Source organism: Pseudomonas sp. DTU12.3 (assembly GCF_004124275.1).
Classification (GTDB): domain Bacteria; phylum Pseudomonadota; class Gammaproteobacteria; order Pseudomonadales; family Pseudomonadaceae; genus Aquipseudomonas; species Aquipseudomonas helmanticensis.
Genome location: NZ_CP027218.1, coordinates 1 through 114,474 on the forward strand (window position 1 = coordinate 1; position 114,474 = coordinate 114,474).

Annotated in this window: 107 protein-coding genes and 1 pseudogene (1 of these 108 only partly in view); 38 read left to right on the top strand and 70 right to left on the bottom strand. The window is 59.2% G+C overall.

Features of this window, described 5'->3' with window-relative positions:
• Together rep and C2E19_RS00010 are read left to right on the top strand one after the other, a co-directional pair.
• The gene (gene rep, locus C2E19_RS00005) at positions 1-2,010 is read left to right on the top strand and encodes a DNA helicase Rep (RefSeq protein ID WP_129386480.1); all 2,010 of its coding nucleotides are present in this window, start codon (positions 1-3) and stop codon (positions 2,008-2,010) included.
• 57 nt (positions 2,011-2,067) lie between these two features.
• Positions 2,068-2,640: a xanthine phosphoribosyltransferase gene (locus C2E19_RS00010; RefSeq protein ID WP_034152041.1), complete on the top strand. Its 573-nt coding sequence runs from the start codon at positions 2,068-2,070 to the stop codon at positions 2,638-2,640.
• Positions 2,641-2,771: 131 nt separating this feature from the next.
• On the opposite strand, the gene C2E19_RS00020 is transcribed toward C2E19_RS00010, so the two are convergent.
• From C2E19_RS00020 to dadA, 6 genes are all read right to left on the bottom strand, one after another.
• Positions 2,772-4,694, bottom strand: coding sequence for an acetyl-CoA hydrolase/transferase C-terminal domain-containing protein (locus tag C2E19_RS00020; RefSeq protein WP_129386484.1), 1,923 nt, complete (start codon positions 4,692-4,694; stop codon positions 2,772-2,774).
• 332 nt (positions 4,695-5,026) lie between these two features.
• A complete protein-coding gene (locus tag C2E19_RS00025; protein ID WP_053125000.1) occupies positions 5,027-5,443 on the bottom strand; it encodes a cytochrome c5 family protein in 417 nt (138 codons plus the stop codon).
• 182 nt (positions 5,444-5,625) lie between these two features.
• Positions 5,626-6,174 (bottom strand): cupin domain-containing protein, encoded by a 549-nt coding sequence (locus tag C2E19_RS00030; protein WP_025112726.1) that lies wholly within the window; start codon positions 6,172-6,174, stop codon positions 5,626-5,628.
• Between the two features lie 88 nt (positions 6,175-6,262).
• Positions 6,263-7,336 (bottom strand): alanine racemase, encoded by a 1,074-nt coding sequence (gene alr, locus C2E19_RS00035; protein ID WP_129386487.1) that lies wholly within the window; start codon positions 7,334-7,336, stop codon positions 6,263-6,265.
• A gap of 94 nt (positions 7,337-7,430) precedes the next feature.
• A complete protein-coding gene (locus tag C2E19_RS00040; RefSeq protein ID WP_034152045.1) occupies positions 7,431-7,784 on the bottom strand; it encodes a RidA family protein in 354 nt (117 codons plus the stop codon).
• Positions 7,756-9,060 (bottom strand): D-amino acid dehydrogenase, encoded by a 1,305-nt coding sequence (dadA, locus tag C2E19_RS00045; RefSeq protein ID WP_129386490.1) that lies wholly within the window; start codon positions 9,058-9,060, stop codon positions 7,756-7,758. The genes C2E19_RS00040 and dadA overlap by 29 nt, the downstream gene beginning before the upstream one ends.
• A 156-nt stretch (positions 9,061-9,216) precedes the next feature.
• Between dadA and C2E19_RS00050 the strand changes: the two genes are divergently transcribed.
• Positions 9,217-9,705, top strand: coding sequence for an Lrp/AsnC ligand binding domain-containing protein (locus C2E19_RS00050; RefSeq protein WP_003177284.1), 489 nt, complete (start codon positions 9,217-9,219; stop codon positions 9,703-9,705).
• Positions 9,706-9,792: 87 nt separating this feature from the next.
• On the opposite strand, the gene C2E19_RS00055 is transcribed toward C2E19_RS00050, so the two are convergent.
• Positions 9,793-10,146 carry a YkgJ family cysteine cluster protein gene (locus C2E19_RS00055; protein WP_129396064.1) on the bottom strand — a complete coding sequence of 118 codons (354 nt, stop codon included), beginning with the start codon at positions 10,144-10,146 and terminating at the stop codon, positions 9,793-9,795.
• Between the two features lie 148 nt (positions 10,147-10,294).
• Here C2E19_RS00055 and C2E19_RS00060 point away from each other — a divergent pair, with 148 nt between their 5' ends.
• Positions 10,295-11,605, top strand: a complete 1,311-nt coding sequence (locus tag C2E19_RS00060) for an FAD-binding oxidoreductase (protein ID WP_129386493.1) — start codon at positions 10,295-10,297, stop codon at positions 11,603-11,605.
• Between the two features lie 118 nt (positions 11,606-11,723).
• Here the strand turns inward: C2E19_RS00060 and C2E19_RS00065 are convergent, their stop codons facing one another.
• Entirely contained in the window at positions 11,724-11,969 is a 246-nt protein-coding gene (locus C2E19_RS00065; protein ID WP_129386495.1) for a DUF1127 domain-containing protein, read from the bottom strand.
• 180 nt (positions 11,970-12,149) lie between these two features.
• Between C2E19_RS00065 and C2E19_RS00070 the strand changes: the two genes are divergently transcribed.
• Complete coding sequence (locus C2E19_RS00070; protein ID WP_129386498.1) at positions 12,150-13,568, top strand: PLP-dependent aminotransferase family protein; 1,419 nt, start codon at positions 12,150-12,152, stop codon at positions 13,566-13,568.
• Here C2E19_RS00070 and C2E19_RS00075 read toward each other — a convergent pair.
• From C2E19_RS00075 to C2E19_RS00090, 4 genes are all read right to left on the bottom strand, one after another.
• The gene (locus tag C2E19_RS00075) at positions 13,565-14,086 is read right to left on the bottom strand and encodes a hypothetical protein (RefSeq protein ID WP_129386501.1); all 522 of its coding nucleotides are present in this window, start codon (positions 14,084-14,086) and stop codon (positions 13,565-13,567) included. The two genes, C2E19_RS00070 and C2E19_RS00075, sit on opposite strands and share 4 nt — an antisense overlap.
• 13 nt (positions 14,087-14,099) lie before the next feature.
• Positions 14,100-16,529 (bottom strand): fimbria/pilus outer membrane usher protein, encoded by a 2,430-nt coding sequence (locus tag C2E19_RS00080; protein WP_256661260.1) that lies wholly within the window; start codon positions 16,527-16,529, stop codon positions 14,100-14,102.
• A complete protein-coding gene (locus tag C2E19_RS00085; protein ID WP_129386504.1) occupies positions 16,526-17,236 on the bottom strand; it encodes a fimbria/pilus chaperone family protein in 711 nt (236 codons plus the stop codon). Before C2E19_RS00085 ends, C2E19_RS00080 begins: the two co-directional genes overlap by 4 nt.
• A gap of 100 nt (positions 17,237-17,336) precedes the next feature.
• Complete coding sequence (locus tag C2E19_RS00090; RefSeq protein WP_129386507.1) at positions 17,337-17,987, bottom strand: DUF1120 domain-containing protein; 651 nt, start codon at positions 17,985-17,987, stop codon at positions 17,337-17,339.
• 283 nt (positions 17,988-18,270) lie between these two features.
• On the opposite strand from C2E19_RS00090, the gene C2E19_RS00095 reads away from it, so the two are divergent.
• On the top strand, positions 18,271-19,839 hold the full coding sequence (locus tag C2E19_RS00095; RefSeq protein WP_174823920.1) for a phospholipase D family protein: 1,569 nt from the start codon (positions 18,271-18,273) through the stop codon (positions 19,837-19,839).
• An 86-nt stretch (positions 19,840-19,925) separates the two neighbouring features.
• On the opposite strand, the gene C2E19_RS00100 is transcribed toward C2E19_RS00095, so the two are convergent.
• Positions 19,926-21,068, bottom strand: a complete 1,143-nt coding sequence (locus C2E19_RS00100) for an MFS transporter (RefSeq protein ID WP_129386510.1) — start codon at positions 21,066-21,068, stop codon at positions 19,926-19,928.
• A gap of 188 nt (positions 21,069-21,256) precedes the next feature.
• Positions 21,257-22,750, bottom strand: coding sequence for an aldehyde dehydrogenase (locus tag C2E19_RS00110; protein ID WP_008086799.1), 1,494 nt, complete (start codon positions 22,748-22,750; stop codon positions 21,257-21,259).
• A gap of 240 nt (positions 22,751-22,990) precedes the next feature.
• On the opposite strand from C2E19_RS00110, the gene C2E19_RS00115 reads away from it, so the two are divergent.
• Positions 22,991-23,353, top strand: a complete 363-nt coding sequence (locus C2E19_RS00115; protein ID WP_008086800.1) for a cupin domain-containing protein — start codon at positions 22,991-22,993, stop codon at positions 23,351-23,353.
• Positions 23,354-23,533: 180 nt separating this feature from the next.
• Here the strand turns inward: C2E19_RS00115 and rpmG are convergent, their stop codons facing one another.
• Together rpmG and rpmB are read right to left on the bottom strand one after the other, a co-directional pair.
• On the bottom strand, positions 23,534-23,689 hold the full coding sequence (gene rpmG / locus C2E19_RS00125; protein WP_003177274.1) for a 50S ribosomal protein L33: 156 nt from the start codon (positions 23,687-23,689) through the stop codon (positions 23,534-23,536).
• Positions 23,690-23,700: 11 nt separating this feature from the next.
• Complete coding sequence (rpmB, locus tag C2E19_RS00130) at positions 23,701-23,934, bottom strand: 50S ribosomal protein L28 (protein ID WP_007920377.1); 234 nt, start codon at positions 23,932-23,934, stop codon at positions 23,701-23,703.
• 448 nt (positions 23,935-24,382) lie between these two features.
• Between rpmB and C2E19_RS00135 the strand changes: the two genes are divergently transcribed.
• Positions 24,383-25,969 (top strand): ABC transporter substrate-binding protein, encoded by a 1,587-nt coding sequence (locus C2E19_RS00135; protein WP_129386513.1) that lies wholly within the window; start codon positions 24,383-24,385, stop codon positions 25,967-25,969.
• Between the two features lie 97 nt (positions 25,970-26,066).
• Here the strand turns inward: C2E19_RS00135 and radC are convergent, their stop codons facing one another.
• A complete protein-coding gene (gene radC, locus C2E19_RS00140; protein ID WP_129386516.1) occupies positions 26,067-26,741 on the bottom strand; it encodes a DNA repair protein RadC in 675 nt (224 codons plus the stop codon).
• A gap of 135 nt (positions 26,742-26,876) precedes the next feature.
• Between radC and coaBC the strand changes: the two genes are divergently transcribed.
• The 4 genes and pseudogenes from coaBC (at position 26,877) to argB (ending at position 31,162) form a co-directional block, all read left to right on the top strand.
• Complete coding sequence (gene coaBC, locus C2E19_RS00145; RefSeq protein ID WP_007920365.1) at positions 26,877-28,085, top strand: bifunctional phosphopantothenoylcysteine decarboxylase/phosphopantothenate--cysteine ligase CoaBC; 1,209 nt, start codon at positions 26,877-26,879, stop codon at positions 28,083-28,085.
• A 5-nt stretch (positions 28,086-28,090) separates the two neighbouring features.
• On the top strand, positions 28,091-28,546 hold the full coding sequence (gene dut, locus C2E19_RS00150; RefSeq protein ID WP_129386519.1) for a dUTP diphosphatase: 456 nt from the start codon (positions 28,091-28,093) through the stop codon (positions 28,544-28,546).
• A 316-nt stretch (positions 28,547-28,862) separates the two neighbouring features.
• Positions 28,863-30,239, top strand: a pseudogene (locus tag C2E19_RS00155) (phosphomannomutase/phosphoglucomutase); the annotation flags it as partial.
• A 17-nt stretch (positions 30,240-30,256) separates the two neighbouring features.
• A complete protein-coding gene (gene argB / locus C2E19_RS00160) occupies positions 30,257-31,162 on the top strand; it encodes an acetylglutamate kinase (RefSeq protein ID WP_003229488.1) in 906 nt (301 codons plus the stop codon).
• 197 nt (positions 31,163-31,359) lie between these two features.
• On the opposite strand, the gene pyrE is transcribed toward argB, so the two are convergent.
• A complete protein-coding gene (gene pyrE, locus C2E19_RS00165) occupies positions 31,360-32,004 on the bottom strand; it encodes an orotate phosphoribosyltransferase (protein WP_008038033.1) in 645 nt (214 codons plus the stop codon).
• Positions 32,005-32,086: 82 nt separating this feature from the next.
• Here pyrE and C2E19_RS00170 point away from each other — a divergent pair, with 82 nt between their 5' ends.
• On the top strand, positions 32,087-32,866 hold the full coding sequence (locus C2E19_RS00170; protein ID WP_016772543.1) for an exodeoxyribonuclease III: 780 nt from the start codon (positions 32,087-32,089) through the stop codon (positions 32,864-32,866).
• A gap of 81 nt (positions 32,867-32,947) precedes the next feature.
• Here C2E19_RS00170 and gltS read toward each other — a convergent pair whose 3' ends face one another.
• The 3 genes from gltS to rph form a co-directional block, all read right to left on the bottom strand.
• Positions 32,948-34,156 carry a sodium/glutamate symporter gene (gene gltS / locus C2E19_RS00175; RefSeq protein WP_129386525.1) on the bottom strand — a complete coding sequence of 403 codons (1,209 nt, stop codon included), beginning with the start codon at positions 34,154-34,156 and terminating at the stop codon, positions 32,948-32,950.
• A gap of 379 nt (positions 34,157-34,535) precedes the next feature.
• On the bottom strand, positions 34,536-34,904 hold the full coding sequence (locus C2E19_RS00180) for a DUF4870 domain-containing protein (protein WP_129386528.1): 369 nt from the start codon (positions 34,902-34,904) through the stop codon (positions 34,536-34,538).
• Between the two features lie 28 nt (positions 34,905-34,932).
• Entirely contained in the window at positions 34,933-35,655 is a 723-nt protein-coding gene (gene rph / locus C2E19_RS00185; RefSeq protein ID WP_129386531.1) for a ribonuclease PH, read from the bottom strand.
• A 270-nt stretch (positions 35,656-35,925) separates the two neighbouring features.
• On the opposite strand from rph, the gene C2E19_RS00190 reads away from it, so the two are divergent.
• The 6 genes from C2E19_RS00190 to C2E19_RS00215 all read left to right on the top strand — a co-directional run bounded on the left by C2E19_RS00190 (position 35,926) and on the right by C2E19_RS00215 (position 41,230).
• A complete protein-coding gene (locus tag C2E19_RS00190) occupies positions 35,926-36,789 on the top strand; it encodes a YicC/YloC family endoribonuclease (protein WP_129386534.1) in 864 nt (287 codons plus the stop codon).
• A gap of 12 nt (positions 36,790-36,801) precedes the next feature.
• Positions 36,802-37,422 (top strand): guanylate kinase, encoded by a 621-nt coding sequence (gmk, locus tag C2E19_RS00195; RefSeq protein WP_129386538.1) that lies wholly within the window; start codon positions 36,802-36,804, stop codon positions 37,420-37,422.
• A 167-nt stretch (positions 37,423-37,589) separates the two neighbouring features.
• A complete protein-coding gene (rpoZ, locus tag C2E19_RS00200; protein WP_016985812.1) occupies positions 37,590-37,853 on the top strand; it encodes a DNA-directed RNA polymerase subunit omega in 264 nt (87 codons plus the stop codon).
• A 57-nt stretch (positions 37,854-37,910) separates the two neighbouring features.
• Positions 37,911-40,016 carry a bifunctional GTP diphosphokinase/guanosine-3',5'-bis pyrophosphate 3'-pyrophosphohydrolase gene (spoT, locus tag C2E19_RS00205; protein ID WP_007920338.1) on the top strand — a complete coding sequence of 702 codons (2,106 nt, stop codon included), beginning with the start codon at positions 37,911-37,913 and terminating at the stop codon, positions 40,014-40,016.
• Between the two features lie 24 nt (positions 40,017-40,040).
• Positions 40,041-40,421 carry a RidA family protein gene (locus C2E19_RS00210; RefSeq protein WP_003229509.1) on the top strand — a complete coding sequence of 127 codons (381 nt, stop codon included), beginning with the start codon at positions 40,041-40,043 and terminating at the stop codon, positions 40,419-40,421.
• Between the two features lie 68 nt (positions 40,422-40,489).
• The gene (locus C2E19_RS00215; RefSeq protein ID WP_129386541.1) at positions 40,490-41,230 is read left to right on the top strand and encodes a hypothetical protein; all 741 of its coding nucleotides are present in this window, start codon (positions 40,490-40,492) and stop codon (positions 41,228-41,230) included.
• Between the two features lie 86 nt (positions 41,231-41,316).
• Here C2E19_RS00215 and C2E19_RS00220 read toward each other — a convergent pair whose 3' ends face one another.
• Positions 41,317-42,171, bottom strand: a complete 855-nt coding sequence (locus C2E19_RS00220) for an SDR family oxidoreductase (protein ID WP_129386544.1) — start codon at positions 42,169-42,171, stop codon at positions 41,317-41,319.
• A 189-nt stretch (positions 42,172-42,360) separates the two neighbouring features.
• Here C2E19_RS00220 and exbB point away from each other — a divergent pair, with 189 nt between their 5' ends.
• The 6 genes from exbB (at position 42,361) to C2E19_RS00250 (ending at position 49,165) form a co-directional block, all read left to right on the top strand.
• A complete protein-coding gene (exbB, locus tag C2E19_RS00225; protein ID WP_129386547.1) occupies positions 42,361-43,308 on the top strand; it encodes a tonB-system energizer ExbB in 948 nt (315 codons plus the stop codon).
• Between the two features lie 6 nt (positions 43,309-43,314).
• Complete coding sequence (gene exbD / locus C2E19_RS00230; protein WP_129386550.1) at positions 43,315-43,743, top strand: TonB system transport protein ExbD; 429 nt, start codon at positions 43,315-43,317, stop codon at positions 43,741-43,743.
• Entirely contained in the window at positions 43,740-44,489 is a 750-nt protein-coding gene (locus C2E19_RS00235) for an energy transducer TonB (RefSeq protein WP_129386553.1), read from the top strand. The genes exbD and C2E19_RS00235 overlap by 4 nt, the downstream gene beginning before the upstream one ends.
• A 181-nt stretch (positions 44,490-44,670) precedes the next feature.
• The gene (locus C2E19_RS00240; protein ID WP_129386556.1) at positions 44,671-45,600 is read left to right on the top strand and encodes a hydrogen peroxide-inducible genes activator; all 930 of its coding nucleotides are present in this window, start codon (positions 44,671-44,673) and stop codon (positions 45,598-45,600) included.
• A 9-nt stretch (positions 45,601-45,609) separates the two neighbouring features.
• Positions 45,610-47,685: an ATP-dependent DNA helicase RecG gene (recG, locus tag C2E19_RS00245; RefSeq protein ID WP_129386559.1), complete on the top strand. Its 2,076-nt coding sequence runs from the start codon at positions 45,610-45,612 to the stop codon at positions 47,683-47,685.
• 79 nt (positions 47,686-47,764) lie between these two features.
• Entirely contained in the window at positions 47,765-49,165 is a 1,401-nt protein-coding gene (locus C2E19_RS00250; protein WP_129386562.1) for an aminoacyl-tRNA deacylase and HDOD domain-containing protein, read from the top strand.
• A gap of 151 nt (positions 49,166-49,316) precedes the next feature.
• Here the strand turns inward: C2E19_RS00250 and C2E19_RS00255 are convergent, their stop codons facing one another.
• Complete coding sequence (locus tag C2E19_RS00255) at positions 49,317-49,700, bottom strand: helicase (RefSeq protein ID WP_129386565.1); 384 nt, start codon at positions 49,698-49,700, stop codon at positions 49,317-49,319.
• 571 nt (positions 49,701-50,271) lie between these two features.
• On the opposite strand from C2E19_RS00255, the gene C2E19_RS00260 reads away from it, so the two are divergent.
• Positions 50,272-50,643, top strand: coding sequence for a DUF6124 family protein (locus tag C2E19_RS00260; protein ID WP_129386568.1), 372 nt, complete (start codon positions 50,272-50,274; stop codon positions 50,641-50,643).
• A gap of 112 nt (positions 50,644-50,755) precedes the next feature.
• Here C2E19_RS00260 and C2E19_RS28935 read toward each other — a convergent pair whose 3' ends face one another.
• The 32 genes from C2E19_RS28935 to tssA all read right to left on the bottom strand — a co-directional run bounded on the left by C2E19_RS28935 (position 50,756) and on the right by tssA (position 84,938).
• Complete coding sequence (locus tag C2E19_RS28935; RefSeq protein ID WP_164979398.1) at positions 50,756-50,917, bottom strand: hypothetical protein; 162 nt, start codon at positions 50,915-50,917, stop codon at positions 50,756-50,758.
• A 279-nt stretch (positions 50,918-51,196) separates the two neighbouring features.
• Positions 51,197-51,637, bottom strand: a complete 441-nt coding sequence (locus C2E19_RS00265; RefSeq protein ID WP_164979399.1) for a hypothetical protein — start codon at positions 51,635-51,637, stop codon at positions 51,197-51,199.
• Positions 51,638-51,680: 43 nt separating this feature from the next.
• Positions 51,681-52,439, bottom strand: coding sequence for a lysozyme inhibitor LprI family protein (locus C2E19_RS00270; RefSeq protein ID WP_129386574.1), 759 nt, complete (start codon positions 52,437-52,439; stop codon positions 51,681-51,683).
• A 2-nt stretch (positions 52,440-52,441) separates the two neighbouring features.
• Positions 52,442-53,290, bottom strand: a complete 849-nt coding sequence (locus tag C2E19_RS00275; RefSeq protein ID WP_129386577.1) for a type IV pilus biogenesis/stability protein PilW — start codon at positions 53,288-53,290, stop codon at positions 52,442-52,444.
• Complete coding sequence (locus tag C2E19_RS00280) at positions 53,277-53,822, bottom strand: hypothetical protein (RefSeq protein WP_129386580.1); 546 nt, start codon at positions 53,820-53,822, stop codon at positions 53,277-53,279. Before C2E19_RS00280 ends, C2E19_RS00275 begins: the two co-directional genes overlap by 14 nt.
• Positions 53,823-53,826: 4 nt before the next feature.
• Positions 53,827-54,300: a hypothetical protein gene (locus C2E19_RS00285; protein ID WP_129386584.1), complete on the bottom strand. Its 474-nt coding sequence runs from the start codon at positions 54,298-54,300 to the stop codon at positions 53,827-53,829.
• 239 nt (positions 54,301-54,539) lie between these two features.
• The gene (locus C2E19_RS00290) at positions 54,540-57,170 is read right to left on the bottom strand and encodes a DUF2235 domain-containing protein (protein ID WP_129386587.1); all 2,631 of its coding nucleotides are present in this window, start codon (positions 57,168-57,170) and stop codon (positions 54,540-54,542) included.
• Positions 57,155-57,637 (bottom strand): DUF3304 domain-containing protein, encoded by a 483-nt coding sequence (locus tag C2E19_RS00295; protein ID WP_256661262.1) that lies wholly within the window; start codon positions 57,635-57,637, stop codon positions 57,155-57,157. Before C2E19_RS00295 ends, C2E19_RS00290 begins: the two co-directional genes overlap by 16 nt.
• Before the next feature lie 207 nt (positions 57,638-57,844).
• A complete protein-coding gene (locus tag C2E19_RS00300) occupies positions 57,845-58,402 on the bottom strand; it encodes a DUF3304 domain-containing protein (RefSeq protein ID WP_129386590.1) in 558 nt (185 codons plus the stop codon).
• Positions 58,387-58,950 carry a DUF3304 domain-containing protein gene (locus C2E19_RS00305; RefSeq protein WP_305955842.1) on the bottom strand — a complete coding sequence of 188 codons (564 nt, stop codon included), beginning with the start codon at positions 58,948-58,950 and terminating at the stop codon, positions 58,387-58,389. Before C2E19_RS00305 ends, C2E19_RS00300 begins: the two co-directional genes overlap by 16 nt.
• Complete coding sequence (locus tag C2E19_RS00310) at positions 58,950-59,756, bottom strand: DUF4123 domain-containing protein (protein ID WP_129386593.1); 807 nt, start codon at positions 59,754-59,756, stop codon at positions 58,950-58,952. The genes C2E19_RS00305 and C2E19_RS00310 overlap by 1 nt, the downstream gene beginning before the upstream one ends.
• An 11-nt stretch (positions 59,757-59,767) precedes the next feature.
• The gene (locus C2E19_RS00315; protein ID WP_129386596.1) at positions 59,768-61,846 is read right to left on the bottom strand and encodes a type VI secretion system tip protein VgrG; all 2,079 of its coding nucleotides are present in this window, start codon (positions 61,844-61,846) and stop codon (positions 59,768-59,770) included.
• Between the two features lie 28 nt (positions 61,847-61,874).
• Entirely contained in the window at positions 61,875-62,876 is a 1,002-nt protein-coding gene (locus C2E19_RS00320) for a serine/threonine-protein kinase (protein WP_129386599.1), read from the bottom strand.
• Positions 62,873-63,601 carry a PP2C family serine/threonine-protein phosphatase gene (locus tag C2E19_RS00325; protein ID WP_129386602.1) on the bottom strand — a complete coding sequence of 243 codons (729 nt, stop codon included), beginning with the start codon at positions 63,599-63,601 and terminating at the stop codon, positions 62,873-62,875. The genes C2E19_RS00320 and C2E19_RS00325 overlap by 4 nt, the downstream gene beginning before the upstream one ends.
• On the bottom strand, positions 63,601-67,140 hold the full coding sequence (gene tssM / locus C2E19_RS00330) for a type VI secretion system membrane subunit TssM (protein ID WP_129386605.1): 3,540 nt from the start codon (positions 67,138-67,140) through the stop codon (positions 63,601-63,603). Before tssM ends, C2E19_RS00325 begins: the two co-directional genes overlap by 1 nt.
• A gap of 13 nt (positions 67,141-67,153) precedes the next feature.
• Positions 67,154-68,029: a type IVB secretion system protein IcmH/DotU gene (icmH, locus tag C2E19_RS00335; protein ID WP_129386608.1), complete on the bottom strand. Its 876-nt coding sequence runs from the start codon at positions 68,027-68,029 to the stop codon at positions 67,154-67,156.
• A gap of 5 nt (positions 68,030-68,034) precedes the next feature.
• On the bottom strand, positions 68,035-69,366 hold the full coding sequence (gene tssK, locus C2E19_RS00340; protein ID WP_095187889.1) for a type VI secretion system baseplate subunit TssK: 1,332 nt from the start codon (positions 69,364-69,366) through the stop codon (positions 68,035-68,037).
• A gap of 2 nt (positions 69,367-69,368) precedes the next feature.
• Entirely contained in the window at positions 69,369-69,869 is a 501-nt protein-coding gene (gene tssJ, locus C2E19_RS00345; protein ID WP_129386611.1) for a type VI secretion system lipoprotein TssJ, read from the bottom strand.
• A gap of 5 nt (positions 69,870-69,874) precedes the next feature.
• Positions 69,875-71,071: a type VI secretion system-associated FHA domain protein TagH gene (gene tagH, locus C2E19_RS00350; RefSeq protein ID WP_129386615.1), complete on the bottom strand. Its 1,197-nt coding sequence runs from the start codon at positions 71,069-71,071 to the stop codon at positions 69,875-69,877.
• A gap of 18 nt (positions 71,072-71,089) precedes the next feature.
• Positions 71,090-71,230: a hypothetical protein gene (locus tag C2E19_RS00355; RefSeq protein ID WP_003229566.1), complete on the bottom strand. Its 141-nt coding sequence runs from the start codon at positions 71,228-71,230 to the stop codon at positions 71,090-71,092.
• 333 nt (positions 71,231-71,563) lie between these two features.
• Positions 71,564-73,084, bottom strand: a complete 1,521-nt coding sequence (locus tag C2E19_RS00365; protein ID WP_129386618.1) for a sigma-54-dependent Fis family transcriptional regulator — start codon at positions 73,082-73,084, stop codon at positions 71,564-71,566.
• Between the two features lie 10 nt (positions 73,085-73,094).
• Entirely contained in the window at positions 73,095-75,752 is a 2,658-nt protein-coding gene (tssH, locus tag C2E19_RS00370) for a type VI secretion system ATPase TssH (RefSeq protein ID WP_129386621.1), read from the bottom strand.
• A gap of 11 nt (positions 75,753-75,763) precedes the next feature.
• On the bottom strand, positions 75,764-76,771 hold the full coding sequence (gene tssG, locus C2E19_RS00375) for a type VI secretion system baseplate subunit TssG (RefSeq protein ID WP_129386624.1): 1,008 nt from the start codon (positions 76,769-76,771) through the stop codon (positions 75,764-75,766).
• Positions 76,735-78,522, bottom strand: coding sequence for a type VI secretion system baseplate subunit TssF (gene tssF, locus C2E19_RS00380; protein WP_129386626.1), 1,788 nt, complete (start codon positions 78,520-78,522; stop codon positions 76,735-76,737). The genes tssG and tssF overlap by 37 nt, the downstream gene beginning before the upstream one ends.
• A 27-nt stretch (positions 78,523-78,549) precedes the next feature.
• Positions 78,550-78,936, bottom strand: a complete 387-nt coding sequence (locus C2E19_RS00385) for a hypothetical protein (RefSeq protein ID WP_256661263.1) — start codon at positions 78,934-78,936, stop codon at positions 78,550-78,552.
• A gap of 65 nt (positions 78,937-79,001) precedes the next feature.
• Positions 79,002-79,400 (bottom strand): hypothetical protein, encoded by a 399-nt coding sequence (locus C2E19_RS00390; RefSeq protein ID WP_256661264.1) that lies wholly within the window; start codon positions 79,398-79,400, stop codon positions 79,002-79,004.
• A gap of 2 nt (positions 79,401-79,402) precedes the next feature.
• Positions 79,403-80,374 (bottom strand): DUF6402 family protein, encoded by a 972-nt coding sequence (locus C2E19_RS00395; protein ID WP_129386629.1) that lies wholly within the window; start codon positions 80,372-80,374, stop codon positions 79,403-79,405.
• An 11-nt stretch (positions 80,375-80,385) separates the two neighbouring features.
• Positions 80,386-80,910: a PAAR domain-containing protein gene (locus C2E19_RS00400; protein ID WP_129386632.1), complete on the bottom strand. Its 525-nt coding sequence runs from the start codon at positions 80,908-80,910 to the stop codon at positions 80,386-80,388.
• 11 nt (positions 80,911-80,921) lie between these two features.
• The gene (tssE, locus tag C2E19_RS00405; protein ID WP_064389595.1) at positions 80,922-81,329 is read right to left on the bottom strand and encodes a type VI secretion system baseplate subunit TssE; all 408 of its coding nucleotides are present in this window, start codon (positions 81,327-81,329) and stop codon (positions 80,922-80,924) included.
• 9 nt (positions 81,330-81,338) lie between these two features.
• Complete coding sequence (gene tssC / locus C2E19_RS00410) at positions 81,339-82,814, bottom strand: type VI secretion system contractile sheath large subunit (RefSeq protein ID WP_129386635.1); 1,476 nt, start codon at positions 82,812-82,814, stop codon at positions 81,339-81,341.
• A gap of 25 nt (positions 82,815-82,839) precedes the next feature.
• Entirely contained in the window at positions 82,840-83,343 is a 504-nt protein-coding gene (gene tssB, locus C2E19_RS00415; RefSeq protein ID WP_129386638.1) for a type VI secretion system contractile sheath small subunit, read from the bottom strand.
• Positions 83,344-83,375: 32 nt separating this feature from the next.
• Entirely contained in the window at positions 83,376-84,938 is a 1,563-nt protein-coding gene (gene tssA / locus C2E19_RS00420) for a type VI secretion system protein TssA (protein ID WP_129386641.1), read from the bottom strand.
• Between the two features lie 715 nt (positions 84,939-85,653).
• On the opposite strand from tssA, the gene tssI reads away from it, so the two are divergent.
• From tssI to C2E19_RS00445, 5 genes are all read left to right on the top strand, one after another.
• Positions 85,654-87,678 (top strand): type VI secretion system tip protein TssI/VgrG, encoded by a 2,025-nt coding sequence (gene tssI / locus C2E19_RS00425; protein WP_129386644.1) that lies wholly within the window; start codon positions 85,654-85,656, stop codon positions 87,676-87,678.
• Positions 87,675-88,391, top strand: coding sequence for a DUF4123 domain-containing protein (locus C2E19_RS00430; RefSeq protein WP_256661267.1), 717 nt, complete (start codon positions 87,675-87,677; stop codon positions 88,389-88,391). Before tssI ends, C2E19_RS00430 begins: the two co-directional genes overlap by 4 nt.
• A gap of 127 nt (positions 88,392-88,518) precedes the next feature.
• Positions 88,519-89,310, top strand: a complete 792-nt coding sequence (locus C2E19_RS00435; protein WP_129386647.1) for a hypothetical protein — start codon at positions 88,519-88,521, stop codon at positions 89,308-89,310.
• On the top strand, positions 89,307-91,643 hold the full coding sequence (locus tag C2E19_RS00440; protein WP_129386650.1) for a lipase family protein: 2,337 nt from the start codon (positions 89,307-89,309) through the stop codon (positions 91,641-91,643). Before C2E19_RS00435 ends, C2E19_RS00440 begins: the two co-directional genes overlap by 4 nt.
• A 95-nt stretch (positions 91,644-91,738) precedes the next feature.
• Positions 91,739-92,095 (top strand): hypothetical protein, encoded by a 357-nt coding sequence (locus C2E19_RS00445; protein WP_129386653.1) that lies wholly within the window; start codon positions 91,739-91,741, stop codon positions 92,093-92,095.
• Between the two features lie 96 nt (positions 92,096-92,191).
• Here C2E19_RS00445 and C2E19_RS00450 read toward each other — a convergent pair whose 3' ends face one another.
• The 3 genes from C2E19_RS00450 to C2E19_RS00460 all read right to left on the bottom strand — a co-directional run bounded on the left by C2E19_RS00450 (position 92,192) and on the right by C2E19_RS00460 (position 93,994).
• Positions 92,192-92,467, bottom strand: coding sequence for an HU family DNA-binding protein (locus C2E19_RS00450; protein ID WP_003213368.1), 276 nt, complete (start codon positions 92,465-92,467; stop codon positions 92,192-92,194).
• Positions 92,468-92,657: 190 nt separating this feature from the next.
• Positions 92,658-93,806 (bottom strand): NAD(P)/FAD-dependent oxidoreductase, encoded by a 1,149-nt coding sequence (locus tag C2E19_RS00455; protein ID WP_129386657.1) that lies wholly within the window; start codon positions 93,804-93,806, stop codon positions 92,658-92,660.
• A 20-nt stretch (positions 93,807-93,826) separates the two neighbouring features.
• Positions 93,827-93,994: a rubredoxin gene (locus C2E19_RS00460; protein WP_007954349.1), complete on the bottom strand. Its 168-nt coding sequence runs from the start codon at positions 93,992-93,994 to the stop codon at positions 93,827-93,829.
• 201 nt (positions 93,995-94,195) lie between these two features.
• Between C2E19_RS00460 and C2E19_RS00465 the strand changes: the two genes are divergently transcribed.
• The gene (locus tag C2E19_RS00465; RefSeq protein ID WP_129386660.1) at positions 94,196-94,756 is read left to right on the top strand and encodes a chorismate lyase; all 561 of its coding nucleotides are present in this window, start codon (positions 94,196-94,198) and stop codon (positions 94,754-94,756) included.
• A complete protein-coding gene (ubiA, locus tag C2E19_RS00470; protein WP_129386663.1) occupies positions 94,756-95,646 on the top strand; it encodes a 4-hydroxybenzoate octaprenyltransferase in 891 nt (296 codons plus the stop codon). The genes C2E19_RS00465 and ubiA overlap by 1 nt, the downstream gene beginning before the upstream one ends.
• Before the next feature lie 113 nt (positions 95,647-95,759).
• Here the strand turns inward: ubiA and C2E19_RS00475 are convergent, their stop codons facing one another.
• Positions 95,760-96,143, bottom strand: coding sequence for a hypothetical protein (locus C2E19_RS00475; RefSeq protein ID WP_129386666.1), 384 nt, complete (start codon positions 96,141-96,143; stop codon positions 95,760-95,762).
• 151 nt (positions 96,144-96,294) lie between these two features.
• Here C2E19_RS00475 and phoB point away from each other — a divergent pair, with 151 nt between their 5' ends.
• The 3 genes from phoB (at position 96,295) to C2E19_RS00490 (ending at position 99,796) form a co-directional block, all read left to right on the top strand.
• Positions 96,295-96,984 carry a phosphate regulon transcriptional regulator PhoB gene (gene phoB, locus C2E19_RS00480; RefSeq protein WP_007896474.1) on the top strand — a complete coding sequence of 230 codons (690 nt, stop codon included), beginning with the start codon at positions 96,295-96,297 and terminating at the stop codon, positions 96,982-96,984.
• A gap of 74 nt (positions 96,985-97,058) precedes the next feature.
• Positions 97,059-98,345, top strand: a complete 1,287-nt coding sequence (gene phoR / locus C2E19_RS00485) for a phosphate regulon sensor histidine kinase PhoR (RefSeq protein ID WP_256661319.1) — start codon at positions 97,059-97,061, stop codon at positions 98,343-98,345.
• Between the two features lie 110 nt (positions 98,346-98,455).
• Positions 98,456-99,796 (top strand): hemolysin family protein, encoded by a 1,341-nt coding sequence (locus C2E19_RS00490; RefSeq protein WP_129386672.1) that lies wholly within the window; start codon positions 98,456-98,458, stop codon positions 99,794-99,796.
• A gap of 124 nt (positions 99,797-99,920) precedes the next feature.
• Here C2E19_RS00490 and C2E19_RS00495 read toward each other — a convergent pair whose 3' ends face one another.
• The 8 genes from C2E19_RS00495 to C2E19_RS00530 form a co-directional block, all read right to left on the bottom strand.
• The gene (locus C2E19_RS00495) at positions 99,921-100,817 is read right to left on the bottom strand and encodes a M23 family metallopeptidase (protein ID WP_129386677.1); all 897 of its coding nucleotides are present in this window, start codon (positions 100,815-100,817) and stop codon (positions 99,921-99,923) included.
• 186 nt (positions 100,818-101,003) lie between these two features.
• Positions 101,004-101,960, bottom strand: a complete 957-nt coding sequence (locus C2E19_RS00500) for a response regulator (RefSeq protein ID WP_129386680.1) — start codon at positions 101,958-101,960, stop codon at positions 101,004-101,006.
• A 199-nt stretch (positions 101,961-102,159) separates the two neighbouring features.
• Positions 102,160-102,921 (bottom strand): phosphate signaling complex protein PhoU, encoded by a 762-nt coding sequence (phoU, locus tag C2E19_RS00505; protein ID WP_007954334.1) that lies wholly within the window; start codon positions 102,919-102,921, stop codon positions 102,160-102,162.
• 122 nt (positions 102,922-103,043) lie between these two features.
• Entirely contained in the window at positions 103,044-103,877 is an 834-nt protein-coding gene (pstB, locus tag C2E19_RS00510; protein WP_129386683.1) for a phosphate ABC transporter ATP-binding protein PstB, read from the bottom strand.
• Between the two features lie 162 nt (positions 103,878-104,039).
• Positions 104,040-105,710, bottom strand: a complete 1,671-nt coding sequence (pstA, locus tag C2E19_RS00515; protein ID WP_129386685.1) for a phosphate ABC transporter permease PstA — start codon at positions 105,708-105,710, stop codon at positions 104,040-104,042.
• Between the two features lie 16 nt (positions 105,711-105,726).
• Positions 105,727-107,760, bottom strand: a complete 2,034-nt coding sequence (locus C2E19_RS00520) for an ABC transporter permease subunit (RefSeq protein ID WP_174823954.1) — start codon at positions 107,758-107,760, stop codon at positions 105,727-105,729.
• 537 nt (positions 107,761-108,297) lie between these two features.
• Positions 108,298-109,299, bottom strand: a complete 1,002-nt coding sequence (locus tag C2E19_RS00525; protein ID WP_065258236.1) for a phosphate ABC transporter substrate-binding protein PstS — start codon at positions 109,297-109,299, stop codon at positions 108,298-108,300.
• Positions 109,300-109,532: 233 nt separating this feature from the next.
• Positions 109,533-110,831, bottom strand: a complete 1,299-nt coding sequence (locus C2E19_RS00530; RefSeq protein ID WP_129386691.1) for an MFS transporter — start codon at positions 110,829-110,831, stop codon at positions 109,533-109,535.
• A 376-nt stretch (positions 110,832-111,207) separates the two neighbouring features.
• On the opposite strand from C2E19_RS00530, the gene C2E19_RS00535 reads away from it, so the two are divergent.
• Positions 111,208-111,612, top strand: a complete 405-nt coding sequence (locus C2E19_RS00535) for an acyl-CoA thioesterase (RefSeq protein WP_003229628.1) — start codon at positions 111,208-111,210, stop codon at positions 111,610-111,612.
• Positions 111,613-111,669: 57 nt separating this feature from the next.
• Positions 111,670-112,569: a D-hexose-6-phosphate mutarotase gene (locus C2E19_RS00540; protein ID WP_129386694.1), complete on the top strand. Its 900-nt coding sequence runs from the start codon at positions 111,670-111,672 to the stop codon at positions 112,567-112,569.
• A gap of 126 nt (positions 112,570-112,695) precedes the next feature.
• On the opposite strand, the gene C2E19_RS00545 is transcribed toward C2E19_RS00540, so the two are convergent.
• The 3 genes from C2E19_RS00545 to C2E19_RS00555 form a co-directional block, all read right to left on the bottom strand.
• Entirely contained in the window at positions 112,696-113,232 is a 537-nt protein-coding gene (locus C2E19_RS00545; RefSeq protein ID WP_129386697.1) for a DUF3299 domain-containing protein, read from the bottom strand.
• Between the two features lie 93 nt (positions 113,233-113,325).
• Positions 113,326-113,571: a GlsB/YeaQ/YmgE family stress response membrane protein gene (locus tag C2E19_RS00550; protein WP_003229635.1), complete on the bottom strand. Its 246-nt coding sequence runs from the start codon at positions 113,569-113,571 to the stop codon at positions 113,326-113,328.
• A 111-nt stretch (positions 113,572-113,682) separates the two neighbouring features.
• On the bottom strand, positions 113,683-114,474 hold the 3' portion of the coding sequence (locus C2E19_RS00555) for a 5-(carboxyamino)imidazole ribonucleotide synthase (RefSeq protein WP_129386700.1). The gene runs 291 nt beyond the window's last position; 792 of the gene's 1,083 nt are visible here — the last part of the coding sequence; its start codon lies beyond the right edge, outside the window; it ends in the stop codon at positions 113,683-113,685.

Below are 114,474 nucleotides of genomic sequence, written 5' to 3' on the forward strand. Positions count from 1 at the left end.
ATGTCCCGACTCAATCCCCGGCAGCAAGAAGCCGTGAACTACGTCGGCGGCCCTCTATTGGTGCTCGCCGGTGCTGGCTCCGGCAAGACCAGCGTGATCACCCGCAAGATCGCGCACCTGGTTCAGAACTGCGGCATCCGCGCCCAGTACATCGTCGCCATGACTTTTACCAACAAGGCCGCGCGCGAGATGAAAGAGCGGGTTGGCACCTTGCTGCGGGCCGGCGAAGGGCGTGGCCTGACGGTCTGCACCTTCCACAACCTCGGCTTGAACATCATCCGCAAGGAACACGCGCGGCTGGGCTACAAACCCGGTTTCTCGATCTTTGACGAGACCGATGTCAAGGCGCTGATGACCGACATCATGCAGAAGGAATACGCGGGCGAAGACGGCGTCGACGAGATCAAGAACATGATCGGCGCCTGGAAAAACGACCTGATCCTGCCGCCTCAGGCGCTGGAGAATGCGCGTAATCCCAAGGAACAGACTGCCGCCATCGTCTACACCCACTATCAGCGCACGCTCAAAGCGTTCAACGCGGTGGACTTCGACGATCTGATCCTGCTGCCGGTAAAACTCTTCGAAGAACACGCCGACATTCTCGAAAAGTGGCAGAACAAGGTGCGCTACCTGCTGGTCGACGAATACCAGGACACCAACGCCAGCCAATACCTGCTGGTGAAAATGCTCATCGGCACGCGCAACCAGTTCACCGTGGTCGGCGACGACGACCAGTCGATCTACGCCTGGCGCGGTGCGCGGCCAGAAAACCTGATGCTGCTCAAGGACGACTATCCATCGCTGAAAGTGGTGATGCTTGAGCAGAACTATCGCTCGACCAGTCGTATCCTGCGCTGCGCCAACGTGCTGATCTCGAACAACCCGCACGAATTCGAAAAGCAGCTGTGGAGTGAAATGGGTCACGGTGACGAGATCCGCGTGATCCGCTGCCGCAACGAGGACGCCGAAGCCGAGCGCGTGGCCATGGAAATCCTCAGCCTGCACTTGCGCACTGACCGCCCGTACAGCGATTTCGCGATTCTCTATCGCGGTAACTATCAGGCCAAGCTGATCGAGCTGAAGCTGCAGCACCATCAGGTGCCGTACCGCTTGAGCGGCGGCAACAGCTTCTTCGGCCGTCAGGAAGTGAAAGACCTGATGGCCTACTTCCGCCTGATCGTGAACCCGGATGACGACAACGCCTTCCTGCGCGTGATCAACGTGCCGCGCCGGGAAATCGGCTCGACCACCCTCGAAAAACTCGGCAACTACGCCACCGAACGCAAAATCTCGATGTACGCCGCCACCGACGAAATCGGTCTGGGCGAGCATCTCGACAGCCGCTTCACCGATCGCCTGTCGCGCTTCAAGCGTTTCATGGACAAAGTGCGCGAGCAGTGCGCCGGCGAAGACCCGATCTCGGCGCTGCGCAGCATGGTCATGGACATCGACTACGAGAACTGGCTGCGCACCAACAGCTCCAGCGACAAGGCTGCCGATTACCGGATGAGCAACGTCTGGTTCCTGATCGAGGCGTTGAAAAACACCCTCGAAAAGGACGAAGAAGGCGAAATGACCGTCGAGGACGCCATCGGCAAACTGGTCCTGCGCGACATGCTCGAACGTCAGCAGGAAGAGGAAGACGGCGCCGAAGGTGTGCAGATGATGACCTTGCATGCGTCCAAAGGTCTGGAATTCCCTTACGTGTTCATCATGGGCATGGAGGAGGAAATTCTCCCGCACCGTTCCAGCATCGAAGCCGACACCATCGAAGAAGAACGCCGCCTGGCCTATGTAGGCATCACCCGCGCACGTCAGACCCTGGCCTTCACCTTCGCCGCCAAGCGCAAGCAGTACGGCGAGATCATCGACTGCGCGCCGAGCCGCTTCCTCGATGAGCTGCCACCGGACGATCTGGCCTGGGAAGGCAACGACGACACACCGACCGAAGTCAAAGTCGTGCGCGGCAATAGCGCATTGGCTGATATACGCGCGATGTTAAAGCGCTAGAATTGACCACTTTTTACTAGACCTTCGGCGCACAAAGCGCCAAATGAGGACAGCTTCATGGAAGCATTGCAGCAGAAAATCCGCGAACAAGGCATCGTGCTTTCCGACCAGGTCCTGAAGGTCGACGCCTTCCTGAACCACCAGATCGACCCGGCCCTGATGAAGCTGATCGGCGACGAATTCGCCTCGCTGTTCAAGGATTCGGGCATCACCAAGATCGTCACCATCGAAGCCTCGGGCATCGCCCCGGCGATCATGACCGGTCTGAACCTTGGCGTGCCGGTGATCTTCGCCCGCAAACAACAGTCCCTGACCCTGACTGAAAACCTGCTGTCGGCGACCGTTTACTCGTTCACCAAAAAGACCGAAAGCACCGTGGCGATCTCCCCGCGCCACCTGACCAGCAGCGACCGCGTGCTGATCATCGACGACTTTCTGGCCAACGGTAAGGCCTCGCAAGCGCTGATTTCGATCATCAAACAGGCCGGCGCCACCGTTGCCGGTTTGGGTATCGTCATCGAGAAGTCGTTCCAGGGCGGCCGCGCCGAGCTGGACTCGCAGGGCTACCGCGTCGAATCGCTGGCCCGGGTGAAATCGCTGACGGGTGGCGTCGTCACCTTCATCGAATAACCCGCAACACCGCAGCTCCCCTGTAGGAGTGAGCCTGCTCGCGATAGCGTAGTGTCAGTCGATATATTCGTCAGCTGAAACTCCGCCATCGCGAGCAGGCTCACTCCTACAGTTGTTTTTGGGTCCGGCAGTTATTGGGTGGTGGCTTTTAGGCCGGTGAGGAGCAGGCGTTGGAAGAGGTCTTCTTTCAGGCCTTCCGGGTTTGTGAGTTGCATGCGTTCGAGGTGTTCGGGGTACAGCGATGCTTCGGGGGCGTCGAGGGCGGCTTTACCGAGTTCGAGGATTTCGGTGAGCTTGAATTTGCTCTTCAGCCAGTTCAGCGCGCGCAACAAATCCCGTTCGATCGCAGTGAAATCACAACCCAGCGGATACTCCGGAAACAGGTTCGGATGGCGTGCGGCGATCGCTTGCAAACGCTGCGGCGTGTTGTCGGCGAAGCGCGGATCGAGGCGGAAATCCTTTGGCAGTTTGCCGACCTTTTGCGCTTGCTCGATCAGGCCCTGCTGGAAACGCGAGTCGCTGATATTCAGCAGCGATTCAATCACCACCGCGTCGGATTTACCGCGCAAATCAGCGATCCCGTACTCAGTCACGACGATGTCGCGCAGATGCCGTGGAATCGTGCAGTGGCCGTATTCCCAGACAATGTTCGAGCTGACGTCGCCACCGGACTCGCGCCAACTGCGCAGGATCAGAATCGAGCGCGCATCGTGGAGCGCATGCCCCTGCGCCACAAAGTTGTACTGCCCGCCAACACCGCTGAGCACCCGCCCGTCTTCCAGTTGATCCGCCACACCGGCACCGAGCAAGGTCATGGTGAACACCGTGTTGATGAACCGCGCATCAAGGCGCTGCAAGCGCTTGAGCTCTTCCTGCCCATACAACTCGTTGATGTAGCTGATGCGCGTCATGTTGAATTCGAGGCGCTTGCTCTGTGGTAACTCGCGCAGGCGCTCGTAGAAACTGCGCGGGCCGAGGAAGAAGCCGCCGTGCACCGAGATGCCGTCAGTTTGCGCGGCTTCGTCGAGAGTGCCGGCGTTGGCCTGCTCCTGCGTGGGTACATCGGGGTAAACCTTGCGCCGTATGATCCCGGCATCCGCCAATACCAGCAGGCCGTTGACGAACATCTCGCTGCAACCGTAGAGGCCTTTGGCAAACGGCCCGGTGCCGCCTTCGCGCTCGATCAGTTGCGCCCATTGGCTGAGGTTGATGTCATGCAGCAAGGCCAGGTAACCGGCGTTATCCGCCTGACGTGCGAGCAGCGCGGCTGTCAGTGCATCACCCATCGAGCCGATGCCGATCTGTAACGTGCCGCCGTCACGCACCAGCGTACTCGCGTGCAAACCAATGAAATGATCCTGAAACCCCACCGGCATGTTCGGCGTGGAAAACAGCGTGCTGCTGTCCTTCTCATCGATCAGCAGGTCGAAGGTGTCGATATCGACTTCGGCATCACCAGGCATGTACGGCAGATCGGTGTGCACCTGGCCGACCAGCAGAATCGTCTCCCCGGCGTCGCGGCGCTTGGCGATCATCGGCAACAGGTCGAGGGTGATGTCCGGGTTGCAGCTCAGGCTCAGGCGATCCGGGTGTTCGCTGCTGCTGGCCAATAATTGCGCCACCAGATTCAGCCCGGCGGCGTTGATGTCGCGGGCGGCGTGGCTGTAATTGCTGCTGACGTAATCCTGCTGAGCCGGCGCGCTATTGAGCAGGCTGCCGGGCTGCATGAAGAACTGTTCGATACGGATGTTGGCGGGCAGGCTGTCGTGGTGCAGGTCGGAGAGGAAATCGAATTCCGGGTAGTCGCCAAAGACGCGCTCGACGAAGGGTTCGATGAAGCGCTTCTGCAAACCATCGCCCAGATTCGGGCGGCCCAGGCACAGGGCGGTGTAGATGGTGAGTTGCCGCTCTGGCAGTTTGGCGATACGCCGGTACAGTGCGTTGACGAAGTGATTGGGTTTGCCCAGGCCCAGCGGCATGCCCATGCGGATATGCGCCGGCAACCGTGCGAGCACGTCGTCCACTGCCTGTTCGATCGAACACAACTGCACCATCTGAAGCCTCCTGCCCGTTCCGTGAATAGAGGTAGACCGAGATTGCCCTGAGTTTGCTGCAAAGAACAGCGTCAGATTGCCCTCACCCTCACCCTCTCCCGGGGGGAGAGGGGACTGAATGGGGGATATTGGAGAGATACGCCGACCTGAACCTGCTTTGCCGAATCCATAATCGCTGAGGTTTTTCAGGTCGATGTGGAGCGACAGACAACTCGGTCGGCCCCCTCTCCCTCCGGGAGAGGGATGGGCGGGCGGCGTTCCGATGAGGGGCTCTTGAACCCGCAGGCACAAAAAAACCGTCCGAAGACGGTTTTTTTCATCAGAAGCGCGGCTTATTTCAGGCCGGACATTTTCTGGATAGCGCCTTTGAGCTCGTCATCCGAGCAGTCAGCGCAGGTGCCTTTCGGCGGCATCGCGTTCAGGCCAGTAATGGCCTTGGCCAGCAGACCGTCGAGGCCGCCCTGATGATCGGCACGGTCTTTCCAGGCTGCCGCGTCACCGATTTTCGGCGCGCCCAACAGGCCGGTACCGTGGCAAGCGTTGCAATGTTTGGCAATCACTTCGTCCGGAGTCTTGGCCCCGCCACCACCGCCGGCGGTTGCCGCCACTTCCATCCCCTTGCATTCCTGCCCTTGAACACACACCTGGCCGACAGGCTCGAGGCGTTTGGCAATGTCGTCATTCGTCGCAGCTTGAGCGCTGACAGCCCAGAGGGCCAATACGGTTGCTGGTGCAGCCAGCATTTTCATAATTAGGTTCACGCGTTCACCCTCAATGGTGGCTATTCACGCCTGCGGCCACGGTTCGCAGGCGGGCGCAAGTATAGCGGGTAGCCCGCCACACTGAAACAACCCCATTATTAAAGGGGTCTTGTTGCGCATCGGTAAAACAGCTTGGGTGCCTTTGCCGTAATGGCCTGGCGCCTCTTGGTTTAGAAATTCGCCGGCGTGGCTGCGCTGATTAGTCGCGCAGGCAAGTCGAACGGATTACGGAAACGATGCGGCTTGGTACTTTCAAAGTAGTAGCTGTCGCCGGCTTCGAGAATAAAAGTTTCCAGACCCACCACCAGTTCCAGGCGACCCTCTACCAGAATCCCGGTTTCCTCGCCTTCATGGGTGAGCATTTCTTCGCCGGTATCGGCGCCCGGAGGGTAGATTTCATTGAGAAACGCGATGGCGCGGCTGGGGTGCGCGCGGCCGACCAGTTTCATGGTCACGGCGCCGTCGGAAATGTCGATCAGCTCGTTGGCCTTGTAGACGATCTGGGTCGGAATTTCCTGCAGGATTTCTTCGGAAAAGAATTCGACCATGGACATGGGAATCCCGCCCAGAACCTTCCTCAGCGAACTGATCGAAGGGCTGACGCTGTTCTTTTCGATCATCGAAATGGTGCTGTTGGTGACGCCCGCGCGTTTGGCGAGTTCACGCTGGGAAAGCCCTTTGAGCTTGCGGATCGATTGCAGTCGTTCACCGACGTCCAAGGCGCGAGCCTCCTGATGTTGTAAGAATATTGAGCGTTATCATGGCGACAGCGTTCAGTATTTACAACACTTGGCCCCCGCAGCGGCGTCAACCCTCGGAATAGAGCCTTGGCACCCGGCGCAGGTTGCAGAAAATCTGGTACGGAATGGTGTCGGCCCACTGCGCCACTTCGCTGGCGAGGATGTTTTTGCCCCACAGTTCGACAGGCGAACCGAGCTCGGCTTCCGGCACATCAGTCAGGTCGATGCACAGCATGTCCATCGATACGCGACCGAGAATGCGACTGCGCTTGCCAGCCACCAAAACCGGTGTACCGGTCGGCGCCTGACGCGGGTAACCGTCGGCGTAACCCATGGCGACCACGCCGATGCGCATCGGTTTGTCGGTAATGAATTTGGCGCCGTAACCGACAGGCTCACCGGCCGGCAGTTCACGCACGCAGATGACTTTCGATTCCAGAGTCATCACCGGTTGCAGACGATCGGCCACGGCGTTGGCTTCTTCGAACGGGGTCGCGCCGTAAAGCATGATGCCCGGGCGCACCCAGTCGCTGTGAATCTGCGGCCAACCGAGTACGGCAGGCGAATTGCGCAGGCTGACTTCCGCCGCCAGGCCCTGACGCGCCGCTTCAAACACCGCGACTTGTTCGGTGCTGCTCTGCGCGTGCAGTTCATCGGCGCGGGCGAAGTGGCTCATCAAGACGATTTTCGCCACTTTGCCGCTGGCCAGCAGACGCTGATAGGCCACCGCGTAATCCTTCGGGTGCAAACCGACGCGGTGCATGCCCGAATCAAGCTTCAGCCACACCGTGATCGGCTTGCTCAGCGCGGCCTGCTCGATTGCTTCGAGCTGCCAGAGGGAGTGCACCACCGTCCAGAAATCATGCTCGACAATCAGCGCCAGCTCATCGGCCTCGAAAATCCCTTCCAGCAACAACACCGGCGCACGAATGCCGGCGGCGCGCAAATCCAGCGCCTCTTCGATGCAGGCCACGGCAAAACCATCGGCCTCGGCTTCCAGCGCCTGGGCGCAACGCACCGCGCCATGGCCGTAGGCATCGGCCTTGATCACCGCAAGCGCCTTGGCGCCGGTGACTTCGCGGGCAATTTGATAGTTGTGGCGCAGGGCTTGAAGGTCGATCAGGGCACGGGCAGGACGCATGGCGGCAGACTTCTAGGCGGTCATGGGAAGAAAAACCGGCGCCGACTGACGACGTGAACCGCCAACAGCGCCGGGAGAGGGATCTTTACAACGGTTACGGCAGCGCGGCGACGATAGAGATTTCTACCAGAATGCTCGGCTTGGCCATTTTTGCTTCGACGGTGGCGCGGGCCGGGGCTGCGCCTTTCGGCAGCCACTGATCCCACACCGAGTTCATCCCCGCGAAGTGCGCCTCGATGTCGTTCAGGTAAATCGTCGCCGACAACAGGTGCTGTTTGTCGGTACCAGCCAGATCAAGCAAACGCTCGATGTTGGCCAACACGTCGCGGGTCTGCTGTTCAATCCCGGCATCGAAGTCGTCGCCGACCTGCCCGGCCAGATACACGGTGCCGTTGTGGCTGACGATCTGACTCATGCGCTCATTGGTGAGCTGGCGCTGGATTGACATGTTTTGCGGACTCCTGAATTTTGTTGCCGTAACGGGAAATATCGAGGCCTTCGGCGCTGATCTGTGGCTTTTTCTTCGCCATCAGGTCGGCCAGCAAGCGACCGGAACCGCACGCCATGGTCCAACCGAGGGTGCCGTGACCGGTGTTGAGGAACAGATTCTTGAACGGTGTCGCGCCAACGATCGGCGTGCCGTCCGGCGTGGTCGGACGCAGACCGGTCCAGAAACTCGCCTCGGCCAGATTGCCGCCCTGAGGATAAAGGTCGTTGACGATCATCTCCAGGGTTTCGCGGCGACGCGGATTCAGCGACAGGTCAAAACCGGCGATCTCGGCCATGCCGCCAACGCGGATGCGGTTGTCGAAACGGGTGATCGCGACCTTGTAGGTCTCGTCGAGAATGGTCGAAGTCGGCGCCATCGCGGGATTGGTGATCGGCACGGTCAGCGAGTAACCCTTCAACGGATACACCGGGGCTTTGATGCCCAGCGGCTTGAGCAATTGCGGCGAGTAGCTGCCGAGTGCCAATACGTAGCGATCAGCGGTTTCCAGCTTGCCGTCGATCCACACGCCGTTGATGCGATCACCGGCGTAGTCGAGTTTCTGGATGTCCTGGCCGAAGCGGAATTCCACACCCAGCTTCACGGCCATTTCAGCGAGACGCGTGGTGAAGATCTGGCAATCGCCAGTCTGGTCGTTCGGCAGGCGCAGGGCACCGGCGAGGATGTCGGTGACGCTGGCCAGCGCTGGCTCGACGCGGGCAATGCCGGCGCGGTCGAGCAGTTCGAACGGTACGCCGGACTCTTTCAGCACGGCGATGTCTTTCGCTGCGCCGTCCAGTTGAGCCTGAGTGCGGAACAATTGGGTGGTGCCGAGGCTGCGGCCTTCGTAGGCAATGCCGGTTTCGGCGCGCAATTCGTCGAGGCAATCGCGGCTGTACTCGGACAGGCGCACCATGCGCTCCTTGTTCACCGCGTAACGGTTGGCGGTGCAGTTGCGCAGCATCTGCGCCATCCACAGGTACTGGTCGATGTCGGCGGTGGCCTTGATCGCGAGAGGGGCGTGGCGCTGCAACAACCACTTGATCGCCTTCAGCGGTACGCCCGGCGCGGCCCACGGCGAGGCGTAGCCCGGCGAGACCTGGCCGGCGTTGGCGAAACTGGTCTCCATGGCCGCAGCAGGCTGCCGGTCGACCACCACCACTTCAAACCCGGCGCGGGCCAGATAGTAAGCACTGGCGGTACCGATGACGCCGCTACCCAAGACCATTACGCGCATTTTTGTATCCCTCATCGCGGCAGGGCCGCGTACGTCTGTTGTTAGAGCAATGATGCGCGCAGTGTAAAAAAGAAATGCCAGTGCTTTTCACTATATAAGCGCCTATATTTGGCGACAATTCTCGGCAAAAACCCTTTTCACGGAGGCGCATCCCCTATGCGTACCAACACTCAGACCAAACGTGAGCTGGACAAGATCGACCGCAACATCTTGCGGATCCTGCAGGCGGACGGGCGGATTTCCTTTACCGAACTCGGCGAGAAGGTCGGCCTCTCCACCACGCCTTGCACCGAGCGGGTGCGGCGTCTGGAGCGTGAAGGCATCATCATGGGCTACAACGCCCGGCTGAATCCGCAGCATTTGAAGGGTAGCTTGCTGGTGTTCGTCGAGATCAGCCTCGACTACAAATCCGGCGACACCTTCGAGGAGTTCCGCCGCGCGGTGCTGAAATTGCCGCACGTGCTGGAATGTCATTTGGTGTCAGGGGATTTCGATTACTTGGTGAAGGCGCGGATTTCCGAGATGGCCTCGTACCGCAAGCTGCTGGGCGACATTCTGCTGAAGCTGCCGCATGTGCGGGAGTCGAAGAGCTATATCGTCATGGAAGAGGTTAAGGAGAGCCTGAGCCTGCCGATTCCAGACTGAGATTTCGAAGATCAAAAGATCGCAGCCTTCGGCAGCTCCTACATGGGAATGCATTTCTCTGTAGGAGCTGCCGAAGGCTGCGATCTTTTAAACCAACACCTGCCGATTCGCCGCCATGTACTCGAAAATCTGCTTCTCGACCCGCGGATGAATCAGCTCAACCGGCCGCCGCTCATTCGGGCAAGGCAAGGTTTTGGTCGTGCCGAACAACCGACAAATCAGCGGCCGCTCCTCATACACCGTGCAGCCATTTGGCCCCAGGTGCACACAGTTCAGCTCCTCCATCGCCACATCCTGCTCGGCGCGGGTCTTGCGCGGCAGGCGGGCCATTTCTTCCGGCGAGGTGGTCACCGGCCCGCAGCAATCGTGGCAGCCGGGCACGCACTCGAACGAGGGGATCTGCTGGCGCAAGGTGCGGACTGTCTGGCTGTTGCAGCTCATCGAAACGGTAACCAAGGTGAAATAGACGGCAATTGTGCCGCAAAAGCCGTGATCCAGACACCGCGGGCCGACCAATGTTGCCCGCGTTCGGGCGCGCGGCTTATGCTCCGTCAAATTTTCTCGACACCCAAGCCTCAGGATGACGCCCATGACCGCCCGCGCCGACACCCCCGCGAGCCAACCCCACGTTGCCTCTTACTACGCCGCCAGCAGCTTGCCGCAACCGGATCATCCGCTGCTGCAAGGTGACGTGGTGGCCGACGTCTGCGTGGTCGGCGGCGGCTTTTCCGGGTTGAACACGGCACTGGAACTGGCCGAACGCGGCCTCAGCGTGGTGTTGCTGGAAGCGCACAAGATCGGCTGGGGCGCCAGCGGTCGCAATGGCGGCCAGCTGATTCGCGGGGTCGGCCATGGCCTCGATCAGTTCGCCAATGTCATCGGCAGCGACGGCGTACGCGAGATGAAACTGATGGGCCTGGAAGCGGTGGAAATCGTCCGCCAGCGCGTCGAGCGTTTTCAGATTGCCTGCGACCTGACCTGGGGCTACTGCGACCTCGCCAACAAGCCCAGCGACCTTGCAGGTTTTGCCGAAGACGCCGAAGAACTGCGCAGCCTCGGTTATCGCTACGAAACCCGTTTGCTGCAAGCCAGCGAGATGCACAGCGTGGTCGGTTCCAAACGCTATATCGGTGGATTGATCGACATGGGTTCCGGGCATTTGCATCCGCTCAACCTGGCGTTGGGCGAAGCGGCAGCGGCGCAGCAACTGGGCGTCAAACTGTTTGAACACTCTGCCGTCACTCGCATCGACTATGGCCCCGAAGTCAAAGTGCACACGGCCCAGGGTTCGGTTCGCGCCAAGACGCTGGTGCTCGGCTGCAACGCCTATCTGAATGATCTGAATCCGCAACTCAGCGGCAAGGTGCTGCCCGCCGGCAGCTACATCATCGCCACCGAACCGTTGAGCGAAGAACAGGCGCACAACCTGCTGCCGCAGAACATGGCGGTGTGTGATCAGCGGGTAGCGCTGGATTACTACCGACTCTCGGCTGATCGGCGCTTGCTGTTTGGCGGTGCCTGCCATTATTCGGGACGTGATCCGAAAGACATCGCGGCGTACATGCAGCCGAAGATGCTCGAAGTCTTCCCGCAACTCGCTGGGGTGAAAATCGACTATCAGTGGGGCGGCATGATCGGCATCGGCGCCAACCGTTTACCGCAGATTGGCCGACTCGCCGATCAACCGAACGTGTATTACGCCCAGGCCTATTCCGGTCACGGGGTGAATGCCACGCACCTGGCGGGCAAGTTGCTCGCCGAGGCCATCAGCGGGCAGCACAGCGGCGGCTTCGATCTGTTTGCCAAAGTGCCGCACATCACCTTTCCGGGCGGCAAGCATCTGCGTTCGCCGTTGTTGGCGTTGGGGATGTTGTGGCATCGGATGAAAGAGCTGGTCTGATGGTTTTGTGGTGTTCTTGAGGCCGCCTTCGCGAGCAAGCCCGCTCCCACAGTTTGAAATGCATTCTCCTGTGGGAGCGGGCTTGCTCGCGAAAGGGCCCGAGAGAACAATACAGATCTTAGATCCGCCAGAACGGCTTCAACCCCTCCTCCAGCGCCTGTTCACGCGTCAGCCCGATATCCTTGAGCTGGTCCAGCGTAAGGCTCAGCAACGCCTTGCGTGTGTGCAGACGATGCCAGAACAGTTCCCAGCGACTCAGGCCGGACGGCGCGTTGCGCATCGCCGCATGCCACGCATTGTCCTTCTGCCCTGCCTCCAGTTCCTGACTGTGTAACGTCAGCCGCACATCGCTCAAGCCGTTCATTTTTTGTCGCTCCTGTTTACTTGGGTAGCCAGAGATTCCATGATGCGCGGGTCGGCAAAAGCATTACAGATTCAACGGATCTGTATTAATTCCATACAGATTTGCTGCTTCCGAGTCTGAATTGTCGATTTTTGACGCATCTGTACTGGTTTAACGAATCAACTGCATCGAGGCAGTGCCATGACTCTGTATGTGAACCTCGCCGAACTGCTCGGCACGCGCATCGAACAAGGCTTCTATCGTCCAGGTGACCGGTTGCCGTCGGTGCGCGCCTTGAGCGTAGAACATGGCGTCAGCCTGAGCACGGTGCAGCAGGCTTATCGCATGCTCGAAGACAGCGGCCTGGCCACGCCGAAACCCAAGTCCGGCTACTTTGTGCCGGTCGGCCGTGAGCTGCCGGAGCTGCCTGCCGTGGGCCGTCCGGCGCAGCGGCCAGTGGAAATTTCGCAGTGGGATCAGGTGCTGGAATTGATTCGCGCGGTGCCGCGCAAGGACGTCGTGCAATTGGGTCGCGGCATGCCCGACATCAGTTCGCCGACCATGAAGCCGCTGCTGCGTGGGCTGGCCCGCATCAGCCGCCGCCAGGACATGCCCGGTCTGTATTACGACAACATCCACGGCACCCTCGAACTGCGTGAGCAGATCGCCCGGTTGATGCTCGATTCCGGCTGCCAGTTGAGCGCCAGCGACCTGGTCATCACCACCGGTTGCCACGAAGCGCTGTCCACCAGCATCCACGCGATCTGCGAGCCGGGCGACATTGTCGCGGTCGACTCGCCAAGCTTTCACGGCGCCATGCAAACGTTGAAAGGCCTCGGCATGAAAGCCTTGGAAATTCCTACCGACCCGCTCACTGGCATCAGTCTCGAAGCGCTGGAACTGGCGCTGGAGCAATGGCCGATCAAGGTCATTCAACTCACCCCGAACTGCAATAACCCGCTCGGCTACATCATGCCGGAGTCGCGCAAACGCGCCCTGCTCAACCTCGCGCAGCGTTTCGACGTGGCGATCATCGAAGACGATGTGTATGGCGAACTGGCCTACACCTACCCGCGTCCGCGCACGATCAAATCCTTCGACGAAGACGGCCGCGTGCTGCTCTGCAGTTCATTTTCCAAGACTCTGGCACCGGGGCTGCGTATCGGCTGGGTTGCTCCGGGTCGTTATCTGGAACGCGTGCTACACATGAAATACATCAGCACCGGATCGACCGCGCCGCAGCCGCAGATCGCTATTGCCGAGTTCCTCAAGGCCGGCCATTTCGAACCGCATTTGCGGCGGATGCGTACGCAATACCAGCGCAATCGCGACATGATGATCGATTGGGTCACGCGTTACTTTCCTGTCGGCACCCGCGCCAGCCGACCACAAGGCAGCTTTATGCTGTGGGTCGAATTGCCGGAAGGTTTCGACACGCTGAAACTCAATCGGGCGTTGAATGATCAAGGCGTTCAGATTGCCGTCGGCAGCATCTTTTCCGCTTCGGGCAAGTACCGTAATTGCCTGCGGATGAACTACGCGGCCAAACCGACAGCGCTGATCGAAGAAGCGGTACGCAAGGTGGGGGCAACAGCGATCAAACTGCTGGCCGCAAACTAATCGATCTGAAACGTTCCGTGGCCTTCGAATCGCCTCAGGTCGGCCACCCGGCTTGAGGCGTCCGCCACTTGGGCATCGATCTCGAGTTCCACTTGCAGATACCGTCCCTGCGCGATAGCCGCTCCGCTCCAGGGCACGATACGCGCTCCCGGCGCTAACAGATTCGCCTCGACTGGCTGACCGCTTTCCAGCCGCCACTGCACCGCCACGCCATCCAGGCGCGCAGCCACAATCCGCACTTGCAACGTGCCAGCCTCCCAGCGATAGCCTCGAGCGCCCGCCGCCGGCGCGACAAAAGACCATTTGATCGGGCGAGCTTGCGGGCACTGGATGCGCAAATGCACGTTGCGCAGGCCAAATCCTGCGCCCTGCGCCCCTGCAGAACGCAAAAGTTCGGCACGAGTGGTGGCGCCGTAATCCACGGTCGCTGGCGACAGATCCACCTCACATGCACCGTTCGCCCAGGCGGAGGCACAGGCAAAACAAGCCGGCAATATGGCAATAACCCAAGGATTCATGGCAGGCACTCGATCAGGACAGGATGGCAGGGCGGCAAATCGCCTCAACGGTTTCCATTTGCATGGCGTCGTCGGGCAAATCGCTCAGGGGGAAATGCAAGATGCAGTGGCTGCTGTCGGATAGCCTCACGCGCAACACCTGCGCAGGTTTGATGTCCGGCAAGAAAATCGCCCCGGCCTCCATCACGGAGGTCAGGTACTGGCCCTGCTCATCCAGCACGCTCAAGCCTCTGGGCAACCATTGTCGATCCTGCGAGCGTGCCTTGAGCAACAGACGCCGGACGGTAATCAGGGAAAAATCCAGGTGCTGCACCGAACCCCGTCCGGCCGTCACCTCCTGCACGCCATTGAGCACTTCGACATTACGCGGCAGGCCCAGTGGGTCAACCTCAAGCCGCGCCAGAGAATAGGCTGGCAGGTTCGCCGCCACCGCACGCCCCGTGCCATCCGTCCAGACCGGGCCTTGTGGCGTTTGCAGCCGCACCCCGGAACGCTCCCCCGCCTTCAGCACCCCCAGCGTGTCACGCAGCGCATAGGGTGACAGCGTGACGCCATCACGGTGCAGCAACACACCGCCACGCAAGCCCAGATCATATTCCGTCGCACCGGCGCGCTGCCCGAGCCCGACATCCAGGCTGGTATAGCGTGGCAACGCATTGATTCGGGCAGCCAATGCCGCCGGTGTGTTATCCCGGTGCTCGGCATTGACGGTGTAGGCCAGGGTTTCGCTGACCGCAGCGCTGACGGCCAGCCCTTGGCGCATGCCCGAGCGTTCGTCACTGCGCACATACCCGCGCAACCGGCCTTGCCCGCCCAGCGGTATACCCACGGTCAGGTAAGCTGCGCGGCCCGGACGATATTCCTCGGCACCACCGATGCCTCGCTCAACGCTCAGTGACAAACTGACGCGCTGCGGCAATGTCAGCGACCAGGACAACCCCAATTGCGACACCGGTGCTTCGTCCATACTCGAATAACGCGACCAGCTTGCGCCAAATGCGCCCCAGTCATCGGTGGCGCCATTGAGCGAAAACACCCAGTGATCGCGTTTGCGTGACTCGGCCTGATGCCGACGCTGATTCCAGTCGGTATCGGACAAGGTGCGAAAGTCCCGGCTCTGGCGCACCGCGACCAGGCTCGCCGAGAGATTGGCCGCCAAAGGCGCACTGAATGTCAGCTGCCATTGATCGCCCACAAGCCCTGCCGCGCGCTGTTCGGACACCACTTGACGCAGCCCCAGCGTGATCGGCCCCGCCCACTGTTGTTGCAGCCCCCAACCGGCCGACAGGTACTCGCTGCCCGCGAGCGCACCGGCGGTCGCACGCAGGCCTCGGCGCATTTCCCAGTCTTGGCTGAACGCCGCGAATGTCGGAGCCTCACGGTTATCCGCAGACAGTCGACGGACCCGGCCCAGCGCCAGATTGAAACCCACGGGGGCGTCAGACTGCGCCTCTTGCAGATTCGCCGCCGGCACCCGAAAACGTCGCACCTGACCATCCTGCTCATGCACCGCGACCTCAAGATCGAGCTGATTGCTCAGCAACGGCAGCGCGCGCAAGGTAAAAGGCCCGCCAGGCACCATCGTCGTGTAGATCGTCACGCCGTTCTGGCGGACTTCGATACGCGACGGCGAGTAAGCGACACCGTCCACCTGGCCACGGGCGCCGTTGCGGGCGGCATCGAGTCGGGCGAAGGCCGCTTCAGGAAAAACCTGTACGCCAGTGAACGACTCACCGGCAAACAGCGACGATGCCAGGTTGAGCTGACCGACTTGAACGCTCGCATCATGATCTTCCAGCGTGTGCATCGCGTAGGCATAGAGATGCTCGAACCGCGAGCTGTCGGGCAATGCCGTGAAAGACTGGCGACTGCGTAACACCCAGTCACCGGCATTCAATCCGGCTTCCGAGCTGAAGCTGCGATAGCTGCTGGTCTGCCCGTCGAGTTGGCTGCCGGCCATCAACAGATCGTAATTGAACACACCGGCCACGCCACCATTGGCAAAGCTGCGCTGCGCCCGCGCAGGCTCAGCCAGCGTATCGGTAGGCACCAGCAACCGGACCTGCTGACTGCCCGGGTTCAACTCCACGATGGCCGCGGGAAAACCCTGTGCAGCCGTCACACACTGCCCCGGCGGCAGCGGTACAGACACGGGCAGTCGAACTCCGACCGCCTTCAACCATTGCGTGCCCAGACACAACTCGCCGACATCGTTGAACGTCATCGGCACACGCCCCTTGGGCTGTCCGTTGACTTCAAGCACAACGGCATGCGCGCCCTGGGTGAAGCGCGCTGCATCACGAAAATACTCCGCCAGGGCCGGATCGATCCCGCGATCCCTGAGCACTTGAATGTCGAACGTCAGCGGCTCTGCCGCCAGCGCCACGCGCCATCCGCAGTTACCCAGCGCCAGCAACGACGCGGCGATGCAGATCCAGTTCAACGTGTCACCGGGGCATCGTAATGGTCGACAGCAAAACCATATGTCGTCGCCGGGAATATCCGCACCGACGACACCTGTGCCAGCGTACTCAAAGGCAAATCAAGCTGCAGTCGCTCGCCCGGCAGAATGTAGGTGCGCGGCAGTTCGACCGGGCGTGAGCCAGGCGACGGTGTAAGCGCTTTGCCGAGCCGCACGACGTAAGGACTGGGGTTGTGCACGTGCAAGCCATCCCGCGTGACGGTCCAGGCGAGGCGCTTCCACGGCTCACGCTCGACGGGCAACCCCGCCGGACGCAGGATCACCGGCAAGTTCTGCCGCACGCCGAGGCTGACGCGCGCGCCACCTGTGGCCGCAACCGGATTGATGCCTTCGAAGATCACCCGCTTCAAACGTTCGGTCTGCAAGGGCTGAGCGCTCTGCAGAATGAACCGAACCTGCTGAATCTGGCCAGCCTCGACACGCGCAACCGGGGGAGTGAAAACCAGCAGGACCTCATCGTCCACTTCGGTGTTTTCGACGGTGGTGTACAGAAGCGCGGGATGAGCATCGGTATTGCGCACGTTCATGATGGCTTCTCCGAGGCTCTGCTCGACGACCAATACCGGCGTTTGCGGAACCATGCCGGCGCCTTGCGCAAGTGACATCGAAAGGCCGGCGAATAGCCACAGGGAAACCTGCTTCAAAGCAGGATTGAATGAAAGGGGCATCGGTCAATACCGGAAAATTCCAGGCCACATTTCCGGCGCCGCCGGCGTGTTCCTGTCGGGAGGAAAAGCCCGGCAATCTGGTGGCTGCCGGGCTCGACGGTCAGAGGTAGAACATGTCGAAGGTCACCGAGCCATCGAGCGGGATCTCGTTGGCGATCGGCAAGTTGTTACTCGCGCCAATGATCGGCAGCAAGCTCATCGGGAAGCCGTGATGCCGAGCGGCAACAGGCCCTGTCGCGGCATTGACACCCCAGGAATACAGCGCCGGGGCATTGCTCACCAAGGAGCTGGACGGCACGCGCCATGCTGGCGCTGCGAGCGTGCGGGTCAGCAGTGCGCGACTTGTTCCGTCAGTCTCCGGCGTGCCATGGCGCAGGGCAAATCCACCGATCCGCGTGCCATCGATGGCGCCAAGACCGAAGAACAACACCGGATCACTTTGACCGGCGCCGTCGCTGATACCCGGCAATTTGGTCGCTGCACGGTTATCGCGAACCGACACTTCAACCGGAGCCGGGGCGTCGCAATTGATGTGCAGCGAGATGTCTCGTTCCGGCAGCAACGTTTGCGTGGTGGCGTTAAGCGTGGACGCGGAAATCTTGCGCAAGTCTACCGTTCCGCCCCCGGCAAAGGCCGGGATGCAGGAGGTCGGAATAATGGTGCCGATGACGCTCAGGTCAACGCTCTCCGCCAGTGCCAGCGAGGGTAGCAAGGCCGCAGCGAGGACGGCGAGCCGGTGGGTGTTTTTCATAAGCCGTATCTTCCATGTCATTAACAAAAAAGCTTCCTACTGACTTCACACGTAAGTAAGCGGGCGGATAATTGCGGCTTTTGGAGGATAAATCTGTAGGAGAAAACATCGCCTGGATGGGGAAAAATCGACCTGACTCATAGGCAATTGCTGCTGAGAAACTATTTCCTACTTCTCGATGACAAAACATTGCGTGCTGCTGCCTTGCAGCACCCACCGATTGAATTCAGGGCAGCGATGCCCATGCCATACTTCGCCCTCCGTCACGACCCGAGACCGCCACGTGATTCCCGGACAAAAACTGATCGCTGCAGCGCTGCTCGCCTTGCTCTTGAACGGCTGTGCCACGCTCGATGTGCCGCGCGAACCGAGCCAGGCCTTGCCGGCGTCCAGCTCCAGCTTCGGCCGCTCAATCCAGGCCCAGGCCGCACCCCATCAGGGCCGTTCCGGCTTTCGTCTGCTGTCCAACAGCACCGAGTCTTTCACCGCTCGCGCCGAGCTGATCCGCAATGCGCAGGTCAGCCTCGACTTGCAGTACTACATCGTTCACGACGGCATCAGCACGCGCATGCTGGTGGAAGAAGTGCTCAAGGCGGCCGACCGTGGCGTGCGCGTGCGCATCCTGCTCGACGACACCACCAGCGACGGCCTCGACCAGATCATCGCCACCCTGGCCGCGCATCCACAGATCCAGATCAGGCTGTTCAACCCTCTGCATCTGGGGCGCAGCACCGGCGTAACGCGCGCAGCAGGACGTCTGTTCAACCTGTCTTTGCAGCATCGGCGCATGCATAACAAGTTGTGGCTGGCGGACAACAGCGCGGCCATCGTCGGCGGGCGCAATCTGGGCGATGAGTATTTCGATGCCGAGCCGAACCTGAATTTCACCGACATCGACATGCTCAGCATGGGGCCGGTGGCCGAGCAGCTCGGGCACAGTTTCGACCAATACTGGAACAGCGCACTGAGCAAGCCCATCGATGAATTCCTCTCCAGCAAACCCTCAGCCCGGGATTTGCAGAACACCCGTACGCGCCTGGAAGAATCGCTGGAAGACACGCGCAAACAGAATCACGCGCTCTATCAGCAGCTGATGACCTTCACCACCGAGCCGCGCATGGACATCTGGCGCAAGGAGCTGATCTGGGCGTGGAATCAGGCGCTGTGGGACGCGCCGAGCAAGGTGCTGGCCAAAGGCGAGCCGGACCCGCAATTGCTGCTGACCACGCAACTGGCCCCCGAACTGAGAGGCGTCAGCAAGGAGTTGATCATGATCTCGGCGTACTTCGTGCCGGGCCAGCCAGGGTTGGTGTACCTGACCGGACGCGCCGATGCCGGCGTCGCGGTGAGCCTGCTGACCAATTCGCTGGAGGCCACCGATGTGCCCGCAGTGCACGGCGGTTATGCGCCCTATCGCAAAGCGCTGCTCGAACACGGCGTGAAGCTGTATGAGTTACGACGCCAGCCTGGGGATAACTACGGCAGCGGGCCGCATGTGTTTTACAGCAAGTCGTTTCGCGGCTCGGATTCAAGCCTGCACAGCAAGGCGATGATCTTCGATCGGCAGAAATCGTTTATCGGCTCGTTCAACTTTGACCCGCGTTCGGTGTTGTGGAACACCGAAGTCGGCGTGTTGGTCGACAGCCCCGAACTGGCCGAACATGTGCGCAAACTGGCGTTGCAAGGCATGGCACCAGCGTTGAGTTATGAGGCGAAATTGCAGGATGGCAAGATTGTCTGGGTGACCGAAGACAACGGCCAGATGCACACACTGACCAAGGAACCGGGGAGTTGGTGGCGACGCTTCAATGCGTGGTTCAGCACCACCGTGGGGCTTGAGCGGATGCTTTGAAAAGCAAAAGATCGCAGCCTGCGGCAGCTCCTACATGGACATACATTTCAACTGTAGGAGCTGCCGCAGGCTGCGATCTTTTGACCTTAAGCCGTTTGCTCTGTACCAAATGCCCCTTGGCGCAATAGCAATATCACCAATCCAAACGCCCCGATCGCCATCAACAGCGGCAACGCATGCCCGCTGATCCATTGGCTCCCCGCCCCCGCCACCAGCGGCCCGATCAGACAACCGACGCCCCACAGCTGCGCGATATGCGCATTGGCGCGCATCAGCGCATCGTCGCGATAACGCTCGCCGATCAGAATCAACGACAGGGTGAACAAACCACCGGCACTGGCGCCAAACAACACCCACAACGGCCAGATCAGCAGCGTATCGAGCAACAGCGGAATCGCCAGACTCGACAGCATCAGCACCACCGCGCAGCCGGCGAACAATGTGCGCCGCGACAGGTAATCGGCCAACGCGCCAATCGGCAATTGCAGCAATGCATCGCCGACCACCACGGTGCTGACCATCGCCAGCGCGATTTCGGCAGTGAAGCCCTGTTGCAGGCAATACACCGGTAACAGCGTCAAAATCATTGCCTCGAACGCGGCGAACAACGATACCGCCCAGGCAATCGCCGGCAGATCGCGAGCGAATACCCACAGGTCGCGGAACGTCACGCTGCTCGCTTCACTGCTCGGTGCGCCACTGCGGCCCAGCAACAGCAACGGCGAAACCAACAGCAAGCCGACGCCAACCCAGAACCCGTAATCATCTTCGGTGCCGAGCGCGCCCAGCAGCAACGGCCCAGACAACTGGCTCAACGCATAGCTGCTGCCATACAGCGCCACCAAGCGGCCACGCCAGTTTTCGACCACCAGTTGATTGATCCAGCTTTCACCGAGGATGAACACGATGGTCAAGATCACGCCGATCATCAGGCGCAACAGCAGCCAGATCGGGTAGCTCGGCAACAACGCCAACAAGCCAATCGACAACGCCCCGGCCCACAGGCACAGGCGCATCAGGTTGGCTGTGCCGAAGCGTGCCGCTAGATGGCTGGAAATCTTTGCGCCCAACAACACGCCAATCGCCGGCATCGCCGCCATCACACCGATGGCGAAAGAGCCGTAACCCCAACTCTCCAGACGCAACGACACCAACGGCATGCTGACCCCCAGGGCCAGGCCGACACTCAGGACAGACGCCAACACGGCGAAATACGTCGCCCAACGCATGTTCCACGCTCCTGTGGATAATTATTATGTGCACCGCAAAACCACTGTGGGAGCGGGCTTGCTCGCGAATACGGTTTCACATTCAGCAAATGTGCTGACTGATGCACCGCATTCGCGAGCAAGCCCGCTCCCACAGGGGATCTCTGTCTCGTCAGGTAGCCCGGCGTGACCGGGCTACCGTTAACGGCTTACAGCTTGATCCACGTCGCTTTCAGTTCGGTGTACTTGTCGAACGCGTGCAGCGACTTGTCGCGACCGTTGCCCGACTGCTTGAAGCCGCCGAACGGCGCGGTCATGTCGCCGCCATCGTACTGGTTAACCCAGACGCTACCGGCGCGCAGCGCTTTGGCGGTCAAGTGGGCCTTGGAGATGTCCTGAGTCCAGACCGCAGCGGCCAGACCGTACGGCGTGTCGTTGGCGATCTGGATCGCCTCTTCAGCCGTATCGAAAGCGATCACCGACAGCACTGGGCCGAAAATCTCTTCCTGGGCAATCTTCATCGCGTTGCTCACGCCATCGAAAATCGTTGGCTCAACGTAGGTGCCACCGGTCTCCTGCAGGATGCGCTTGCCGCCAGCCACCAGTTTGGCGCCATCGGTATGGCCGGATTCGATGTACGACAGCACGGTATTCATCTGCTGCGTATCGACCAGCGCACCGACGTTGGTCGCCGGATCCAGCGGGTTGCCCGGTTTCCAGGCTTTCAACGCCTCGATCACCATCGGCAGGAACTTGTCCTTGATCGAACGCTCGACCAGCAGACGCGAACCGGCAGTGCAGACTTCGCCCTGGTTGAAGGCGATGGCGCTGGCGGCAGATTCGGCGGCGGCTTGCAGATCCGGCGCATCGGCAAAGACGATGTTCGGGCTCTTGCCACCGGCTTCCAGCCAGACGCGTTTCATGTTCGATTCGCCGGAGTAGATCATCAGTTGCTTGGCGATCTTGGTCGAACCGGTGAACACCAAGGTGTCGACATCGTTGTGCAGGGCCAGCGCCTTGCCGACGGTGTGGCCGTAGCCCGGCAGCACGTTGAGCACGCCTTTCGGAATACCGGCTTCAACGGCCAGCGCGGCAATGCGGATGGCGGTCAGCGGAGATTTTTCCGACGGTTTGAGAATCACCGAGTTACCGGTCGACAACGCCGGGCCGAGTTTCCAGCAGGCCATCATCAACGGGAAGTTCCACGGCACGATGGCACCGACCACGCCCACTGGCTCGCGGGTCACCAGACCCAGTTGATCGTGCGGAGTCGCCGCCACTTCGTCGTAAATCTTGTCGATCGCTTCACCGCTCCAGCTCAGCGCTTGCGCTGCGCCCGGGACGTCGATGTACAGCGAATCGCTGATCGGTTTGCCCATGTCGAGGGTTTCGAGCAGGGCCAGCTCTTCAGCGTGCTGCTTGAGCAGGCCGGCAAAACGGATCATGGTGGCTTTGCGCTTGGTCGGCGCCAGGCGCGACCATACGCCGGAATTGAAAGTAGCGCGGGCGTTTTCCACAGCGCGCTGAGCGTCGGCGGCGTCACAGCTGGCAATCTTGCCGAGCAGACGGCCATCGACCGGGCTGATGCACTCGAAGGTCTCGCCGGAGACGGCGTCGGTGTATTCGCCATTGAGGTAGGCGCGGCCTTCGATTTTCAGGTCGCGGGCGCGTTGCTCCCAGTCGGCACGAGTCAGGGTGGTCATTTCGAGTGTCCTCCGCTTGTTGAATACGAGCGCCGCGCGATCTTCGCCAGCGTCCTCAAGAATTCTGCCCGGCCAGCCGGTTTTTTCGGCCAGAGGCACCCGCCACCCTAAACCAGGCACCGGGTTTGTTTCAATATATTTGACATAAGGTGGCCATACGGCCTTGCGGTGTTGATTTTAATCAACATAGACTTTGGCCCTTTCCAGCCCATCGCGCCGTATTCACAGGGGATAACAACAATGAACATCCAGAACGTCGTCGACATCAGCCTTACCAGCAGCGAAGCCGAACGCTATCGCCCGGACCCGGCCAAAGTGCTCAAGGGTGATCCTGAACAGGCCGTGTTTCATCAATACGATAGCCCTTGTGGGCAGATGGGCGTCGGCGTGTGGGAAGGTGCAGTCGGGCAGTGGACGGTGAATTACACCGAGCATGAATACTGCGAGATTTTGCAGGGCGTTTCGGTACTGCGGGACAGCGATGGCAATGCCAAGACCTTGCGTGTTGGCGACCGGTTTGTGATTCCGGCGGGGTTTCGTGGCACTTGGGAAGTGCTGGAGGCTTGCCGCAAGGTCTATGTGATCTTCGAACAAAAGGCTTGATCAAAATGCCAGCATCAGAATCCCCTGTAGGAGCTGCCGAAGGCTGCGATCTGTTGATTTCCAAGATCAAAGGATCGCAGCCTTCGGCAGCTCCTACATAGCCAGCGGGTGAAAACCGAGGCAACAAAAAAGGCCCGTATCGTGAGATACGGGCCTTTTTCGTAAGTCGGGAAAAATCAATTACTTGATTTTGCCTTCCTTGTAGATCACGTGCTTGCGAACAACCGGATCATATTTCTTGATCTCGATTTTGTCCGGGGTAGTACGCTTGTTCTTGTCGGTAGTGTAGAAGTGACCAGTACCGGCGCTCGAGATCAAACGAATCAATTCACGCATGATTAGCTCCCTTAAATCTTGCCATCGCGGCGAAGTTCGGCGAGCACGACAGTGATGCCACGCTTGTCGATGATACGCATGCCTTTGGCAGATACGCGCAGACGCACAAAACGTTTCTCTTCTTCAACCCAGAAGCGGTGATGCTGCAGGTTCGGCAGGAAACGACGACGGGTTTTGTTGTTTGCGTGGGAAATGTTATTCCCAGTCACCGGACCCTTACCGGTAACTTGACATACTCTCGACATGCCTCAGCCCTCTAAAACCACATGCCCAACCCGGCATGGGTTGGCCGCTTAATCTCTCAGTCATTTGGCGCCAGGCGCCGCGTTTCTTTAGAGGTCTTACCGGCTACACCTACAGTGAAGGAACCGGGCCCCTAGAAAAGAGCGCTGCTTTATACCAGAAAGACCGGGATGCAACAACATTCGGTTTGCAATCAATCGGTAAAAAGGCGCTTTTTCGGTCTGCGAACGCTTTGGATAAAGGCCGGCATCGATTTTTACCACTCGTCGCAGAAAGTCGCCCAAGCAGGCGTTTCAGACTTTTTGCGAAGCACCGCGGTCTGAAAAACGGCCATCACTGTGCCCTTAAAATGCAAAAAGGGGATAGTCATTTGTAATCCAGCCCTCTAGGGTAGGCCTTTTCCAGACTGCACTTGCAGATGGGCCTTCGATCTGTAAAAGGAAACCGACCATGCGCCTCGCTGCCCTACCCCTGCTGCTCGCCCCGCTCCTGCTGAGCCCTCTGGCCCAGGCTGCCGCGCTGAGCGTCTGCACCGAGGCCAGCCCGGAAGGGTTCGACGTGGTGCAATACAACTCGCTGACCACCACCAACGCCTCGGCCGACGTACTGATGAACCGTCTGGTGGACTTCGACACGGCCAGCGGCAAAGTCGTGCCGAGCCTGGCCGACAGCTGGGAAGTCAGCACTGACGGCCTGAGCTATGTGTTCAAGCTACATCCGCAGGTGAAGTTTCATACGACCGATTATTTCAAGCCGAGCCGCGAGCTGACCGCCGAAGACGTCAAGTTCAGCTTCGACCGCATGCTCGACCCGGCCAACCCGTGGCACAAAGTCGCTCAGAGCGGCTTCCCGCATGCGCAGTCGATGCAGTTGCCGGCACTGATCAAGAAGATCGACGCACTTGATCCGCTGACCGTGCGCTTCACTCTCGATCACCCGGATTCGACATTCCTCGCGACCCTGAGCATGGGCTTCGCTTCGATCTACTCCGCTGAATACGCCGACAAACTGATGAAGGCCGGCGCGACGGACAAGCTCAACAGCCAGCCGATCGGCACTGGCCCGTTCGTGTTCAACCGTTTCCAGAAAGACGCGGCGATTCGCTACAAGGCCAACCCGGATTACTTCGGTGGCAAGCCTGCGGTGGATCCGCTGATCTTCGCCATTACCCCGGACGCCAACGTGCGCCTGCAAAAGCTGCGACGTAACGAATGCCAGATCGCCCTGTCGCCGAAGCCTCTCGACGTACAGGCCGCGCTGAAAGAGCCCACACTGAAAGTCGAAAAGACTGACGCGTTCATGACCGCATTCGTCGGCATCAACAGCCAGCATCCACCGCTGGACAAGCCGGAAGTGCGCCAAGCGATCAACCTCGCATTCGACAAGGCCAACTACATCAAGGCGGTGTTCGAAGACACCGCCGAAGCGGCCAACGGCCCTTATCCGCCAAACACCTGGAGCTACGCGAAGAGCCTGCCGGGGTATCCGCACGATGTCGCCAAAGCCAAGGCGCTGCTGGCCAAGGCCGGTTTGAAGGATGGTTTCCAGACCACCATCTGGACGCGTCCGTCCGGCAGCCTGCTCAACCCGAACCCAAGCCTCGGCGCGCAATTGTTGCAGTCGGATCTGGCAGAAATCGGCATTCAGGCGGAAATCCGCGTGATCGAGTGGGGCGAGCTGATTCGCCGCGCCAAGGCCGGCGAGCATGATCTGCTGTTCATGGGCTGGGCCGGCGACAACGGCGATCCGGACAACTTCCTCACGCCGCAGTTTTCCTGTGCTGCGGTCAAGTCGGGCACCAACTTCGCCCGCTACTGCAACGCCGATCTGGACAAGCTGATCAGCGCCGGCAAGACCACCAGCGAGCAAGGTGTGCGCACCAAGCTGTACGAGCAGGCGCAGGCGCAGATTCAGCAGCAGGCGCTGTGGTTGCCGCTGGCGCACCCAACCGCCTACGCACTGACGCGTAAAGACGTGCAGGGTTACGCCGTCAGCCCGTTTGGCCGCCAGGACTACTCCAAGGTCAATCTGAAATAACCGACCCCCTGTAGGAGCTGCCGCAGGCTGCGATCTTTTGAGGTTGTTTTTGCAGATCAAAAGATCGCAGCCTGCGGCAGCTCCTACAGGGGAAGGGTTACATCCAGCCACATTCCGCCATCGACAGCGGTTCTCCATCGCCAACAATGAAGTGATCGAGCACCCGCACATCAATCAGATCCAAAGCCTTTTGCAGGCGCTTGGTCAGCAATCGATCCGCCTGACTGGGATCCGTGTTCCCCGACGGATGGTTGTGGCAGAGAATCACCGCCGCCGCATTGTTAGCCAACGCACGTTTCACCACTTCCCGAGGGTGCACGCTGGTATTGTCGATCGAGCCGCGAAACAGCGCCTCGAAATTCAGCACCTGATGCTTTGAATCAAGAAAAAGACAGCCGAACACTTCATGTGGCTCATGCCTCAGCATGGCTTTAAGGTAATCGCGGACTACTTGCGGGTTTTCCAGTGCAGGTTTCTGGCGCGAGCGTTCGGCCAGATGCCGCTTGCCCATTTCTTGCGCCGCTTGCAGCTGCGCAAACTTTGCCGGACCCAAACCCAATTGTTTGCTGAAGGCGTCCTGATCGGCCTCAAGCAGCAAACGCAGGCTGCCGAACTGACTCAACAAATGCCGCGCCAGATCCACCGCACTTTTCCCCGGCACGCCGGTACGAAGGAAAATCGCCAGCAGTTCCGCATCCGAAAGACTCGCCGCACCTTGTTCCAACAACCTTTCCCGCGGGCGTTCCGCCGCCGGCCAATCGCGAATACTCATAGCACTTCCCTGTCTGTGGGCGCCGCTGTTCCGTAGCGGTCGCTGTGATATCTTAGCCCATCTTTTTTGCGGGCGAATTCACCCTGGGGAGGGGGTTTCGCCACGTATGTCACCCACGAAATGAAAGGCAGACCTATGCAGCGGCTGTATCGGAAACGCATCGTTCTGGGCGTCGGCGGCGGCATCGCGGCCTACAAGAGCGCTGATCTGGTTCGTCGCCTGATCGACCAGGGCGCTGAAGTGCGCGTGGTCATGACCCACGGCGGCGCTGAGTTCATCACCCCGCTGACCATGCAGGCGCTGTCCGGCCACCCGGTGCACCTCGACTTGCTCGACCCGGCCGCGGAAGCCGCGATGGGCCACATCGAGCTGGCGAAATGGGCCGATCTGGTGCTGATCGCCCCGGCCACCGCCGACCTGATCGCGCGTCTGGCCCAAGGCATTGCCAACGATTTGCTGACCACGCTGGTGCTGGCCACCGATGCCGTCGTGGCGGTCGCGCCGGCAATGAATCAGGCGATGTGGCGCGATCCGGCCACCCAGGCCAACCTGCAACTCCTCGAAAGCCGTGGACTGAAGACCTTCGGCCCGGCCTCGGGCAGCCAGGCCTGTGGCGACGTCGGCATGGGCCGGATGATGGAAGCCACCGACCTCGCACAATGCGCGGCAGACTGCTTTCAGCGTCAGGCACTGACCGGCAAACACGTGGTGATTACTGCCGGCCCCACCCAGGAAAACATCGACCCGGTGCGTTACATCACCAACCACAGCTCCGGCAAAATGGGCTTTGCCCTCGCCGAAGCCGCGGTGGAAGCCGGCGCCCGCGTCACGCTGATCAGCGGCCCGGTGCACCTGCCGACCCCGGATCGCGTCACGCGCATTGATGTGGTCAGTGCCCGCGACATGCTCGCGGCCTGTGAATCGGCGATCCCGTGCGACGTGTTCATCGCCTCGGCAGCCGTGGCGGACTACCGCCCGGAAGTGGTTGCCCCGCAAAAACTCAAGAAAGATCCTACGAGCGGCGACGGCTTCGTCCTGCAAATGGTGCGTAACCCGGACATCCTGGCCACCATCGCGACCCGTCCCGACCGTCCGTTCAGTGTCGGCTTTGCCGCCGAGACCGAACATCTGCTCGACTACGCTGCACGCAAGCTGAAGGACAAGAATCTCGATTTGATCGTCGCCAATGACGTCGCCAACCCGAGCATCGGTTTCAACAGCGAAGAAAACGCCTGCAGCGTGATTGACCGTGCGCTGCATGCCACGGTTTTCGCCCAGACCAGCAAGAGCAAGATCGCTCGCCAACTGGTCACTTTTATCGCCGAACGTCTGAACCAGGTTTAATTTACATGCACGCTTTGCAAGCCAAGATCCTCGACCCACGCATCGGCACCGATTTCCCGCTGCCGCAATACGCCACGCCAGGCTCCGCCGGCCTCGACCTGCGCGCGATGCTGGAGCAGGACATCGTGATCAAGCCGGGTGAAACCGTGCTGATTCCCACCGGCCTGTCGGTTTACATCGGCGACCCGAACCTCGCCGCGCTGATCCTGCCGCGCTCGGGCATGGGCCATAAACACGGCATCGTGCTGGGTAACCTCGTCGGTTTGATCGACTCCGATTACCAGGGCCCGCTGATGGTGTCGTGCTGGAACCGTGGCCAGAACGACTTCACCATGACCGTCGGCGAACGCCTGGCGCAACTGGTGCTGGTACCGGTGGTACAGGCACACTTTGAAATGGTTGAAGAGTTCGTCGAAACCGAACGCGGCACTGGCGGCTTCGGTCACACCGGCACCAAATAATCCATGTAGGAGCTGCCGCAGGCTGCGATCTTTTGATCTTGATTCTGAAAAAACAAAATCAAAAGATCGCAGCCTGCGGCAGCTCCTACAGGTGAAAATTTCAGGCAGATCAGTTGAAAGATTTACCGCCGTAAATCAAGGTTTTGCCGGTCGAAAGCCGCGCCAGGCGAGGCGTCATGGCCCTTTCACACCACGAACTCTCTGTGGAAAACGCCGTCATACCCTTCAGTTTGAGCCTGCCGTCGAATGATTCGTCGGTCTGTCCCGCCACTTTCGAGATGGAGCATTTGTGCAGATGAGCACCCCAGCCAAGATCGCCCCGAAGCTGCCCGACAGCATTTTCCGCGCCTATGACATTCGCGGCACCGTGCCGGAATTCCTCAATGCCGAAACCGCTTACTGGATTGGCCGCGCCATCGGTTCGCAGAGCCTGGCCCAAGGTGAACCCAATGTTTCCGTCGGTCGCGACGGTCGCCTGTCCGGCCCGGAGCTGGTTGCCGAGCTGATTCGCGGTATCGCCGAGAGCGGCTGCCATGTCAGCGATGTTGGCCTGGTGCCAACGCCGGCGCTGTACTACGCCGCCAACGTACTGGCCGGCAAGTCCGGGGTGATGCTCACCGGCAGCCACAACCCGTCGAACTACAACGGCTTCAAGATCGTCATCGCCGGCGACACCCTCGCCAACGAACAGATCCAGGCCCTGCACGAGCGCCTCAAGACCAACAACTTGAGCAGCGGCGCGGGCAGTGTCACCCAGGTCGAGATCCTCGACCGCTACAACACCGAAATCGTCCAGGACATCAAACTGGCTCGGCGCATGAAGGTCGTGGTCGACTGCGGCAACGGCGCGGCCGGCGTGATCGCCCCGCAACTGATCGAAGCGCTGAACTGCGAAGTCATCCCGCTGTTCTGCGAAGTCGACGGCAACTTCCCCAACCATCACCCGGATCCGGGCAAGCCTGAAAACCTCGTCGACCTGATCGCCAAGGTCAAGGAAACCAACGCCGACATCGGTTTGGCTTTCGACGGCGACGGCGACCGTGTCGGCGTGGTGACCAACACCGGCAGCATCGTCTACCCGGATCGCCTGCTGATGCTCTTCGCCCGTGACGTGGTCGCGCGCAACCCGGACGCCGAGATCATTTTCGACGTCAAATGCACCCGTCGTCTGGTGCCGTTGATCAAGGAATACGGTGGTCGCCCGCTAATGTGGAAGACCGGTCATTCGTTGATCAAAAAGAAAATGAAACAATCCGGCGCGCTATTGGCCGGCGAAATGAGCGGGCACATTTTCTTCAAGGAGCGTTGGTTCGGTTTCGACGACGGTATCTACAGCGCCGCACGGCTGCTGGAGATCCTCAGCAAGGAAAAATCCACCGCGGAAGAGCTGTTTGCGACCTTCCCGAACGATATTTCTACGCCGGAAATCAATATCCATGTGACCGAAGAGAGCAAATTCAGCATCATTGATGCACTGCACGACGCACAGTGGGGCGCAGGCGCTGACCTGACCACCATCGACGGCGTGCGAGTCGATTACGCCAAAGGCTGGGGCCTGGTGCGCGCGTCCAACACCACACCGGTGCTGGTGCTGCGCTTCGAGGCCGATGACGAGGCTGAATTGCAGCGCATCAAGGATGTGTTCCACGCCCAACTGAAACGCGTTGCACCTGATCTCCAATTACCGTTCTGATCCACCCGGAGCCCTGAATGACCCTCGAACGCGAAGCCGCCGCCCATACCGCCCAGGTCTTGTCCGAAGCGTTGCCTTACATCCGACGTTATGTCGGCAAGACCCTGGTGATCAAATACGGCGGCAACGCGATGGAAAGCGAGGAGCTGAAAACCGGCTTCGCCCGCGACATCGTCTTGATGAAAGCCGTGGGCATCAACCCGGTGGTCGTGCACGGTGGCGGTCCGCAGATCGGTGATCTGCTCAAACGCCTGTCGATCGAAAGCCACTTCGTCGATGGCATGCGCGTCACCGACGCGGCGACCATGGACGTGGTCGAAATGGTCTTGGGCGGTCAGGTCAACAAAAGCATCGTCAACCTGATCAACCGCCACGGCGGCAGCGCCATCGGCCTGACCGGTAAAGATGCCGGGCTGATTCGTGCGAAGAAGCTCACTGTGACCCGCCAGACGCCGGAGATGACTCAACCGGAAATCATCGACATCGGTCAGGTGGGCGAAGTGGTCGGGATCAACACCGAACTGCTGAACCTGCTGGTCAAAGGCAATTTCATTCCGGTGATTGCGCCGATCGGTGTCGGTGAAAACGGCGAGTCGTACAACATCAACGCCGATCTGGTCGCCGGTAAAGTCGCCGAGGCACTGAAAGCCGAGAAGCTGATGCTGCTGACCAACATCGCCGGCCTGATGGACAAGTCGGGCACCGTGTTGACCGGCCTGAGCACGCAGCAGGTCGACGATCTGATCGCCGACGGCACCATCTACGGCGGCATGTTGCCGAAGATCCGTTGCGCGCTGGAAGCGGTTCAGGGCGGCGTGGGTAGCTCGCTGATCATCGACGGTCGCGTGCCGAACGCGATCCTGCTGGAAATCTTCACCGACACCGGTGTGGGCACGCTGATCAGCAATCGCAAGCGTCCGTAAACGCTGACGCAAGCAAAAAGACCCCGCTCAGCCTGACTGAGCGGGGTCTTTTTTTGCCTGCAATTCCGAATTCTGCCGCCAACTCTCTGTAGGAGCTGCCGCAGGCTGCGATCTTTTGACGTTGGCTTTTAAAAACCGGATCAAAAGATCGCAGCCTTCGGCAGCTCCTACAGGGGAAGTGCGACAGACCAGCGTTATTACACGCCGAACTGGGCGCGGTATGCTTCGACGGCTGGCAGGTGTTGCTTGAGCTGGGGATCGTCGGCGAGGAACTCGAGCACCTGATTCAGCGAAACAATGCTGATCACCGGGATACCAAAGTCACGCTCGACTTCCTGGATCGCCGACAACTCTCCGTTGCCACGCTCCTGACGATTCAGGGCGATCAGCACGCCGGCAGCCTTGGCGCCGTCCTGGGAAGCGATGATCTGCATCACTTCGCGGATTGCCGTGCCAGCCGTAATCACGTCATCGATGATCAGTACGTCGCCGGTCAGCGGCGCGCCAACCAGGCTGCCGCCTTCGCCGTGGGCCTTGGCTTCCTTGCGGTTGAAGCACCATGGCAGGTCACGGTCGTGATGCTCGGCCAGCGCGACGGCAGTGGTTGCCGCCAGTGGGATGCCTTTGTAGGCCGGGCCGAACAGTACGTCGAAGGGAATACCGCTTTCGACGATGGCTGCCGCGTAGAAACGCCCCAGCTGCGCCAGGGCCGAACCCGAGTTGAACAGGCCGGCGTTGAAGAAGTAAGGACTGGTGCGCCCGGACTTCAGGGTGAACTCACCGAAGCGCAAAACGCCGCGATCGATGGCAAAACGAATGAAATCGCGCTGATACGCTTGCATGAAAAAAACCCCAAATACCACGGATTTAGCTAATTAGCTTGACGCCGTGTATCATACACGCACGCGATTTTTGGGGCCATTTATGCGGATCATCAGTGTGAACGTCAATGGTATTCAGGCTGCAGTCGAGCGTGGTTTGCTCAGTTGGCTGCAAGCACAGAATGCCGACGTCATCTGCCTGCAGGACACCCGTGCCTCCGCCTTTGAACTGGATGACCCAGCCTTCCAACTGGATGGCTACTTCCTTTATGCCTGCGATGCTGAAGTCCCTGCCCAAGGTGGCGTGGCTTTGTATTCGCGGTTGCAACCGAAGGCTGTCATCAGCGGTCTCGGTTTCGAGACGGCCGACCGCTACGGGCGCTACCTGCAAGCAGATTTCGACAAAGTCAGTATTGCCACCTTGCTGTTTCCTTCGGGGATGAACGGCGATGAGGACTTGAACCAGAAGTTCAAGCTCATGGACGACTTCGGCAAATACCTGGACAAACAGCGACGCAAACGTCGCGAGTACATTTATTGTGGCTCGCTGTATGTTGCGCAGCAGAAGCTCGACATCAAAAACTGGCGCGACAGCCAGCAATCACCGGGCTTCCTGGCGCCAGAACGCGCCTGGATGGACGAGATTGTCGGCAACATGGGCTACGTCGATGCCTTGCGCGAAGTCAGCCGTGAAGGCGACCAGTACAGCTGGTGGCCGGACAACGAGCAGGCCGAGATGCTCAATCTGGGCTGGCGCTTCGACTACCAGATCCTGACCCCGGGCTTGCGGCGCTCCGTGCGCAGCGCACGCCTGCCGCGTCAGCCACGGTTTTCGCAGCATGCGCCGCTGATCGTCGACTACGACTGGACGCTGACCATCTAAGCGTCGATTCGCAGATGAAAAAATGCCCGTATCGCAAGATGCGGGCATTTTTTTGCGCGTCAGTTCGAGCCGGATCCGAACTCAGACTGCCGCGAAGAATGGCAGGGCCAGATACAGCTTGATCACAATGACATTGATAATGTCGATGAAGAACGCGCCCACCATTGGCACCACCAGAAAGGCAATCTGCGAAGGGCCGTAGCGCTGCGTCACTGCCTGCATGTTGGCAATAGCGGTCGGTGTGGCGCCGAGACCGAACCCGCAATGCCCGGCAGCCAGAACAGCGGCATCGTAGTTGCGACCCATCACCCTGAACGTCACGAAGATCGCGAAGAGCGCCATGACCAGCGCCTGCACCGCCAGAATGATGAAGATCGGCAAGGCCAGTGCCGCCAGATCCCACAACTTCAGCGACATCAGGGCAATCGCCAGAAACAGCGACAGACTGACATTGCCCAGCACCGAAACTTCACGCTCGAACACCTGATACAGGCCAAGCGCCGACAGACCGTTGCGCAGCACCACGCCGACGAACAGCACACAGACGAACGTCGGCAGCTCGAACGCGGTGCCGTGCAGCAGACCATTCAACAGATTGCCAGCCAACAGGCTGACAGCGATCAGTGCCAACGTTTCGATAAACGAAAATGGCGTGATCGAGCGCTCTTTGTTCGGCTGCTCGAAACCCTTTGGCAGGCGCGGCGCTTCCTGGTGATTGCAGCCGGGCACTGTCACGCGTTTGATCAGTAAACGAGCAACCGGCCCACCGATCAACCCGCCCAGCACCAGACCGAACGTCGCAGAGGCCATCGCCAGCTCGGAGGCGGAAGCCAAACCGTACTTCTCACTGAACACCGTCCCCCATGCCGCACCGGTGCCGTGACCGCCCGCCAGGGTGATCGAGCCTGTCAGCAGGCCCATCAATGGGTCGAGTCCGAGCAGGGTGGCCAAGCCGATACCCATCGCGTTCTGCACCACCAGCAACCCGGTGACTGCCAGCAGGAATATTCCGACGATGCGCCCGCCTTTCTTCAGGCTGGCGAAATCCGCACTCAGACCGATGGTGGCGAAAAAGGCCAGCATCAACGGCGTTTGCAGGGAGGTATCGAAGCGCACTTCCATATCGAATGCTCGTAGCAGCAATAGGATCAAGGCAACCAGCAGGCCACCCGCTACAGGTTCAGGAATATTGTAACTACGCATGAAACCAACACGTGTAACTAGTCCGCGCCCCAGCAGAAGTACCAAGGAGGCGGCCACTAGCGTTCCGTAAAAATCGAGCTGAATCATTTGGATAATTCTTGGCTATTTATTCAGAGGCGAACTTTTTACCTGGGCACGCCTCATGAACCGGCTGATTGTCTCAACACTGATTACTAAGAAATTCAAGAGCCTTCGATGGCTTGAACATATCGAAATATTTCAGGAGCAATATTACGCCGGGCAACTTTAACAACCGCCAAAGCCCATTGCCAAGGCCCTTGGCTAGCACCGGCGCCTGCAGTTGTGACTAGATATGTAACTGCGGAATTTATACGGAACTCAAAATACCGACCATCGCCATCAGAAATTTCCTACACACGAAAGTCGGCCAAGTTAGTTGCAAAAATAAAAATGCCCTGACATGTCAGGGCATTTTTTAAATCATTGCAAACTGCGATCAAATTATTTATTTGATCAGCCGCCAGGTAAACGGATAACGATACGGAAACCCTTCGTTAGCCTTCACACCAGCAATAATGGTCAAAATCAGCGCGCCGATGGCCAACAGGCCAAACAGGAAGAAGCCAATAATCAGCACCATCAGCAGGAAACAAATCGCCGAAGCAATCGCCACGGTGATCTGAAAATTCAAAGCTTCTTTACCCTGCGCATCGATGAACGGATCCGTCTCGCGTTTCATCTGCCAGAGGATCAGCGGCCCGATCAACGTGCCGAACGGAATCCAGATCCCCAGCAAGGCGGACAAGTGACAAAACATCGCCCACTGGCGAACCTCCTGGCTCGGCTTGGGCAGCAGCTCTTGCTCATCACTCATCGCGGACTCCTTGCGGTTATGAATCGGTTCAGTCAGCCAATGCGGATTTTTGCAGTTCGAAGATTTCGTTCATGCCTTTCTTGGCCAGTTCCAGCATGGCGTTGAGGTCTTCAGGCTGGAACGGTGCACCTTCGGCGGTGCCCTGCACTTCGATGAAACCACCGGTGCTGGTCATGACGACGTTGAGGTCAGTCTCGGCAGCGGAATCTTCAAGATAGTCCAGATCCAGCACGGGTTCGCCCTGATACATGCCGACCGACACCGCAGCGATCATTTGCTTGAGCGGGTCGCCACCTTTCAGGCCACCGCGCTTCTTGATCACTTTCAATGCGTCAACCAGAGCAACCATGGCGCCGGTAATGGACGCGGTGCGGGTGCCGCCGTCAGCCTGGATCACGTCGCAGTCGACGTACAGAGTGACGTCGCCCAGTTTCGACATGTCCAGCGCAGCGCGCAGGGAACGGCCGATCAAACGCTGGATTTCCAGGGTACGACCACCCTGCTTGCCACGGCTGGCTTCACGCTGGTTTCGCTCGCCGGTGGCGCGCGGCAGCATGCCGTATTCAGCAGTCAACCAACCCTGGCCCTGGCCTTTAAGGAAACGCGGCACGCCGTTTTCGACGCTGACGGTGCAGATGACCTTGGTATCACCGAATTCGACCAGTACAGATCCCTCGGCGTGTTTGGTGTAGTTGCGGGTAATGCGGATCGAGCGGAGCTGATCGGCAGCGCGACCACTTGGACGTTTCATAGGGAATACCTGTACTGGGGACGGAAAACTGCCGAGCATTATAGAGCGGCGCACCGCAACTGGGCACTTGTTAAAAATTTCGGTGGCTCACCGAGGCCGGTGAAACGCGCATTACCGACGGGCTGCAGCCCTTTGTCACACCGTGTGTTTGGGCGCATTCGCCGCACTGCGCTACAATCCTGCGCCTTTGCTGCCAGTCGGCATGAATTCATTGATATCGCGCTCGCGGAACCCTCGTTTCGCGCCGATCTGCATTGCGAGGTTACCGCCATGGTGCACAGCATGACCGCCTTCGCCCGCGTCGAGAAAGCCGGCGCCCAGGGCACCCTGAGCTGGGAATTGCGCTCGGTCAACAGCCGCTATCTGGAACCGCACCTGCGCCTGCCGGAGTCGTTTCGCGATCTCGAAAGCGCCGTGCGTGAAGCACTGCGCCAAGGCCTGTCGCGCGGCAAACTGGAATGCACGTTGCGTTTCACTGAAGAAAGCACCGGCAAGCCGTTGCAAGTCGATCGCGAGCGCGCCGCGCAACTGGTGGCCGCCGCCGAGACCGTCGCCGGCCTGATCAAGAACCCGGCCGCCTTGAACCCGCTGGAAGTGTTGGCCTGGCCCGGCGTACTGGTCGCCGATGCGAGCGATCCACAGGCGCTGAACGCCGATGCGCTGGCGCTGTTCAATCAAGGCCTGAAAGAGCTGAAAGCCGGCCGCGAGCGCGAAGGCGCGGAGCTGGCGCGGTTGATCAACGAGCGTCTGACTTCGATTGAAGAAGACGTCGTGACCCTGCGCGAGCTAGTGCCACAGATGCTCGCCACCCAACGCCAGAAAGTCCTCGACCGCTTTGCCGACATGAAGGCGGAGATGGATCCGCAGCGCCTGGAACAGGAAATGGTCATGCTCGCGCAAAAGAGCGACGTGGCCGAAGAACTGGATCGGTTGAGCACCCACATCATCGAAGTTCGCCGGGTGCTCAAGTCCGGCGGAGCGGCCGGGCGTCGCCTGGACTTCCTGATGCAGGAGCTCAACCGCGAAGCCAACACACTGGGCTCCAAGGCCTTCGATCCGCGTAGCACCCAAGCCGCCGTCAACCTCAAGGTGTTGATCGAGCAGATGCGCGAACAAGTGCAGAATATTGAGTAAGGCAATCCCGACATGACCCACAGCACCGGCACCCTGTACATCATTTCCGCCCCCTCGGGCGCGGGCAAGAGCAGCCTGGTCAAGGCTTTGACCGACGCCAATGCGGAAATCCGCGTTTCGGTTTCGCACACCACCCGCGCCATGCGTCCGGGCGAAGTGGATGGCGTGAACTATCACTTCGTTTCCCGCGAAGCGTTTGTGAAGATGGGCGAACACGGCGATTTCCTTGAGCGCGCCGAAGTCTTCGGCAACCTCTATGGCACCTCGCAAAGCCACCTGCAGCAAACCCTCGACGCCGGCCACGACCTGATTCTGGAAATCGACTGGCAAGGCGCCGAGCAAGTGCGCAAGCTGATGCCGCAGGCGCGCTCGATCTTCATTCTGCCGCCGTCGTTGCAAGCGTTGCACTCGCGCCTGACCAACCGAGGCCAGGACAGCGACGAGATCATCGACGGCCGGATGCGTGAAGCGGTCAGCGAGATGAGCCACTACGTCGACTATGACTACCTGATCATCAACGACGATTTCGCCCACGCGCTGGACGATTTGAAGGCGATTTTCCGCGCCAATCAGCTCATTCAGAAGCGTCAGCAACAGCTTCACGGCAAATTGCTGGCGGAATTGCTCGGTTAATCAGCACTTCCCAAAATGCCTGCAAGCGCTTTACATTGGCACTTGCAGCGCGTTGAAGGGCTTGGTTAAAAAATCAGCGCTTCCCTAATCGCTGGTGATTTTTTAAACTGTTGAGTCCGCTCGCCCAACCGGGCAGCGCGCATATTGCATTCGCTCCGAGGAATACCATGGCCCGCGTAACCGTTGAAGACTGCCTGAACCACGTGGAAAACCGTTTTGAGCTGGTCATGCTCTCTACCAAACGTGCCCGTCAACTGGCCACCGGCGGCAAAGAGCCACTGGTTCAGTGGGAAAACGACAAGCCTACCGTTGTAGCGCTGCGTGAAATCGCTGAAGGCCTGATGAGCTACGAGTTCATCGCCGAGCAGGAAATCGTCCAGGATGAACCGTTGTTCGCAGCGTTCGAGGACGAGTCCAACGAGGCCGTCTAAGCCTATGCCTGGTCGACGTAGCACGGCACGGGGTCACAACCTACGGCAGGAATCATCATGCCGAGCATAGACGCCCTCGCCGATCGCTTATCGACCTACCTCGGCAACGACCAGGTCAACCTGGTCCGCCGAGCGTATTTCTACGCCGAACAAGCCCATGACGGTCAACGCCGTCGCAGCGGCGAGGCGTACGTCACGCACCCCCTTGCCGTGGCCAATATTCTCGCCGACATGCACATGGACCATCAGAGCCTGATGGCTGCGATGCTGCATGACGTGATCGAAGACACCGGTATCGCCAAAGAAGCGCTGCAAGCGCAGTTCGGTGAAACCGTGGCCGAACTGGTCGATGGGGTCAGCAAACTGACCCAGATGAATTTCGAGACCAAGGCCGAAGCCCAGGCGGAAAACTTCCAGAAAATGGCCATGGCCATGGCACGCGACATTCGCGTGATCCTGGTCAAGCTCGCCGACCGCCTGCACAACATGCGCACGCTGGAAGTGCTGTCCGGCGAAAAACGCCGGCGCATCGCCAAGGAAACCCTCGAAATCTACGCGCCCATCGCCAACCGGCTGGGCATGCATGCGATCCGCATCGAATTCGAAGACCTCGGCTTCAAGGCCATGCACCCGATGCGTTCCGCGCGGATCTACCAGGCGGTCAAGCGCGCCCGGGGCAACCGCAAGGAAATCGTCAACAAGATCGAAGAGTCCCTCGGCCATTGCCTCGCCATCGACGGCATCCAGGGTGAAGTCAGCGGTCGCCAGAAACACCTCTACGGCATCTATAAGAAAATGCGCGGCAAGCGTCGGGCCTTCAACGAGATCATGGACGTCTATGCGTTCCGGATCATCGTCGATAAGGTCGATACCTGCTACCGCGTGCTAGGTGCTGTACACAATTTGTACAAACCGTTGCCGGGGCGTTTCAAGGATTACATCGCGATCCCCAAGGCCAACGGCTATCAGTCGCTGCACACCACGCTGTTCGGCATGCACGGTGTACCGATCGAGATCCAGATCCGTACCCGCGAAATGGAAGAGATGGCCAACAACGGCATCGCCGCCCATTGGCTGTACAAATCCAGCGGTGACGAACAGCCGAAAGGCACTCACGCCCGCGCCCGCCAGTGGGTCAAAGGCGTGCTGGAAATGCAGCAACGTGCCGGCAACTCGCTGGAATTCATCGAGAGCGTGAAGATCGACCTGTTCCCGGACGAGGTCTACGTGTTCACGCCAAAAGGCCGGATCATGGAGCTGCCGAAAGGCTCCACGGCGGTCGACTTCGCCTACGCGGTACACACCGACGTCGGCAACAGCTGCATCGCCTGCCGGATCAACCGTCGTCTCGCGCCGCTGTCCGAACCGCTGCAAAGCGGCTCCACGGTCGAGATCGTCAGCGCCCCCGGCGCCCGACCGAATCCGGCGTGGCTGAATTTCGTGGTGACCGGCAAGGCACGCACGCACATCCGCCATGCGCTGAAACTGCAACGCCGCTCCGAATCCATCAGCCTCGGCGAACGCCTGCTGAACAAGGTGCTCAATGGTTTCGACAGTTCGCTGGAGAAGATCCCGGCCGAACGCGTCAAGGCGATGCTTACCGAGTACCGCCTCGAACTGATCGAAGACCTGCTCGAAGACATCGGCCTCGGCAACCGCATGGCCTACGTGGTCGCCCGCCGCCTGCTCGGCGAAGGCGAACAGTTGCCAAGCCCGGAAGGCCCGCTGGCGATTCGTGGTACCGAAGGCCTGGTCCTCAGCTACGCCAAGTGCTGCACGCCGATCCCGGGCGACCCGATTGTCGGGCACCTGTCGGCGGGCAAAGGCATGGTCGTACACCTGGACAACTGCCGCAACATCAGCGAAATCCGGCACAACCCGGAAAAATGCATCCAGCTCTCGTGGGCCAAGGATGTCACCGGCGAATTCAACGTCGAACTGCGTGTCGAGCTGGAACACCAACGCGGCCTGATCGCGTTGCTGGCCAGCAGCGTCAACGCGGCCGACGGCAATATCGAGAAAATCAGCATGGACGAACGCGATGGTCGCATCAGCGTGGTCCAGTTGGTGGTCAGCGTCCACGACCGTGTGCACCTGGCCCGCGTGATCAAGAAACTGCGCGCCTTGACCGGGGTGATTCGCATCACCCGCATGCGTGCATAACTCAACCATTACAAGGAGTCATACATGACCAAGACTGTTATCACCAGCGACAAGGCCCCGGCCGCCATCGGTACTTACTCCCAGGCGATCAAGGCTGGCAATACCGTTTACATGTCGGGTCAGATTCCTCTGGACCCAAAAACCATGGAACTGGTTGAAGGCTTCGAAGCCCAGACCGTCCAGGTGTTCGAGAACCTCAAAGCCGTGGCCGAAGCTGCCGGTGGTTCGTTCAAGGACATCGTCAAACTGAACATCTTCCTCACCGACCTGAGCCACTTCGCCAAGGTCAACGAGATCATGGGCAAATACTTCGACCAGCCGTACCCGGCTCGCGCCGCCATCGGCGTTGCTGCCCTGCCAAAGGGTTCGCAAGTTGAAATGGATGCCATCCTGGTCATCGAGTGATGCGCACGGCGCGGCCCTCAACGCCGCGCCGACTGCTCTGCAAGAAAAGGTTTTGAAAGGATTCCACCATGCGCAAAGCGCTAGCTCTCTCGCTGCTCGCCATTTTCCTCGGCGGCTGCGCCAGCAACCCTGCCGACCGTGACATCAGCGGCACCTGGATCAATCAGGTGGCGATCGATGCCGCTGCCAAGGGCGGCCCCCTGCGCGAAGCGCTTCAGGCCTACGGCCCGAATCTGGAATGGGACGTCAACACCAAAGCCAGTCAGGCTCGCTACACCAACGGTTTTGAGAACGTCGAAGGACGGCTGCTGGGTGAAAAATCCGGCGCCTGGAAAGTCGACTTCTATGGCAGCTCCGCCAGCGAGCTGAAACGCGACGGCGGGCAACTGCAGCAAGCCGCCAGCGAGAACGAACCGGAACAGTTGTTTGACCGTGCGCAAATCCCGGTACCGGAAGGCGCGCCGATCGGTGCCAGTTTCGAACGTGCGCTGTATTCGGCCTACCTGGGCGGTAGCTGGACAATCGCCAGTGGTCAGGGCGAAGGCAGCACCGTGCAGTTCCAGGCGGATGGCCAGGTCAGCGGTTTGCCGGGGGCGGATCGTTATGCCCTGTGCCTGGCGGGCGATTGCGCGTCGATGAGCAGCACCAACGACAACATGTGGTTGCAGTTCAACGGTCAGGGCAACGCCTACATCTTTGCGCGCAAGGGCAAGGAACTGGAGATTTTCCAGGCAGTGAACACCGCACTGGCGGATGAAATGCCGCAGTACACGCCGGGTGAGCGCAAGTGGTTGCTGGAAAAACAGTAAACCGCTGAAAAGATCGCAGCCTTCGGCAGCTCCTACAGTGGCATGCGTTTCCTGTAGGAGCTGCCGGAGGCTGCGATCTTTTGCTTTTAACGACCTTCAAGAATCGCGGCGTAGCCTTCGCGATAGGTTGGGTACTTCGGCGTCCAACCCAACGCCTTCGCCCGGGCATTGCTGCAACGCTTGCTGCCCGTGCGCCGCACACTGGCGTCATCGGCCCATTCGGTAACGCCCAGATACCCACGCAACCAGCCCACCACTTCGGCCAACGGCGCCGGCGCATCGTCGACACCGATATAGAACGGCTCCAGCCTCACCCCCTGCCGATCCTTCTCCAACAGAAACGCCAACAGCCCGGCCGCGTCATTGGCATGAATCCGGTTGCCATAGAGCGGCGGATCAACTTCCACGCGATAACCGCGACGCACCTGAGTCAGCAGCCATTCGCGGCCCGGGCCGTAAATACCGGTCAGGCGCAGGATGCTCGCCGGGATCCCGCTATTGAGGGCAACTTGCTCCGCTTCGAGCATCAGCCGCCCGGAATAACCGGCGGCAACCGTTGCCGATGTCTCGTCAACCCACTCACCACCCTGCTGCCCGTACACACTGCTGCTGGAAACGAAGATCAGCCGTTCAGGTGTTTGCCCGTAGTCATCCAGCCAGCTCAGCACATTCTGCAGACCCTGCACATAAGCCGCGCGGTAACCGGCTTCATCGTGATCAGTCGCTGCTGCGCAATACACCAGGTAATCCACCGCCCCCACCGGCCAGGTCGCCGGGCAGTCTTCGTTGAACAGGTCGCCGGCAACGCCGATGACACCGTCAGGCAGCTTGGAAATGTCCCGGCGCAGGCCATGAACTTCCCAGCCGGCCGCCAGCAATTGCGTGGCCAGACGACTGCCGACATCACCACAACCGGCAATCAAAACAGAAGGCGCGGACATCAAAAAACTCCCATCGCAAAGGCATAGACTAGCGCCGACAAAGGACGAGCGGCTAGCAATGCAGGAAAAAAAGATACTCTATTACTTTTGTTAACAAGAATTACTTGCAATAATGCAGGCCACTTTTGTTCTCGGCCTCACGAGGCCTGGAAGAGCACTAAACGTTTTTCTATCTCAGGTCCGGCCAGCATGACACGTAATCAATTCCCCGCTTCGCCAACCAAACGACCTCGCGCCTGGAGCGCGGTGGCGGCTCTGTTGCTCAGCCTGATGCTGGCACCGACTGCCGCTTTTGCCGACGCTCAGGCGCCAGCCGCACCGGCCGCGACCGAACAGCACGCGCCTGCTGCTGACGCGCCTGCCGCCACCGATCCGGTGCAAGCCGTCGACGCTGCCGATGTGCCTGAAGTCCTCGAAGCCGACAACAGCCTGGGCATGGCCCACGACCTGTCGCCATGGGGCATGTACCAGAACGCCGACATCATCGTGAAGATCGTGATGATCGGTCTGGCCATCGCGTCGATCATCACCTGGACCATCTGGATCGCCAAAGGCTTCGAGCTGATCGGCGCCAAGCGTCGTCTGCGTGGTGAAATCGCTGCGCTGAAAAAAGCTACCACCCTTAAAGAAGCCAGCGCCACCGCAGGCAAGGAAGGCACCCTCGCCAACCTGCTGGTACATGACGCGCTCGAAGAGATGCGCCTGTCGGTCAACAGCCGCGAGAAAGAAGGCATCAAGGAACGCGTCAGCTTCCGTCTCGAGCGCCTGGTTGCAGCCTGTGGCCGCAACATGAGCAGCGGCACCGGCGTGCTCGCGACCATCGGTTCCACCGCGCCGTTCGTCGGTCTGTTCGGTACCGTTTGGGGCATCATGAACTCCTTCATCGGCATCGCCAAAACCCAGACCACCAACCTTGCCGTTGTCGCGCCAGGTATTGCTGAAGCACTGCTGGCCACCGCACTGGGTCTGGTTGCAGCGATTCCAGCCGTGGTGATCTACAACGTGTTCGCCCGCTCCATCGCCGGTTACAAGGCGCAGGTTTCCGATGCTTCGGCAGAAGTCCTGCTGCTGGTCAGCCGCGACCTCGACCACCAGCCTGAGCGCAGCTCGCAGCCGCACATGGTCAAAGTGGGGTAATCGGCCATGGGCCTGCATTTGAAAGAAGGCGCAGACGACGATCTGGCCGAGAACCACGAAATCAACGTCACGCCGTTCATCGACGTGATGCTGGTGCTGTTGATCATCTTCATGGTGGCTGCTCCGTTGGCCACCGTGGATATCAAAGTCGACCTGCCCGCCTCGACCGCCAAACCGGCGCCGCGGCCGGAGAAACCGGTGTTCCTCAGCGTCAAGGCTGATCAACGCCTGTTCATTGGCGAAGACGAAGTGACGCCAGAAACCCTCGGCGCCTTCCTCGACGCCAAGACTCACGGCAAGAAAGACACCACGATCTTCTTCCAGGCCGACAAAGGCGTGGATTACGGCGACCTGATGAGCGTGATGGACAAGCTGCGCGGCGCCGGTTACCTGAAGGTCGGCCTGGTCGGACTTGAGACGGCAGCCAAGAAATGATCAAGACGCGCCATAAGCTGACGCGTTACGGCGGTAGCCTGGCCGTGGTGCTGGGCGTTCACGCGCTGGCCATCGCGCTGGCGCTGAACTGGACCGCCCGCCCGCCCATCGAATTGCCACCGCAGGCAATGATGGTCGAGCTGGCACCGGTTCCGGCCCCGCCACCGCCTGCTCCGCCGAAAGTCGTCACCCCGCCGCAGCCGCCGGCTCCGGTCGAAGAGTTGCCGATTCCGAAACTGGCCGAAGCACCCAAGGCAGAAATTGCCGTGCCGAAGCCAAAACCGAAGCCGAAGCCAAAACCTCAACCGCCAAAACCGGTCGAGAAGCCGCAACCGGTGAAGGAGAAACCTTCCGAGGAAAAACCGGCTGAAACCCAACAGGCTCAGGCACCTTCGGAGAAATCCGCGCAACCTGCACCGGGCCCGTCGCCGGCACAGGTAGCGGCCAAAGCCAGTTGGCAAGGCACCCTGCTCGCGCATTTGGCGAAGTACAAAAAGTACCCGCAAAGTGCACAGATGCGTGGCAAAGAAGGCTTGAACCGCTTGCGTTTCGTAGTTGATGCCGAAGGTAACGTGTTGTCGTTCGAACTGGTGGGCCGCTCCGGCAACGCCGATCTGGACCGGGCCACCCTGGAAATGATCCGCCGCGCCCAACCGCTGCCCAAGCCACCGGCCGACATGTTGACCAATGGCTCGATCGAAATTGTTGCGCCGTTTGTTTACTCCCTCGAGAAACGCCGCCGTTAAATAGCAAGATCAAAAGATCGCAGCCTTCGGCAGCCTACAAAGGATCGCATTCCAATGTAGGAGCTGCCGCAGGCTGCGATCTTTTGCTTTTTGCCTTGGTCGCATTCCACACTCAGTCTGATAACGTGCGTCTATCGATTGCAGCCGGTATGCTTGGCCCGCATCTTCATGGACGCTTGCTATGACCCTCACAGAATTACGCTACATCGTTACCCTCGCCCAAGAGCAGCATTTCGGCCACGCCGCCGAACGTTGCCACGTCAGCCAGCCGACCCTGTCGGTGGGCGTGAAAAAGCTTGAAGACGAACTCGGTGTGCTGATTTTCGAGCGCAGCAAAAGCGCCGTGCGCCTGACCCCGGTCGGCGAAGGCATCGTCGCCCAGGCGCAGAAAGTCCTCGAGCAGGCTCAAGGCATCCGCGAACTGGCCCAGGCCGGCAAGAACCAGCTGACCGCACCGCTGAAAGTCGGCGCGATCTACACCGTCGGCCCATACCTGTTCCCGCACCTGATTCCACAACTGCACCGGGTCGCCCCGCAGATGCCGTTGTACATCGAAGAAAACTTCACCCACGTGCTGCGCGACAAACTGCGCAACGGCGAACTCGACGCGATCATCATCGCCCTGCCGTTCAACGAAGCTGACGTGCTGACCCTGCCGCTCTACGACGAGCCGTTCTACGTCTTGATGCCGGCCCAGCACCCGTGGACGCAAAAAGAAACCATCGACGCCGGCCTGCTCAACGACAAGAGCCTGCTGCTGCTCGGCGAAGGCCACTGCTTCCGCGACCAGGTTCTCGAAGCCTGCCCGACCCTGACCAAGGGCCACGACGCCGCCAAGCACACCACGGTCGAATCCAGCTCGCTGGAAACCATCCGCCACATGGTCGCCTCCGGTCTGGGCATCTCGATCCTGCCGTTGTCGGCCGTCGACAGCCATCACTACGCCCCCGGCGTGATCGAAGTGCGTCCGCTGTCGCCGCCGGTGCCATTCCGCACCGTGGCCATCGCCTGGCGCGCAAGCTTCCCACGGCCGAAAGCCATTGAGATCCTCGCCGACTCCATTCGCCTGTGTTCGGTGGCCAAGCCAGCGGCACCGGTTACAGCCGGTTAAGCGAGCGTCATGACTGAGCTGTCGCAAGTGTCGGTGACGGCACTCAAGGGTGTCGGCGAAGCCATGGCCGAGAAATTGGCCAAGGTCGGTCTGGAGAATCTTCAGGACGTGCTGTTCCACCTGCCGCTGCGCTATCAGGATCGCACCCGCGTGGTGCCGATCGGCCACTTGCGACCGGGACAGGACGCCGTGGTCGAAGGCACCGTCAGCGGCGCCGACGTGGTCATGGGCCGCCGCCGCAGCCTCGTCGTGCGCTTGCAGGACGGCACCGGTGGTCTGAGCCTGCGCTTCTATCATTTCAGCAACGCGCAGAAAGAAGGCCTCAAGCGCGGCACGCGGGTGCGCTGCTACGGCGAAGCCCGGCCCGGCGCGTCTGGCCTGGAAATCTACCACCCGGAATATCGCGCCATCACTGGCGACGAACCGCCGCCGGTCGATGAAACCCTGACCCCGGTCTACCCGCTCACCGAAGGCCTGACCCAGGCGCGTCTGCGTCAGTTGTGTCTGCAGACGCTGACAATGCTCAAGCCAGACACCCTGCCCGACTGGCTGCCGACCGAACTGGCGCGCGACTATCAACTGGCGCCGCTGGCCGACGCGATCCGTTACCTGCACAACCCGCCTGCCGATGCCGACGTCGACGAACTCGCCCTCGGTCATCACTGGGCGCAGCATCGTCTGGCCTTCGAAGAACTGTTGACCCATCAACTCTCACAGCAACGCCTGCGCGAAAGCATGCGTTCGCTGCGCGCGCCGGCCATGCCGAAAGCGAAAAAGCTGCCGCCGAAATACCTCGCCAACCTCGGTTTCAGTCCGACCGGCGCGCAACAGCGGGTCGGCAACGAGATCGCCTACGACCTCAGTCAGCATGAACCGATGCTGCGGCTGATTCAGGGCGACGTCGGCGCCGGCAAAACAGTGGTCGCGGCTCTCGCTGCACTGCAAGCGCTGGAGGCCGGTTATCAGGTCGCACTGATGGCACCGACCGAGATCCTCGCCGAGCAGCACTTCATCACCTTCAAGCGCTGGCTCGAACCGCTGGGCATCGAAGTCGCCTGGCTGGCCGGCAAGCTCAAGGGCAAAAACCGCGTCGCCGCACTGGAGCAGATCGCCAGCGGCACACCGATGGTGGTCGGCACCCACGCGCTGTTCCAGGACGAAGTGCAGTTCAAGAATCTGGCGCTGGTGATCATCGACGAACAACACCGCTTCGGCGTGCAACAGCGTCTGGCACTGCGGCAGAAAGGCGTCGGCGGGCGCATGTGCCCGCATCAACTGATCATGACCGCCACACCGATTCCACGGACGCTGGCGATGAGCGCCTACGCCGACCTCGACACCTCGATCCTCGACGAACTGCCACCCGGACGCACCCCGGTCAACACCGTGCTGGTCACCGACACCCGCCGCGTCGAAGTCATCGAGCGCGTGCGCGGTGCCTGCGCCGAGGGCCGTCAGGCCTATTGGGTGTGCACGCTGATTGAAGAGTCGGAAGAGCTGACCTGTCAGGCAGCCGAAACCACCTTCGAAGACCTCACCCTCGCCCTCGGCGAATTGAAAGTCGGACTGATTCACGGGCGCATGAAGCCCGTCGAGAAGGCGGCCGTCATGGCCGAATTCAAGGCCGGCAACCTGCAACTGCTGGTCGCCACCACGGTGATCGAAGTCGGCGTCGACGTGCCCAACGCCAGCCTGATGATCATCGAAAACCCAGAGCGCCTAGGCCTCGCGCAACTGCACCAGTTGCGTGGTCGGGTCGGCCGGGGCAGCGCCGCCAGCCATTGCGTGCTGCTTTATCATCCGCCGCTGTCGCAGATCGGTCGCCAGCGCCTGGGCATCATGCGCGAGACCAACGACGGTTTCGTCATCGCCGAAAAAGACCTCGAACTGCGCGGCCCCGGGGAAATGCTCGGCACCCGCCAGACCGGCCTGCTGCAATTCAAAGTCGCCGACCTGATGCGCGACGCCGACTTGTTACCCGCCGTGCGTGATGCCGCGCAAGCCCTGCTGGAGCGCTGGCCAACCCACGTCAGCCCGTTACTCGATCGCTGGTTGCGCCACGGGCAGCAATACGGCCAAGTGTGAGCACCGTCGCAGTTTCTGACAGATCGTTCCGACCAAGCTGGTTATACTCCTGCCATTGTTTCAAAAACGGATACAGATCATGACCGAAGCCGCTCTCGCCCCCGAATCCCCGCACGCGCCGTCTGTCATTCGGCTGCTGCTAGGCAAACTCGGGATCGCCTACGAAGAAGTGCTCGACCACCACGGCCTCAATGCCTCGCGCAAGGTACAAGCCGTGTTGCTGGACGACGCCGTCGGCGCGCTGATGGTGCTGTTTCCGCAGAGCCAATTGCTCGACCTCAATCGCCTCGCCGAACTGACGGGCCGGCGCCTGACCGCCGTGTCGACCGAACGCCTGGAAAAGATGCTCGGCAAACACAGCCTGAGCCTGCTGCCGGGCCTGCCGGCGCTGACCAGTTCGCCGTGCCTGTATGAAGAAAGCCTGCTGCGCGAACCGAAGTTGCTGATCAACTCCGGCGAGCCGGGCCTGCTGCTGGAAATCGCCAGCGAAGACTTCAAGACCATGCTGACCAAGGCCAGCGCCGCCAACTTCGGCGAAGCCCTGAACAGCATCCGCCCGAACCTCGACCGCCCGGACGATGACCGCGAGGAAATCACCCAGGCCGTGCAAGCGTTCACCGCGCGGCGCATTCAGCAGCGTCTGGAAGCGACTATCGAGATTCCGCCGCTGGCTGAAACCGCGCAAAAAATCATCAAGCTGCGCGTCGACCCCAACGCCACCATCGACGACATCACCGGCGTGGTCGAAACCGACCCGGCGCTGGCTGCCCAAGTAGTGAGCTGGGCGGCGTCGCCGTACTACGCTTCGCCGGGCAAGATTCGTTCGGTGGAAGACGCGATCGTCCGCGTGCTCGGTTTCGATCTGGTGATCAACCTCGCGCTCGGCCTGGCCCTCGGCAAGACCCTGAGCCTGCCGAAAGACCACCCGCAACACACCACGCCGTACTGGCAGCAGTCGATCTACACCGCCGCCGTCATCGAAGGCCTGACCCGCGCCATGCCGCGCGCCCAGCGCCCGGAAGCCGGCCTGACGTACTTGGCCGGTCTGCTGCACAACTTCGGTTATCTGCTGCTGGCCCATGTGTTCCCACCGCACTTCTCGCTGATCTGCCGCCACCTGGAGGTCAACCCGCACCTGTGCCACAGCTACATCGAGCAACACCTGCTGGGTATCAGCCGCGAACAGATCGGCTCGTGGCTGATGCGCTACTGGGACATGCCCGATGAGCTGGCCACCGCCCTGCGCTTCCAGCACGACCCAAGCTACGACGGCGCCTACGCCGAATACCCGAACCTCGTCTGCCTGGCCGTACGCCTGCTGCGCAGTCGCGGCATCGGCTCCGGCCCCGACGAAGACATCCCCGACGCCCTGCTCGAACGCGTCGGCCTGACCCGCGACAAAGCCAACGACGTCGTCAGCAAAGTCCTCGAAGCCGAAGTGCTGCTGCGCGAACTGGCCTCGCAGTTCAGCCAGGCCTAAAACAAAACAGGCCCGCTCCCCAGGGATCACCAAAATCCCTGTGGGAGCGAGCCTGCTCGCGAAGAATCCAACTCGGTCTACCAGACCGCCGCTGATCGTTCCCACGCTCCGCGTGGGAATGCATCCCGTGACGCTCCGCGTCACCAAAGGCTCAAACCTTAGGCTTAGCCTTCCTCGGCACCAAATACTTCATCAACCCCTGAAACCACATCACCAGTGCCGGATTGCCCTTGAGCTGGATCGACTTGTCCTGAATCCCCTGCATAAACGCCAACTGCTTGTTCTTCGCCTGCATCGTCGCAAAGCCATAACCGGCATCTTTGAACGCAATCGCAAACGCCGGCTCCGCCACCACCCCAGACTTGCTGGTGATGCGCTGATCCTTGACCACGAAATGCCGCGCCACTTTCCCATCCAGCGTCTGCAACTGAAACACCAGATCCTTGTCACCCAACTGCTGCTGGAACGCAGGATTTGTCCGGCTGGCCTTACCCATCAACAAACCCATCATCCACAGAAGAAAACGAAATTTCATGCGCACAGCCTCAAAAGGAAAATGAACGGCCGGGGCAGTGTAAGGGATTCGGACGATAACGCCAGTATCTGACTCTATTAGAAGAGGATGCAGCCAATTTCCCGCACGATGACCACCAAGTCACGATTCAGCGCTCGCCTACTGATCGCTCCCCCGCTCCGCGTGGGAATGCATCCCGAGACCCTCCGCGTCTCCTTCCTACACCTGTTGAAACACATCCCTGTAGGAGCTGGCGAAGCCTGCGATCTTTTGATCTTAAACCCTGCAACCCAATGGGAAATTTCCTGCAAAGCGCCGGGATATCCATGAACTAGGCAGGTTGGCAGATCGCCGATAGCCTCTGTGTGTCGCCGCAAAATCGGTGACTCGGACGTGCAAGTCCAGACTCGTCATACATTCAGTTATGGCTATTCGCCGAGTGTTTTCCTATGCTCGCGAATTGTTATGGCGGCTGTGTATGGGAGGCCTTCGGGTCTGCCGGTTACCGAGTCCGGTCTTGCACACCTATACACAGCTGCCACCTTTTTGAAGCAAGCGAAACGGTGTTGGCTCCATAACTCGGAAATTACCCATGATCAAACCAACACCCAATCCCCCCGAAACCCCAGACATATCGCCCTACGAATCCCTGGAATCAAAGAAATTCCACGAAGCCGCCGAGCGCGCCCTCGACCACCACTTCAAACCGCCCATCGAACCACACCCCAAACGCGAAACCGGCCTCTTCAGCCTCTCCCCCGGCACCGACGCCGAAGCCCTCATGGCCAACGCCTCCGAAGACCTCCTGTCCATCAGCGTCATCGCCTGCGACCTCGCCGACGACCTCCATGGCTCCCGCCGCTCGGTGGCACTGGCCCTGAGCAGAATGGCGGACGGGGTGAGATTGATGGTGGAAGGCACGCTCGACCACATCGAAGTGCGGAGCGTGGCGGCTAAGCCGTAGCGGGATTTTTGGATGAAAAAAGGGGACGTTAAGTCCCCTTTCTGCAACTGCCTGTAAAAACCAGACGAAAAAAGCTGCCAATCACGGCAGCTTTTTTGAGAATTCGAGACCGTCAGCCGGCCAGTCGACCGACTGGCTCAAAATCAGAACCTTTGGCCAACGCAACATCCAGAAAACGGCTGCGCTTACCGGAACGCTTAGCCAAAACTTCACGAGCTTCAGCCTTGAACCGAGCAGCCATCATAGGCTTGGGTTCATGTTTGGACTTTTTCATGGAAACCTCTCGGGTCTCGAAATTTGACTGGTTTGCCCTGTCTGCCGGCGCCACCCGCCCCCTTGATTCTTGGACATAGATAATCAATGGCAATTTTGAAGGTCGAGAGAGTAGCGATATTTGAAAGCTCTTGAATAGCCGCCGGAAACACTCCGACATTGATTATCTGATCGAAGCAAACCGCAGGCTCTATCCCTGTCGCAGACTCATCACGCATCGGCGAGACGGGATTGACACCAATAAAGGAACGTTAAGTCCCCTTCCTGAATATTCTCTGCCTCACCATTGGCAACCTGTTTCAGGTTTCGAATCCACGTTGTAATCGTTTTCAAACGAATACTTCTTTGCGGATTTGTAATTCGTATACGACATCGCATCAACCCGGCCACCCTGAGTGACCATCTGATACTCACCTGTCAGTGCGCCATCAACTACTTCAACCCAAGTTGTTGTGTACTGGTAGGGCCGGCCATACACAAGTTCTTCTTGTTCAGTACTGCGATGAACCAGCCCAATAGCCTTTTTTGACTTGCTGTATTTGACGCCAGCACCGCTCCATTTGGCGACAGAGTCGTAATAGGTTCTGAATTCAAAATTTATGGGTTTGCCTTCGTGGGAGCGGAAGCAAAAAACCTCGGTCGTGACCTCGCTATGAGCCGCCAGAGGAACGAAAACGAGCAACGCAGAAAATAATGCAGACGAAAATTTCAAACCGAACATTCCTTTAGCGGTTTCAGGGGTATCAGCACATTACTCTGGCCTGTTATGCCCCAGGCTCAAGCGCGCCGCACTTCAGCTCTTTGATTTGCTCACTCTGAATCGGAACCACACAGGCAAGGCGCTTCTCTCCGAGCCCACGAAGCTCCGTCAAACTGAGCGTCACGTGCAATCCATCATCGGCAAACGCATGATCCTCAAACCCGGCATCGGCATAGTCCGTCCAAAATGCCTTGCCCTCGAAACTACAGAACCGCTTGGAGGACAGCACTCTCCAACCGCCGTTGGGCGCCAGTATCTGGACCGTCAGGCATGGGCTGCCAAAAGTGCTGACATAACGTGCCACGACATCGCCGAAGCGCTGGGAGCCGGACAGGTACACCTTGTTGAGATCAACCACATTACCCGGCTCATCAGCGACGATTGTGTCCAGGTAAGCCGCACGCTCCAGACTCAGTCTGGCCACGCAGTTGTTGATCGTCGTGACATGCGCTGCCACCCCTGGCTCGATTTCCGTGGCTTCAAGCGGGCACGTGGTGTCGCGTAGCTTGATCCAGGCGCGCTGGGATTCTCTGGCCATGGCGACCAGCGCCTTACCCTGCTCAGGGGCGCGCCGCTGTTGAGCCTCAAACCGTCCCAACAGTTTCTTGTAACTGGCATTGAGTTGCGTGTCGGCTTCCTTGCGGGCCGCCTCCACACACCGATCGACCTGGGCGCTCACGGTGATTTCTTTGCAGTCGTCCTCGGCCATCGCGCAGGAGGCAAACAGGCATCCAAAGGACAACGCGATAAAACGCACAAACATGTTCAATTTTTCATTCCCTGAATGGCTGATCGCTCAACTACGCGTTGAGGTATTTTCTGCGCCTTGCCGTCGGCGCTCATCGCGTCGCGGTATTGGCTGTAATAGCGCTGCGCTTCGCCTTTCCGATCAAGGCGCCAGAGCGAGTCGGCTATGTTCAACATCAGTACCGTGCGCTTACCAACGGACTCAACGCCGCGATAAAATTTCAGCGCCAGTTCATCTCTACCGCCCTCGGCCAGATAAGAGCCGAGATCGTTGTAGACCCGAACATTTTGCGCCGGGGGATGGCACGCCATGTAGGACTCTGGACTTAGAAAGTTCAGGCTCGATTCGATGGACTCTGCGCGGGACTGTGCCGGCTCGATACTTGAGGCATATTTCAGCAAGTCCTTTGGTGACGTCGTCTCTAGGGTGGGAGTGAGCACATCGCCGTCTTCGGAAACCCATTGATTGCCCTTCCACTGACCGACACAAAAAGTCGCCCAACGATCAGCCAACACGCAACCCGTCTCCATGGAGATCACAACGCAATGCTGTTGCGATTCAAGTTTTTCTTCGCCATTTTCGAGCGACAACATGCCGAAGATCACTGGGTCGAGTAACAAGGTTTTCTTGTCAGGACTGAGCCAGTCCGGGTGTTCATCGGCGCCAACATCGGCACTGAAGAGCGGGAAGGTTTTGCCGTTGGCGGTGAACCATGCGGCCGCCGAATCCACACCGGGCATCGTCCATTTTGTCGCTCTAAGCGTCACGGTGTGCCCATCGATACCGACTATTGGCGGGTCCTTGGCAAGGGCACTTGTGACGGTAAGAAGGCAGCTGATCATCAACACCCACTTAAGGCTGGCCATAGACGATCCTTTTCACCGCTGGGCTTTCCGATTGCAGCTGTTGCTTCGAAACGCCATAGGCCTTGATCAACTTTTCCCGAGATCCCTTCGAGCCAAAAGAGCGTTGGTTATTATCGAAGCTGTATTGCTCCAATCGCCCTGCTGTCGAGTAATAGCCGTGCCACTCCGCGCAGGCACCGCAACCGCCATATCCGCCTATCGAAACAAGACTGCCCTTGGGGCCGTCCACGCAATCCATCGCCACAACAACATTGCTCAACATTTTCGTCTTCGCACCGTCGGAAGTGAGCTGTGAAACTTTGCTGATATCGCGTCGAAGCACTTTGCCGCCGATTTTGATGGTCTGGTCGGAGCAGACCGGGATGACGTAGGTTTGCGCACCATCCACCGTCACCGATCGGCAGGACGACACCAACACCACTTCAACACCGCCGCACTGCATGACATCGCGTTGGGTAAAGGCGTCCGAAGGCGCGGCGAAAACCGGAAGTGAGAGCAAAAGCGAAAGACTGCCCGCGAGAAGCCGATTCATCCACTCACTCCTCATCCATCGACGACGATTCCACGTCGGTCATGCTCAGCAGCCGGAATTCGTTGTTCACAAATTCGTAGTAACGGCTCCGGTTACCACTTTTCAACGCATTCCCCTGCTCATCTTCTTCGCCGTCGAGCGTGATGCCGGACACAATGATCAAGCGGCTGTCGGGCTGGTAGACCATGCCGAAGGTGCTGCCGTCATAAGCATTCGGCAGGCCACCAACCACTTCACCGGTCTGGGCGTCCAGCACTTCGCCGCAAATGGCGCTGCCGCCACAGCCGAGCCTGTGCAGGATGTAATGGCCGGCGAAGTTGACCTTGCCTTGCAGAGCCTTTGCTCGTGCGCTGTCTATCACCGGGTTGGTATTTTCCTGCGGATCTAGTTGCTGGTTAGGGCCAATAAATACTGGCGTGACGCCGAAATCCTTGAAGACTGGTTCAGAAGCGAACGCCACAGAGGTTGCAGACATCATGAGACTACCCGCTGATATCAACAGCCAACTCACACATAACAATCGCTTCACGTCAGATCCCTTGAATTCATCAATTCCAACTCACCATTCCAATACATCTCCTCCCTCCACACCCCACGCAGGATCAACCTACGGCATGAGTCCCCATCTGCAAGAATAAGTCCGTTCCCTTTTTGGGAAGCTTCAAAGCACAAACGCAAAAAACGGCTCATACAGAGCCGTTTTTTTTCACGTCGTAATTACACCTTCTTCTCAGACGACTTCAAATTGCTGGCCTGTTCGGCCACCAAATCCATCCAGCCACCGGGCTTGTCTTCATCATTAGCGGCTTTCGCCACCATACCGGCCAATGAACCGAAGTCCTTCTTACGGGCAGCTTCGGCTGCTTCAACCGCTTGATGGGCAACCAGGATTTTCTGTAGCGCAGGCGTGTTGGCAGTGGCTTCGCTCAACGATTTTAGCGGAGGCAAGGCTGCGACTTTTGCAACCATGTCACCTGGTTCTTTCGTGAACGCACGTATCGAGTCGACGCTATTGAGCATTGGCAGTGCAATCCCTGTAAGCGGATCGAATGCGCTGATTTCTGGCAGCTCCGACATAGCTACACCCACTTTGCCGCTCAGCACTGGAAGCGCGAGCGATGGCAGGAACAGCCCCAACAGCATGCGAGGGTCTTTTTTCTTGATACTCAAACCCACACTCGCGACAGCAATACCGAGCCCAATCACCCTGCCCGCTGTAGCCAGTAGAGACAGTTGTTTGTTCGACTCGTTATCAAAATGCACTAGCCGGATGCGGAAGTAGTCAGTAAAGGGCTCGCGTGGTACGAATCCGGATGTGTTCATAAACCAAGCACGAGAGTCGTGAACTTGATCGTCAAAGAGTGCTACAAGATCTTCCTGACCCGATCTAGGCTTGTTCGGTGAGCTGAACATTTTTTCATAGCGAGCCGTACCCTCTTTATAGAGGTATGCATACTCCTCTGCTTCATCCTCTTCGTTAATCAGGTACACCGTGCCGCCGAGCAACATATCGATTACGGCGACGTCAGTATGACCATCGCCGACCAAGCCCCATTCTCTTCGATAATCATGACGGAACTCCGCTGCGGCACCTAGCAACTGTCGATGATCTAGCGGTGGTTCAAACACCTTTTCCCAGCGAGCGTTTTTATATTTTTCCTCGCCCACAGTTTGAATATTCTGCTGATGCTCTTTTTCCTGTTCTGCTGTGTAGATTGGTGTCGGCTTGCCCAATATAGGTGCAGAAGCTTCTGCGATGTGGCGTTTTTCCAGAGCTTCCCAAGCATCAATCTGAGCCTGTGGCATATCTGGAGCAGCATTTTTGAAGAATGACTGCTTCTCCACACCACCAGCATATCGATCAATTCGCCAACCGGTGATCAGCGCGTGCTCACGCTTCATCATCTCTTCCAACGGACCGCTTTGGCCTTGAGCCTGCCATGCGTTGAAGCGCTTGATGAGTGTTTCCGAGACAATGAACTCCATTTCGAGAGCCGTTGTCATGACTCGCCACTCATCATGCACGTCCTTTAAAAATGCAGGCCCTGGAACCAGTAATGGAGCACCAGCCATAAACGCTTCGGCATACATATGTTGTAGAGAAATTTGGGATAAAACATGGTCCGATCCAGCAGCGGCTTTTCCTTGATCATTAGGTGCGTACCCTCCACCTACGTCCGAGTGAACCCCGGGATAAATGTACTCAACTGTGCCCTTTCGATAACTTGAAGCTTTACTGTTATCACGATTCCCATCTGCTAATTTTGCGCGGCGGCGTATTGAGTCCAATGGAAAACTTGCTCGCTGCTCATGGCCTGACACCAAATGGACGCAACGTTTTAGATAGGAGCAATCATCGGGTAGCGCAGTGTTCTGACAACTGGATATTGCTTCATCGGGAAGGCGCATGGTGCCGTCAGCCCAGTCCATATGCCCTGCAGCGAATGGAACACTGTCTGCAAGTCCCACTGCGGCTACAGTGTCAAAAATACCTAAGAAATTAATTGAAATTGGCAGTCCCGCAAAGCGGTATTCAACACCGCCACTTTTATTTTCGCAACGAACAAGCCTTTGTAACCAATTAACAAAGGTCCGAGCTTCAGCAGCCCCACGGGAGAAACCATAAACATAAAGCCGCATTGCTAAAATAGCTGGCTTCTTTCCAGACTCATCTCGCGCTTTCAGTTTATCCTGCAGATCCTGAATTTCTTTTCTCAAGATAGCTTCGCGCTTTTTTTCTCCGCTTTCAAAAAAACCCATACCGAATGTATTTGCATAACCATTCGTTGCCATCTTTTCTATCATAAGCTTGGCTTCAGGAAGAGGTAACCCACCTTCGCCCATACCCAACTTTAACGCATCTAATAGTCGGGTGAGCCCCCAATTAATTCGGTTTTCTCCTCCGCTCGCCCCAACCAGTCCACCTTGATCAGGAACAAATTCGTTAACATCAGGAAATACCGTCCCGACTCCAGGGCAATAATATTTTAGAAAGCCGGCCTCCTGCATTTTTCCTTCGGCACCCAAACTTGCGTGAAAAAGTCGCGCAATATTGCTTCGAGAATTCGGTGTTGATGATCCGTCAGCTTGATCATTATTATTTGTACCATCAAACGCTAATGTGACATGCAAAGTTTTACAGCAAGACACTCCACTGTCGGCTTCTCCCTGCGCCTGAGCTACCTTACGTTGCTGGCTACCAAATCGCCGCTCGTCCTCTTTTTGCTTTTTAATATTGTTTGATAATTGAGCCGGCTCAACTGGCAGTCGACGTGTAATTGGAAACTTCGGGGCTACTAATGCTCCTTCCGGAGCAGGGGAAGAGTCACGGATTAGTGATTCGAACATGATGCCGGCTCCTTCATTTGAAAATATGCTTTGTCCGGATAGTTATCACTTTCAACCCCATAACAAGTCGTAGACACCCTTACTTTATCGCAAGGAAGAAAATGAACCTGCAATGCACACATCTCCTCAGAATATTTAGGAATCTCAACGGTCGCGGAATGATGTGAAAATTTTTCAGAGTGGCTCACATAGGCGTCTTTATCAATCTGACCATATTTGTCCCGCTTCACATCGCCATGTGGGTCTGGATCTTTGTCCCATTCGATTAAAGCTCGGAGCCCCGGCTTCCATTGCATAGGAAGTATGCTGCAACAAACCTCATTCCCCCCGCCCTGATTAGGTGGAATTCGAGGACCACCAGCGCCGTTAATAGTGAATCGCATAATTTCTGCAGATGTGTGATTAAAGCCTTTAACAGGCGCAGATACCATTTCAGGCCCAGCATTGCACGCGGTTATACTGAGCATACCAAACACAAGAACTAACGATTTATTTATAGATCTCGAATTAGCCCTTTTCGACATACGGTAACAGCATCTTACTATCGACACCATGCAACACAATAACTTCCGAAACATATTATTTAACGTAGACATAACTTCACTCCATCCCTGTTCATCGGGTAGTTACACAAACTGTAAAAAACGCAAATCCCTTCGAGCGGTTACAATTGATCAATGACCCAGACATGCCGCTTCCTCCTTGATCTGAAAATAAGAATTATCTGGGTAACTGGGGTTCCCCGGAACAAAGCAAGTCGTAGAAACTCTCACCTGATCGCACGGTAAAAAGTGTACCTGCAACGCACAAAGTTTCTCCGCATACTTGGGAATCTCAACCGTTTCAGTATGATGAGAGTAACCAGCCTTGTGCCGAACCAGTGCCTCTTTTTTTATTTGTCCATACTGGTCACGCTCGATCGGACCATCGGGGTTCGGGTCTTTTTCCCACTCAATAACTGCTCTTACTTTCGGATTCCACTGAACAGGCAGGACACCACAGCAAACTTCAGCACCTCCGCCAGAATTTGGCGGAATGCTGAGGCCACCCGCGCCATTAATACTAAAGCGAGTTATTTGTGCGGAAGTATGGTTATAGCCGGTAACCGACGCAGATACCAACTCGGGAGCTGTATGGCAACCGTACAAACTTACCAGACTCATACACAGTAAAAATCTAATACTTCGCAAAGCTCCGAGGCAGCTCTCTAAGATATTCAGGACACCGGGCATTTGTCCGTCTCCTTGACTTCGAAATAGGCTTTATCGGGGTAACTCGGATGCTCTGGAAGAAAACAAGTAGTAGAAACTTTCACTTGATCGCAGGTTAGAAAATGCACTTGCAACGCACACACTTTCTCGCCATATTTCGGAACGTCTACTACGGCTTTATGATTTAAGTAGCTTTGTTTTTTTTCCCTCATTCGCTTACGCCATGCGTCAGTGTACCGGCGCTCAGTCCAAGTAGCAGACGCGTGAGGGTCAGGATCTGTCTGCCACTCCACTACAACCTTAACGCGTGGCGACCACGTTCGAGGAAGAACCCCACAACAAACTTCAGCTCCACCACCTAAATATGGGCCAAGATTCGGCCCACTAGCACCATTAACAGCAAATCGATTAATAGCGGCAGAGGTATGGTTATAACCAGTAACCGGCGCACTCACCATCTCAGGCCCACCACGACACCCGCTCAACGCCAACACCCCCAGCAAAACCCACACACAGACCAGCCCGAAAGACATCGCCCTCCGCACCGCCCCACGCGCAATCGTATTCATCAAATCAACGCCTTCGGCGGCTCATCGATCACAAACGACGAGTTCTCCACCAACCACTGCTCAATAAACGGCTCGCGCTCCTCCGGCTCTTTCAAGCCCTTCTGATTCGCCGCCAACTGGCTGCGATACAAGTGCCGAATCAAACTTTCGTTACGACTCAAGCCATAGTTCTGTGGCACTGCACAGCGATCGACCCGGTAGGCATCTGCTTCTGTCCACGCGAGCAGGTTGGCCACTTGTGGGTGATCGAACATCACCGGGCCGGCGGCGGGTACTTGGGCGTGGCGGACGTAGTTGCCGGGCAGGCTTTGCGGTTGTTGGTCGCGGTCGAGCCAGTGCCAGGAGATGACGGCGGCGTGGAAGGCGTTGCTTTGTACCGGGGTCAGGGTTTCGGTGACCGGCAGTAGCATGCGCGGGTCGTAGTAGCGCAGCACGCCTTCGGAACGGCCTTGGTTCCATTGGGCTTGAAGGAAGCCGCGCAGGTGATCGGCGAGCGCTTCGAATTGCCATGGGCTGAATACGACGACGACATGTTTATTGCAGTCGACGGCGTTGATGAAGGTTTTCAGCCAGTCGCGTTGGCCGATGTCGACGCGCAGCAGCAACGGGCCGAAGTCGGCGATGGCGACTTCGGGGGTGTTTTCAAACAGCTTGGCCAGTTTTGCCGCGTCGGGCTGTTCGGCGAGCTGTTGCAGCAGCGGGTAGTCGAGGCTGGTGGCGTCGACCAGCACGTCGAGGTGCTGCTGTTTGAGTTGTTGGGCGTTGACCCATAACTCGTCGAGCCAGCGCGCATTGCTTGTATTCATGAAGTCTTCCTTTATCGTGCGGCCAGGGCTTGAGCGTTACGTTTGGCCCGGGCCAGACATTCCTTGCACACCGGTGGTGGCGGCAGCGGCGCGTTCGGCAGCGCCTGCGGGGGTACTGCGCCGGCGATGTCCTTGTCGGCAGCGCCCGGCAATATCGGCGGCTTGATGCCAATGCCAGTCCCCGATCCCGCAGAACCGCCAGCATTGATCTTGATCACCGGCCCAACCACCGTAACCCCACCGCCATCGAGCTTGATAAAGCTCCCACCCCCAAGAATGGTCAGCTCTGTCCCCGCCTCAATAACAATCTTGTCCCCAGCCTTAAGGTGTATCTCTTTCCCCACACTGGTCAGTTGCGCCGTGCCCAGCTTCACATGCTGGTTCTGCCCAATCGTCAAATGGTCATCCAGCTTCGCTTCAATCTTGCGGTCGGAAATCGTGGTGCGGTGTTCCTCGGCCTTCAGCTCGGTGTAGGTGTTTTTCACCACCGTGTCATGACGTTCATTCCCGACCCGAATCTTCTGGTCATGCTCAACGTTTTCATCCCAATCGCGCTGCGCATGGATGTAGATCTGCTCGGCACCTTTCTTGTCTTCAATGCGCAGTTCGTTATACCCACCACCACCCGGTGAGCTAAGCGTTTTGAACACACTGCGAGTCTTGTTCGCCGGCAAGGCGTACGGCACCGGGTTTTCCTTGTGGTACAGGCAGCCGGTCACCAGCGGTTGATCGGGGTCGCCTTCGAGGAAGGTGACGAGGACTTCCATGCCGATGCGCGGAATGCTGATGGCGCCGTAGCGGTCGCCGGCCCAGGCGCTGGAGACGCGCAGCCAGCAGCTGGTTTTGTCGTCGGCGAGGCCTTCGCGGTCCCAGTGGAACTGGACTTTGATGCGGCCGTATTGGTCGCAGTGGATTTCTTCGCCTTTGGGGCCGGTGACCATGGCGGTCTGGCTGCCGAGCACGCGCGGTTTCGGGTGTTCGAGGGCCGGGCGGTAGAACACGTCCCACGGGGTGGCGAGGAAGGTGTTGCGGTAGCCTTGGTGAAAGTCGTCTTTGTTGTCGGTGGTGTCGCTGGTTACGCCTTCTTCGAGGACTTGCGGCTGCTTGCCTTCGTGAAAGATTTCGGTGAGCAGCCACAGGTCGTTCCACTCGCTGCGCGGGTGGTCGGACATGGCCATGAAGTGGCCGCTGACCAGTTTGGTCTGGTCGCCACGACCTTCGGCCTGACGGTAGTCGGCGCGGTGGCGTTCGAGGGCGCGCTGGCTGAGGAATTTGCCGCGCGCGCGGTCGATGAAGCGGCCGGGGTAGTCGTAGTCTTCCAGATCGGGTTCGCTGTTTTCGCTATCAGGAGCGCCGTCGGGTTTGTACGCAGCTTCCATTTGCAGGCGCGGTTTTTCAAAGTCGTAGTCGCGGCGTGTGGTGCGGCTGGTGCGGGTTTCCAGGCGCAGTCTGAAACCTTTGATCACCGGTTCTTCGGCGACCATGCCGCTGCCCTGCACATAGGCCGTCGGTTGGCCAAGGTCGGGGAACACGGTTTGGTCGTCGCCAAACACCAACAGGTGGGCTTTTTCGCTGTGCTGGAAGTGGTAGTGAATGCCTTCCTCTTCGCACAGGCGCTGGACGAAATGCAGGTCGGTTTCGTCGTACTGCACGCAGTAGTCGCGATCCGGGCACGGTTGGCTGAGCTGGAAGCTATACGCGTTGCCTTTGATACCGTGTTCGTCGAGGATCAGCGCGATGATTTTCGGCGCTGACATCTGCTGGTAGATGCGCTGGTTGGTGCGGTGATGCAGGTATTGCAGTTGCGGCACCATCGACACTTTGTAGCGGGTCAGGCGCTTGCCGGCATCGCCTTGGGCGACGCGGTAGATCTGGCCGTGGATGCCACTGCCCTGCGGATCGAACGCCAGAAACGCCTGCTTGTGCAGGAGCTTTTCCAGGTCCAGATCCGGGTTTTCGCTGACCAGTTCGAGGTCGAAACGAAACGGCTGGCTGATGCCTTCGGTGCCGGTGAACGACAGCACTTGCAGGTCGCCGACGTAGTCTTCCACTTTGAGGCTGAAGTGGGTTTCGTTAGCTGGGTTGAACATAAAGTGCTCCCTGTTCGAATGTCATCCGTTACGCCCCAAATCGCAGACGTTGCAGCCAGGACGAAGTGGCGCCCAAGGCGTCACGCAATTGTTGGGCAGTGATGGTGCGTGCTGCCGGGTCGAAGCTCAGCGCCGTTTGCAGCGCTGGCCAACAGTGTTTCGGTAGATTCTGCGGCGCTTGCAGCTCGCGCTCCAGGTGCTCGTCGCGGGCCTGGGTCGAGGGCAAGCGGCGAAACGGGTGTTTGCCGCCCGCCAGTTCATAGATCACGCAGGCCACGCCGTACACGTCCGCGCTGGCCGACAACGGTTGGCCCTCAAGCAGCTCGGGGGCGGCGTAGCCCGGGGTCCAGGCGTTGAAACGTTCGCGGCTCAGATGCGGCAGGCCGGGCATCACGCCCTCCTCTGCCTGACCGAGGCCGAAGTCAAACAGGCGCAAGCCGTCTTCGCTGAGCATGACGTTGCTCGGTTTCATGTCACCGTGCAGCACGCCGCGACCGTGGGCGTAGGCCAGCGTGTCGAGCAGCGGCAGGACGATGTCGCGCAGTTCTTGCCACGGCAGGCCGAGGGGCCGCTCGCAGAGCAATTTGTCCAGGGTCAGGCCACGCATGTATTCCATGGTGATGAAGGCCCGCTGGCAGTCGGTGTCGACTTCAAAGGTGTGCGCACGCACGACGTTGTCGTGGCGCAGGCGTCGGGTCAGGGCGAACTCGCTGTAGAGCAAGGCACTGGCGTCCGGCGATTCGGCAAATTCTTCGCTGAGGATTTTCAGCGCAATGTAAGGATCGGGATCACCGAACTGTTCGTGCAGCAGATCCCGCGCCCGGTAAACGGCGCCCATGCCACCGGCCCCGAGCAGACGCTCGAGGTGGTAGCGACCGGCGAGTACATCTGGCAAAACACCGATGCTGGCCTTGGTTGGCGCCAGCAACGGTTCTGCTTTATTGGCCTTGGCGAAGGCGAAGTAGGTCAGGTTGTTGGCCTGTTCTTCGCTCATCAGCAAGTCATCGACTGAGGATTCGATTTCAGTCATTGGCGGATCACCACGGCAGTCAGGTTGTCGCGCGCGGCGCCACGCAGGGCGCCGTCGAACAAACGTTCCAGCGCCACATGCGGCGCGCTGAGGCTGAGGGCAGTGCCGAGGGCATCGCTGCTCAGGCCCTGATACAAACCATCGCTGCAGAGCAAAAACGCATCGCCGGGATAGACCTCGAGTTCCAGCACATCCAGGGTCAGTGTTACGGCAGCGCCGACGGCTCGGGTCAACGCCTGAGCCGCAGGGTGCGCCGCCGCTTGTTCGACGCTCATCTGTTGCTCGTCGATCAGTTGCTGTTGCAGCGAATGGTCTTTGGACAGCTGATACAAACGCTGCCCGCGCCACATGTAGCAACGGCTGTCGCCGGCCCAGATGCAGGCCGCGCGATTGCCTTCCACCAGCAGCGCCACGACGGTGCTGCCCATGATGCTGTCGTGACGCCCGGCGGTGACCGTCAACTCCTGGCCCAAACGCCGGTTCAACCAGTGCAGGCACTGGCGGATGGCTTTGAGGCGTTCGTCGAAGTCCTCGTGTTGCGGCAGTTCAGCCAGGCTGGCGACGATCAACTGGCTGGCGATGTCGCCACCCTGATGACCGCCCATGCCGTCCGCGACCACCCACAGCCCCTGCTGCGGATTGTCGAGGAAGGCATCTTCGTTGCGCGCCCGCACCTTGCCCGGGTCGGTACGCGCCGCGCTGCGCCAGGCACTGGCCACCAGCATCAGAGCTGCACCGGCATACGGAAGGTGCGCAGTACGCCCATGTCGAACGGGTTCGGCGTGCGCTGGCTGGTCAGCAGGTAGTTGGCGCGCAGGCCACCTACGTCAGCCTTCAGCACCAGCACGTCGCGACCGGTCAGGTACTCGGTCTGCATCAGGTCGAACAGACGGAACAGCGACCATGGGCCGGAGTTCTTCTCGATACCGATCGGACGCCCGGCCATTTTGTCCATGACCAGACTGGTGCGACCGTCTTCAGCATCGGTCGGCCATTTGAAGGTCATTGGCAAGATCGGACCGTGGCGGTACTCCATGGTCTTGTCGCCGAACTTGAACTCGGAACGGCTGACCGCCGGATCGAGGGTGTACGGCTCAAGCTTGAACTGCACGGTCGGTTCGGCCGGGTTGATCGAGAAGAAGCTCTGACGAATCGTCAGCGCTGCCGCCATCTGATCGAGGTAAACCTTCGACACCGGCAAGCTGTGGCCGTCGACGCTGCGCATGCGGTAGTTGCCCGGATCGCCGCTGACGAACGGACGCATGTAGCTGTCGAAGAAGCGGTCGACGATGCCTTGAGCCTTGAAGAACTCGCGGAAGTCGCTGATCGCCACGTCGCTGGTGCTGCTGGCGCTGAACGGATAACGCTTGCTGATGGTTTTGCCATACACGCTGTACAGCTCGTTCTGATAACGCCCGTTCAGGTATTGGTAAGCATCGTTGAGCACCAGACGCCACGAGTCTTCAGCCAGCACGTTGAACCACACGCTGAGCGGACGCGGCAGACGGCTAGAGGCATTGCGCAGGTTGGTCAGCGCATCACGCTGGCCGCTCATACGGGTTTTTGCCATTTCAAACGCGGCTTGCTCCGGCGAGCTGGAACGGGCCAGGCCGGCCAGTTGCAGTTGCAGGTCGTTGAGCGCGTTGAACGCCGGCGTCAGGTCAGCGCCCGGGCCGTTGTTGTCATCGAGCAGACGATGCAGCGGTTCGAAGCGACGTTGCAGCGACTTCTTCGCGGTGTCCGGCAGGCTCTTCGCGACGTTCAGGGCCGAAGCCTTGTCCGCCACGGCAGACGCCAGTTTGCCGACTTTACCGAGTTTGCCTTTCTGCCCCGCCAACGCATCGGCTGCATCGCCGGCTTCATCCACCGGATCGGCAGCTGCCGGGAAACGGGTGTTCTCACGTACTTCGGTCAACAGCGCCAGCACCGGCGAGTTGGCCGAAGTCAGGCCCGCCAGTTGCTCGGCGCCTTCACCGGCGTCGCTGATCGGCGGCAATGCCACCTGGCCAACGGCTTCGCTCCAGTAGTTGGCGTAGTCGCGGAAGTACAGTTGCTCCAGCTCGACCATCAGGCGACGCAAGTCCATGTCGCTGATGCCCGCACCTTCGCCCAGCACCCAGTTGTCACGCAGGATGTCGGTGACCAGCGCCGAACCCTGTACCGAGAAGTACTGCTGATAACCGGATTGCGTGTAGAAACCCGGAATCACGTATTCGGTGCCGATAAACAGCGAACCTTGCGGGCCGAGGTGTTGGCTGAAGCGGTATTCCGGCAGGTTGCGCGCCTGCTCGCGGAGCATGCGGTAAACCACGGTAGCCAGCGATTCGCTGCGCAATACCTGACGCGCCTGAGTGACCAACTGGTCGTTCAGCGGGTAGATAAATGGCTGCTTCAGCAGGCGTTCGAGGTGCGCGTTCAGACCGTTCTGCACCGCGGTGTTGCCGGTGTAGCGCTGCGACCAGTCAGTGGCGACCCAGTCTTTGAGCCAGACGGCATCGCGACGGTCTTTCATGTTCAACATCAGGTACGCACGCAGGCTGTTGAGCAGCTTTTCGCGGTCCTTCATGTTGGCGCGGATCTGCCCTTCGAGCATGGTGGCAACCCGTGGCAGCAGTTGCTTTTCAAGCTCGCGCTCGTAAGCCTCTTTGACCACTGGATTGACGTCTTCGCCCTGATACAGGCCGCCACGTTCGTGATAGGAAACGTCGCCCTTTTTAGGGAACGCCTGCGTCGCGGCGTAGCTGGTGTCGAGGGTTTTCAGCACGCCCATCGCATCATCGCGCGGCGACAATGCAGTGCGCTGCTGCGTCCAGTTCTGCGCCAGATTGCGCAGGTTTTCCAGACGCTCGTAGTTGGCCGAGAAACCGCCCGCCCACAGCATGCCGAACAGCGCCAGTGCCGCCAGTGCGCCGACGTACAGCGCACGCTGGCCCCAATGAATGCGGCTGCGCTCGCGCTTGTCCAGACCGGCCAGATCGGCCTCGGGGAAAATCACCCGGCTGAGCAAGTGATGGATGAAACGCGATCGGCCGCTGCGCAGGGTCGGCAGCACACCGGCGTTCATGCCGAGGCTGGCGCCGATGCCGGCGGTGGTCGAATCCATTTCCTGGGTCAGGTGCGGTGCGCTGGTCAGGTAGAAACCGCGCAGTTGCGTGGCACGCTGATAACGGTTGCCGGTGAACGCCATGTCGACGAACAGGCACAGGCGCTCGCCGATCTGCCCCAGTTGATGCGGGAAGTCGAGGATGCGGCCACGGCGCTGAGTATCGCGCTCGGAGTGCATGCGCATGATCACTTGGCTGTTGAGGCGACGCAGCAGTTCTTCGAACTCGTTGCGCAGCACAGCCACGTCGGTGCCGACCTGATCCTTGCGGAAACTGGTGCCGAGTACCTGATCGCTTTCTTCGCGGGTCAGCTGATCGAAGAACTCGTCGAAGCCGAGCAGCTTGTCAGCCTTGCTCAAGACCAGATACACCGGCACATCGACGTGCAGTTTCTGATGCACGTCTTGCAGACGACCGCGTACTTGGCGCGCCAGGGTATCGATGTCCTGTTCGCTGCCGCCGAGCAGGGTTTCCACCGGAATGGTCACCAGCACGCCGTTCAGCGGGCGGCCGCGACGACGCTTGCGCAACAGCTCCAGCAAGGTCGTCCAGGCGCTGCCGTCGACTTCCACATCCGGTTGCGTGGTGTAACGCCCGGCGGTGTCGATCAGCACACCGTGGTCGGCGAAATACCAGTCGCAATGACGGGTGCCGAGGGTGTCGCGGGTCAGCTTGCGGTCGATCTTGTTGATCGGGAATTCCAGACCGGAAAAGTCCAGCAGGCTGGTCTTGCCCGAGGCCTGCGGACCGATCAGCAGATACCACGGCAAGTCACTGCGCCAGCGCTCGCTGCGGCCGCGATACAGACTCGACGTCTTGAGGGTTTTCAGCGCGTCCTTGAAGCGCGCTTTCAACTCTTTCTGCTCGTCGTCGATCAGCTCTTCGCGGCGAATGCGATCCTGGCCGTCTTCGGATTCCTCGACGGCTTTCTTGCGGATACCGGCGCGCCAGCTGACGAAGACCATGGTCAGGCCCCAGATCAGGAACAGCACGGCGATGGTCAGCAGGCGGGCGGTCGAACCTTCCCAGAACTTGTAATCATCAACCGCCAACAACGGGCCGACGAACCACACCAGCAGCGCTACAAAGAGCACCAGCAGCAGGGTCCAGACCCAGGTCTGGCGCAGGAAGGCGCCGACTTTCTTGAAAAACTTTTTCATCACACGTCCCTGTTTACGGCTGCGACTGCGGTTGGACCGCGGCTGGATCAAGCGGCTGATAAGGTTGCAGAACGGTGTCGCGCTGCTCGCCCAAGACCCAGGCGAAGCCCGAATACATCACCACCAGACAAACGACAGTGAACAACACCACCATCCATGCCGGCACGATGCGCACCAGGTTACGGCGCTGATCATCCAGGCCTTCCCAGTGCGGCGACAACTCGCGCGGCACGTCGCCACGCAACTGACGGATCTGCCGGTACAGGGCGTCGCGGATGCCTTCGAGTTCGAGCATGCCGCGTGCCTGGACGCGGTACTTGCCCTCGAAACCGAGGGACAGGCACAGGTACATCAATTCGAGCATCGGCAAGTGCTTGACCGGGTTCTTCGACAGCCGATCGAGCAACTGGAAGAACTTCTCGCCACCGAAGGTTTCGTTGTGGAAGCTGCTCAGCAGGCTCATCTGCGACCACTCGCTTTCGTTGCCCCACGGCGTAGTCACGACGGCTTCGTCGACCACGGTGCAGAGCACGTAACGCGCGGCCATCACCTGGCTGCTTTCGGCGCCGTTGTGCAGGGCGCGCACTTCAAACAGCTTGAGCCCGGCGGTCAGGCGCTCATTCAGCGCGTACATGTCTTCGCGGGTTTCGCTGTGCTTGAGGCGCACCACTTCCGAGAGCAGTTCGGAGGATGCCGCCACCAGCGAATTGAGGCTGATGTTGAACGCTTCCGCCGGACGCAGGCGCGCGGCGTAGATCATCCGTTCTTCCAGTTGCTCGAAGCGCGGCGGCGCAGCGAAGTCGGTCAGCGGACTCGACGCCGGTCCGTGGCCTTGACGATCGAGCAGGACGGTTTTGTCGTCCTGGTTGTAATCCGTTTCCTTGATCATGTCGGTCAGTTCCTGATGGCCCAGAATTTCAGTTCAAGCTCGGCAAATTCGCCGGACACGTGGAACGCGAAACCGCCGGAGCGCTCGAGTTGTGCCAGGTCTTCGGAACTGAGTTCGAGGATGAAATAGGTTTTGTTCGAGTGGAACGCGATCTGCCGCGGGGCCACCGGCAACGGTTTGACCTTGATCCCCGGCAAGTGCAGGTTGACCAGTTGGCGGATGCGCTCCACCGGGCCGACCTTGAGGTGCGCCGGCAAGCGATGGCGCAGTTCTTCGGAGTCGCAGTTGGCACTGGCCGCCAGCACGAACGAGGCTGAGCCGAGCAGTTTGTGGTCGTGCAACGGCGAGACGATGATGCCGTACTGACGCGCTTGCAGGATCAGTTCGATGGCGTGCTGTTCGAGCACCATCGACAGCACCTGACGAATCGCTTCCATCAGTTTGCGGAAGCTCGCGCCCTGATCGGCGTGAGAGTAGCGGCTGTCCAGACGCGGACGTTTGCTCTCGCCGGAGAACGTCGCCAGATCGCCGAGCATGGTCAACAGCGTGCGGTACAACTCTTCCGGATGCACTTGCTCCAGGCCGAGGTAGTGACGCAGCAGCAGTTCGGTACGGTTGATCAGTTGCAGCATCATGAAGTCGCCGACTTCCGCGCCGCCGACCTTACCGTTCGAGCGAATCCGCTCGGCGATGGTGTCGCCACGGTGGCTGAGCATGCTGATGACTTCTTTCAGGCACGACAACAGGTAGCTGGAGGCGTGTGCCTGAATGTAGGTCGGGACGAAATCCGGGTCGAGGCTGATCACGCCGTCGGGCGTGGTGTCGAGCACGTCGCAGATCTTCAGCTTCACGTAGGCCTGATCGCTCTGTTGCTCGCCGAGCAACAGTTTGAAGTCCGGGCGACCGCAGCTGACCTGGCTGGCGGAATCGTCGCCGGCGTTGGAGTCGGCCACTTCGGCGTCATACGCGGTGTAACGCGCAAGCACGTCGGATTGCTCCGGGCGGCGCGACTCGATGTGGTTACCGGTGACCAGCGGCAGCGCCAGGTAGATCGGCGTGTTGCCGGTGTTCGGCGGCACGTCCAGCGCCAGCGGCTCAGTGTTGCCACCGAGTTCGAACAGGCTGCCGTCCGGCAGAATCCCCGAGGCTTCACTGATCACCAGTTTGCCCATGTTGAGGAACTGCAAGTCGATCTCCAGATTGAGAAAACCCCAGGTGTAGCCACCGAGCAATTGGGTGCGGGTTTTCATCTGGTGATCGTAATAGCGATCGTTGTGCTGGAAGTGCTGCGGACGCAGCAGCATGCCTTCCTGCCAAATGACTTTATGGGTATTCATGGTCAGTCATCCGCCTTGGCGAGCACTTGATTAGTGTTACGGATGCCGGTCTGGTCCAGAGTCAGATCGACTTCGGTAACTTCCAACGGAGTGATCTGCACCGTGTGGCGCCATTGGGTTTCCGGCAAGTCGCGGTAAGCGGCAAGAACGCCAACATAACGGCTGCCCTCTTCCACCTTGAGCTTCAGTTCCACGGTTTCACCCGGGCGCAGTTCGAGTTCTTCACTGGCCACCAGATCCGGGTTGAGGGATTCCTTGGCGCGTTCGTAGAGGCTGAAGAAATCAGCGTTCTCGAAGGTCACCGGGTGTTTGAGTTCGAACAGGCGCACCACCACCGGCGATGGGCGGCCATTGAGGTCCAGATTCAACTGATCGCTGCCGGTGAGCTTCAGGTTGATCTTGGTCACTTTCGAGTACGGCGACAGCGACGAGCAACCGGCGAGCAGCACCAGCACGGTGAGCGCAGTCAGCGTCTTGAAAAAAGCGGTCGAGCGGCGAGACATGCGCATCATCCTTGGTGGTCGGTGTGAAGGGTGGAAATCAGGCGGATCTGTTCTTCGTAGGCCTGGGCGAAGTCGCGGGCCAGCAGGCGCTCGCTCCAGTCATCGTCCTGACGCAGTGCCTGGTGATAACGACCGAACGCTCTCCAGCGCCCGCCCGATGTCGCGATCAACGGCTTGCTGTCGCGCTCGAAACGCAGGGTCAGTTGCTCCGGCGAGAAATGCTCCAGCGTGCCGCGCACAGCGGCGCGGCTGGCGGTCAGCAGCGCCACCTGATGCGCCTGCAAATCGCGGAATGCACGGGAGATCGCTTGCTCGGCCGGCAGATGCCCGGGCTTGCTTGGCTGCAACAGAATCTGCAGCGCTTCGCTCGGGTCGACGGCGAATTTCAGCGGGTTCTTGTTGGTGCCTTGCACGGTGGTCTGGGCCAGACGCAGCTCGTTTTTCAGCTCGGAACGGGTGCGCAGGCTCTGCTGCAAACCGCCGATGCTTTGGCGCAACAGACGCGCGGCGTTCAGCGCCAGGGCTTCGCGTTCGTCGTGACCGAGGCCTTTGACGTCCACACCCAGCGCAGCGCCAAAGTGCTCCCAGAAACCTTCGCTTTGACGCTCAACGGCTTTCGGTGCCGGAGCAGGCTCAGGTTCGGCGGGCGCGGCAATCAGCTCCGGCACCATCAGGCTTTCCATGTCGATGCGCGCGTAGTCGGCGCGCTGACGGGAGTCTTCCGGCTTGGTGTTCGGCGCCAGCAGTTCGTCGATTTCCGAGTACACGCGCTCTTGCTGTTCGAGGGCATTGAGCGGGTCGAGATCGAGGAACGCGTCGTCCGGGATAATGCTGCCGGCCGCACGCGGGCGCCCGACTTCACCGTCGAAGGTCGCCGGGTCGCGTACCAGTCGCGCGCGGATTTCGAAGTCACCGAGCACGTAAGTGCTGCCATGTTCGATGCGCACCGGCTCGCCTTTGTTCAGGCGTGCGCCGCTGCTGCCGTCCTGGACACCGTTGCTGCTGGTGTCGGTGAGGAAGAACGTGCCTTCGCGGTAACTGACAATCGCGTGGTGATTGGACAGGTGACGCTTGCGGTCAGGAATGATCCAGTCGCAGTCCTCGCCCCGCCCGATCACGCCACCGGCCTGTTTAAAGGTCCTCTGGCACAACTCGGTGGGCACGAACTGCTTGGTGTTCAGCATTTCGAAAACCAATTCCATGTTTGATGCTCCTTGCGGTCACTTGCCGCGATTGACCGCTTGCGGATCACCCAACGGGCGATAGTCGTTGTCGTTGAATTTGTAATTGCCGCTACAGCCGCCAAGGCCGCATAGAACGACGAGGGTCAGCAGGACAGCGTGCCAGTGACGAACAGACATCAGAGGGTCTCCAGGGGTAGACAAAGCACAAAGCGCCGGCCCTTTCGGGCGGCGCTGTTATAAGCGAATTCGTTGTTTTGGAAGGCTCTAAACCGGGGCCTTGAGCCAATCCAAGGAGGTACGACAATCTTCTGTGGCGAGGGGACTTGTCCCCGCCGGGGTGCGCAGCGCCCCCAAAACCTGATTTCCGGTTTTTTCAGGAAACCTGCGTTTACCGAATGGCGACTGCTACGCAGCCGAACGGGGACAAGTCCCCTCGCCACAAGGAGTTTGCCTGCGACAGGAGATCTTTGGCCTACAGGAAATCTGCTGGGTGCAGAAGGCAACTTCAGATCAACCATCGAAGTCACCCAGGTTGATATTCAAACGGCCGAGGCGGTACAGCAGCGTGCGCCGAGGCAAGCCCAGTTCGCGGGCGGCGAGGGTCTGGTTGCCGTCATTTTTGCGCAGGCAATCGAGCAACAAGGTGCGTTCGACCTGCTCTAGGCGTTCGCGCAGATTCAGGTGGCTGTTGTCTTCCGGTGCCGGCTCCATGCGCAGGGAGAAATGCTCGGCGAGCAACTCGCCGCCCTCGCACAGCAGCACCGCGCGTTCGACCAACGCCTTGAGTTCGCGGACGTTGCCGGGGAAGGTGTAACCGCCCAGATGCTCCAGCGCTGCGTCCGACCAGCGCACCGGATCGCGCTGCAAATACGTACACGTCTTCTCGGCAAAGTGCTGGGCCAGTTCAAGGATGTCGCCTTCGCGCTGACGCAGGGCGGGCAGCTCGATCGGGAATTGCGCGAGGCGGTAGTACAAGTCTTCGCGGAACTTGCCCTCGCTGACCAGCGTCGACAGATCGCGGTGCGTCGCGGCGATGATGCGCACATCGATCTTGTGCGTATCGTTGGAACCCAGCGGGCGAATCTCGCCTTCCTGCAACACACGCAGAATCTTTGCCTGCAACGACAGCGGCATGTCGCCGATCTCGTCGAGCAACAGCGTGCCGCCATTGGCCGCATCGAACAGCCCGGCGCGGTCGCGGTCGGCACCGGTGAAGGCGCCTTTGCGATAGCCGAACAGCTCACTTTCCAGCAGATTTTCCGGGACCGCCGCGCAGTTCTGCACGATGAATGCCCGGGAGCGACGCGGGCCGCAATCGTGAATCGCGCGGGCGACGACTTCCTTGCCGGTGCCGGTTTCGCCACGCAGCAGCACGGTGTACGGGCTGTGCAGCACTTTGCTGATCAGCGAGTGGGTCTGGCGCATCGCCGCGCTTTTGCCGATCAGGCCATAACCACTGATGCTCGGCACACTGCGCGCAGCCATGGCCGATTGCGCCAGCGGCTGACGCAGACGTTGCAGCAAATGCAACTGGCCAAGCACGAACGAGCCGAGCTGACCGAGCGAATCGGCAAAGCCTTGCAGGTTGGCGCGACGCCGGCTGGCACACAGCAGCAGGCCTTCGACAGCCTTGTGCTGATTGACCAGCGGCACACACAACAGCGACTGCCACGGCGAGGTCGTCGCTGGCAGGAAACTGGTTTCGTGCAGGCTGCCGCTCAAGTCGTCGAGGCACACGACGCGGTTCTGGCAGAGGGCAAATTGCAGCAGTTGTTCACCGTTGTAATCCGCTGGCAGGCTCGCCGCTTCGCGCGGTTGCAGGGCGCCGTCGAGGCACTCGGCATTCATCCCCAGGCACGTGTGGGTGGCGTCGAGCAGATACAACTGAGTCAACTCGCAACCACTCAACTCGGCCAGCCCGCGCACAAAGTCACCCAGCAACGCAGCACCGTCCGCCGCCCGCGACAGACTGGCGAATTGCGCCAGCAACGCTTCGGCATAGACCAGCGGCTGCGGCACTTGAGTGAACATCACACCCACCTCAGGCGAACTCGCACGTCACGCTGGATTCGCCGTCGAGCGTGGCATGCACACGCTTGAGGCTTTCACCGGTGGCCATGGCATCGAGCAGACGATCCGCCACCAACGGCAGCACGTGTTGGTCGAGCAGATGGTCGATCAGGCGCGCGCCGCTGTCGCTCTGCGTGCAACGCTCGGACAGGTGATCGACGAGGTTCTGGCACCAGCTGAAATCCAGCTGACGACGGTTGAGACGCTCGCCGAGACGACCGAGTTTGATCTCGATCAGCTCGCGCAGCACCGGGCCGCCAACCGGGTAGTACGGAACCACTTTCATCCGCGCCAGCAGCGCCGGTTTGAAGTGTTTGCTGAGTACCGGGCGAATGGTTTCTTCGAGCACTTCCGCCGTCGGGCGCGCGCCGTTCTCGCAGAGATCGCTGATGCGGTCGCTGCCAAGGTTCGAGGTCATCAGGATCAACGTGTTGCGGAAATCGATCTCGCGACCTTCGCCGTCGTTGGCCACGCCTTTGTCGAAGATTTGATAGAACAGGTTGAGCACATCCGGATCAGCCTTTTCGACTTCATCGAGCAGCACCACCGAATACGGCTTCTGGCGCACGGCTTCGGTGAGCATGCCGCCCTCGCCGTAACCGACGTAGCCTGGCGGTGCACCGATCAGGCGGGAAACGGTGTGCTTCTCCTGGAACTCGGACATGTTGATGGTGGTGATGAAACGATCACCGCCATACAGCAAGTCAGCCAAGGCCAATGCGGTTTCGGTCTTGCCGACGCCGCTCGGGCCAACCAACAGGAACACGCCAACCGGTGCATCAGGTTTGTTCAGGCCGGCAGCGGTGGCGCGCATCGAGCGATCCAGTGCGTGCACGGCTTGTTCCTGACCACGGATGCGTGTGCGCAGGTCAGTGGCGAAGCTGGCGACCTTGGCGTTGTGTTCGCGAGCCAGTTGCGCCAGCGGCACGCCGGTCCAGGCGCTGATCACTTCGGCAACCAGACGCGGGCACACCTCGAAGCTGACCAGACGCTCTTTGACCTGAGCGGCAGTCAGGGCGATATGGGTTTCGTTGAGTTGGGCTTCCAGCGCTTCGACGCTTTGGCCTTCTTCGACTTCGGCAACAACGGTTTCGATGACAGTGCCTTCGGCGTCTTCTTCAACGGTGACCACTGGCTCGACTGCTGCGGCTTCGCGAGCCTTGGCCAGTTGTTGACGCAGATCCAGCAGGCGTTCGGCCAAAGCTTTCTGCTCAGTCCACTGGGTTTCCAGCGCAACCATCTCGCTTTCGGCTTCTTCAAGACGAACTTCCAGCGCGTCCAGTGCTTCGTGGTCGATCAGCAGACCGGCTTCGGCATCGCGACGCAGCGCCTGACGCTGACGGCCACCTTCGGCCAGTTCGCCACGCAGACGCTCAAGGCTTTCCGGCGCGGCGGCGAGGCTGATGCGCACGCGGGCACACGCGGTGTCGAGGACGTCGACGGCTTTGTCCGGCAGTTGCCGACCGGCCAGATAACGTGCGGACAACTCAGCCGCCGAGACCACCGCGTCATCGCGCAGGTAGATGCCGTGGCTCTTCTCGTAAACCTGGGCCAGACCACGAAGGATGGTCACCGCTTCGCTGACGGTCGGTTCGTGCAATTGCACCGGTTGGAAACGACGGGCCAGGGCCGGGTCTTTCTCGAAGTATTTCTTGTACTCGGCCCAGGTGGTCGCGGCGATGGTGCGCAGTTCGCCACGCGCCAGTGCCGGTTTCAGCAGGTTGGCTGCGTCGGAGCCACCCGCATTGCCGCCGGCACCGATCAGGGTATGAGCTTCGTCAATGAACAGAATGATCGGTTTCGGCGAGGCTTTGACTTCGTCGATCACGCCTTTAAGGCGACGCTCGAATTCACCTTTGACGCTGGCGCCGGCCTGCAACAGGCCCATGTCCAGCGACAGCAGTTCAACGCCCTTGAGCACTTGCGGCACTTCACCGGCAGCGATGCGCGAAGCCAGGCCTTCAACGATTGCGGTCTTGCCGACACCGGCCTCACCGACGACGATTGGGTTGTTCTTGCGGCGACGCGCGAGGATGTCGACCATCTGGCGGATCGCGCCATCACGGCACAGCACCGGGTCGAGTTTGCCGTCGCGGGCCTGTTGGGTCAGGTTGTGGGTGAAGCGCTGCAACAGCGATTCGCCCTGCGCGGCCGGTTTGCCATTGGCCGCCGGTTGCTCTTTTTGCGACAGGGCAAATTCCTTCAGACGATCGATGTTCAGCTTGGCGAGCAGCGGCTGGTAACGGCTGCCGGCGTAGCGCATCGGGTTGCGCAGCAGCGCGAGGATCAGCGCAGCGTCTTCAACCTGGGTCTGGCCCAGTTCGAGATTGGCCACCAGCAGCGCGTCTTGCAGCCACTGCACCAGTTCCGGGGCGAACACCGGGTTGCGCGAGGCGCTGTGCTCAACGCGCGATTGCAGCGCGGCACTGAGTTCGCCGGCATCGACATCGGCATCTTGCAGCGCGCGCGCGAGCAAGCCGTTTGGACGCTCCAGCAGGCCCAGCATCAAGTCTTCGACGAGGATCTTGCTGCCGCCACGGGCGACGCAACGCTCGGCCGAACGTTCCAGATCACGACGGGTTTCGGCGTCCAGCGCCTGGATGAGTTGTTGCAGGTCTACGTTGATCATGGCTCACGTCCTTAATGAATTTTGCTGCCCAGGGTCACCACGCCGTCCGCTTTTTCGCGGCCCAGCCAACTGGTCCAACCGAGGCGACAGGCGTTCTGCTCACCGATGCGCAGTTCGCGGATTTCTTCCTGGCGCAAGACCAGGCGGATGTCGTAATCGAGCGGGTCACGCAAGGTGAACCGCACCAGCGCGCAGAGCGGCTGGTAACCAAAACCGATCGGCAGGAATTCATGGAATCGCTGCCAGTCGAGTTGGGTAATGTGAATGCGGAATTTACCGCTGCGGTCGCGCACGTGTTCGCCCAGCACAAGGTCTTCACCGAGCATGCTGTTGGCGCGACCGAGGCGGTTGCGCTGCTCCTCGAGAATTTCCACGCGGCGCTCGATGCACTGCTCGATGACCAGGTCTTCGTGCTTGAAGTAGTAACGCAGCACGGCTTCGATCAACGCTGCCGAGTGCGCCCGCAAGCTGAGCAAACCGAGGTACGGCAGCAAGCGTTTCCAGTTGAGTTCCTTGGCCTTGCGGATCTCGTCGCCGCCCAGACCGATCAGCGCAAACAGCTGCGACGAAAACGGGTCGAGCGCGCCGCTCTGGAAGCTTGCGCGGTAGCGATACTTGCGCCAGATCGGCAGCATCAGCCGTTGCAGGCGATGGTGGAACAGGTCGAGGAAGTTGCGCGTCGGGTTGCCGTCCTCGCTGTCGCCCAACGCCTGTTCGCCGTAGAACGCCGGCAACGGCGAACCCGAGCCGACCAGGCCGATCAGGTTGAAACGCATGCGCGCGCGCATCTGCCCGTGCTCTTCGAAGAACTCCACGCGATCAACATCACTGCGTGGAAAACCGAGGCTCGGGTTGGCCTGGAACTCGACCTGATCGTACAGATCGTCTTCGCTCAGGTGCGGGTGTGCTTCGCGCAGCCGGTCGATCACCAGCAGCACGGCCTGAAACAGCGAGTACTCGCGTATTACCTTCGTCAGCCCGCTTAAAGCAGGGGCTGCAGGCCCATACGTGGTGTCCATTGGTACACCTCTCCCTGTGTGCTTTTTACCCGCAGCTCATGGAATGAATTGAGACTGGCGTAAAGCGCGAAAAACTCGTTAAGAACCGAAGCGAAAACGAACAGGTCGCCTTCGCCGATATACCCTTCCGGGTCGATGGTCAGTTCGGTGCGCAAACCGCGCACCGGCAAACCACGGTGCAAGCGGTCAACGTGGTGATGCTTGATGTGCTTGAGGCCGCCGAGCAGGCGTTTGCTGACCTTCTCCGCGTGCTGGTCGTAGTAACGCGGCAAGTCGTAGGTTTCGAGAATCACCTTCAACGCATTGACGTCGGCCAGCGACAGATAGTTAAGCGACATGTTGCTGATCAGCTTCCACAGGAAGTCACGGTTCAGCGGCGGTGCGAAGCTGGAAGTCGCCGGGGTGATGTTGCGGAAGCTCAAGAACTCCGGCGTCTCTTCGCAGGCCATGCAGATGTCGCCGAGCTTGAGCTTGCGCGGCAGGTTCTGGTTGGTGCACATCAGCTCGATCGACAGGGTTTCGTGGGCTTCGGTGTGGCGAATACCGAAGCTCAGGTACGTGTCGAGGCCGTCGTGCAGCAGGGACGAACGCTGGCGGATGCTGTAATGCGGACGGCTGTTGGGCACGTCGAAACTCGGGTCGTGCTCGAAGGATTCGAACGGCACGTATTCCTGATAACCGAGGCCGCCGGGCTTCCAGCCGGTCACGGTTTCAACGGAGAACACGCCGCAGTTTTCCAGATCGAATTCCGCCGGCAGCAGCAGGTACTCGTCCTGCTTGCCGTCGAGGCGGATCGGCAATGCATCGTGGGCGAACAGGTTGGCGATCGGCGTACAGAACAGCTTCACGTTATCCAGGGTCGGCCGCATCCGCATGATGCCGCTCTTGCGAATATCGAAGCGCAATTCGAGGCCGCGCATCTGCTTGAGCGTGTCTTCCGGCAGCGCCTTGAGGATGTCCAGGCCGTTGACGTCGACGAACAGGAACTTGTCTTGGAAGGCGAAGTATTCCTGCAGGTAGCGATAGCCACGGAAGGTGTTCAGCGGATACGGGATCAACGCTTCTTCTTCGGCAAAGCCCACCGGTTTGACCCGGTCACCGGGAATCTTGAACGCCATCGGCTTGCCGCTGACGCCATCGATCGGCTTGCCGGCGCCGTCGAGCGGGATCAGTTCGATGCCTTCGAGATTACGCAGCAGGCTCAGGTAGAGCATCTGGCTGATGTAGCGCTCACCGGCAAAGTGCAGACGCAATTTGCTCAGTTCCAGCTCACCGAGGTGGCCGTCGGCGCTCATCTCCAGACGCAGGCTGAGCAGCGAGCCGTCGCCCTTCACCGAGTAATTCAGTGCGGCCAGATCCAGCGGCAGCACTTCGGTCGGGTAGCAGGTGCGGAAGCGGCAACGCACGTCTTCGATCGGCTTGCTTTCAATCGGCGTATCACGCTCGACACGCAACGCCGGCCCGGAACGCTTGAGCGGATCGAACTGCAAAATGCTGAACGCTGGCAGCGGGCGCATGTAGTTCGGCCACAGCAATTGCATCAGGGAATGGCTGAGCTCGGGCAGCTCGTCATCGAGCTTCTGGCGCAGACGCCCGGTGAGAAACGCAAAGCCTTCAAGCAACCGCTCCACATCCGGATCCCGCCCGGCCTGGCCCAGATACGGCGCCAGCGCCGGACTACGCTCGGCGAAACGGCGACCGAGTTGGCGCAGTGCGGTGAGTTCGCTTTGGTAGTAGTGGTTAAAGGACACGGGTTACCTGCCTGGTAGTGGAACTCATCAAAAAAATATCCTGTAGAGCGCGACTGTCAGTCCGGACACTACGTAGCCGAAGAGGAGCAAGGTCGGAACATATGCCAGCCACTCGATCATCATCGCGCCCTTCATGGGCTGACCGCTGAGTCCTCCCGCTAACCGAAAGAGCATCCAGTTGACGGCGTAAAAAAGCATGAACACCAGCGGCCCAAGCCAAATTCGATTAAGCACCCGCTGCTCAGGCTTATCCCGCATGAGCCGCATTTCCAGAATTGCAAAAGCGATGTATGCCGGAACTCCAAAAATCATTCCTAAGGTTTCAAAATTCAGAGCAACGGAAGGCGGTTCATTCAATTGATCAATCAGCACAATGAGCGAGAGAACAACCAGCGGAAACCATAGGGCAGCCACGAGTAATCGACGACCTCCTGAGCTCAAACATTGAACATTGAGACTCTTCCATTCCCCGTACATATTTATTCCTCACCGCCGTCTAACGGTGCGCATGCTGTAATATTCCAGCCTTCATAGCCTGATGAAGTTGGGTAGATTGCATGGCCATTGATCCACTGTGAGCGTTCATCTGTTGTGAACTCACTTTGCCAGAGTAGCCACTCAGATGATCTTAGCAATTCACCTTTTTTGTTATACACCCGAAAAAAAGCTTCACTTGTAAAAAGCTTTACCACTTTCCCAGCAACACCAAAACTCGAATACCTGGGGATATATGAATTTATATAGCAAGTTTTTGATTCATTCCATTTTGTCGAATAAACCTCTGCCGCTGCGGCAGCACCCTGCTTTATATACAGCCAAACAAAAATGGGTGTTCCCACCAAAAATAAAAATAAAAACAGTTTCGAAGGTGCCTTCATAATCACTTCGACCCTGAGCGAGAAAGATACTCATCAAAATCGATTGGCCCAAGGTGAATGATAAATGAGACATCATATAATTTAACGGCCGTATAGATCATGAAATCGCCACCCTTGCCGTGCAACTTGCGATACTCATTAAACTTTCCATTCGTCACTTTATGATATTCCACCCCACCTTTTTCGATCAGCTTTGGTTCGGTGACGTAATCAATTGGTCCAGGCCTGACGACGCCCTCCTCCGACCAGTAGCCCAGCAGTTGATCATCCCCTGCATTGAGAAAATCGTATGTATCTCGGACATAAAGCCCGATCTGCTCAATCTCTATTGCCGGAAAGCCATTATCATTTGAAATAGTCCGTAACTTGGTAGCTGCAACCTTAACAACAAAAGTTCCTAGCGCACCGTATACATCGTCCAGAGCATCGGTAGCTTTCTCCCAGTCTGTGGCCCCGAACCGAATCAAGTTAAACTGAGATATCTCTTCGAGTTCCAACGCTGTTTTATCGCTATAGTCCAGATAAGCACTTTTCAATTTTTTTGCTTTAGCATCCAGCAACCCGAGTCGTTGAAGGCGAGTCATTAATACGACCAGACCTCTGGAGAGCTCGTCCAGAGAACCCTTTAATCTACCAACGCTATTGTTAAATTCGGACGATGATGAAAGCGCCGCGACGAACTCATCAATCTTTGGCTTTACTCGTTTCGATCCTGAAAACAGCCAATCAAACGGTATATCTGTAAGGAGCTTTTCCGCACTCAATGTGCTCGCTGCAAGATCGCCCTGCTTGACAGACTTTGACAATTCATAAGGTTCGCCAGCAAACCATTTCCGCATAACACGAGCAGATACCGCCCACCCCAACTTATCCATAACCCGTGGAATTGAAGAAATCTGAAAGTCCTTGACCTGAACACTTTGACCTTCTTTATTTTCAGCGGGCGTCAGTGCAGTTTTAATAGGAGCTGGCATAAAAATCAGTCTCAGGAAATGGCTATCGAGTCTTGAGAATCCAAAAACAAAGTGACCCCTTCAGCGATGGAAGAGCCGACCACTGAGGTTTTGCCTTCACTGTCCGTTACACCCGTAACCTCTTTTCCTGAGTCAGTACGGATGGTGTATCCACGATTAGCTACCGGTGCGCCTGTCTCGGGATCAGTAACAACGAAGTGCTCCGTAAACGGCCACTTAATCTCCACTGGCAACGGCGGCACAAACGGCGCCGGCGAGTGCGAGTTACCGATAATTACCGTCGATGACCCTGCCGTAACCTTATTCCCATGCGTGCCTTCAGAATCGACGGTGACAGCAGACTTGCCGTTGATTTTCACCGTCGAGGCCAAACCACCAACCATCGCACCACCACACGCGGAGGCATCGCCTTCACGGGCGGCCGCGAGGCCGTCGAAGAACACGTCGCCGGAACCGGCGGCGATCGGGTTGGTACCGTGGCCTGGTAGTGGGCAAGCGGTGGGGTCGGATACGCGTGCTGCGGGTTTGCCAGACATCGGGGATCTCCTTAGGTGACCTTCACTTGTCCGCTGCCATCCAGGCGCGCGGAAAAACTGACCTGACGCTTGAACCCTTCAACTTCCAGCAAGCCTTCGATACTGAAGGCCAGGCGCAGTTGATCGTGGTCACGCGGCAGGGAAATGACACGCACGTTGCTCAGGCGTGGCTCGTAGGCTTCGATGAAGTTTTCGATGGCCAGGCGGGCCTGACTCAGAGAGTCGTGCAGGCTCAGGCGCATGTCATTGAGATCGGGCAACCCGTAGTCGGACAGCGTTTGCACGCTGCCGGCCCGGGTGCTGAGCATTTTGGCCAGATGGGCAGCCACAGACGCCATGGCTGAAGCCTCGAGGCTCCTGCCCTTGCGCTGTTCCGCGTCGCCATTGAGGCGTTCGAAAAGACTGCCGTATCCGTCCATGAGTCGCTCTTACTCTTTGTCCAGCTTGCCAACCAGCGACAGGGTGAAATCGGCACCCATGTACTTGAAGTGCGGACGCACGTTCAAGCTCACGCGGTACCAGCCCGGCTCGCCTTCAACATCGCTGACGATCACTTGCGCAGCGCGCAGCGGACGACGGCCACGGACTTCGGCGCTCGGGTTTTCCTGGTCGGCAACGTACTGGCGGATCCACTTGTTCAGTTCCAGCTCGAGGTCGGTACGTTCTTTCCACGAACCGAGTTGCTCGCGCTGCAGCACTTTCAAGTAGTGAGCCAGGCGGTTGACGATCATCATGTACGGCAGTTGAGTGCCGAGCTTGTAGTTCAGCTCTGCTGCCTTGCCTTCTGCGCTGATGCCGAAGAACTTCGGCTTCTGCACCGAGCTTGCGGAGAAGAACGCCGCGTTATCGGAGCCTTTACGCATGGTCAGGGAAATGAAGCCTTCCTCGGCCAGTTCGTATTCACGACGGTCGGAAACCAGAACTTCAGTAGGAATCTTGGTTTCGATTTCGCCCATGCTTTCGAAGTGGTGCAACGGCAGATCTTCAACCGCGCCACCGCTCTGCGGGCCGATAATGTTCGGGCACCAGCGGAATTTGGCGAAGCTGTCGGTCAGCTTGGTGCCGAACGCGTAAGCAGTGTTGCCCCACAGGTAATGCTCGTGGCTGTTGGCAACGGTTTCCTTGTACACGAACGATTTGACCGGGTTTTCTTCCGGATCGTACGGGTTACGCAGCAGGAAACGCGGCACGGTCAGGCCAACGTAGCGGGAGTCTTCCGAGGTACGGAAGCTCTGCCATTTGGCGAATTGCGGGCCTTCGAAGTGGTCTTTCAGATCTTTCAGATCCGGCAGGCCGGTGAAGCTTTCCAGGCCGAAGAACTTCGGACCGGCAGCAGCGATGAACGGCGCGTGGGACATGCACGAAACGCTGGCCACGTACTGCATCAGCTTGACGTCTGGCGAGCTTGGCGACATGTAGTAGTTAGCGATGATCGCGCCCACAGGCTGACCACCGAACTGGCCGTATTCAGCGGTGTAGATGTGCTTGTACAGGCCGGACTGCATGACTTCCGGCGAATCTTCGAAATCGTCCAGCAGGTCTTCTTTGGAGACGTTGAGGATTTCGATCTTGATGTTTTCGCGGAAGTTGGTGCGATCGACCAGCAACTGCAGACCACGCCACGACGATTCCAGAGCCTGGAATTCCGGGTGGTGCAGAATCTCGTCCATCTGACGGCTGAGCTTGGCATCGATCTCGGCGATCATGCGGTCAACCATGGCTTTCTTGACCGGCTCACCGTTGTTCTGCGGCTTGAGCAGTTCTTCGATGAACGCCGACACACCGCGCTTGGCGATGTCGTAGGCTTCGTCGTCCGGAGTCAGACGGGTTTCGGCGATGATGCTGTCGAGAATGCTGTACTCGCCGTTGCCGGCGCTCTTCTCTTGTGCTGCGCTAGTGCTCATTGTGTTGGCTTCCTTGGCTGGAGTCTCAGGCGTCCGTGGCTGCGGCGTTCAGGCCCAGCTCACCGAGTACGCGACCGCGGGATTCGTCGTCGGCGAGCACGCCTTCGATGGCTTTACGGAACGCAGGTGCGTTACCCAGCGGGCCTTTGAGGGCCACCAGCGCATCGCGCAGTTCCATCAGTTTTTTCAGCTCAGGCACTTGCTCGACCAGGCTGGCCGGGTTGAAGTCCTTCATCGAATTGACGCGCAGTTGCACAGCCAGCTCGTCGGCCTCGCCATCTTCCTGCAGACGGTTCGGCACGCTCAGCGTCAGACCCAGTTCTTGCTTGGCCAACACTTCGTCGAAGGTCATCTTGTCGATGCTGATCGGCTTGCGATCTTCGATTTTGCGATCGTCCTTGCGGTGGGTGTAGTCACCGATTGCCAGCAGCTTCAGCGGCAGTTCAATCTCTTCCTGAGCACCGCCGGTGGCGGGTTTGAAGGTGACGTTGATGCGTTCCTTGGGGGCTACCGAGCCTTCTTTGGCCATGGCTTTTCTCCTTGCGGTTGTGGCCCTGGGGCCTATTCGAGTACCACTTCGAGATCGAGGTGGCACAGCCTGCGATAAATCTCTTCCTTGCGTTCACGTACGGCATGGTTCTGCGGCAACAACTCGCAGCAGCTATGCAGTAAATGCAGCACTTCCAATGCAAGATCGGGCTCCCAGGCGTGCAGGCCTGAGTCCTGTAATGTCTGATCGAGGGTTTCCAGCTGGTTCTTGGCCAGTTCGTACTTCTTGGCCATGAAGCACAGCCTGGCGAGGGCGAACTGCCAGAAGAAGCGTTCGCGACCGCCGTGGGCCGATTGCAAACCCTGCTTGAGCGTCTGCACGGCAGGCTTCAGGCCTTCCTTGCGCAGCAGCGGCAGGACTTCTTCGAGGGCCTTTTCCCACGCCGGCTGGGTTTCGACGTTTTCGCTTTCGACCTTGCGCGGCGCACTGGCGCTTTGCAGGTGCGGCATGACGTTGGCGGCGATCCACGCCCGGGTGGACGGATCGGCAAACGGCGCGCCGTCATGGAAGCGCAACTCGACAATGCCGGGCAGGCGCTGAATCAAAAGCGCGAAGTGGATTTCCACTTCGCGCATTGCCAACTCGGCGTTGAGGTTCTGGAGACATTCCCAGACCATCCTCTGGCCATCGAACCAGAACGGCGCCTTCGCCAGGCTCGCCTCCAGTTCCACCAGCAGGTCGGCGTATTTGCCCTGATCGAAACGGTCCTGATAGAGCTTGAGTTTTTCCAGCGGCAGACCGCGCAACACAGTGATCTGCTCGGCGTTACGCTCGGGCACCGCGTCGATGGTCATCCACAGCAGCGTGCGGTTCAGGCGCAGGGCGCGCAGGTCGGTGGCTTTCTGCTTGAGCCACCAGGCGCACAATGGACGGGCGCTTTCCTGCTGGGCGCGCAGGGCTTTGTGCGCCTCGCGTTCGTTGTCGATCGGCGCGCCGGGGGTGAGCAACTGGCTCGCCGCCTGTTTGACCTGGGCCACTGCTGCGCCCACCACACCGGGTGCCGGCTGATTGTCGGCGGCGCGCTGGATCATGGTTTTCAGGCGACGGGAAATCGGCAGCAGCAGCGGCGAATCATCACCCAGATGTTCCGCGCACGCCGCTTCGAGACCGGACAGGTGCTCGGAGAGCTGCCGGAACATCGGCAACTGCTCTTTGATCGCGATGTTTTCAGTGATGACCTGCTCAAGACGCGGCACCAGCCAGCCGATGGCGGCGGCACGGGTGCGGGCTTTGAGCGGGTGAACGTCGGCCCAGTGGTTTTCCGACAGATGGTGCAGCAACCCGAGGCCGGCGAGCAGCCCGGGGAAGGATTCACGCTGGTACAGCGACCAGGTCAGCCAGGCGCCGACACGCAAATCCTTGGATTGGGTACGCAGCAGATTTTCGCTGTTTTCGCGAATTTTCAGCCAGTCGATCTGCCCGCTTTCGTGCATCGACGAGGCTTTGGCCAGCTCGCTTTCCAGGGCCTCGAATTCGCTCGAAAAACGAACGTCTTCGCCCGCGAAATTCTCTTTGGAAACAGAGACTTTTGCGAGTTCGAGGTAATGGGCGGAAAGTTTGCTTGAGTAGGACATCCATGGCCTTTATTAAGGATTACAGTCAGGCGCCTATTGGAGTAACCGCGGCGCGGGACAGTATCGAAGAGCGGTGGTGCGACTCATCCAATTGAGATGTGCTCTTTCAAGTGGGCGCATCGTAATCACTATGATGGCCACTAGCAAGCATCTGATTAAACAACAAGACGAAGTGTTCATTGGGGTCTGTAGGAGATTGCCCTATATGTCGCAAGGGAATCCCTGAGCGTCATTTATATTCGCCGCATTTTCTTTTCCCCCGCCAAAACCTTGAGCTAGAGCGCTCTGCTGCTCCGACAAGGCATCTTGCCGGACGCCCGTCCCAATACACGGCGGCAAGCATGACAACTCTTGAAAAAAATAGAAGTAGGATTCGTCCTAAAATGCATCGGTTTCCTTGAACAATTCGACGAGGACAATGGCGACCACAAAAAGTGCCATCAATTTGATGGCAAAGTGTTTTTGTGAAACTTTCACTGTCCCGGAAATACTGCACATTCGTGCTAACTCAATAAGTTTCGAACTAGCCTCCTACAGTCCTTTCCTTCAATTCATACAACACCTTACAACCCGGAAGTCTCTGACAAACGTCAGAGACGGTTCTTACATCAAATTGTTTCCCCCGCAGCTAGCGTGCCTTGGCAAATTTTTTACGCGTGGCGATCAGGGACGATCGAACACCGCGCATCGACTCATTTTGCTTAAGGACAAGCGTATGTTCAGCACGGGCAGTTGCGCGCCTTTTACCCTACAGATTCCCGCTATTCACCACGATTTCGCAGTGCTTGCCTTCGACGGCGATGAGGCTATCAGCAGCCTCTATGCGTTCCGGATTGAGTTGGTCAGCGAACGCGCTGACATCGACCTTGAGCCTCTGCTCAGTCAGCCGGCGTTTCTGCAATTCGGCTTCAATGGCGAAGGCGTCCATGGGCGGATTGAGGATGTGCAGATTGGCGAGTCAGGTAAACGTCTGACTCACTATCAACTGACGCTGGTGCCAGCGCTGTATTACTTGCAGTTCAGCCATGATCAGCGGATTTTTCAAAACTTGACGGTACCGCAAATCATCACGCAGGTACTCCAGCGTCATGGCATCCAGACGGATGCATTCACCTTCCATGTCAGCAGCCGGATGGAGCGTGACTACTGCACTCAGTATGGCCAATCCGATTTTGAGTTCATCCGGCGCCTGTGCGCCGAAGAAGGCATCGCGTGGCATCACCAGCACTCTCCCGACGGTCACATGCTGGTGTTTACCGACGATCAGGTGTTTTTCCCGAAGCTGGGAGCGACGCCTTTTCAACAAGACACGGGCATGGTCGCCGAGCACCCGGTCGTCAATCGGTTCGCCATGGTTTTCAATACGCGAACCAGCACCGTAACCCGTCGCGACTATGACCTGAAGCGCCCCAGCCTGTTGCTGGAAAGTCGTTTCACAGCCGAGTTCACACCGGCGCTGGAAGACTATCGCTACCCCCTGCCGATGGAGAACGAAAAACAGGCCAAACAGCGGGTACGCCAGGTTTTGGAGCGACATCGCTGCGACTACCAAAGGGTTCAGGGCGAAAGCGATCAAGCGACACTGCGCAGTGGGTATTTGTTCGATCTGACTGAACATCCGCGCAAGGACTGCAACAACCTTTGGTTGCTGGTAAGCCTGAAGCATAAAGGCAAGCAACCGCAGGTCCTCGAAGAAGCTGCCGGTAGCGACGTCAAACCCGCCGATGGCTTCACGCAGGGCTATCGCAACACTTTCAGCGCCATACCCGCAGAGGTGCTTTATCGCCCTGCGCTGCCACCACGAAAACCGTCGTTGGTCTGCCAGACCGCGCGCGTTACCGGGCCGCCTGGGAGGGAAACGTTCTGCGACGAATTCGGCAGGGTTCGCGTCGAGTTCCCATGGGACAGGGCAGAGCTCAATAGCGAGAAGAGCAGCTGCTGGATACGCGTTGCCTCCAGCTGGGCCGGGGAAGGTTTCGGGGCGATGACCATTCCGCGCATCGGCATGGAAGTGGTCGTGACTTTTCAGGAGGGTGACCCGGATCAACCGCTGATCACCGGTTGCGTACCCAACAAGGTCACATCCGCCGCCTATCCATTGCCGGCCAATGAGACGAGAACGGTCTTGCGCACTCAAAGCTCACCGCGCAATGGCGGTTACAACGAGTTGTCGATCGAAGACCGTGCTGGCCAGGAGAAAATCTACCTGCGGGCTCAACGTGATCTGGAACAACTGATCCTCAATGACAGCCGCAACCTGATTACCCGCGATCACTTCGAGCAAGTGGGCAATGACAGCACCTGCCTGATCGAGGGCAAGACGTTGCGCACCCACCACGGTGTGCGCTGTACTCAGATCAACGCCGATGATCTGCTGACCGTCAGCGGCATCAGCAGTCAAACGGTTGGAGCGCTGGTGATTCAGGCGGGCCAGCAGGCGCATGTCACCGCGAGCAACGTGGTGATCGACGCTGGCATGAGCCTGACGCTGTCGGCGGGCGGTCACTACATCGTCATCAACGCTGGCGGGATTTTCAGCAGCGTGCCGATCGTCGAGGGCGGTGCGCCGTTGGCGGGCATCGCGCCGCTACAGCCGCTGCAGGCAGTGGGCGCAATCGTCCCACCTGTCAGTGCCACACCGCTGTCGATCGTCAACAGTGCTCGCCAGCAGGCGGCGGATTATTGCCCGCTGTGCGAAGCCTGTGCGGCTGGGCAGTGCGGCCTGGGAGAAGTCGCATGAACCGGGTCGAACAATGGCTGCATGAGCAGCCCCGGGCCGGACGTGATCTGTTTCTGATGCTCGATACCGACGGACAGAGCGAAGCACGCACCGCGCTGGCCGCCGACCTGGGTACGGACCAATTTCGTCATTTGTACGCCGGCACGGCGGCTGAATCATTGGCGCAGACCGGTCCGCTGCTGCTGCGCATCGACACGGCGCGCCACCCCGTCATCCAGGCACTGGTCGCCACTCCCGACCGCCATTGGGGTTGGTTGGCCAGTGCCGAGCATGTCGCTCTGGATGATCTGGCAAGGCATTGGCGTGAGCGCGTGGTGACCGGCGAACGCCCCAATCTGGCGGTGTATCGCGTGCATGACAACCGCGTGCTCGGACGCGCGCTGGCGCATCTGCAACCCGAGCAATACGCCACTTTGCTCGGGCCGATCAGCAGCGTCTGTTACTGGCACGCGGGGCAATGGAACGTCGCCGACAACCCGGATCCCGGCGAACACCCGCTGCCCATCGACCCGCCATGGCTGCAGACGCCCATACCGGAGCTGATTTACGCAAACGTGCTGTTCGACAACGCCCGACGCTATCTGGTGGGCGAGCACACTGAAGCGATGGCCAAGCTAGCGGAGCAACTCGACATGGATGACTGGCTGTGGGGACAGATTCAGCTGCGCGCCTGTGGGGCTGGCAGCAACCGGAGCAAGTGCACTTTTTGCTGACCCAAAGTCTTCAGCTACCGGGGTATGTGCCGCCCAAGTCATGGTGGCCGAAACCTGAAGAAGACCCGACGGCGCATTTTGAGCGGGTGTATCAGCAGGTGCTGTATTGGCAGGAGAGCGGAGCCTTATGAGACGTGCATTTCAATTTCTGGCACTTGGCAGTTGCACTGCATTGATCCTGGGCTGCTCTGCGGTTGGTACGCCGAACACGTTTACTTTTGTTCCCGACTTTCCACCCAACTTCAAATACGAACTGAAAGCCATCTACCTGCCCCTCGAAGGAGAAACGTGCAGAGTCGCGGGAAAGCCGGATTTCTGGGTCAGCTTCAATAAACCCAATATGGAATACGTCAGCACTGCGGAAATTGAGCTGTACAAAACAGCGAGCAACTGCCCGCTGGTGCTGAACCATGTGGAGATCAAGATCATCGGTGTTTTTGGTCCGGAGCGAAGTGACAGCAGCTATGACTACGCCTCATTTGCCGTGCGTCCGGAGTTGCTGGAGCGACAAATGGGTACTTTCAGAGATGACGAGACAGCTGAGTTCTTCGGTGAGTGCATGTGGCTTTTTCGCACCGTCGGGCCGAAGCGTTACCTGATCAAACTGCTGACCTGCAAAAAAATGGATGCGCAGGGCAATGTCGGGCGAAGCCGCCCTTCCACGGCGTACACGCTGACTCAGCTAGCGGGGAAAAAGGTAAGTCTGAAGATCACGTTGGCAGGTGAGGAGTTGCCCGGCTGGGGCGACACCTGGGTTCAAGTCCCAGGCGGCTGGAAACGATGCATGGGTAATGGTTTTGAAGATCAACACGCCTATTGCAACGGAAACTACAAAGACTTCAGCACGTTCCGAATGGTTGACGAAAGAGTCTGCACCATCTACCCGGGATGCACGGAAAACAGGGATGCGACTCCATGAATATAGAACCCTTAGCCGCCAGTGATGCCGCTTTCATGTCGGGGCATATTCATGCGTGTCCTCGGCGTAGTCATTCGACCAGTTTTCAACTAGTGGACGAATTTGGTGATGGAAAACCTTACGCCGGTTTGGCGTTCGAGATCGTTGATTACGAAGACACTATCTATACGGGAAAGCTCGATGCCAAGGGCTTCGGAAAAGTCGACAACCACCATTGCGGCCCGTTAGTGCTTAAAGCAAGTCGCCCATTCGAAGGTTCGGACACACTTTACAAGGCCTTGATAAAAAGGCCGTATTACCCCCTCCCCATTACCGAACTCCAGGTACGCGCCGAAAAAACCCGTTTTTTCCACAAAACAGGCGTACGTACCCAAGCCAACCCAGCAAAAGACTTCGCCGAAACCAATGCTTACTGCCAGATAGAAGTCAGCGAACTAGTAAACCACATTGCGCACTTGCCGCCTCTGGCCCTGCGGCGAGATCCACCGAACATGGTGGTGCATAAACTAATGCGCCCGGCGCCAAAATCCAGAAGCTGCACCGTCGTCGATAGATCCGCGCTTGATGCCGGACTGAGCGTCCTCTTCAGTAAAGCGGATATGGCTACGGTCGAACTTGGATTCTTCCCACCGCCTCCCAAACCCGAGGGCATTGCCCTGTTGCCCAACAAGCATCACGTGCTGGAAGTACGCCCGATGAGGGCACTACGGCCCATGCTGTCGACCGGCGACGAATTCTGCGCACTAAACCTCTATCAACTGTCATTGATGGCCACGCTGAGCTACACCGATTTCGGCCAAGAACCGAACACCCAACCGGTGAGGACTGACAGCGTGAGCTTCACCGTGCAACCCAGCAGCGGCCACTGGTTTGGCCATGCCCTGCCGCAGTTTGATGAACTGTGGAAAGTCGATGCCCTGCAAACGAAGAAGTACTACCCCTTGTATGAGGAGGTCCCTTACTCGAAACGTCTGGAAGTGGTGCCGTTCGATCCATCGCTCTATCCCGAGGTAAACAACCCCGACTTGGGCGATCAGCAGGAGCACCCGGCCAAACTGCACTTTTTCGATGATCGCGATAAAGACAACAGCACGGACACCCAGGCCTTCATCACCCATCACGACGAGTTGATATTGATCAGCGTACGCGGGACCAGTGAAATGAAACCCGATGCGATGCGGGATGGGGATGCCTATCAGGTTCCTTTTGAGGAAGGAGAAGGCAAGGTACATCGCGGCTTCTACGGCGGCGCCCAAGCGGTTTACCCGTTTGTGGTGAGTTATCTGGAACGGTTCTACAGCGGGCAAAAACTGCTGATCACCGGACACAGTCTGGGCGGAGCAATAGCACTTATTTTGTCGGAGATGCTGCGGCGGAATCAGCGCTATCTTCCGCAGATCGTCCTCTACACCTACGGCGCCCCGCGCGCCGGCGACACCACTTTCATCGAAAGTGCCAAGGCGTTGACCCACCACCGCATCGTCAACCAGAACGACCCGGTTCCAAGCGTTCCCGCCACATGGATGAACACCTTCGCCAAACCAGAGCCGATGTATATCGCCAATGGAGCAGTGCTGGTTATTACCCCCGCTGCCGGTTTTGCCTTGTTTGTCTGGGGAATGACCAACTTCTTCGGCGACGAATACGGCCATCACGGTGCCCTGCGCCATTTCATGCCCGTGGTGTTTGGAAAGGACCATCAGTCATCCATTCTCTGGCAGCCGGGCTGCAGCATCATCAATGATCACGGCTGTGCCGAAGCCTTGCGAAATATCAATGGCTTGCCCAAACGCGGCTCTTTTCTGAAGCAGCTCTTCGCGGCTGGCGATCACTCGATGGTTGGCAGCTACATTCCCGGTTGTTGGGCCAGCCTGCGCCGCTGGCAGGAAGCACTGCAGCTCAAACGCTCTTTGGTCACATCACGGGAGTTCGAATGGGTCAGCGGTGCATTGGAAAATATCAGAAAGCAACTGCGTGCCGTTGAGCGGGAGATCCAGGCCCACCCCAGCGCCTACGTCCGCCACGAGGAAAGAATCCACAAGGTCACGGTTCTCAACAATGAAATAGACAAAATCAAAATGACCCATGACCGCCTGGTCGCTCTGCGCGGCCAGCGCGTCACCGAAGCCGACGTTTATGGCAACTACGCCGACCAGCCCGAGTGGGTGCAGGAAAACCTGCTGCGCTGGAACGCTCACCCGGAAAACCTCGTTCAGGAACAACTGGCGATGACTCCGCCAGCCGGCGAAGACCACGATGCCGCCATCGTCGCAATGGCCGGCGGGCATGCCGTTGGCGCGCCGTTTCAGCTGGATATTGATTCGATCGTGTAGCGGCTAAACAACGCGCGGACAAACCTTGGCTATGCCAGAATCCAACGCCCACAAAATCTGCACCCTCTACTACGGCTGGTAAGGAGCTTCACTTCATGGAATTGAAAACCCTATTTTTCGCAGCACTTATTTGGCTGCCAATCACCCAAGCATCCGCGGACACCCCCTCACTGGACGGCCATTACTACCTGGTCGGAGCAATGGAAATGGGCGCTGAATTGCTGCTGCGCAAGGACGGCACCTTTGACGCGGGCGTGGCGTACGGGAGTGCCGACGGTTTTGCCAAAGGCACCTGGCAGGTGGACAAGGAAATACTGACGCTGAAAAGTGCAACCAAGCCTGCTTCCGATAAAGATTTGTCTGCCCTGTTCGAGGATCTGCAATTGGCCGTTGAGCCAAATTGCCTGGCCGTAGACTTCGGCAACGGCAAAGCCTGCTTCCGCCGCCAATAACCTGGCTTGCTGCCACAAAAAATGGGCACCCGACCGCAATCGGTGTGCCCATTTTTTATTACGGTGTTCCCCCGCTATTCAGGGGATCCGCCGCAATTAAGGATTAACGCTGTCTTTCAACGACTTGCCTGGCTTGAACGCAACGGTGTTGCTGGCCTTGATTTTCACCGGCTCGCCGGTTTGCGGGTTTTTGCCGGTGCGGGCGCCGCGGTGGCGTTGCAGGAAGGTGCCGAAGCCTACCAGCGTCACGCTGTCCTTGCGGTGCAGAGCGCCGGTGATTTCTTCGAGAACGGCGTTGAGTACGCGGTTGGCCTGTTCTTTGGTCAGATCTGCTTTTTCAGCGATTGCAGCGGCGAGTTCTGGTTTACGCATTAGTGAAGCCCCTTTGACGGTTTTTTGTTGTTATGTCCGTGCTGTTCTCGTTGGAACAGCGCCCAAGGCGCCGCAGGCTCTACTCTGCGGCAGACGGGAGTGAGAATGGCACGCGGACAAGGCCTGCGCCAGTCTCACTACGACCTTTGTGGGGGCAAAAGCGGGGTGATTCCGACAGAACGACCGGTATTTACGCCAGCAAGGCCGGAAGCTGTTTGTTCAGGGCGAGTTTTTCCATGACGGCGGCGCCCGTCAGCGCATAGCCGAGCAACTGACCGTCGGAGCCGTGGCACAGGGCCTTGATGTCGGCGCCCTGCCCTTCAATGGTCCAGCTGCCTTCGCTGCCGCGTGGCGGTAGCGAAACCACCAATGGGCAAACCGGGGTTTTCACGGTGATCGGCATCGGGCCGTAGCTCACTGCGGTAGGGTTTCCTGCCAGAGTTTGTGCCAGCGCTCGCGCACAGCTCATGAGGGGCATTACGTACAGCAGATTCAGCCCATCGACCTCGGCGCAGTCGCCCAGGGCGTAGATATTGGCGTGGGAAGTTTGCAACTGACGATCGACCACGACGCCGCGATTGACCTGTACGCCGGCGGCCGCCGCCAGATCAATGCGTGGGCGCAAGCCAATGGCGGAAACCACCACATCGCAGGCAATGACCTGGCCGTCGGACAGATGCGCTTCCAGGCCTTCCGCGACTTTGTGCAAGCGGGTCAGTACCGGGCCGAGGTGGAATTTCGCCCCGAGGCCTTCCAGCCCAGCCTGCACCGCTGCCGCAGCCGCCGGGTGCAGCAGGGTCGGCATCACTTGTTCGCACGGCGCAACCAGTTGCACTTCATAGCCACCAAGGATCAGGTCGTTGGCGAATTCACAACCAATCAGGCCGGCACCCAACAGCAAAACGCGGCGTTTACCGGCCGCTGCAGCACGGAAACGCGCGTAGTCTTCGAGATCGTTGATCGGGAAGACCAGATCCGCGCCATCGCCTTCGATGGGCACGCGCACGGTTTCTGCGCCCCAGGCGAGAATCAGGTCACGGTAGGCCACCGCTTCTTCACCGATCCACAAACGCTTGTGGCCGGCATCGATGCCGCTGATGCGCGTATGGGTGCGCACTTCGGCTTTCAACTGCTCGGCCATCGCGCCGGGTTCGGCCATGCTCAGGCCATCGGCGTCCTTGTTCTTGCCGAAACCGGTGGAGAGCATCGGCTTGGAGTAAGAGCGACCGTCATCGGCGGTAATCAACAGCAGCGGGGTTTCGCTGTCGAGTTTGCGAAACTCCCGGGCCAGGTTGTAGCCCGCAAGGCCAGTGCCGATGATGACGACAGGTGCGCTCATGCCTTACTCCTTTGTTTTGCTTAGTTGATTTCGATCATTTCGAAGTCCATCTTGCCGACACCGCAGTCCGGGCACAGCCAGTCTTCCGGCACGTCCTGCCACAGGGTGCCCGGCGCAATGCCGTCATCCGGCCAGCCGTCGGCTTCGTTGTAGATCAGGCCGCAGACCACACATTGCCACTTTTTCATTCGGGTACTTCCTCAGGGTTCAGGCTTATTGCCGGCGCGGACGGTCGATGGGTATTGCGCTGCCATCCGGCTCAGGGCGTTTTGTACTGATGGAGCCGGGCAGATGCAAGCCTGTTCGGCGCAATGGCGTCCCGGCCCCATCAATATCGCTGCCCGCCATGGTAAGCTCGCCGCCTCATTTGCGGCCAATAATGACTCATTGTGCAACAGACTAATCCCTCCCCGGCCCCGCTCTGGCTGGCCCAAAGCCAACTGACGTCCCTCCCCGATTCGTTGACCCTCGACTGGTTGTTCGACGAAGGCTCGCTCACTCGCCGACTGACCCGCCTGTCCAATGATGGCTTTAGCGTGACGCCGTTGTTCGAAGGCTGGGACACCCTGCGCGCCGACGAATGCGCCGCGCTGAATCTGGCTGAAGGCAGCGAAGGCTGGGTGCGCGAGGTGTATTTGCGCGGTCATGGCGAAGCTTGGGTGTTTGCCCGCAGCGTCGCCTCACGCAGCGCCTTGCAGGGCGATGGCTTGCACATGGATGAACTGGGCAGCCGTTCGCTGGGCGAATTGTTGTTTTGCGATCAGGCCTTCCAGCGTCGCGCCATCGAAGTCTGCCGCTACCCTGAGCAATGGCTGCCGCCTGCCGCCAAGGCGCCCGAACTGTGGGGCCGCCGCTCGCGCTTCGACCGTGGCGCGCTGAGCGTATTGGTCGCGGAAATTTTCCTGCCGAATCTGTGGTGCGCCGCCCGCGCCCATCCGGAGAACAGCTGATGTATCAGAGCCTGCTCAAGTCCCTGAACCGCTTGAACCCGCGCGCCTGGGATTTCATTCAGCTGACCCGGATGGACAAGCCGATCGGCATTTACCTGCTGCTCTGGCCGACGCTGTGGGCGCTGTGGATTGCCGGCAAGGGCTCGCCATCACTGGCCAACGTGGTGATTTTTGTCCTCGGCGTGATCCTGACTCGCGCCGGTGGTTGCGTGATCAACGATTGGGCCGATCGCAAGGTCGACGGCCACGTCAAACGCACCGCGCAACGGCCATTGGCTGCGGGCAGAATCAGTTCGAAAGAAGCGCTGGTGTTCTTTGCGCTGTTGATGGGCGTGAGTTTTCTGCTGGTGCTGTGTACCAATGCGCCGACGATCTGGTTATCGCTGGGCGGTTTGGCGTTGGCGTTCACCTATCCGTTCATGAAGCGCTTTACCTATTACCCGCAAGTGGTGCTGGGCGCGGCGTTCTCGTGGGGCATGCCGATGGCGTTCACCGCCGAGACCGGCGAGTTGCCGGCGGCAGCATGGCTGCTGTGGATCGCCAATTTACTGTGGACCGTGGGTTACGACACGTATTACGCGATGACTGACCGGGATGATGATTTGAAGATTGGCGTGAAATCCACAGCGATTCTGTTTGGCGAGGCGGACCGGGTGATCATCCTGAGTTTGCAGGCGCTGTCGCTGGGCTGCCTGTTACTGGCGGGGTCGAAGTTCGAGCTGGGGACGTGGTTCCATCTCGGCTTGCTGGTGGCTGCTGGCTGTTATGCGTGGGAGTTCTGGTACACCCGCGATCGTGACCGCATGCGTTGCTTCAAGGCGTTTTTGCACAACCATTGGGCCGGGTTGGCGATTTTCGTCGGGATCGTGCTGGATTACGCGCTGCGCTAAACACAAATCAATGTAGGAGTGAGCCTGCTCGCGATAGCGGTGTATCAGTTAACGAAAATGCCGACTGATACACCGCTATCGCGAGCAAGCCCGCTCCCACAGGGGATTTGCGTTTATTTGTGCTCGTGCACCACGTGCCACATTTCCTTCATGCCATCACCCTTCATTTCTCCAGGCTTCTCATCTTTCATGAAGGTGTACAGCGGCTTGCCGTCGTAGGCGTATTGCATCATGCCGTCATCGCGCTTGATCACTGTCCATTTGCCTTCAGCTTTGGCGCCCGCCGGCGCCATCATTGGCGGCCAGTTTTTCGCGCAATCGCCGGTGCACATCGACTTGCCGCCAGCGTCCTTGTCGAACGTGTAAACGGTCATGCCTTTGTGATCGACCATCATGCCGTCTTTCATCATGGCCGGCTCGGCGGCCATGGCAAATCCGGGCAGAGTCAGGGCAGCAGCCATCAGCAGTGCTTTAAAGGAAACAGTCATTTGAGTCATGGAAACCTTCTTTTGTGGTTGTCAGGATTCGGACTTAGAGCTTAGTTGAGGATTTGCACAATCGCCGCCGGACTAAAATACTGTCACACGACTGCAATAATTCCGTTATCTAATGCGGCGCAAGACAGTTAAATGACAAGAGGATTAAGGCATGGTTGGCAGGAGCATTCTGATCGTCGACGACGAAGCGCCCATTCGCGAAATGATCGCCGTTGCGTTGGAAATGGCCGGCTATGACTGCCTCGAGGCAGAGAACTCGCAGCAGGCACACGCCATCATCGTCGACCGCAAGCCGGACCTGATCCTGCTCGACTGGATGCTGCCCGGCACGTCGGGCATCGAGTTGGCCCGTCGTCTGAAACGCGATGAGCTGACCGGGGACATCCCGATCATCATGCTCACCGCCAAGGGCGAAGAGGACAACAAGATCCAGGGGCTGGAAGTCGGCGCCGACGACTACATCACCAAACCGTTTTCCCCACGCGAACTGGTCGCACGCCTGAAAGCCGTGCTGCGTCGCGCCGGCCCGACCGATGGCGAAGCGCCGATTGAAGTCGGTGGCCTGCTGCTCGACCCGATCAGCCACCGCGTGACCATCGACGGCAAACCCGCCGAAATGGGCCCGACCGAATACCGTCTGCTGCAATTCTTCATGACCCACCAGGAACGCGCCTACACCCGTGGCCAGTTGCTGGATCAGGTCTGGGGCGGCAACGTCTATGTTGAAGAGCGCACCGTCGACGTGCACATCCGCCGCCTGCGCAAGGCCCTCGGCGACGCCTACGAAAATCTGGTACAAACCGTGCGCGGCACTGGCTACCGGTTTTCCACCAAGGCCTGAGCCGACCGCCAGACTCGCTGACAAGGACCGTATTTCCCGTGAATCAAAACTGGCATGGCACCCTGATTCGCCACATGCTGTTGCTGGTCACCGCCTGCCTGGTGATCGGCCTGATCACCGGCTATTACGGCTGGAGCCTCGCGGCGGGCCTGGGGATTTATCTGGGCTGGACGCTCAAGCAATTGCTGCGCCTGCACGAATGGCTGCGCCAGCACCAACCCGACGAAGCACCGCCCGACGGCTATGGCCTGTGGGGCGAGGTGTTCGACAGCATCTACCATCTGCAACGCCGTGATCAACGGGTGCGCGGGCGGCTGCAAGCGGTGATCGACCGGGTTCAGGAATCCACCGCAGCGCTGAAAGATGCGGTGATCATGCTCGACAGCGACGGCAATCTGGAATGGTGGAACCGTGCTGCCGAAACCCTGCTCGGTCTGAAGACCCCGCAGGACAGTGGCCAACCGGTGACCAACCTGGTGCGCCATCCGCGCTTCAAGGAATACTTTGAGCAGGAAAGCTACGCCGAACCGCTGGAAATCCCCTCGCCAACCAACGATCGCGTGCGCATTCAGCTGTACCTGACCCGCTACGGCAACAACGAACACTTGATGCTGGTGCGTGACGTCACGCGGATTCATCAACTGGAACAGATGCGCAAAGACTTCATTGCCAACGTCTCCCACGAATTGCGCACGCCGTTGACGGTGATTTGCGGTTATCTGGAAACCCTGCTCGACAACGTCGAAGAGGTGAATCCACGCTGGAGCCGCGCCCTGCAGCAGATGCAACAACAGGGCGGGCGCATGCAGACGCTGCTCAACGACCTGTTGCTGCTGGCGAAACTGGAAGCCACCGATTACCCGTCGGACAACCAGCCAGTGCAGGTCGATACGCTGTTGCAATCGATCAAAAGCGACGCGCAGCAATTGTCCGCTTCGAAAAATCAGCGCATCACCCTCGAAGCCGATGCCGGGCTACTGCTCAAGGGCAGCGAGGCGGAGTTGCGCAGTGCATTTTCCAATCTGGTTTTCAATGCGGTGAAGTACACCCCGGCCGAGGGCAACATCCGCATTCGCTGGTGGGGCGACGATCAGGGTGCACACCTCAGCGTGCAGGATTCCGGAATCGGCATCGACAGCAAACACTTGCCGCGCCTGACCGAACGCTTCTATCGCGTCGACTCCAGCCGCAACTCCAACACTGGCGGCACCGGCCTCGGTCTGGCCATCGTCAAACACGTGTTGCTGCGCCACCGCGCGCGGATGGAGATCAGCAGCGTGCCCGGTCACGGCAGCACGTTCACCTGCCATTTTGCCCCGGCGCAAGTGGCCAGCGTACGGGCGATCAGCGCCGCTGAGTAATGTCGCACTAGGCAATCGCCAGGTCAGCCGCTACATTGGCTGACTTGTGCCTGCCTTTCAGGCGCGACTTTCACCTCTTTTGAATCACACGGAACCCGCAAAACTCCATCATGGACCCTTCCCCTGGCTTGTCCCTCGCAACAATATTCGCCGATTTCGGCATGATCCTTTTTGCTCTGATCCTGGTTTTGCTCAACGGCTTTTTCGTTGCGGCGGAATTCGCCATGGTCAAACTGCGCTCGACCCGGGTCGAGGCCATCGCTGACAAAAACGGCTGGCGCGGGCACATCCTGCGCACCGTACACAGTCAGCTCGATGCGTACCTCTCGGCGTGTCAGCTGGGTATCACCCTCGCCTCCCTCGGCCTCGGCTGGGTCGGTGAACCGGCCTTCGCGCACATTCTCGAGCCGCTGCTCAGCGCGGTCGGCGTGCAGTCGCCGGAGATCGTCAAAGGCGTGTCGTTCTTCACCGCGTTCTTCATCATTTCGTACCTGCACATCGTGGTCGGCGAGCTGGCTCCGAAGTCGTGGGCGATCCGCAAACCCGAGCTGCTGTCGCTGTGGACGGCGGTGCCGCTGTACCTGTTCTACTGGGCGATGTACCCGGCGATCTACCTGCTCAACGCCAGCGCCAACGCGATTCTGCGTATCGCCGGTCAAGGTGAGCCAGGCCCGCACCATGAACACCATTACAGCCGTGAAGAACTGAAACTGATCCTGCACTCCAGCCGTGGCCAGGATCCGAGCGATCAGGGCATGCGCGTGCTGGCGTCGGCGGTGGAAATGGGCGAGCTGGAAGTGGTCGACTGGGCCAACTCCCGTGAAGACTTGATCACGCTTGAATTCAACGCGCCGTTGAAAGAAATCCTGGCGATGTTCCGTCGCCACAAGTTCAGCCGTTATCCGGTGTACGACAGCGAGCGCCAGGAGTTCGTCGGCCTGCTGCACATCAAGGATCTGCTGCTGGAACTGGCCGCGCTGGACCACATTCCCGAGTCGTTCAACCTCGCTGAACTGACCCGCCCGCTGGAGCGCGTGTCGCGGCATATGCCGCTGTCGCAGTTGCTCGAGCAGTTCCGCAAGGGCGGCTCGCACTTCGCCGTGGTCGAGGAAGCTGACGGCAACATCATCGGCTACCTGACCATGGAAGACGTGCTGGAAGTGCTGGTCGGTGACATTCAGGACGAACACCGCAAGGCTGAGCGCGGGATCCTCGCTTATCAGCCGGGCAAGCTCTTGGTGCGGGGCGACACGCCGCTGTTCAAGGTTGAACGCCTGCTGGGCATCGACCTCGATCACATCGAAGCGGAAACCCTCGCCGGGCTGATCTACGAAACCCTGAAGCGGGTGCCGGAAGAGGAAGAAGTGCTGGAAGTCGAAGGCTTGCGGATCATCATCAAGAAGATGAAAGGGCCGAAGATTGTACTGGCCAAGGTGTTGATGCTCGATTGAGTGCAATGCGGGAACCGCGTTGCCTGCTTAAAAGATCGCAGCCTGCGGCAGCTCCTACAGGGGATCGCATTCCAATGTAGGAGCTGCCGAAGGTTCGGGCCGCGATCGGACGATCTTTTGCTTTTTACTGTTTGCCCAACGCAAAGTTGGGCAACGCCCCCAGTGGCTGGTTGAACTGATACGGAATCGACACCAGCCCCGCGCCGCTGTTGCGCTGCACCACAAAGTGCAGGTGCGGTCCGCTGCTGTTGCCGGTGTTGCCGGACAGCGCCAGCGGACTGCCGACCACCACTCGCTGCCCTTCGCGTACGCTCACCGAACCTTGCTTGAGGTGCAGGTACACGCCCATCGTGCCGTCGTCATGCAGCACCCGCACGAAATTGCCGGAGGCATCGCTGCCGCGCCCGCTCTGTGAGTTCTCGGTCTTGACCACCACCCCCGCCCGCGCGGCAATGATCGGCGTGCCCACCGGCATGGCGATGTCCATCGCGTACTTGTTCTTCGGCCCGTAGTGGCTGTACTGGCCGTTGGCGCCCTGACTCAGGCGGAACGGCCCGCCACGCCATGGCAGCGGATAGCGATAGCCCTGCGCGGCGCCAGCGGGGTCGCCGAGGGAATACTGGAACTGCGGCGTATACACCAGCGGCTGGCCACCGGAAACCGCCGTGAGCAGCGCCAACCGCGTATTGCTGCGCGCCGGCAACACCCGGCGAATCGTCTGAGTCGGCGCGCCACGCACATTGCTCATGCCGGTAAACGCCAGTGCAATCTCGACCGGCGCATACAGATCGTTGCGCACAAACACCACATCGGTACCCTTCTGCTTCTTGATGTCGAGGTACACCTGGCGATCAAGGCGTTCGACCATGCGGTCTTGAAAGACGAACACCGCCGCACCTTTGCTCGGCCGGTCGCTGTACGAGACCACGCCGTTGGCATCGGTGGATTTGTAGATAGTCATGGCCACAGCCGAGGTGGAGGCCATGAAGAGACCACAGAAGAACATCAGGCGCGCGAGCATGGGCAAGAGTCTGTCGAAGTAAGGCCTGAGAGAGAGCCTAGCAGTTGAGACAGACCAGGGTAGTCGGCAGATGTTTCAATTTGCCCAGCGCACAAAGCAAAAGATCGCAGCCTTCGGCAGCTCCTACAGGGAAATGCATTCCAATGTAGGAGCTGCCGCAGGCTGCGATCTTTTCACAGACGCCGGTTACGCGCCCGGAACGAAGTGCTTCTGCGCCGTGCCGCGAGCGATCAGGCGGGAGATGTAGTCGAGTTTCTGCGCGTCCTGGTCGACAAAACGAAACGTCAGCTGCAACCAGTCGCTGTCCGGTTTCGGTTCAAACGCGACCACAGCATGCAGGTAGCCGTTGAGGCGGGCGATTTCCGCGTTGTCGCCCTGCTCCAGATCGAGCACGGCACTGTCGAGGATCTGCGGCAGGGTGTCGGTGCGTTTCACCACCAGCAACGCTTCCTTGATGCTCAGGGCCTTGATCACGCATTGCTGCGTACCGCTTGGCAGACGCAATTGGCCTTGGCCACGACCGCTTGCCGGAGCCGACGAGGCAACGGGGGCCTTGACCGGTGGGCTGTTGAGCAAACCACGCGATGCCGCAGCGGCTGGCGCTGGCGGCGCAGCAATTGGCTTGGCAAACGGGTTGACCGCTACCGCTGCTGGCGCGCCACCAACCACGGCAGGCTTGCCGCCAGTCAATGCACTCAGCGAATCGTTGCCGAACGCCGAGTTCATCTTGGTCGGCGCGCTGTTCATCAGGGTGTCGAGCTTGCCAACCTTGTTCAGCGCCTGCTTGACCTTGGTCAGCAGTTGCTCGTTGGTGAACGGCTTGCTGACGTAGCCGGAAACGCCGGCCTGAATCGCCTGCACGACGTTTTCCTTGTCGCCCCGGCTGGTGACCATGACGAATGGCATGGTCTTGAGGTTGTCTTGTTCACGGCACCAGGTCAGCAGTTCAAGACCGGACATTTCCGGCATTTCCCAGTCGCACAGGACCAGGTCGAACGCTTCCCTGGCCAGCATGGCCTGAGCCTTTTTGCCGTTGACGGCGTCCTCGGTGCGGATCCCCGGGAAGTAATTACGCAGGCACTTTTTCACCAGGTCACGAATGAACGAAGCATCGTCCACGACCAACACACTGATCTTGCTCATCCAACACCCCTATTAAAATCCCGGCAAGCATAACGCTGGCTGATGGCACATTGCCAAAACTCTTCAGTCACGCCGGGACTTTTCGTTCGCGGGTGCTGCTTTAATTCGCTTTTTAACTCGCTTTTTAATTCGAATCTGCCCATGAAAAGCACAAACAAAAACGCCCGGCCAAAGGGCCGGGCGCTTTTCTCAGGCAATCTTACTTATCGTCAGCATCGCCCGGAACATTAGCGGTTTCGCCGCTTGTGCCTTCAACTTCTTCCTTCATGCGCTTGAGGCCCATGTGGCGCACGTCGGTACCGCGTACCAGATAGATGACCAACTCGGAGATATTGCGCGCGTGGTCGCCAATGCGTTCCAGCGAACGCAGCACCCAAATGATGCTCAAGACCCGCGAGATAGAGCGCGGGTCTTCCATCATGTAAGTCGCCAGCTCACGTAGCGCGGTCTTGTATTCGCGGTCGATGATCTTGTCGTATTGCGCCACCGACAACGCCAGATCGGCGTCGAAACGGGCGAATGCGTCCAGCGCATCGCGAACCATGTTGCGCACCTGGTCGCCAATATGGCGAACCTCGACGTAACCGCGTGGCGCCTCACCTTCCTCGCACAGCTGAATCGCGCGACGGGCAATCTTGGTCGCTTCGTCGCCGATGCGCTCCAGGTCGATCACCGACTTGGAGATGCTGATGATCAGACGCAAATCGGACGCCGCCGGCTGACGACGGGCGAGAATGCGCAGGCATTCTTCGTCGATGTTGCGTTCCATCTGGTTGATCTGGTCGTCGATCTCACGCACCTGCTGAGCCAGACCGGAGTCGGCCTCGATCAGCGCGGTCACCGCGTCATTGACCTGCTTCTCGACCAGTCCACCCATGGCCAGGAGGTGGCTGCGCACTTCCTCAAGCTCAGCGTTGAACTGCGCGGAGATGTGATGAGTGAGGCCTTCCTTAGAAATCATTGTGTTCGCTCCGCAAAAGCTTTAACCAAGAGCTGCAAGCTACAAGCTGCAAGCTGAAATTTGTCGTTACGCTGAACCGCTTTGACTTGCCGCTCGCAGCTTGAAGCTCGCGGCTGCTTCAATCAGCCATAACGACCGGTGATGTAGTCTTCGGTCTGCTTCTTCGCCGGATTGGTGAACAGGGTATCGGTATCGCCGAATTCCACCAGTTTGCCCATGTACATGAACGCCGTGTAGTCGGACACCCGCGCGGCCTGCTGCATGTTGTGCGTAACGATGACGATGGTGAACTTGGATTTCAGCTCGTAGATCAGCTCTTCGACTTTCAGCGTCGAGATCGGGTCGAGGGCCGAGCACGGTTCGTCGAGCAGCAGCACTTCCGGCTCAACCGCGATGGTTCGGGCGATCACCAGACGTTGCTGCTGACCACCGGACAGGCCGAGTGCCGATTCGTGCAAGCGGTCTTTGACTTCGTCCCACAGCGCCGCGCCTTTCAACGCCCACTCGACTGCTTCGTCAAGGATGCGTTTCTTGTTGATGCCCTGAATGCGCAGGCCGTAGACCACGTTTTCATAGATGGTTTTCGGAAACGGGTTGGGCTTCTGGAACACCATGCCGACGCGACGACGCAGTTCGGCAACGTCCTCGCCTTTGCGATAGATGTTGTTGCCGTACAGATTGATCGCGCCTTCGACGCGGCAACCGTCAACCAGATCGTTCATGCGGTTGAAGGTGCGCAGCAGCGTGGACTTACCGCAGCCGGACGGGCCGATGAAGGCAGTCACGCGCTGTTTCGGAATGTTCATGCTGACGTCGAACAGCGCTTGTTTCTCGCCGTAGTACAGGCTCAGTCCGGGTACTTCGATGGCCACGGTTTCCTGCGCCAGGTTGAGGCTCTGCTTGTCGCGGCCCAGGGCAGACATGTTGATGCCGTGGGTATGTGTTTCGTGCTGCATGGGAGGCTCCCTGTGCGAACAAATTCGGTTCGGTTAGCCGCGTGGTGCGGCTGTACTCAATCTATTGTGGGAGCGGGCTTGCTCGCGAAGGCGGAGTGTCAGGCGAAGAATGGGGGTCTGATACACCGCCTTCGCGAGCAAGCCCGCTCCCACATTGGTTAATCAGCTATCCAGTGCTTTGTATTTTTCACGCAGGTGGTTGCGGATATACACCGCCGACAGGTTCAACGTGGCGATCACCAGCACCAGCAGCAGCGCCGTGGCGTACACCAGCGGGCGGGCCGCTTCGACGTTCGGGCTCTGGAAGCCGACGTCATAAATGTGGAAGCCCAGGTGCATGATCTTCTGGTCCAGGTGCAGGTACGGGTAGTTGCCGTCCACCGGCAGCGACGGCGCCAGTTTCACTACACCCACCAGCATCAGCGGCGCCACTTCACCGGCGGCGCGAGCCACGGCGAGGATCATGCCGGTCATCATCGCCGGGCTGGCCATCGGAATCACGATCTTCCAAAGGGTTTCAGCCTTGGTCGCGCCAAGGGCCAGCGAGCCTTCACGTACGGTGCGTGGAATACGTGCCAGACCTTCCTCGGTCGCCACGATCACTACCGGCACCGCCAGCAGTGCCAGGGTCAGCGAGGCCCAGAGCAAACCCGGTGTACCGAAGGTCGGTGCCGGTAGTGCTTCCGGGAAGAACAAGCGGTCGACCGAACCACCCAGCACGTAAACGAAGAAGCCCAGACCGAACACGCCGTAAACGATCGCCGGAACACCGGCGAGGTTGTTCACCGCGATACGGATGATCCGCGTCAGGGTGTTCTGCTTGGCGTATTCACGCAGGTACACCGCTGCCAGCACGCCGAACGGAGTGACGATCATCGCCATGATCAGGGTCATCATCACGGTGCCGAAGATTGCCGGGAAGATCCCGCCTTCGGTGTTCGCTTCACGCGGGTCGTCGGAGAGGAATTCCCAGATCTTGCCGAAGTAGAAACCGACCTTGGTAAAGGTGCTCATCGCGTTCGGCTGGTAAGCGTGAACCACTTTGCCCAGACCGATTTCAATCTCTTTTCCGTTGGCATCGCGAGCAGTCAACGCATCGCGGTTGAACTGTGCATGCAAGTCAGACAGACGTGCTTCGATGTCCTGATAACGTGCATTCAGCTCGGCACGCTCGGATTCCATGTCCGCTTGCGCGGTGGCGTCGAGCTTGCCTTCCAGTTCCAGTTTGCGACCGTGCAGACGGATGCGTTCCAGCCCTGCGTTGATCGCACCGATGTCGGTTTTTTCCAGCGATTTGAGTTGTGCAGCCAGACCATTCACGCGGTTGATCCGCGCCTGCAGCTCAGGCCAGGCAGCCTCGCCCTCGGCGATGACTTTGCCGTCCTGTTTGACGTTGACCAGATAGCCGTAGAAGTTGCCCCACTCGCGACGTTCGATCGCCATCAATTCTGGCGGCGTGGTCTGGTTGGTCAGCCACTCGCCGACGATCCAGGTGAAGTCATTACCGTTCAAATCACGGTTGCCGACCTTGATCAGCTCGCGGGTCATGAATTCCGGGCCAACGTCAGGCACCGGCAAACCGGCGCTCTTCAGACGGGCACGGGGCACTTCTTCTTTCTGCACCACTTCACCGATCACCAGGTGATTGGCTTGGCCCGGTACGTCGTAGTTGGCGTGGATCAGGTCCGCCGGCCAGAAGTGACCCAGACCGCGTACGGCAATCACTGCCAGCAGGCCAATGGTCATGATGACCGCGATGGACACCGCGCCACCGCTGATCCAGACGCCCGGGGCGCCGCTCTTGAACCATCCTTTCAGGGAGTTCTGTTTCACAGACTTCTACCTTTGCTTAAAGCGACGAGTATTTCTTGCGCAGACGCTGACGAATCAGTTCTGCCAGGGTGTTCATGACGAAGGTGAACAACAGCAACACCAGCGCCGAGAGGAACAGCACGCGGTAGTGGCTGCCGCCGACTTCCGACTCGGGCATTTCCACCGCAACGTTGGCAGCCAGGGTGCGCAGACCTTCGAACAGGTTCATTTCCATGACCGGGGTGTTACCGGTGGCCATCAACACGATCATGGTTTCGCCGACCGCACGGCCCATGCCGATCATCAGCGCCGAGAAGATTCCCGGACTGGCGGTCAGGATCACCACGCGGGTCATGGTCTGCCACGGTGTGGCACCGAGGGCCAGCGAACCGAGGGTCAGGCCGCGTGGCACGCTGAACACGGCGTCCTCAGCGATCGAGTAGATGTTCGGGATCACCGCAAAGCCCATGGCCAGACCGACCACCAGTGCGTTGCGCTGGTCGTAGGTGATGCCGAGGTCGTGGGAGATCCACATGCGCATGTCACCGCCGAAGAACCAGTTCTCCATGAACGGGCTCATGTACAACGAGAGCCAGCCCACGAACAGGATCACTGGAATCAGCAGCGCACTTTCCCAACCGTCCGGGACTTTCAGGCGGATCGATTCAGGCAGGCGGCTGAAGGTGAAACCGGCGACCAGAATGCCGATCGGCAGCAACATCAGCAGGCTGAAAATGCCCGGCAGATGCCCTTCGACATATGGCGCCAAGAACAGGCCAGCGAAGAAACCGAGGATCACCGTCGGCATCGCTTCCATCAGCTCGATCACCGGTTTGACCTTGCGACGCATGCCCGGGGCCATGAAGTAGGCGGTGTAGATCGCCGCGGCGACGGCCAGTGGCGCGGCCAGCAGCATCGCGTAGAACGCCGCTTTCAGGGTGCCGAAGGTCAGTGGCGAGAGGCTCAGTTTCGGTTCGAAATCGGTGTTGGCGGCGGTCGATTGCCAGACGTATTTAGGCTCGTCGTAGTTCTCGTACCAGACCTTGCTCCACAGCGCGCTCCACGAGACTTCCGGGTGCGGGTTGTCGAGCAGCAGCGGTTGCAGCTTGCCGCCGGCTTCGACGATCACGCGGTTGGCGCGCGGCGACAGGCCGAAGACGCCTTGGCCATCGACCACCTGATCAACCAGCAACGTGCGGTGCGCAGTGCTGTGGAACACGCCGAGCTTGCCGCTGGCATCGAGGGCGAGGAAGCCTTTGCGACGCTCTTCGGCGGTGATTTCAACGATTGGCGTGGTGCCCATCTGGAAGGTGCGGATCTGCTTCAAACGCAGTTCGCCGTCGGTGTCGCGGGCCATGAACCACTGGGCCAGACCACCCTTGGAGTCACCGACAATCAGCGAGATGCCACCGACCAGTTGCGTGGTTGCGGTGACTTCGGCGTCAGCGTTTTCCAGCAGTTTGTAGCGACCATTGAGGCTCTTGTCGCGCAGGCTGAACACATCGGCCTGGGCACGACCGTTGATCACGTACAGCCATTGCTGGCGCGGGTCGACGAAGATGTTTTTCACCGGTTCGGTCATTTGCGGCAGATCGATACGCTTCTGCTCGTTGGTGACTTCACCGGTCATCATGTTTTCTTCGCTGCTCAACGACAACACGTTGAGTTGCGAACCGGTCGAGCCGACCAGAATCAAGGTGGTGTCGGTGGCGTTGAGGCTGACGTGTTCCAGCGCACCGCCGCTTTCGTTCAGCGCGATCGGCGTGTTGCCGTACGGATATTCAACCGCCGGGGTGATGGTCTTCTTGCCATCGGGGTAGCTGACTTTATAAGTGTGACGGAACACCAGCGCCTGACCGTTGGACAGGCCCACCGCCACCAGCGGATGGCCTGGCTGGTCTTCACCAATCGAGGTCACGGTTGCACCCGCTGGCACTGGCAGATCGACGCGCTTCAGTTCAGCGCCACTGTCGATATCAAAGAACAGCGCCTGGCCTTTGTCGGAAACGCGCATGGCCACCTGATTCTGCTCTTCGAGCGAAATCATCAGTGGCTTGCCGGCGTCCTGCATCCACGCGGGGGTGATGGCATCTTTCGCGCTCAGGTCGGCACCTTTGAACAGCGGCGCAACCACGTAGGCGAGAAAGAAGAAGATCAGGGTGATGGCCGCCAGCACCGCGAGACCGCCAACGAGGACGTACCAGCGGGTGAAGCGATCCTTGAGCGCGCGGATGCGGCGCTTGCGTTGCAGCTCAGGCGTATTGAAATCAATGCGCTTGGGAGGGGAAGTCGTAGTCATTGGGGAATTGGCCAGATCATTCATGCGCACACCCTAGCGATCCTGTATGACAGAAAGATGACAATGCAGTGACGCACCAAATCCACCGCCAGCGGGTACTGGAGGAGGATCAAAGAATTCGAAGGTTCGCGGTGTCCGTGGGACCTGTACGGAACCGTTTGAAACCTGTGTAGGAGCTGACGAGGGCACCGAGGCTGCGATCTTTTGATCTTGCAGTCAGAGGCCAGATCAAAAGATCGCAGCCTCGTTTCACTCGTCAGCTCCTACAGGGGTTCCGGCAGATCCGGGGGTTAGCCCGGATCTACGGTGTTACTTCTTTGCGACTTCAGCGCCGCCTTCTTGCAGACCCAGGTCAGCCAGTGCTTTTGCAGCAACCTTGGCTGGCAGCGGGATGTAGCCGTCTTTCACCACAACTTCCTGGCCCTGTTTCGACAGCACCAGCTTCACGAACTCAGCTTCCAGCGGGGCCAGAGGCTTGTTCGGGGCTTTGTTGACGTAAACGTAGAGGAAACGCGACAGCGGGTACTTGCCGTTCAGGGCGTTTTCTTCGGTGTCTTCGATGAAGTCAGTGCTGCCCTTCTTCGACAGCGCAACGGTTTTCACGCTAGCGGTCTTGTAGCCGATGCCCGAGTAACCGATGCCGTTCAGCGAGGAGCTGATCGACTGCACTACCGACGCCGAACCTGGTTGTTCGTTGACGTTTGGTTTGTAGTCGCCTTTGCACAGGGCTTCTTCTTTGAAGTAGCCGTAGGTACCGGATACCGAGTTACGGCCGAACAGCTGAACTGGCTTGTTGGCCAGGTCGCCGGTCACGCCCAGGTCGCCCCAGGTTTTCACGTCGGCTTTGGCACCGCACAGACGGGTCGACGAGAAGATCGCATCAACCTGTTCCATGGTCAGGTGCTGGATCGGGTTGTCCTTGTGTACGAAGACAGCCAAGGCGTCCACAGCAACCGGAATAGCGGTTGGCTTGTAGCCGTACTTCTGCTCGAAGGCCGCCAGTTCGGTGTCCTTCATCTTGCGGCTCATCGGGCCCAGGTTGGAGGTGCCTTCAGTCAGCGCAGGTGGCGCAGTGGCGGAGCCAGCGGCCTGAATCTGGATGTTTACGTTCGGGTATTCTTTTTTGTAGTTCTCAGCCCAGAGGGTCATGAGGTTGGCGAGGGTATCGGAGCCGACGCTGGACAGGTTGCCCGACACACCAGTGGTCTTGGTGTAGCTCGGGATCGACGGGTCAACAGCGGCGAACGCGTTGGCGGTCGCAACGCCAGCAGCGACAAAAGTCATTGCCGCCATCAAACGCTTCAGTTTCATGCCTTACTCCTAGCAGATAGGGTGTGTTAAGTCGGGGCCAAGTATCAGCAGGCCGTGTGAACACTCTATGGCTGAAATATGACAATTGGATGAAAGGCCAGCATTCGGGTTTTACAAGATGATTCGTGGTGCCCCCATTCGCGAGCAGGCTCGCTCCCACAGTTGAAATGCATTGCAAATGTGGGAGCGGGCTTGCTCGCGAAGGGGCCAGTACTACTGGAGGAAATACCGGATCAGCGCCCCTTCTTCCAGAGCCACGCCCCCACCAGAATCCCCATCGCGCACAGCACCGCCACATAGTAGGCAGGCCCCATCGCGCTCTCCTTCAGCAGCAGGCTCACCACCATCGGCGTCAACCCGCCAAAGATCGCGTAAGCCACGTTGTACGAGAACGACAGCCCGCTGAAACGCACTACCGGCGGAAACGCTTTAACCATCACATACGGCACCGCACCGATGGTACCGACCAGAAAACCGGTCAGCGCATACAGCGGGAACAGCCAGTCCGGGTGATCGGCGAGGCTGTGATAGAACGTCCACGAGCTGATCAGCAAGCCCAGGCAACCAAACACAAATACCCGACCGGCACCGAAACGATCCGCCAACGCGCCGGAAATGATGCAGCCGATGCTCAGGAACACGATCGCCAGACTGTTCGATTGCAACGATTGCGTAGGGGTGAAGTGATAGACCGTTTGCAGCACGGTCGGCGTCATCAGAATGACCACGACGATGCCAGCGGAGAGCAACCAGGTCAGCAACATCGAGATCGCAATCGCGCCGCGATGGTCACGCAGCACCGCGCGCAGCGGTACTTCTTCAGCCAATGCCTTGCGCTGTTGCAGTTCGGCGAACACCGGGGTTTCGTGCAGCCAGCGGCGTAGATACACCGAGAACAGGCCAAACACACCACCCAGCAGGAACGGAATCCGCCACGCGTAATCGGCAACCTCGGCCGGCGTATAAATGCTGTTGATCGCAGTGGCGACGAGCGAGCCGAGCAAAATGCCGGCGGTCAGCCCGCTGGTGAGCGTGCCGCAGGCGTAACCCATGTGTTTTTGCGGTACGTGTTCGGAAACGAAGACCCACGCGCCCGGCACTTCCCCGCCAATCGCGGCGCCTTGAATCACCCGCATCACTAGAAGAAGGATCGGCGCCCACATGCCGATCTGTGCGTACGTTGGCAGCAGACCCATGATCAAGGTCGGCACGGCCATCATGAAAATGCTCAGGGTGAACATCTTCTTGCGCCCGAGCAGGTCGCCGAAGTGCGCCATGACGATGCCGCCCAGCGGCCGCGCGAGGTAACCGGCGGCGAAGATGCCGAAGGTCTGCATCAGGCGCAGCCACTCGGGCATGTCGGCCGGGAAGAACAGCTTGCCGACCACGGTGGCGAAGAAAACGAAGATGATGAAGTCGTAAAACTCCAGCGCACCACCAAGGGCGGACAGCGACAGAGTCTTGTAGTCATTGCGGGTCAACGGTCGTGCGGGTTGCTCGGGCTGCGCGAGGCTCGAAGGCGCTGTGGTCATGGCAAGGGCTTCTCTTATAGTCGGATCTGCCGCCACAACAACGCTGGCGGTGGCTTGGGCAGGTTCGGCACCATAGCAAATTGTTCGAAAAAGCACATAGAGGCGCGTATTTGACGGTCGAAATGAGAACCGGATGGTCGTCGCGGAGTCTACCGACCGATATACTCGCAACCTGCTCCGGTTTGTAGGGGGTTGCTGTGCGAAAACGTCGTTGGCCCGGCCTTTGCTCGGGATTAGCCGGTTTCGCAGAGTTTCTCCTTAGGCGCCTGATGGAAAACGTGACGAACGTAGTATGTTCGGTGCTGAATCGTTTTTCCCGAAGACGGCTACCACCAGCAATACCAACGAAGAGTCACGGGTCAGAGGCACCCTCGGCATGATAGAACTCGAACAAGAAGATCCGATCCCGCAAGGCGACCTGGCTTTGCAAATCACCGCACTTCCACGTGAAACCAACGGCTTTGGCGATATTTTTGGCGGCTGGCTGGTAGCGCAGATGGATTTGGCCGGCACCGCAATGGCCAGCCGTGTCGCTGGCGGCCGCGTCGCGACCGTTGCCATCGATCGCATGGCGTTTCTCGTACCGGTCGCTGTCGGCGCGCAATTATCCTTTTATACCCAGACGTTGGAAATCGGCCGCAGCTCGATCCAGATGATGGTCGAAGTGTGGAGCGACGACCCGTTGTCCAGCGAGTGGCGTAAAGTCACCGAAGCGGTCTTCGTTTTCGTTGCCATCGACGGCAGCGGTCGCACTCGCTCGGTTCCACCACGCGCGCGTTAAACCTCGCGGCCGTTTGACGGTCGATTGTTGTCCTTGTTTCTGATCGAGAGCTGTCCCATGAACACGCCCAACGTTGAAGCGGTGAAACTGGATGAACTGAACTGCTGGCGCATCCGCCACGGTCAGGCCGAAGTGCTGGTCGCCCAGCAGGGCGCGCACATTCTCAGTTATCAGATCGATGGCCAGCCGCCGATCATCTGGCTCAACGACAAGGCCGTGTTCAAGACCGGCAAGAGCATCCGCGCCGGCGTGCCGGTGTGCTGGCCGTGGTTCGGCAAGTTCGAACGCAACCCGCAGAGCGTGCAGGCCATGTACACCGGCGAGCAGCCGGCACCCGCGCACGGTCTGGTGAGGGCGATGGATTGGGAGCTGGGTGGCATCGAAGCCGAAGAACATGGCATCAAAGTCGAGTTCAAACTGCCCTACCCCGACGGTGGCCTGCCAGGCTGGCCGCATCAGGTCGATCTGAGCCTGACCCTGCATTTGTCCGAACAACTGAGCTTCAGCCTGACCAGCCATAACCGTGGCAATGACACCGTCAGCCTGAGTCAGGCGCTGCACACTTATTTCGCAGTCAGTGATGTGCGCCATGTGCATGTCGACGGTGTCGATGGCTTGAATTACATCGAGACGCTGGATGACTGGAAGACTCACAGCCAGCAAGGCGATCTGCGTTTTGCCGGTGAGACTGACCGCATCTACGTCGATGCCCCACCGCAATTGAGCATTGTCGATCCGACCTGGGAACGGCGCATCGTGCTGACCGCCACCGGCTCACGCACGGCGGTGATCTGGAACCCGTGGATCGATCGCGCCGCTGCATTGGCCGACATGGACAACGATGGCTGGCAGCGCATGTTGTGCATCGAGACGGCGAATGTGCTGGATGACATCGTGAGCCTGGCGCCGGGCGCGAGCCACACCATGGGCGTTAGCGTTGCCAGCAAACCGCTCTGACCAGCACCGCAATACAAAATGTGGGAGCGAGCCTGCTCGCGAAGGCGTTGTATCAGTCAACATTCAAATGTCTGACACACCGCTTTCGCGAGCAGGCTCGCTCCCACAGTTGTTCAGTGGTGGCTGTTAGAGATCTGATTCCTGCACCACCCGCACCTTGTCCGCTTCCAGCGCATACGCCGCGTCAGCCAAGTCATTGCTGACCTTCTCGACCTTCAGCGTGCCGGTCACCCACAACGGCGTGTAGATGTCGTTCAGCTTCAATCCCTTCGGATAACGCACCAGCACCAGTTGATTCGGCGGCGGTGGCGGCACGTGGATGCAGGCGCCCGGATACGGTACGAGGAAGAACAGCGTGCTACGGCCCTTGGCATCGGACTCCAATGGCACCGGATAACCGCCGATGCGGATGTGCTTGTCGTTCATCGACGCCACGGTTTTGGTCGAATACATCACCGCCGGCAGACCTTTGGCCTGCTTCATTCCGCCCTTCTCGGTGAAGGTGCCGGTGGCTTCCGGGGAGTTGTGGTCGATTTCGGGCATGGCCTCGAGGGCCTTTTGATCCGACTTGGGCATCAGTTCGAGCCAGTCGGTTTCCGGCAGTTCGCCGGCGTGGGCCAAACCGCTGCCCAGAAAAAGGAGAGTCAACAGAAGACGGCGCATGAAGGTGCTCGGTAAAGAAAGGAAGGATCGTTGAATCGCCGAGCATTCTAGCCCTCCCGGCCACTTTGGCAGAGAGGGCTTTGTCGCTTTGGATCAGTTCTTTTTGATCAGGCCGTAGATCACCAGCAACACGATCGCGCCGACCAGTGCGCCAATGAAACCTGCGCCCTGACCTGCCTGATAGATGCCCAGAGCCTGGCCGCCGTAAGTGGCCGCCAGCGAACCGCCGATACCGAGCAGGATGGTCATGATCCAGCCCATGCTGTCATCGCCCGGTTTCAGGAACCGCGCCAGCAGGCCGACGATCAAGCCGATAAAGATGGTTCCGATAATACCCATGGCAATTCCCTCTCAATGATAGATATGCCAAAGCCTAGTCAGACTTTGGCATCCTGCCATGAGAGAACGGCGGCCCCTGAATGGTTCCGCCGCTGCCACATGAAACTGTCGTTACTCGGCGATCAGCGCTTCGACCTTGACGATCTGCGCCTGCAGCGTGGCCATGTCGGCGCAGCGCAGGTTGGCGTGACCGACCTTGCGCCCGGCCTTGAAGGCTTTGCCGTAGTGATGCAGATGGCAATCTTCGATGGCGATGACCTTCTCAACCGGCGGCACAACGCCAATGAAGTTGAGCATCGCGCTTTCGCCGACCTTGGCCGTCGAACCCAGCGGCAGGCCGGCAACGGCGCGCAGGTGGTTTTCGAACTGGCTGCACTCGGCGCCTTCGGTGGTCCAGTGCCCGGAGTTGTGCACGCGCGGGGCGATTTCGTTGGCCTTGAGGCCACCGTCGACTTCAAAGAACTCGAACGCCATCACACCGACGTAGTTCAACTGCTTGAGCACACGGCTCGAGTAGTCTTCGGCCAACGCCTGCAACGGGTGATCGGTACTGGCAACGGACAGCTTGAGAATGCCGCTGTCGTGGGTGTTGTGTACCAGCGGATAGAACCTGGTTTCACCATCGCGGGCACGCACGGCGATCAGCGAGACTTCACCGGTGAACGGTACGAAACCTTCCAGCAGGCAGGCAACGCTGCCCAGCTCGGCGAAGGTGCCAACCACATCTGCAGGTGTGCGCAGGACTTTCTGGCCCTTGCCGTCGTAACCCAAAGTACGGGTTTTCAGCACGGCCGGCAGACCGATCGAAGCCACGGCGGCATCCAGATCGGCTTGCGATTGAATGTCGGCGAAGGCCGGAGTCGGAATGCCCAGGTCCTTGAACATGCTCTTTTCGAACCAGCG

Bases quoted from the DNA above. Each gene is read 5' to 3' on its own strand.
- C2E19_RS00085 (WP_129386504.1), bottom strand. From the start codon at position 17,236: ATGCCCCTTTCATTCAATCCTGCTTTGAAGCAGGTTTCCCTGTGGCTA.
- C2E19_RS00055 (WP_129396064.1), bottom strand. From the start codon at position 10,146: ATGAGCTGCAACAGCCAGACAGTCCGCACCTTGCGCCAGCAGATCCCC.
- C2E19_RS00260 (WP_129386568.1), top strand. From the start codon at position 50,272: ATGATCAAACCAACACCCAATCCCCCCGAAACCCCAGACATATCGCCC.
- C2E19_RS00210 (WP_003229509.1), top strand. From the start codon at position 40,041: ATGACCAAGACTGTTATCACCAGCGACAAGGCCCCGGCCGCCATCGGT.
- C2E19_RS00440 (WP_129386650.1), top strand. From the start codon at position 89,307: ATGAATATAGAACCCTTAGCCGCCAGTGATGCCGCTTTCATGTCGGGG.
- C2E19_RS00450 (WP_003213368.1), bottom strand. From the start codon at position 92,467: ATGCGTAAACCAGAACTCGCCGCTGCAATCGCTGAAAAAGCAGATCTG.
- C2E19_RS00180 (WP_129386528.1), bottom strand. From the start codon at position 34,904: ATGAGTGATGAGCAAGAGCTGCTGCCCAAGCCGAGCCAGGAGGTTCGC.
- C2E19_RS00500 (WP_129386680.1), bottom strand. From the start codon at position 101,960: ATGAGCAAGATCAGTGTGTTGGTCGTGGACGATGCTTCGTTCATTCGT.
- pyrE (WP_008038033.1), bottom strand. From the start codon at position 32,004: ATGCAAGCGTATCAGCGCGATTTCATTCGTTTTGCCATCGATCGCGGC.
- rpmG (WP_003177274.1), bottom strand. From the start codon at position 23,689: ATGCGTGAATTGATTCGTTTGATCTCGAGCGCCGGTACTGGTCACTTC.
- C2E19_RS00280 (WP_129386580.1), bottom strand. From the start codon at position 53,822: ATGAATCGGCTTCTCGCGGGCAGTCTTTCGCTTTTGCTCTCACTTCCG.
- C2E19_RS00010 (WP_034152041.1), top strand. From the start codon at position 2,068: ATGGAAGCATTGCAGCAGAAAATCCGCGAACAAGGCATCGTGCTTTCC.
- recG (WP_129386559.1), top strand. From the start codon at position 45,610: ATGACTGAGCTGTCGCAAGTGTCGGTGACGGCACTCAAGGGTGTCGGC.
- spoT (WP_007920338.1), top strand. From the start codon at position 37,911: ATGCCGAGCATAGACGCCCTCGCCGATCGCTTATCGACCTACCTCGGC.
- C2E19_RS00475 (WP_129386666.1), bottom strand. From the start codon at position 96,143: ATGACTCAAATGACTGTTTCCTTTAAAGCACTGCTGATGGCTGCTGCC.
- C2E19_RS00115 (WP_008086800.1), top strand. From the start codon at position 22,991: ATGAACATCCAGAACGTCGTCGACATCAGCCTTACCAGCAGCGAAGCC.
- C2E19_RS00305 (WP_305955842.1), bottom strand. From the start codon at position 58,950: ATGAATACGATTGCGCGTGGGGCGGTGCGGAGGGCGATGTCTTTCGGG.
- C2E19_RS00325 (WP_129386602.1), bottom strand. From the start codon at position 63,601: ATGCTGGTGGCCAGTGCCTGGCGCAGCGCGGCGCGTACCGACCCGGGC.
- C2E19_RS00445 (WP_129386653.1), top strand. From the start codon at position 91,739: ATGGAATTGAAAACCCTATTTTTCGCAGCACTTATTTGGCTGCCAATC.
- C2E19_RS00065 (WP_129386495.1), bottom strand. From the start codon at position 11,969: ATGAACGGCTTGAGCGATGTGCGGCTGACGTTACACAGTCAGGAACTG.
- exbB (WP_129386547.1), top strand. From the start codon at position 42,361: ATGACACGTAATCAATTCCCCGCTTCGCCAACCAAACGACCTCGCGCC.
- tssG (WP_129386624.1), bottom strand. From the start codon at position 76,771: ATGGACACCACGTATGGGCCTGCAGCCCCTGCTTTAAGCGGGCTGACG.
- C2E19_RS00430 (WP_256661267.1), top strand. From the start codon at position 87,675: ATGAACCGGGTCGAACAATGGCTGCATGAGCAGCCCCGGGCCGGACGT.
- tssI (WP_129386644.1), top strand. From the start codon at position 85,654: ATGTTCAGCACGGGCAGTTGCGCGCCTTTTACCCTACAGATTCCCGCT.
- C2E19_RS00390 (WP_256661264.1), bottom strand. From the start codon at position 79,400: ATGAAGGCACCTTCGAAACTGTTTTTATTTTTATTTTTGGTGGGAACA.
- rep (WP_129386480.1), top strand. From the start codon at position 1: ATGTCCCGACTCAATCCCCGGCAGCAAGAAGCCGTGAACTACGTCGGC.
- coaBC (WP_007920365.1), top strand. From the start codon at position 26,877: ATGCAGCGGCTGTATCGGAAACGCATCGTTCTGGGCGTCGGCGGCGGC.
- tssH (WP_129386621.1), bottom strand. From the start codon at position 75,752: ATGATCAACGTAGACCTGCAACAACTCATCCAGGCGCTGGACGCCGAA.
- C2E19_RS00520 (WP_174823954.1), bottom strand. From the start codon at position 107,760: ATGCAGGACGCCGGCAAGCCACTGATGATTTCGCTCGAAGAGCAGAAT.
- icmH (WP_129386608.1), bottom strand. From the start codon at position 68,029: ATGATCAAGGAAACGGATTACAACCAGGACGACAAAACCGTCCTGCTC.
- C2E19_RS00240 (WP_129386556.1), top strand. From the start codon at position 44,671: ATGACCCTCACAGAATTACGCTACATCGTTACCCTCGCCCAAGAGCAG.
- rpoZ (WP_016985812.1), top strand. From the start codon at position 37,590: ATGGCCCGCGTAACCGTTGAAGACTGCCTGAACCACGTGGAAAACCGT.
- C2E19_RS00265 (WP_164979399.1), bottom strand. From the start codon at position 51,637: ATGTTCGGTTTGAAATTTTCGTCTGCATTATTTTCTGCGTTGCTCGTT.
- C2E19_RS00460 (WP_007954349.1), bottom strand. From the start codon at position 93,994: ATGAAAAAGTGGCAATGTGTGGTCTGCGGCCTGATCTACAACGAAGCC.
- tssA (WP_129386641.1), bottom strand. From the start codon at position 84,938: ATGTCCTACTCAAGCAAACTTTCCGCCCATTACCTCGAACTCGCAAAA.
- C2E19_RS00135 (WP_129386513.1), top strand. From the start codon at position 24,383: ATGCGCCTCGCTGCCCTACCCCTGCTGCTCGCCCCGCTCCTGCTGAGC.
- tagH (WP_129386615.1), bottom strand. From the start codon at position 71,071: ATGGAATTGGTTTTCGAAATGCTGAACACCAAGCAGTTCGTGCCCACC.
- C2E19_RS00285 (WP_129386584.1), bottom strand. From the start codon at position 54,300: ATGATGTCTGCAACCTCTGTGGCGTTCGCTTCTGAACCAGTCTTCAAG.
- C2E19_RS00050 (WP_003177284.1), top strand. From the start codon at position 9,217: ATGCGTACCAACACTCAGACCAAACGTGAGCTGGACAAGATCGACCGC.
- C2E19_RS00060 (WP_129386493.1), top strand. From the start codon at position 10,295: ATGACCGCCCGCGCCGACACCCCCGCGAGCCAACCCCACGTTGCCTCT.
- C2E19_RS00100 (WP_129386510.1), bottom strand. From the start codon at position 21,068: ATGCGTTGGGCGACGTATTTCGCCGTGTTGGCGTCTGTCCTGAGTGTC.
- C2E19_RS00040 (WP_034152045.1), bottom strand. From the start codon at position 7,784: ATGTCAATCCAGCGCCAGCTCACCAATGAGCGCATGAGTCAGATCGTC.
- C2E19_RS00365 (WP_129386618.1), bottom strand. From the start codon at position 73,084: ATGTTCACTCAAGTGCCGCAGCCGCTGGTCTATGCCGAAGCGTTGCTG.
- C2E19_RS00490 (WP_129386672.1), top strand. From the start codon at position 98,456: ATGGACCCTTCCCCTGGCTTGTCCCTCGCAACAATATTCGCCGATTTC.
- argB (WP_003229488.1), top strand. From the start codon at position 30,257: ATGACCCTCGAACGCGAAGCCGCCGCCCATACCGCCCAGGTCTTGTCC.
- C2E19_RS00290 (WP_129386587.1), bottom strand. From the start codon at position 57,170: ATGTTCGAATCACTAATCCGTGACTCTTCCCCTGCTCCGGAAGGAGCA.
- C2E19_RS00530 (WP_129386691.1), bottom strand. From the start codon at position 110,831: ATGACCACAGCGCCTTCGAGCCTCGCGCAGCCCGAGCAACCCGCACGA.
- C2E19_RS00170 (WP_016772543.1), top strand. From the start codon at position 32,087: ATGCGGATCATCAGTGTGAACGTCAATGGTATTCAGGCTGCAGTCGAG.
- C2E19_RS00025 (WP_053125000.1), bottom strand. From the start codon at position 5,443: ATGAAAATGCTGGCTGCACCAGCAACCGTATTGGCCCTCTGGGCTGTC.
- C2E19_RS00250 (WP_129386562.1), top strand. From the start codon at position 47,765: ATGACCGAAGCCGCTCTCGCCCCCGAATCCCCGCACGCGCCGTCTGTC.
- C2E19_RS00020 (WP_129386484.1), bottom strand. From the start codon at position 4,694: ATGGTGCAGTTGTGTTCGATCGAACAGGCAGTGGACGACGTGCTCGCA.
- tssJ (WP_129386611.1), bottom strand. From the start codon at position 69,869: ATGTCTCGCCGCTCGACCGCTTTTTTCAAGACGCTGACTGCGCTCACC.
- C2E19_RS00310 (WP_129386593.1), bottom strand. From the start codon at position 59,756: ATGAATACAAGCAATGCGCGCTGGCTCGACGAGTTATGGGTCAACGCC.
- tssE (WP_064389595.1), bottom strand. From the start codon at position 81,329: ATGGACGGATACGGCAGTCTTTTCGAACGCCTCAATGGCGACGCGGAA.
- gmk (WP_129386538.1), top strand. From the start codon at position 36,802: ATGACCCACAGCACCGGCACCCTGTACATCATTTCCGCCCCCTCGGGC.
- C2E19_RS00400 (WP_129386632.1), bottom strand. From the start codon at position 80,910: ATGTCTGGCAAACCCGCAGCACGCGTATCCGACCCCACCGCTTGCCCA.
- C2E19_RS28935 (WP_164979398.1), bottom strand. From the start codon at position 50,917: ATGAAAAAGTCCAAACATGAACCCAAGCCTATGATGGCTGCTCGGTTC.
- ubiA (WP_129386663.1), top strand. From the start codon at position 94,756: ATGTATCAGAGCCTGCTCAAGTCCCTGAACCGCTTGAACCCGCGCGCC.
- C2E19_RS00355 (WP_003229566.1), bottom strand. From the start codon at position 71,230: ATGTCTGTTCGTCACTGGCACGCTGTCCTGCTGACCCTCGTCGTTCTA.
- alr (WP_129386487.1), bottom strand. From the start codon at position 7,336: ATGCGTCCTGCCCGTGCCCTGATCGACCTTCAAGCCCTGCGCCACAAC.
- C2E19_RS00255 (WP_129386565.1), bottom strand. From the start codon at position 49,700: ATGAAATTTCGTTTTCTTCTGTGGATGATGGGTTTGTTGATGGGTAAG.
- dadA (WP_129386490.1), bottom strand. From the start codon at position 9,060: ATGCGCGTAATGGTCTTGGGTAGCGGCGTCATCGGTACCGCCAGTGCT.
- C2E19_RS00295 (WP_256661262.1), bottom strand. From the start codon at position 57,637: ATGCTCAGTATAACCGCGTGCAATGCTGGGCCTGAAATGGTATCTGCG.
- C2E19_RS00090 (WP_129386507.1), bottom strand. From the start codon at position 17,987: ATGAAAAACACCCACCGGCTCGCCGTCCTCGCTGCGGCCTTGCTACCC.
- C2E19_RS00320 (WP_129386599.1), bottom strand. From the start codon at position 62,876: ATGACTGAAATCGAATCCTCAGTCGATGACTTGCTGATGAGCGAAGAA.
- radC (WP_129386516.1), bottom strand. From the start codon at position 26,741: ATGAGTATTCGCGATTGGCCGGCGGCGGAACGCCCGCGGGAAAGGTTG.
- tssC (WP_129386635.1), bottom strand. From the start codon at position 82,814: ATGAGCACTAGCGCAGCACAAGAGAAGAGCGCCGGCAACGGCGAGTAC.
- C2E19_RS00215 (WP_129386541.1), top strand. From the start codon at position 40,490: ATGCGCAAAGCGCTAGCTCTCTCGCTGCTCGCCATTTTCCTCGGCGGC.
- C2E19_RS00235 (WP_129386553.1), top strand. From the start codon at position 43,740: ATGATCAAGACGCGCCATAAGCTGACGCGTTACGGCGGTAGCCTGGCC.
- tssB (WP_129386638.1), bottom strand. From the start codon at position 83,343: ATGGCCAAAGAAGGCTCGGTAGCCCCCAAGGAACGCATCAACGTCACC.
- C2E19_RS00075 (WP_129386501.1), bottom strand. From the start codon at position 14,086: ATGAATCCTTGGGTTATTGCCATATTGCCGGCTTGTTTTGCCTGTGCC.
- rph (WP_129386531.1), bottom strand. From the start codon at position 35,655: ATGAAACGTCCAAGTGGTCGCGCTGCCGATCAGCTCCGCTCGATCCGC.
- C2E19_RS00525 (WP_065258236.1), bottom strand. From the start codon at position 109,299: ATGAAACTGAAGCGTTTGATGGCGGCAATGACTTTTGTCGCTGCTGGC.
- C2E19_RS00315 (WP_129386596.1), bottom strand. From the start codon at position 61,846: ATGTTCAACCCAGCTAACGAAACCCACTTCAGCCTCAAAGTGGAAGAC.
- phoR (WP_256661319.1), top strand. From the start codon at position 97,059: ATGCTGTTGCTGGTCACCGCCTGCCTGGTGATCGGCCTGATCACCGGC.
- C2E19_RS00540 (WP_129386694.1), top strand. From the start codon at position 111,670: ATGAACACGCCCAACGTTGAAGCGGTGAAACTGGATGAACTGAACTGC.
- exbD (WP_129386550.1), top strand. From the start codon at position 43,315: ATGGGCCTGCATTTGAAAGAAGGCGCAGACGACGATCTGGCCGAGAAC.
- C2E19_RS00495 (WP_129386677.1), bottom strand. From the start codon at position 100,817: ATGCTCGCGCGCCTGATGTTCTTCTGTGGTCTCTTCATGGCCTCCACC.
- C2E19_RS00395 (WP_129386629.1), bottom strand. From the start codon at position 80,374: ATGCCAGCTCCTATTAAAACTGCACTGACGCCCGCTGAAAATAAAGAA.
- phoB (WP_007896474.1), top strand. From the start codon at position 96,295: ATGGTTGGCAGGAGCATTCTGATCGTCGACGACGAAGCGCCCATTCGC.
- C2E19_RS00535 (WP_003229628.1), top strand. From the start codon at position 111,208: ATGATAGAACTCGAACAAGAAGATCCGATCCCGCAAGGCGACCTGGCT.
- tssK (WP_095187889.1), bottom strand. From the start codon at position 69,366: ATGAATACCCATAAAGTCATTTGGCAGGAAGGCATGCTGCTGCGTCCG.
- C2E19_RS00550 (WP_003229635.1), bottom strand. From the start codon at position 113,571: ATGGGTATTATCGGAACCATCTTTATCGGCTTGATCGTCGGCCTGCTG.
- C2E19_RS00435 (WP_129386647.1), top strand. From the start codon at position 88,519: ATGAGACGTGCATTTCAATTTCTGGCACTTGGCAGTTGCACTGCATTG.
- C2E19_RS00270 (WP_129386574.1), bottom strand. From the start codon at position 52,439: ATGTTTGTGCGTTTTATCGCGTTGTCCTTTGGATGCCTGTTTGCCTCC.
- pstB (WP_129386683.1), bottom strand. From the start codon at position 103,877: ATGCAGCACGAAACACATACCCACGGCATCAACATGTCTGCCCTGGGC.
- rpmB (WP_007920377.1), bottom strand. From the start codon at position 23,934: ATGTCGAGAGTATGTCAAGTTACCGGTAAGGGTCCGGTGACTGGGAAT.
- C2E19_RS00190 (WP_129386534.1), top strand. From the start codon at position 35,926: ATGGTGCACAGCATGACCGCCTTCGCCCGCGTCGAGAAAGCCGGCGCC.
- C2E19_RS00275 (WP_129386577.1), bottom strand. From the start codon at position 53,290: ATGGCCAGCCTTAAGTGGGTGTTGATGATCAGCTGCCTTCTTACCGTC.
- C2E19_RS00110 (WP_008086799.1), bottom strand. From the start codon at position 22,750: ATGACCACCCTGACTCGTGCCGACTGGGAGCAACGCGCCCGCGACCTG.
- C2E19_RS00300 (WP_129386590.1), bottom strand. From the start codon at position 58,402: ATGCCCGGTGTCCTGAATATCTTAGAGAGCTGCCTCGGAGCTTTGCGA.
- gltS (WP_129386525.1), bottom strand. From the start codon at position 34,156: ATGATTCAGCTCGATTTTTACGGAACGCTAGTGGCCGCCTCCTTGGTA.
- C2E19_RS00220 (WP_129386544.1), bottom strand. From the start codon at position 42,171: ATGTCCGCGCCTTCTGTTTTGATTGCCGGTTGTGGTGATGTCGGCAGT.
- dut (WP_129386519.1), top strand. From the start codon at position 28,091: ATGCACGCTTTGCAAGCCAAGATCCTCGACCCACGCATCGGCACCGAT.
- phoU (WP_007954334.1), bottom strand. From the start codon at position 102,921: ATGATTTCTAAGGAAGGCCTCACTCATCACATCTCCGCGCAGTTCAAC.
- C2E19_RS00070 (WP_129386498.1), top strand. From the start codon at position 12,150: ATGACTCTGTATGTGAACCTCGCCGAACTGCTCGGCACGCGCATCGAA.
- tssM (WP_129386605.1), bottom strand. From the start codon at position 67,140: ATGAAAAAGTTTTTCAAGAAAGTCGGCGCCTTCCTGCGCCAGACCTGG.
- C2E19_RS00545 (WP_129386697.1), bottom strand. From the start codon at position 113,232: ATGCGCCGTCTTCTGTTGACTCTCCTTTTTCTGGGCAGCGGTTTGGCC.
- C2E19_RS00455 (WP_129386657.1), bottom strand. From the start codon at position 93,806: ATGAGCGCACCTGTCGTCATCATCGGCACTGGCCTTGCGGGCTACAAC.